Origin of the sequence: Burkholderia sp. USMB20 (assembly GCF_000949135.2) — a bacterium.
Classification (GTDB): Bacteria; Pseudomonadota; Gammaproteobacteria; order Burkholderiales; family Burkholderiaceae; genus Burkholderia.
In genome coordinates this window covers 55,951-171,293 of the sequence record NZ_JTAN02000017.1, presented here as the reverse complement: position 1 = coordinate 171,293, position 115,343 = coordinate 55,951, and the positions used below count along the sequence as shown (strand labels likewise).

The window sequence follows — 115,343 nt, the reverse complement described above, 5'->3', positions numbered from 1 at the left end:
CGCCTATAGCCATATCCTGCCGGCGGCCTATCTCGCCGATGAGGTGCCGACGGAGCACGCGACGCGGTGGCGAAACTATTTCGACCGCGCCGAAGCGGAGTGGGGCCTCGTGCTGATCGCCGAGTCCGACGGGGCTCCGGTCGGTTTCGTCAGCGCCGAAAGGCCGGTCGATCCGGCGCGCGGCGTCCTGCTCGATTGCCTTCATGTGCATCCCGCGCATCACGGAAGCGGTACCGGCAAGCGCATGATCGAAGCCGTTCGCGCATGGGCCCGCCATATCGGCGAGGACAAGGTTCATCTTTCGGTACTCGACGGCAACGTTCGCGCGATCGGCTTCTACGAGCATAACGGCTGGCGGTTGGCAGGCGTCGAAACCAGCTTCATCGGCCGCACGGAGGTCGCCGACCGGATCTACGTGATCGATGCCGGCACCGAACCCCAAGGCTGCACGCTGCACGACCGATGCCGCTGAAGATGAAGCGGCGCGTCCGCTACTCGCCGCAATACCGCACGAGCAAATCTGCCTCCGTTTCATGCACCTCGACAGGCAGGCTCGTTGCCCCTGCAAATGCCAGATAGCGCGCGCGATGCTGACCGTTCCGGAACGACGCGATGCCGACTTTCGACAGGCCCGGAAGGCCAAGCAGCGTCCGCGTTCTCGTCTCGCGAAACGTGATGAACGGCATGTCGGGAATCCGGGCTTCGGCCGGATCGAGGAAATCGCGGATGCCGGCGGCCTTGCCGGGCGCCCAGTATTGAACCGACGGCAGCACATAGTCGGTCGTGTCGCGATCGGCGCACGCGAGCAGCTTCGCCAGGTCGACCGTCACGACGCGATGCCGCGAGTCGTCGGACGCGAATACCCGTTTGAGATGTGTATAGGCATAGGCGGGGTGTCCCGGAAGCTGGATGATCCAGACATCGACGCCGTCATGTTGTGCCCGAGCGACTGTCATTGTTTCCCGAGGTGGGGCAAGCGTTTTTTGTGGCGGGAGTGTAGCAGCGCGGCTGCGACCGCGGAGCAGGCGGATACCCGGAATCGAGCCGGCGGCATCATGCGCAAAAGAACGCGGCGCGGAATCGATCACATAACGGGTATCGGTTACTGGACGGGTGCGGCCATGCATTTTCAGTCGCGGTCGACAGCTTGTGAGAATATCGCGATACTGCGTGTCTGCATGACGCGCGGTCCGGAATTCACACAAGATTCACGCGGCGCGTGAAACCGGACTGGCGTGGCACATCAATAAGAACCGAGAGAGCGGAGTGGCCGCAGAAAATCATGTCGCCTGAACTTGAGATCGAATATCTCGATTACCACTTCACAGCGACGCTCGAAACCCGGGAAACGGGGCGGGTCGCCGTGACCGAATGGCAACTGGATTCCGTTTCCCGAAGCAAGACGCTCGCGTGGGTCGTGTTCGACCGTTTTCTGAAACGCAACGACTTCGCCGACGAGGACGACGCGCGCGCCAGTATCGTCGACTGGCTGGAGCAGCTGGTCAGCCCGCGGGGCGCGCCGCTCGTCGAAATCCCAGCTGCGAAGGCGGTCGCAGCAGGTGCTGCCGCGGGTACCGCCAGTGCGGTCGCCAGCGATTCTTCGGTCGAAGAAACCATCAGCGACGTCGTCGTCGAAATCGCCAGCGATCTCGACTGGATCGACATGATTGCGGAATGGTTCACGGACGGCCCGGCGTAGCGTCGGATTTGCACCGTTCCATCCAGCAAGAGTGGGTTGGATCGTGAAACGTCGTTTCACGAAAATCCGGAAAGAAAAGCGCGGATTCACGGAAAGCGGCATCACGCCGCTTTGACGATGCATGCGCGATACCGGAGACTGGCGCGCGATTTGAAAATCGCCGATATAAATCAAAAAAATCCGGACTTGAAACATGAAAAGAAGAACGCTGCTGACCTCCGGCGCGATCGTCGCTGCCGCCAGTCTGGCAGGATGTACCGCGATGCTGTTCGAAAACGGCCGATACGAAGAGACGGTCGATCGATTCCTCGTCAGCGAGGACGGCAAGAAATTCGTCGTGCTCGGCAACCAGTATCACTACATCTTCGACATGCCCGCGCATCTCGGCGCCGTGCTGGCTTCGTCCTACCGGAAGTCGATCCAGGCGGCGCTCTATGGATTCGTCGCGCAGGGCAGCAAGATCTCGGGCGAATACCGGCTCGTGCTTTCCCGCGCCGGCATGACGGACGACGATTGGGCGCGTGCGCAGGCGGACGGCTTTACGACGTCCCGTCAAGGCGAGCTGAGCATGGAAGGCGCGCTGAACGGTTCGCGCTATCGGGCCGACGGGTTTGAGCAGGGCAAGGCGTGGTCGTCGTTTTCCCATACCTACACGATCGAGGTCGACGATCGCCTGACGAAGGGCGACAAGGCCGTTCGCGTGCTTGCGACGCCGGTCACGCTGGCGGCCGACGGCGTGATGATGATCGGGGCTGTCGTGTTGTTCCCCGTGATCGTCGTGGTCGCCGCGCCACTCGCCGGCGTCGCGCGCTGACCGCGACGTGCCGCATGCGGTGCCGGCGCGTGCGGCCTTTCCGGTTGAAAGGGTGAGTTGCCGCACAGACGGTTGCACGGGCCACGATGACAATCTGGCCGGTTGACCGTTCTACCCCGGCCCGGTCAACCGTTACCCCGCTCGCTCGCGCAGGAGCGGGGGCTTTTTGGCCGCACGACGCATGCAAGCCGCGTCGGCGGAACTGGACAGGCGTTCGGCAGACGACGTTTCGCGTCCCGGCATCCGTTCGCCTGATCCGCATGAATCGCATTCCTCGTGCGTGAGCGATCGCTTGGGGCCGATCGCCGGTCGCGGCCGGCGATGCCTGGATCCCGGCGGTACGCGGTTGCGCCGCCGGGATGCTTTTGATCCCGAACCCGCCACGGTCCGATCGCGCGTCACGCGCGTGTCAGCGCAATCAGCCTGCCTGCTCGACGCTGGTTTCCCAGCCGTCGTATTCGCCGCCGAGAGAGTGCACCTCGCGATTGATCTCGAGTGTATGGTGCGTGATGTCGGCCAGCACCGTCGTACCTTCGTGCGCGAACCGCACGGCCGATTTGCCGTCCTCGGTGGGCGCGACCGATTCGACCAGATAGCCTTTCGACTCGGCCCAGTCGGCGAACTGGTGCGCGTCGCTGGGGTCCGGGAAGTAGGCCCAGTGCATCACGCGCCGGCTCACGTCGCTCACGTCGCCTTTCTGCCGCAGCGCCTCGAGCACGCGCATGTCGCGCATCAGTTGCCAGTCGTCGTCGGTCGGGTAGAGCGTGCGCCAGTACGTTTCCTTGTCCGGATCGTCCTGATAGGCGTACTGAAGTGCGTAGGTCGTCTGTTCGGCCAGCGAGTCGACGATCTCGCCCGCGGCTGCTTCGTCGAACGGCACGTAGAACAGGAAATCCTGGTTGCCGTCGACCGTGATGCGGCCGACCTGCACGCCGTTTTTCGCGGTCACCGCGGCGTCCAGCAGATCCTCGATCTTCGTGAGATCGGCGAATTCGTCGCCGCTCGGCAGGCCGTCGGGCGTCGGATGCGCAAGGGTGACGCGCACGCTGAGCAGCGACGTGCGCGGGTCGCTTTCGGCGATTTCCGCAAAGCCGTGATTGAAGCTGATGAAGGCCTGATGGTCGCCCATTCTGGCAGGGAAGGTTCCCCAGGCGTCGGTCATGTGTTTCTCCCGTGCACGATTGTCTGTTGACGGTTGCAAAGCGTCCCAATGTATCATCGAAAATCGCGTTGGCCGAAGCTGCGTGCCTGGGTGATCGCGCGTCCGGCGGGTCCGGTGGCGATCGAACGCGTGCTGTCGCGCCATCGCCGGTTTCCATCGTCGGGCGTTCGCCCGGCCGCAACCGTTTCGAAGGAGAGTCCGATGTCGATGTTCGCGGTGAATGGTGTCCGAATCGATGTGCGCAGTGCGCGTGTGACGCACGTGCGCTGGGCAGCTGTCAATCCGGCGGACCGGTCGTGGGCGGCGACGCCGAGCGAGGCGTCGGTGGCGGAAGTGGCACGTGCGCTCGCGGCCGGCAACGACGTTCGCGCCGTATTTGACGAAGCGGACGGCACAGCGGTGGGGCCGCGGCTGAAGCGCGTGCTGTATCGCGACGCGTCGGAGGGGATCGAACTCGACATCGATGCGACGAGCGAGTCGCGCACGTTGCGCGACCTTCCGCAGATCTGAGCGGCGATCGGCGCCTGTTCCGCGAGCCGTGCCATCGCGCACGAGGCCATGCCCGGATGCGCGATCGCCCCATTGGAGGTCGCACGCTGCCTGATGCTCGCGCGTTGTCGGGCCGAACCTGTTCCGGCGCCTGTCGCGAATAAAAAAATGTCGTCCGGCGTGTCGATTTCCGTCGAGTCCGTCCGTCGTAGCATCGGAGGCGCGCGCATCGTGCGTCCGTCCCGATTTCCGACACGACACCGACTGAAGGAGCGACACCCATGACCACATCCGTCAATCCGATCCCGGAAGGGATGCGCACGCTGACGCCGCATCTGATCTGCGCCGGCGCCGCCGCAGCCATCGACTTCTACAAGCGCGCGTTCAACGCGACCGAACGGTTCCGCCTGCCGACCCCGGACGGCCGGCTCGCGCATGCATGCCTCGCCATCGGCGATTCGACGCTGATGCTCGTGGATGAAATGCCGGAGCACGGCGCACTCGGGCCGAAGACGCTGAAAGGCACGCCGGTCTGCCTGCACCTGTTCGTGCCGGACACCGACGCGGCGATCGCGCAGGCCGTCTCGGCCGGCGCGACAGTCACGATGCCGGCCGCCGACATGTTCTGGGGCGATCGCTATGGGCAAGTGGAGGATCCGTTCGGCCATCGCTGGTCGATCGCGACCCACCAGCGCGACCTGACGCCCGAGCAGATCGCGGAAGCGATGGCGAGCGCGCCGCCGTGCGGAGCCTGACCGGGCCGGGCGAATCCGGTTGAACGCGACTGAACGTGGCTCATGGCCGCGCGTATCGGCGCGCGGCTCGTCCGTGCTCAAGTGCCGGCGCCGTTGTTTCGCTGCTTGTCCTCGTATTCGTACCCGTGCCGATCGGCCGATCCGAGCCGGTCGGCGACCGCGCGATGCCGCGCGGGATCGTATGTCGCTCGGCGCTCGCGCAAGCCGGGCGGCGTGCTTCGCTTCTGTCGATACCGCAACGCTCGACGAGCGCCCGTCGAGCAGCATCACGCATTCTCCATCGTGCTGCCACCACGCGTTGTAGCCGTGTCGATGCGATACGGACGCTTCACGCGTCGTGCGTTGCTGCCGGCCATGCAATTCGACGCCCGGTGCTCAAGCTGTCCGACGTGATGCCGTAAACAGGGCAAGATCAATCGTTCATCTAACGCACCATGGTTCGAATCCTGTACGCGGGGTATCTCGCGTTGGCGCTGTATCTGCTCTATCCGATGGTCCAGAACACGTTGACCTTCAGTGCCGACTGCGTACTCGACGCGTTGCCTGGCGGTACGCGCGATTGGCCGAAGCCTTCGGCAAGCGATGCGCGTGCGCATGCCGGCCGGTGCGTCGCGGCCACGCAGATCGCCGAGCGCTCGCCCGACATCCACTGATTTCAACTGATTCCAGCGATCGCGGCGCCGTCACGCCCGGTGTGCAGGCCATTCGGCCAGGTTGATCGCCATGCAATGCGCACCGATCATTGACGACATCACGACGCGGATGTGCGACGACGGCGCGCGTCGGCCGCACCGTACGCGAACGGCGCCTGTGATCGCGTGCGGCGAAGCGTCAGTACGACGAGCGGTACGGCGTGCCCTGGTCGAAGCGGCTTTGCCAATGCGCGAGGTAGCGCGACGCGAGTTGCGGATTGTTCCAGACCACGACGACGTTTTCGGAATTGCGGCTGGCTGCCGAAGCGCTGTAGTTGAACGAGCCCGTCTCGACATGTTCGGCATCGATCACGAGGTACTTGTCGTGGTGGATCGCATAGGCGTCGATCGTGCGTGTCGAAATGCCCGCGTTGACGAGCAGGTTCAGCGCCTGCTTGCTGCTCTTCGCGCGATTGCCCTTGTCGTCCACGACGACCGCGACATTCACGCCGCGTCGCTTCGCGGCGAGCAGCGCGCGCGTGACGGGCGGCGACGTGAACGAGTAGGCGGCCACGCGAATCGAGGTGCGCGCGGCGCCGATTGCCTTCAGCACGAGTGCCTCCGCACCGCCATCGGGCGAGAACGCCGATTCGACGGCCTGCGTGGCGGGCGCTTCATGGGTCGGAGTCGGCAGCAGTTGCGCGATGAAGTCGAACGCCTGCTGCAGCAGCGATTCGTTGTGCGTCTTGCCGAAGGCGGCGAAGGGTGTGGCGAGGAGGGAAGTAGCGAGGCAGGCGGCGGCGAGGCGTTTGCGCGACAACATCTTGGACAGCGAATCTTTTTTGAGACAGCGGGCCGTGAGTGTAACGCAGACACGGCGGCGCGGTCACGCCCGGATGTGAATGGAAGACGCTGGATGGCTGTCTGCAGCGCTCGACGTGGTGATGTTCATCATGCCGCGCCGCGCCTGCATCGGCTCGGCAGTCGTGCCGGGTGACGGAAGTCGATGCGGTGCGCGTGTGTGCGCAGATGGCACGATCCCTGCGTGACGAACGGCGCGCGCGTGCGGGCGCAGGGTCGATGCGGCGTGCGATCGACGAGACGGGAACGGCAGGCAGGGCGCGGCAACACGAACGATGCGCGTCGGGCGAAGACGCATGCAACACGCGCACGCATGATGGCCGCGCCGCGCTGTCATGGGCGTACCCATGTGCGTACGACCGGCGCTCAGCGCGACGCGTCACGCATCGTGCGTTCCGGCCACCTCGTGCGCGACCCAGCCGGGCCCGGGTTCCGGCTGCACGTGGCGCGGGTCGAGCGGCTCACCGCACGCCGAGCACACCGCGACCGCATGCATCAGCTGACCACAGGTGCGATGGCGCAATTGCACCGGCGGCCCCTGGCCGTCGTCCTTCCAGCGATCGCCCCAGGTCATCAGCGCGAGCAGGGCCGGGTACAGGTCGAGGCCTTTTTCGGTCAACCGGTATTCGAAACGCGGCGGGCGTTCCTGATACGCGCGCTTGACCAGTACGCCTTCGTCGACGAGGCGCGCGAGCCGCTCGGCCAGTACGTGACGCGTGAGGCCCAGCTGCGTCTGGAATGCATCGAAGCGGCGGCAGCCGAGAAAGGCGTTGCGCAGGATCAGCATGGTCCAGCGATCGCCGAGCACGGCAAGCGTGCGCGCGACCGAGCAGTTCAGCGTACCGATGTCATCCCATTTCATGATCGAGTCTCGTGCGACGGTTCAGCGAAGGAGCGGGTTCGATTATAGAACTGAGCTTCGGTTGCACAGGGCGCCGGCTGCATTGACAAGCCTGGCGCGCTTGTCAATAATCAGTTCCAATTTGGAACTTACTCGCGCGGCGACGCGCGTTCAATCAGGAGACAACCCGATGAATCCGCTTTCCCTGTCCGGTCTCGAGCTGCTGCGCGCGGCGGCGGCGGGCGACGTGCCGCTCGCGTCGATCTCGGAGACGATCCCGATGCGGCCGCTGGGCGTCGAGCTCGGTTACGTGAAGTTTTCGGCGCGGGCGGACGGCCGGCACCTGAATCCGCTCGGCGGCGTGCACGGCGGATTCGCCGCGACGGTGCTCGACTCGGTCACGGGCTGCGCGGTGCATTCGATGCTCGACGCGGGCGTCGGCTACGGCACGGTCGACCTGCACGTGAAGATGCTGCGTCCCGTGCCGCGCGACGTCGACCTGATCGCCGAAGGGCGCGTGATTCACCTGTCGCGTTCGCTGGGCGTCGCCGAAGGCACGCTGAAAACGCCGGACGACAAGATCGTCGCGCATGCATCGGCGACCTGCTTCATTCAGCGGCCGCAGTAACGGGAGGCGTGGCGTCGTTACGCCCGGCGCGGCCGTCCGGCGCCATCCACCGGACGACGCGCGCGAAGGCGGCCGTATCCGTATCGGCGAGGGCTGAACGCGCATCGAAGGCCGCCTGTAAGTGAACGCATCGGCCATCTGAAGCATTCGCTTCAGTGTGATAGCGTTTCTGCTTTCCACTGACGCGACAGGAACAGCATGGAATACCGCACACTCGGCGATTCGGGCATCGAGGTCAGCCTGATCGGTCTCGGCACGATGACGTGGGGCGAGCAGAATTCGGAGCGCGACGCGCACGAGCAGATCGATTACGCGCTCGGGCAGGGCGTCACGCTGATCGATGCCGCGGAAATGTATCCGGTCCCCCCGAAGCCCGATACCCAGGGCCGCACCGAGCAGTACATCGGCACCTGGCTCGCGCAGCATCGTGCGCAGCGCGACCGGATCGTGCTCGCGACGAAGATCGCGGGCCCGGCGCGGCAGCCGCACAATCCGCGCCATATTCGCGGAGAAGGCAACCAGTTCGACCGCAAGAACCTGACCGAGGCGCTCGACGGCAGTCTCAAGCGCCTGCAGACGGATTATGTCGACCTGTACCAGCTGCATTGGCCCGATCGCAGCACGACGACGTTCGGCCGCCCCGCGTATCCGTGGGTCGACGATGCGTATACGGTGCCGATCGAGGAAACGCTCGGCGTGCTCGCGGAATTCGTGAAGGCCGGCAAGATCCGCGCGATCGGCGTGTCGAACGAAACGCCGTGGGGCGTCGCGCAGTTCCTGCGCGCGGCCGAGAAGCTCGGGCTGCCGCGCATCGCGAGCATCCAGAATCCGTACAGCCTGCTGAACCGCACGTTCGAGAACGGCCTGTCCGAATTCACGCATCGCGACGGCATCGGCCTGCTCGCGTATTCGCCGCTCGCGTTCGGCTGGCTGTCCGGCAAGTACGAGAACGGCGCGCGTCCGGCCGGCGCGCGCATCACGCTGTTCGAGCGCTTCCAGCGTTACAGCAAGCCGCAGGCGGTCGAAGCGACGTCACGCTACGTCGCGCTTGCGCAGCGCCACGGGCTGTCGCCCGCGCAGCTCGCGCTCGCGTTCGTCAACAGCCGGCCGTTCGTGCGCAGCAACCTGGTCGGGGCGACATCGCTCGCGCAACTGAAGGAGAACATCGGCAGCATCGGCGTGAAGCTGTCCGATGAGATCCTCGCCGAGATCGACGCGCTGCACGAGCTGCAGCCGAATCCGGCGCCGTAACGTCACCGTAAATGGCGCGCGGCCGGTGCGGCACGGATGGCGCGACGGGCCGCATCAGGCGCGCATTGCCGCGCCGTCGTTTCCTTCGTGAACGCGGTCAGCGCATCCCGAGCCGCGTGCGCGCGACCAGCAGAGCGACGAGGCTCAACACAGCGCAACCGATCAGGTACAGCGCCGGCGACAGCCGGTTGCCGGTCGCGCTGATCAGCCACGTGATCACGAACGGCGCGAAGCCGCCGAACAGCGTGACGCCCGTGTTGTAGCTGACGGCGAGACCGGTCGCACGGGTCTGCGACGGAAACAGCTCGGCCATCAGCGCCGGCAGCGCGCCGCAGTACGTCGCCTTCAGCAGGCCGATCCAGATCAGCGCGGCGAGCATCGTCGCGAACGACGCGTGATGCGTGAGCCACGCGAACGTCGGCCAGACGGTGACGAGCATCAGCACGGCGGCTGCCGCCATCACGCGGATCCGTCCGGTGCGATCGGACAGGTGGCCGACGAGCGGCGTGACGAGCGTCAGCACGAAACCGGTCGCGAGCGTCGCCGCGAAGCCCGTCGATGCCGGCAGCCCGAGCTGCTTGATCGCGTACGTCGGCATGTACAGCACCATGTAGTTGATCGCGGTCGAGATCACGAGCACGCCGATCGACAGCAGCACGCGCATCTTCTGGTCCGCGAACAGTTCGCGCACGGGCGCTTCCGAGCGCGCCTGCGTCTTGAACTCGATGCCTTCGTCGACGTAGCGGCGGATGTAGAGCCCGACCGGGCCGATCGCGAGGCCGAACAGGAACGGCACGCGCCAGCCCCAGCTTTCGAGTTGCGCGGTGCTCAGCGTCGACGTCAGCAGTGCACCGAAGCCCGATGCGAGCAGCGTCGCGAGACCCTGGCTCGCGAACTGCCAGCTCGACATGAAGCCGCGCCGCTGCGGCGCGTGTTCGACGAGGAACGCGGTCGAGCTTGCGAATTCGCCGCCGGCGGAAAAGCCCTGCATCAGCCGCGACAGCATGATCCCGAGCGGCGCGAGGATGCCGATCGACGCATAGGTCGGCATCAGCGCGATCAGCAGCGTGCCGGCCATCATCATCGCGATCGACAGCAGCAGCGACGCCTTGCGGCCCGCGCGGTCCGCGTAGGCGCCGAGCACGAAGCCGCCGATCGGCCGGATCAGGTAGGACAGCCCGAACGTGCCGAGCGTGAGCAACAGCGAGGTCGCCTCGCTCGTCGCGGGGAAGAACAGCTTGGCGATCGTCACCGCGAAAAAGCCGTAGACGATCAGGTCGAACCATTCGAGCGCGTTGCCGATCGACGCGGCGAAGATGATGCGGCGGATCTTCGCGGTGCTGGGGCGCGCGGCGTCCTGCGAGGTCAGGGTGGTCGTATTCATCGTGTGAGCAGTCCCGAGAAAGGGGGCGAAGCGCGTTACAGGGCGGCGCCGGCCGCGGCGGGTGCCGCGCGGCGAACGCGCGGCGCGGCGTCGCCGAGATCCCAGAAGAGGCCGGCCATCATCTGCAGTCCTTCCCGCACGACGCTCGCGAGCAGGTGCTCGTCGGGCGCGTGCTGCGAGCACGCCGGATACGAGTGCGGCACCCACAGCGTCGGCAGCCCGAGCGTGTCGGCGAACACTTCGTTCGGCAGTGTGCCGCCGAGGTTCGGCAGGATCGCGGGCTTCTTGCCGGTCGTGCGCGCGAGCGACGCGACGGCCCAGCGGACCCACGGATCGTCCGGCGGCAGGCGCGTCGCCGGTGCACCGCGTTCGACGTCGATCTCGATGTCGGCGAAGCCGTGCGCATCCAGATGCGCGCGCAGGTGCGCATGCAGCGCCTCCCAGTCGGTGCCGACCACGAAACGCAGCTGGCAGTGCGCATACGCGACGGGTGGAATCGCATTGACCGGATGGTCGGGATTGCCGGCCTTGAACGCGAGGATCTCGAACGTGTTCCAGCCGAACACGCGCTCGGCGGCGGAGAGTCCCGGTTCGCCCCAGTCGGCGTCGAGCGCCGGATCGCCGGGGCCGCCGCCGACGGACAGGTCGGCGAGCGCGGCGCGCACGGCGGCCGGGATCGGCGGCGGGCGCAGCCCCGCGACGCGGATCGCGCCGCGCGCGTCGACGAGGCTTGCGAGCGCGTTCGCGAGCACGGTCGCCGGGTTGCGCAGCAGGCCGCCCCAGTTGCCCGAGTGATGGCCGCCGTCGCGGGCGCGCAGGCTGAGCTTGAAGTTGACGGAGCCGCGCGAGCCGAGGAACACGGTGGGGCGTTCGGCGGTGACGCGTGGCCCGTCGGACGCGATCAGCACGTCGGCCGCGAGCGTGTCGCGCTCCTGGCGGCACAGTGCGTCGAGGCCCGGCGACCCCGTCTCCTCGCCCATCTCGATCAGCAGTTTCGCGTTGAAGCCGAGCCGGCCGCCGCGCGCGGCGAGCACGCTCGCCAGCGCGGCCAGGTTGATCGTGTGCTGCCCCTTGTTGTCGGCACTGCCGCGGCCGTACCAGCGATCGCCGTCGACGGTCAGCGTCCACGGCGACAGCGGCGCGCGCCATTGCGCGTCGTAGCCGCGCACGACGTCGCCGTGGCCGTAGATCAGCACGGTCGGCAGTGCGTCGTCCTCGTGGCGCGAGGCCAGCAGGAACGGGCCGCCGCCGTCGGCCGGATTCTCGACGATCCGCGACGTGAAGCCGAGGCGCGCGGCCTCCGGTGCGATCTCGTCGGTCAGGTAGGCGCGCAGCGCGGCGCCCGAGCCGCTGTCCTGGCTTTCGGTGCGCAGGCCGACGCGGCGGCTCAGGGTCGTGAAGAACGCGCCCGATTCAAACTGGTTCAGCGCGTGCTGGATGGCGGCGGTACGGCTCAAGACGGTCTCCTGTATCGGTTTTCCGGCGGGCGCGGCGCGCACGACCGGGAGTGCGATCGATTCTAGGAAGCCGTTTTTTTTGTCACAATGATCGAATTTCGAACATTTCTTTGCCGAAAAGGCAAAGCGGAGCGGCCTGCGCGACGGGCCCGGGGACAGAACGATGGCGGCTTTCCTGCATGGTCTTGCGCTGCGGTATTTCGTCGAAGTGGCGCGCACCGGGTCGATCAGCGACGCATCGGCGCGGCTGCACGTGGCCGTCTCGGCGATCAGCCGGCAGATCGCGAAGCTCGAAAGCGAGCTCGGCGCGCCGCTGTTCGAGCGCCGGCCGCGCGGGATGGCGCTGTCGGAGGCCGGCGAACGGTTGCTGGGCTTCGCGCAGCGCAGCCTACTGGAGGCCGAGCACGTGATGAAGGAAATCGGCGGGCTGGAGGCGCTGCACGGCAGCCTGCTGAAGGTCGCCTGCTCGGAAGGGTTCGCGATCGATTTCCTGCCGGGTGCGCTCGCGGGCTTCAAGGCGCGCCACCCGGGCGTCGATTTCTCGGTGTGGGTCGTGTCGCCGGCGGAGGCGACGCGGCGCGTGCGCGACGGCGATGCCGACATCGGGCTGACGTTCAGCCTGGCGCCGGAGCAGGGCGTACGCGTCGAACACACGGAGCGTGCGCCGGTCTTCGCGCTCGTGCGGCGCGACCATCCGCTCGCGGCGCGCGATTCGGTGTCGCTCGCCGATGTCGCCCGGCACCCGCATGTGCTGCCCGAGGCCGGCACGACGGTGCGCCAGCTGATCGACATCGCGTGCGTGCTCGACGGGCTCATGCTCGAGCCGGAACTGACCAGCAACAACACCGCGGTGATGTACCGCTACGCGCAGCGTACCGGTGCGGTCATGTTCACCGGGCTGCTATCGGTACGCGACCGCTTCGACGCGGACGGCTTCGTCGTCGTGCCCGTCACGAACCCCCAGCTGCGCGAGCGCAGCATCCAGGTGCAGACCATGGCGGGGCGCGATCTGCCCGCGTCGGTGCGCGCGTTTCGCGACCATCTGATCGACGTGATGAGCGCCGCGTCGTCGCCGCCGGTTGCCGCGCGCGGCCCGGGACGCCCGAGCGTGAGATAATCGCGAATCCGCCTTCCGTGCCCGTGCGGCTCGCCGAGCCGCATCGCCCCTGTTCGACGCCAAATTGAAGAACCTGATTGTCACCCTCGATCGCGCCGGCGAGTTCGACGAGATCATCGACGTGCGCACGCCGCTCGAATTCGCCGAGGATCACATCCCCGGCGCGCTGAACGCGCCCGTGCTCAGCAACGAGGAGCGCGTGATCGTCGGCACGATGTACCGTCAGGTGTCGCCGTATGAAGCGACGCGCGTCGGCGCGGCGATGGTCGCACGCAACATCGCGCGCCATCTCGACACCACGTTTGCAGACCGTCCGCGCAACTGGCGGCCGCTGATCTACTGCTGGCGCGGCGGCAAGCGCTCGGGTTCGATGACGACCTGGTTCAACCTGATCGGCTGGCAGGCGCGCCAGCTCGACGGCGGCTACAAGGCGTACCGCCACTCGGTGTGCGCGACGCTCGACACGCTGCCGACGCGGTTTCGCTATATCGCGCTCGTCGGTCATACCGGCTGCGGCAAGACGCGGCTGCTGAACGCGCTGCGCGACGAAGGGGCGCAGACGCTCGATCTCGAGGCGCTCGCGCGCCACCGCGGCTCGCTGCTCGGCGCGCTGCCGGGCCAGCCGCAACCGTCGCAGAAGGGCTTCGATTCGGGGCTCGTCGAGACACTCGGGCGTTTCGACCCCGAATGGCCGGTGTTCGTCGAATCGGAAAGCCGCAGGATCGGGCTCGTGCACCTGCCGATCGCGTTGATCGACGCGTTTCACGCCGGGCCGTGGGTGCAGGTCGAGGCGGCGCACGACGAACGCATCGCGTTTCTCCTTGACGACTATGCCCACCTGTTCGACGAGCCGGCCGCGTTCAAGGCGCAGCTCAATCGGCTGATCGGCCTGCACAGCCGTGACGAGGTGGCGCACTGGCATGCGCTGATCGATGCCGACGCGCGGGCCGAGCTGTTCACCGAACTGATCGACAAGCATTACGATCCCGCCTATGCGCGCACCTACCGCGCCACGTACAACAAGCCGAACCCGCACTGGCGTTCACTTTCCGGCGAATGCGCCGACGGGCGCGGCAAGGCGCGCGCGCCTCGACGCCCTCGCGCAGGCGGTGCCGGGCTCGGCCGCCGGCGGGCGGCGCGAGCGACACCGACCACACCCTACGACCACCGCACGATGACGACCACCGCACCCAACCCAGTCCGGGCGTCGGCTGGGCTGACCTTCCTGCTGATCGCGGTCGCGGGACTGTTCTACGTGAAATGGTTCCCGTACTACAACAAGGCGTTCGTCGCCGCCGAGCATCATTCGATCGGCCAGTCGATCCTGATGGGCACGTCGGCGAGCGCGCCCGAGCCGTCGCTGAAGGCGGCGCTCGACTACGCATGGGCGTACGGCAAGGCGATCTGGCAGGCCATGGTGCTCGGCCTGCTGCTCGGTTCGGCCGTGCAGGCGCTGCTGCCCGCGCACTGGGTCGCGCGCGTGCTCGGCCGCACGGGCTTCGGCAGTGTCGCCGCGGGCGGCCTGCTGTCGCTGCCGGGCATGATGTGCACGTGCTGCGCGGCGCCGGTCGTCGCGGGCCTGCGTGCGCGGCACGCGTCGCCGGGCGGCGCGGTCGCGTTCTGGCTTGGCAACACGGTGCTGAATCCGGCCGCGCTGGTGTTCATGGGCTTCGTGCTCGGCTGGCACTGGAGCGCGTTGCGGCTCGTGCTCGGCATCGCGATGGTGTTCGGGATCGGCTATCTGCTGAACCGCATCGCGCGTCCCGAGGACCGCAGTATCGACGACGCGCAACTCGCCGCGCTGGTGGCCGAACAGGCTGCCGCAGGCAATCCGTTCGTCCGCTGGATGAAGCTGCTCGCACGCATGGCCGTGCGGCTCGTGCCCGAATACATCGTGCTCGTGCTGCTGCTCGGCGCGGCGCGCGCGTGGCTGTTCCCGCATATCGGCCCGGACATCGGCAACCATCTCGGCTGGATCATCGCGTTCGCGGTCGCGGGAACGTTGTTCGTGATCCCGACGGCCGGTGAAGTGCCGATCATCCAGGCGATGCTGTCGCTCGGCATGGGCGTCGGCCCGGCCGCCGCGCTGCTGATGACGCTGCCGCCGATCAGCGTGCCGTCGCTCGCGATGCTCGCGCGGTCGTTCAAGCCTTACATGCTGGCGATCGTCACGGGCCTCGTCGTCGTGTTCGGGATCGTGAGCGGGCTGCTCGCGATCGCATTCGGGTTCTGACGGACTCGCGGACGGGACGGCGAGCGGGCGCGACGGCCGGACAAGTCCGGCTCGCGTGGCCGATCGAGGCGCGGAGCACGACATGCCCGGCTGCCGGCGACCGGACCCTGCGCGATGGCCGCCGCGGCGTGCGCCGACCGGTCCCGTCGCATGACCGTCGTATTCATCCGGCGCCGCCGCCTCACGCGCGCGGTGCCCTTTACAAGAAGCAAACAGGAAAACGCATGACCCAACCGAAGATTCATCCTCGACTCGAAAAGGCGCTGACACGTGGCGATCTCGCGATCCGCCAGGCCAATTCCGCGCGGGCGACTGCCGTGCTGAACGCGCTCGGCACGATGATCATCGAAGCCTCCGCCACGATCGGCGTCGAGGCCAGCATCGAGATTCCGCAGGGCGACCGCATCTACGATCCGGTAAACGGCCTGTGGCCGCAGAAGATGCTGGTGTCGTTCGACGGTCCGGTCGACGAAGCCGACGCGGAAGAACTGCGCGCGGTCTATCTGGTTGCCGACGATCCGGGTACGCAGTTCCGCGTCGAATGGCATCGTGCGGACGGCAAGCTCGGCCGCCACGAAGGCGGCCCGCTGGCGACCGTCGCATTCCTGACCGACGTCGAGATTCCGTGGAGCGACGACGACGAGTAACGCCGCTGCCGCTTCGTCGCCACTTCGTCGCAGCGAGCCGGCGCGCCGTGCGCGCCGGCCGTCAGCGCATCATGCGCCGCCGGAACAGCCACGCGGAGACGATGAATCCGCCGACCGCATAACCGGCGAGCACCGCGAGATGCAGGCCGGCGTCCGTCGCCGGCCGGCCGAGCATCGCGGGCCGGATCAGTTCGACCGCGTTGGCGAGCGGCAGCACGTGCGCGGCATGCTGTGCGATCGGCGGCAACTGCGTGATCGGGAAGAACACGCCCGACAGCAGCAGCATCGGCGTCAGCACGAGCGTCTGATAGAACATGAAGAAGTCGTAGGACGGCGCGAGCGCGGTGACGATCATCGCCGTGCTCGCGAACGCGAGGCCGGCGAGCACGATCACGGGTAGCGCCGCGAGCATCGACGGAAAGCGCGCATAGCCGAGCAGGCCCGCGACGAGCATGATCGCGACGCCCGACAACAGCGCCTTGCTCGCCGCCCAGACGATCTCCCCGAGCACGATGTCGCCCAGCGCGAGCGGCGTGTGCATGATCGCTTCCCAGGTGCGCTGCACGTGCATCCGCGAGAAGCCCGAATACATCGACTCGAAGCTCGCGGACATCATCACGCTCGAGCCGACCGTGCCGGCCGCGAGGAACGCGATATACGACACGCCGTCGACGTGGCCGAGCATCAGGCCGAGCCCGAATCCCAGCCCGAACAGGTAGATCATCGGATCGGCGAGATTGCCGAACAGCGACGCGAGCGCGAGCTTGCGCCACACGAGGTAGTTGCGCCGCCACACGGCGATCCAGTTGGTGGCATTCGCGGGCAGCGCGACTGCGAAGCGGGATTCGCGTGGCGGTGCGGACGGCGCGGCGGCGGAATAGTTGCGTGCGTCCATGATCGATCAGTCCTGCATTTCGCGGCCCGTGAGCCGCAGGAACACGTCTTCCAGATTGGCCGGACGATGCAGATAGCGCAATCCCGTGCGACCCTTGAGCCGGGCGCTGAGCGGCTCGGGATCGCTCACGTAGCAGAACAGCGTCTCGCCGCTGATCTCGGTGCGTTTCGCGAACGGCGTCAACTCGTCGCGCAGCGCGACCGGGTCCGGCCCGTAGATCTCGATCACGTCGCAGCCGATCTCAGATTCGATCAGCGCGTGCGGCGCGCCTTCGGCGATCTTGCGGCCTTCCTCGATCACGCACAGCCGGTCGCACAGGCGCTCGGCTTCCTCCATGAAATGCGTGGTGATCAGGATCGTCTTGCCGCGCGCGAGCAGCGAACGCAAGCGCTCCCACATCAGGTGCCGCGCCTGCGGATCGAGCCCGGTCGTCGGCTCGTCGAGTACCAGCACGTCCGGATCGTTGACGAGCGCGCGCGCAAGCGTCAGGCGGCGCTTCATCCCGCCCGACAGCTCGCCGACCTTCGCATCGGCCTTGTTTTCCAGCTTCGCGAATTCGAGCAGCGGCTGCACCAGCGCGCGTGAAGCCTGCGCCGACATCCCGAAATAGCGGCTGAACACGAGCAGGTTTTCGCGGACCGTGAAGTCGGGGTCGAGGTTGTCGAACTGCGGGACGACGCCGACGCGCTGGCGCGCATGCCGTGCGCGCGACGGAACCGGCTCGCCGCACAGTGAAATGGTGCCGGCGTCGGGATACACGAGGCCGAGCAGCATCTTCAGCGTCGTGGTCTTGCCGGCGCCGTTCGGCCCGAGCAGGCCGTAGCATTCGCCGGCCTGCACGTGGAAGGACAGGCCGTTGACGACGAGCTTGTCGCCATAGCGTTTTTCGACGTTCCGGAAATCGATCGGTGCAACGGACATGGGCAGGTTGTCGTTGTAGGCAGGCGCGGACGCGTTTCGCGGCCGGCCGGATGGGCATGCCGCTCGGCGAACGGATCGGGCGAATGCGTGTCACATGGGCATGACCGGGGCGAACGCACGTCGAGGACACGAACGGGCCATTCTAGTGCATCGGCTGCGTCTCTTCAGGGCGCGCACGCGCGCGACGGTGCATGCGCGCACGGATCGTGCACCGCATCATCGCCGACGCGCCCCGCGTGGCGAATCAGCGTTTTCCATCCCTTGCGTCCGGAATTGCGGCGCACCATGATGAGTGCATAGGGCACGTTGTCGCGATAGGGAGGTCTCATGGCTAGCTACAACAAGATTCTGCTGTGCTACGACGGCACGCTCGAAGGGCGCAAGGCCTTGCGGTGCGGTGCGAATCTCGCGCTGGACCTGAAGGCGGAAACGCATTTGCTGTCGGTCGTCGACATGCGCTCGAGCATCGCGCAAAGCGCGGGGCTGCTGACCGACGTCGCCTGCGGCCGCTTCGAGGAAACCGCGCGCGAGATCCTGCAGGAAGGCGTGAACTGGCTGCGCGAGCGTGGCGTCCAGGCCGAAGGCCATTTTGCGTTCGGTTATCCGATCGACGAAATCGCGAATCTCGCAACCGAGTTGAAGGCCGACCTCGTCGTTGTCGGCCATCGGTGCCGCAGCGGATTGTCGAGATGGTGGATGGGGTCGGGCAATACGCAACTGCTCGATCGCGTGAACTGCAGCATTCTGGTCGCGTGTTCGTCAGCGGAAGAGCAAAAGGCCGAGATCGCGCGCGAACGCGAAGCGGCCACCGCGAGCGGCAAGTGACACTGTGATCGTGTGACCGGCCGGGTTGTCCTGCGATCCGCGCCGGTCGCTCGCCGTGCCGCCGCAGCGGCATCGATCCCGATCGCGACCGCTCACGCGTGCAGGTCGATCGCGGACAGCTTCCATGAAAACAGGCCGAAGCGGTGGAAGATCGCCGCATAGCGCGTGCCGTCGGCACTGCGCTGGTAGGTCACGACAAATTCATCGATATTCCGGTAGCCGGCGCTCGTTTGCTGCGGATGGCGCGTGTCGCCCGGGCCGGCTGGCGCGGATGCGGGGGCCGGCGCGGACGCGACCGAGGCATTGCTGCCCGGTACGGGTGTGCTCGCCGGATTGGCCGGCGGTGCGGCCGATGCGCTGCCAGGCGCACCGCCTGACGGCGGGCCCGACCATTCGGGTGGCCGCTCGCCCGGATTACCGCGCGGGGGAATGCCGCTCATCAGCGCCGCGACGCCTTCCGGTGTCGCATACGCATCGACGAGCGGGCCGATCAATGCAGAGCCGATCAGCGCGCCGATCACCGCGAACGGGTTGTCCTTCTTCACCGCGTCGATCCGGTGCATCAACTCTTCCGTGACCTGCTGCTTCAGGCTGATGCGCAGCGACGGAAAGTCGACATATTCGCTGACCGATTGCGCATCGCGCGCATCGATCGCCGATTTCAGGCGACCGAGCGCGACATACGGCGATGCGTACGCATAGCCGATCGCCACCAAAACGGCGATGGCCAGCACGACGATCAGCAGGGGCTTGAGCCGCCACGCGCGGCCCGAAGATCCAGTCACGATGCCTCCGGTGCGGACAGGTTCCGCAATCAGAGACCGCCGTGCGTGGCCGATCGTTCCTCGTCGATGCAGCGATCGATCATCCGGCACACGGCATCGATCGTCCCGACCATGATCAGGCGCGACCGGCCGTGATAAACGCGCACGGGCGCACGGCGCGCCGGTTCCGCGTGGTGCAGGCCGGCGTTCAGCGAGACCCGTGCGAAGGCGGGAAGCGCTGAGGGCAGCAGCGACGCCTGCCGTTCAACTGCGACTTCTTGGCTCACCACGGGCGCCGCGGCGGACAGCGGCGCGCAGGGCGTGCGGCCGCGCAGGTGACGCAGGCGACCGAATTGACGGAAAGGCAGCAAACGGGAAAGGCGTTCCATGATGTTCTCCTCAGCGAGACCGATTGTCAGAGTTCGCCCGAGCGGATCAGCCCGACGGCGATGCCTTCCAGCGCGAATTCCGCGCTGCCGGCCTTGACGAAGATGTTTTCGTAATCCGGGTTCTCCGCGATCAGCTCGAGGCCGCCTGGCCGGCGCATCAGGCGCTTGACCGTGACGTCGTCGCCAAGCCGCGCGACGATGATCTGGCCGTCCTTCGCTTCCGTGCGCTTCTGCACGGCGAGGAGGTCGCCGTCGAGAATGCCGGCGTCGCGCATCGACAGGCCGCGCACCTTCAGCAGGTAGTCGGGCTTGCTGGTGAACAGCGCGGGATCGCACGCGTAATGCTGCGAGATGTGCTCCTGCGCGAGGATCGGGCTACCGGCCGCCACCCGGCCGACGAGCGGCAGCGACAGTTGCATCAGGCCGGCATGCGGCAGCGTGAACTGATGGGGGGCGTCGTCGATGCCGAGCAGGCGGATGCCGCGCGACGCGCCGGCGGCCAGCTCGATCACCCCTTTGCGCGCCAGCGCACGGAGGTGTTCCTCGGCCGCATTCGGCGAGCTGAAGCCCAGCTCTGCCGCGATCTCGGCGCGCGTGGGCGGGAAACCGGAGCGCTCGATCGCGCGGCGGATCAAGTCGAACACTTGCTGCTGACGGGCGGTGAGTTTGGTCATGGCTGAACTGTATGGATAGACAGTGAGCTGTATTTTTATACAGTGCTTCGCGAATTTCAAGTGTTACTTGAAGTTCGACGCGATCGCGCCGGTTCCGACGTGATTTCGCGACGCCCGGACGCCGGTTCATCTGCCTCAACCGTCCATCCCGTCTGCGTTAGCACTTTTGAGTATTAAAAAATAAGGAACGATTATTTTTAATCATGTAACCCGTTCGCTAGACTGGCCCGACATCGCAATACCGACAACACTGGAGAACCAAGGATGGCGAAGCGCAATACGGGGCTGGTGGGCGGAGTGGGCCGCCTGATCGCAACACTCGCGCTGGGCGCGGCGGCGGCGCTGGGCGTCGCGACGCGTGCCCAGGCCGATACAACGTTCCTGAACGTGTCCTACGACCCGACGCGCGAGTTGTACCAGGACTTCAACCAGGCGTTCGGCAAGGCGTGGAAGGCGCAGACGGGCGAGACGGTCAACTTCAAGCAGTCGCACGGCGGCTCGGGCGCGCAGGCGCGCTCGGTGCTCGACGGCCTGCAGGCCGACGTCGTGACGCTGGCGCTCGCCTACGACATCGACGCGATCGCCAACAAGGGGCTCGTCAACAAGGACTGGCAGAAGCGCCTGCCCGACAACGCATCGCCGTACACGTCGACGATCGTGTTCCTGGTGCGCAAGGGCAACCCGAAAGGGATCAAGGACTGGGATGACCTGACCAAGCCGGGCATCTCGATCGTCACGCCGAACCCGAAGACGTCGGGCGGGGCGCGCTGGAACTACCTGGCCGCATGGTCATACGCGGTCCACAAGCCGGGCGGCAACGAGCAGAGCGCGAAGGAATTCGTGACGAAGCTCTACAAGAATGCGGGCGTGCTCGACTCGGGCGCGCGCGGTGCGACGACGAGCTTCGTGCAGCGCGGGATCGGCGACGTGCTGATCGCGTGGGAGAACGAGGCGTTCCTGTCGATCAAGGAATTCGGCACCGACAAGTTCGAGATCGTCGTGCCGTCGGTGAGCATCCTGGCCGAGCCGCCCGTTGCCGTGGTCGACAAGGTGGTCGACAAGAAGGGCACGCGCAAGCTGGCCGAGGCCTACCTGAATTTCCTGTACAGCCCGCAGGGCCAGGAAATCGCGGCGCGCAACTACTACCGTCCGCGTTCGAAGAACGTGCCGGCGGACCTGACGAAGCAGTTTCCGAAGCTGAAGCTGTACACGGTCGACGACACGTTCGGCGGCTGGACGAACGCGCAGAAGACGCATTTCGCGGACGGCGGCGTGTTCGACTCGATCTACAAGCCGCAGTAACACCAGGCAGCAAACCACAACGACAGCGGCGCGCCACGACAGCGCGCCGCATCCCCGACGGCCCGCCGGCGCGATTCCCCGCGCCGGCGTTCGCGTCGGACCCGTGAGCAGCAACGACCCAGCAAGAGCATCCGATGACGACGTACACCTTTCGCAAGCCGAGCGCGCTGCCCGGTTTCGGCGTGACGCTCGGCATCACGGTGGCCTATTTGAGCCTCGTGGTGCTGATCCCGCTCGCCGCCACGTTCCTGAAGACCGCGACGCTGTCGTGGGACCAGTTCGTCACCGCCGTCGCGTCGCCGCGCGTACTCGCGTCGTACCGGCTGACGTTTGCCTCCGCGCTCGGCGGCGCGGTGATCAATGCCGTGTTCGGCTTTCTCGTCGCGTGGGTGCTGGTGCGCTACACGTTCCCGTTCAAGCGGCTCGTCGACGCGATCGTCGACCTGCCGTTCGCGCTGCCGACGTCGGTCGCCGGCATCTCGCTTGCCGCCGTCTACGCGACCAACGGCTGGGTGGGCCAGTATCTCGCGCCGTTCGGCATCAAGATCGCGTTCACGCCGGTCGGCGTGCTGGTGGCGCTGACCTTCATCGGGCTGCCGTTCGTCGTGCGCACCGTGCAGCCCGTGCTCGAGGATTTCGAGCGCGAGCAGGAAGAGGCCGCCGCGTGCCTCGGCGCAACGCGCTGGCTGACGTTCCGCCGCGTCGTGCTGCCGGCCGTGCTGCCCGCGCTGCTCACCGGCTTCGCGCTGGCGTTCGCGCGCGCGCTCGGCGAGTACGGGTCGGTGATCTTCATCGCCGGCAACGTGCCGATGAAATCCGAGATCACGTCGCTGCTGATCATCACGAAGCTCGAGCAGTACGACTACGCGGGCGCGACCGCGCTGGCGGTCGTGATGCTGGTCGTGTCGTTCCTGATGCTGCTGCTCATCAACACGCTGCAGTGGTATCTGCAGCGCCGCACGAGCAAGGGCGCGAGCGGCCCCGCGCCCGCGACCGTCACCGTTGCCGCGACTGCCGCCGGAGGCCAGCAATGAGCCAGGAGTCCACCGCCGTGCTGAACAACCCGTCCGCCGCGCGCGTGCGCGCCGCGAAACAACCGGATCCCGTCAGCGAGCCGCGCGCCGTGCGCTGGCTGCTGATCGGCGTCGCGCTGGCGTTTCTCGCGTTCTTCCTCGTCGTGCCGCTCGCCGCGGTGTTCTTCGAGGCGCTGCGCAAGGGCGTCGGCTTCTATCTCGAATCGCTCGCGGATCCCGACGCATGGTCGGCGATCAAGCTGACGCTGACCGTCGCCGTGATCGCGGTGCCGCTGAACCTCGTGTTCGGCGTGTGCGCGTCGTGGGCGATCGCGAAGTTCGAATTCCGCGGCAAGGCGTTGCTGACGACGCTGATCGACCTGCCGTTCTCCGTGTCGCCGGTGATCTCGGGCCTCGTCTACGTGCTGCTGTTCGGTGCGCAGGGCTGGCTCGGGCCGTGGCTGCAGGGCCACGACGTGCAGATCATCTTCGCGGTGCCGGGCATCGTGCTCGCGACGATCTTCGTCACGTTCCCGTTCGTCGCGCGTGAACTGATCCCGCTGATGCAGGCGCAGGGCACCGACGAGGAGGAGGCCGCGCGCGTGCTGGGCGCGTCGGGCTGGCAGATCTTCCGGCGCGTGACGCTGCCGAACGTGAAGTGGGGCCTGCTGTACGGCGTGATCCTGTGCAATGCGCGCGCGATGGGCGAGTTCGGCGCGGTGTCGGTCGTGTCCGGCCACATCCGCGGCGTGACCGACACGATGCCGCTGCACGTCGAGATCCTGTACAACGAATACAACTTCGCGGCGGCGTTCGCGGTGGCGTCGGTGCTGGCGCTGCTCGCGCTCGTCACGCTCGCGCTGAAGCTGCTCGCCGAGCGTCACCTCGCCGCCGAACTGGCCGGCGCACGCGATGACGTTCCCGCTCATGCCGGCCCCGCCGCCGCCATTTCGTCGAAATCGTAAAGAGGCAACCAGAATGGGTATCACCGTCCGTCACCTTCAGAAGCGCTTCGGCGATTTCACCGCGCTCGACAACGTGTCGCTCGACTTTCCGCCGGGCGAGCTCGTCGCCCTGCTCGGGCCGTCCGGCTGCGGCAAGACCACGCTGCTGCGCGTGATCGCGGGCCTCGAGCACGCGGACGCCGGCCAGGTCGTGCTGCAGGGGCTCGACGTCGCGTCGGTCGGCGCGCGCGAGCGCCAGGTCGGTTTCGTGTTCCAGCATTACGCGCTGTTCCGCCACATGACCGTGTTCGAGAACGTCGCATTCGGGCTGCGCGTGAAGCCGCGCCGCGAGCGGCCGTCGGAAGCCGTGATCCGCGAGAAAGTGCACGAACTGCTGAAGCTCGTGCAGCTCGACTGGCTCGCGCAGCGCTACCCGTCCGAGCTGTCGGGCGGCCAGCGTCAGCGGATCGCGCTGGCCCGCGCGCTCGCGGTCGAGCCGAAGGTGCTGCTGCTCGACGAGCCGTTCGGCGCGCTCGACGCGAAGGTGCGCAAGGAACTGCGCGGCTGGCTGCGGCGCCTGCACGACGACCTGCACATCTCGACGATCTTCGTCACGCACGACCAGGAGGAGGCGCTGGAAGTGGCCGACCGGATCGTCGTGCTGAACCGCGGTCATGTGGAGCAGGTCGGCAGCCCGCAGGACGTCTACGATCATCCGCAAAGCGCGTTCGTCTACGAATTCCTCGGTGCGGCGAACCGGTTGCCGGGCACGGTCGCCGGGCGCGGCTTCGTGGCCGAGGGGGCGGCCGCGCCGATCGCGGTCGACGCCGATTTCGCGGGCCCCGCGAACGCATACGTGCGGCCGCACGACCTGCAGCTGTGGCCGGCCGGCGACGACCATCGCGACGGCATCGCGGTCGACGTGCGCCGCGTGATCCCGCTCGGCGGCTCGGTGCGGGTCGAACTCGAGGCGCGCACGGGCGGCGCACTCGAAGCGGAACTCGATCGCGACGCGTGGCGTGCGCTCGCGCTGCAGGTCGGCGACGGCGCGACGGCCGTGCCGCGCGCGGTCCGCGTGTTTCCCGCGCACTGACGCCCGGCCGCGGTAAAGAGAAGAGGGCGGATACCGCTCCGAATCGACATTCAAACAACGACAGCCTAAGAGGCATACCCATGAATTTTCAGCAATTGCGTTTCGTGCGCGAGGCCGTGCGCCAGAACATGAACCTGACGGAAGTCGCGAACGTGCTGTACACGTCGCAGTCGGGCGTGTCGAAGCAGATCAAGGATCTCGAGGATGAACTGGGCGTCGATATCTTCATCCGGCGCGGCAAGCGGCTCACGGGGCTCACGGAGCCCGGCAAGGCCGTGCACCAGCTGATCGAGCGGATGCTGCTGGATGCGGAAAACCTGCGCCGCGTCGCGCGCCAGTTCGCGGACCAGGACAGCGGCCACCTCGTCGTCGCGACGACCCACACGCAGGCGCGCTACGCGCTGCCGAAGGTGATCCGCCAGTTCACCGAGGTGTTTCCGAAGGTGCATCTCGCGCTGCGCCAGGGCAGCCCGCAGCAGATCGCGCAGATGATCCTGAACGGCGAAGCCGATCTCGGCATCTCGACCGAGGCGCTCGATCGCTATCCGGACATCGTCACGTTCCCGTGCTATTCGTGGCACCACACGGTCGTCGTGCCGAAGGGGCATCCGCTCGTCGGCCGCGAGAACCTGACGCTCGACGAAATCGCCGAGTACCCGATCATCACGTATGACCAGGACTTCACGGGCCGCTCGCACATCGACCAGGCATTCGCGCAGGCCGGCGCCGTGCCCGACGTCGTGCTGACTGCAATCGACGCGGACGTGATCAAGACCTACGTCGAGCTCGGGATGGGGATCGGCGTCGTCGCGGCAATGGCCTTCGATCCGCAGCGCGACACCGGGCTCGTCGCGCTCGACACGCAGCACCTGTTCGAGGCGAGCACGACGCGGGTCGGGTTGCGCAAGGGCGCATTCCTGCGCGCGTATGCGTACCGGCTGATCGAGATGTTCGCGCCGCATCTTAACGAAGCGGAAATCGCCGGGCTGCTGCGCGAAGCGGTCTGACGGCGGGACGATGTTCCGGGGGCGCGGTGGGCGCCCTTCGGACGCGTTGCATCGGGCGCCGATGCTGCATCCGCCATTTCAGGGCGTGCCGACGCGTCGGTCCTTCGATCGAAGCTGTCGCTCACAAGCCGGGTTGCCGTGAGCGGCGACCGTCATCTGATCGCCGGTCAACAGAAAAACAAGACGGCGCATGCGCGTGCCTCGCTTCGATCATGTAACGCGCCGCAATCGGCACGTGCAACCGCGCGCTCCGAATAAACCCTTAAATATTGATCAGACGGGTTGCGCGTCGAACCGAAACGGTACAGCATAGCTTCCACTCCGCCGGCGTCCCGCCGGCGGTGGCGCGTCGACGACAGCACGCGCCAGGCAGTCGGCCGTCTGCCTCGCTTCCATTCCGTGGTACCGACAAGCAGCAACGATGGCCAATGTCCGGGAAGTGTAGCGCAAACGTTTGCTCACATTAAAACAACAGTCAAACAATAATCTGGCCCGTGGGCCAGTCGCCAGGAGATGTGTATGAATGTCCTCTTTCGCCGTCGCTTCCTGACCGCCGCGCTTGCCGCCGTCGCGGTCGCTGCCGCACCGGCCGTCCATGCGCAGGCCGCGGCCAAGCCGAAGGTCGCGCTCGTGATGAAGTCGCTCGCCAACGAGTTCTTCCTGACGATGGAAAACGGCGCGAAGGAATACCAGAAGCACAACGCCGGCCAGTTCGACCTGATCACGAACGGCATCAAGGACGAGACCGACACCGCGAACCAGATTCGCATCGTCGAGCAGATGATCGTGTCGAAGGTCGATGCGATCGTGCTCGCGCCGGCCGATTCGAAGGCGCTCGTGCCGGTCGTGAAGAAGGCGGTCGACGCGGGCATCACCGTCGTGAACATCGACAACCGGCTCGACCCGGACGTGCTGAAATCGAAGAACCTGAACGTGCCGTTCGTCGGCCCCGACAACCGCAAGGGCGCGCGCAAGATCGGCGACTACCTCGCGAAGCGGCTGAAGGCGGGCGACCAGGTCGGCATCCTCGAAGGTGTGTCGACGACGACCAACGCGCAGCAGCGCACGGCCGGCTTCGAGGACGCGATGAAGGCGGGCGGGATGAAGGTCGTGTCGGTGCAGTCGGGCGAATGGGAGATCGACAAGGGCAATGCGGTCGCGTCCGCGATGCTCAACGAATACCCGAACCTGCGCGCGTTGCTGTGCGGCAACGACAACATGGCGATCGGCGCCGTGTCGGCCGTGCGCGCGGCGGGCAAGCAGGGCAAGGTGTTCGTGGTCGGCTACGACAACATCAACGCGATCAGGCCGATGCTGAAGGACGGCCGCGTGCTCGCGACCGCCGACCAGTACGCGGCGAAGCAGGCCGTGTTCGGCATCGACACGGCGCTCAAGGCGATCGCCGAGCATCGCAAGCAGGCCGACATGTCCGGCGTGGTCGAGACGCCGGTGGATCTCGTGACGAAGTAACGCCGCCCCGTCGCGGCCGCCGGCCTCAAGAAGCGGGCCCGGCGGCCGTTATACGGAGTGAGCGCGATCACGGCCACTGCATGCACATGCACTTGTGAGCGTCACACCCGCGCGCCGCGTGCGCGCGGCCGCAACCAGGATCGCGATGGAACCGACCTTCCAACCCTCCCGTTCAGCCGTTCCCGTGCTGTCCGTCTCCGGTGTGGGCAAGACCTACGCCGAACCGGTGCTCGCCGACGTCACGTTGACGCTCGTGCCGGGTGAAGCGCTCGCGCTGACGGGCGAGAACGGCGCCGGCAAGAGCACGCTGTCGAAGATCATCGGCGGGCTCGTCGACCCGACCGCCGGCACGATGCAACTCGGCGGCCAGGCCTACGCGCCGGCGAGCCGCACGCAGGCCGAGGCGCTCGGCGTGCGCATGGTGATGCAGGAGCTGAACCTGCTGCCGACGCTGACGGTCGCCGAGAACCTGTTCCTGAACCGTCTGCCGCGGCGCTTCGGCATCATCGATCGCGCGCGGCTGCGCGACGATGCGCGTGCCGCGATGGCGCAGGTCGGGCTCGACGCGGTCGATCCCGATACGCCGGTCGGCGCACTCGGCATCGGCCACCAGCAGATGGTCGAGATCGCGCGCAACCTGATCGGCGACTGCCGTGTGCTGATCCTCGACGAACCGACCGCGATGCTGACCGCGCGCGAGGTCGAACTGCTGTTCGAGCAGATCGACCGGCTGAAGGCGCGCGGCGTGGCGATCGTCTACATCTCGCACCGGCTCGAGGAACTCGCGCGGGTCGCCGAGTGTGTCGCGGTGCTGCGCGACGGCCGGCTCGTGCACGTCGGCGACATGGCCGCGACGACGTCCGACGGGCTCGTCACGCTGATGGTCGGGCGCGAGGTCGGCGAGCACATCGATCTCGGCGCGCGCCGCATCGGCGCGCCGCGCCTCGTCGTGTCGGGCATGACGCGCGGCACGGCCGTGCAGGACGTGTCGCTCGAAGTGCGCTCGGGCGAAATCTTCGGCATCTCGGGGCTGATCGGTGCCGGGCGCACCGAATTGCTGCGGCTGATCTACGGCGCGGACACGCCGGACGCCGGGATGATCGCGGTCGGCGATCCGCTGAAGCCGGCGCGCATCGGCTCGCCCGTCGACGCGGTGAAGCACGGCATCGCGCTGATCACCGAGGACCGCAAGGGCGAAGGGTTGCTGCTGTCGCAGTCGGTCACGTCGAACGTGTCGCTCGGCCAGCTCGACCGGCTCGCGCGCGGCGGCATCGTCGATACGGCGCGCGAGACGGCGCTCGCCGAGCAGCAGATCGACGCGCTGCGGATCCGCACCCACGGCGCCGCGCAGGCGGTCGGCGAACTGTCGGGCGGCAACCAGCAGAAGGTCGTGATCGGCCGCTGGCTCGCGCGCGACATGGGCGTGCTGCTGTTCGACGAGCCGACCCGGGGGATCGACGTCGGTGCCAAATTCGAGATCTACACGCTGATGGGCGCGCTCGCGCGCGAGGGCCGGGCGCTGGTGGTCGTCTCGAGCGACCTGCGCGAGCTGATGCTGATCTGCGACCGGATCGGCGTGATGTCGGCGGGCCGCATGACCGCCGTGTTCGAACGCGGCAACTGGACCCAGGATGCGCTGCTGGCCGCGGCGTTCGCCGGCTTCGGCCGCGCAGCGCTGCCGGACGGCGCACGCCATCCGGATGCGGAAAGCGCGCCGCGCGCGGCTTCCGCCTCTTCGACGACAGGACGACAGCCATGACCCAGCCTCCCGTATCCCCGAGCGACGCCGGCGCGCAGCAGGACGTGACCGGGCGCCGCGCACGCACGCTGTCCGGCACGCGGCTCGGCGTGTCGAACTATCTCGGGCTCGCCGGCGCGCTCGCCGCGATGATCGCGCTGTTCTCGACGCTCAGCTCGCATTTCCTGACCTACGATACGTTCAGCACGATCGCGAACCAGATCCCCGATCTCGTCGTGATGTCGGTCGGGATGACGTTCGTGCTGATCATCGCCGGCATCGACCTGTCGGTCGGCTCGGTGCTCGCGCTGGCCGCGTCGATGGTGAGCGTGGCCGCGCTGAAATGGCATTGGGGGCCGCTGCCCGCCGCGCTGATCGGGATCGCGGTCGCGACCGTGACCGGCTCGCTGACGGGCGCGATCACGGTGGGCTGGCGGATTCCGTCGTTCATCGTGTCGCTCGGCGTGCTCGAGGCCGCGCGCGGTGTCGCGTACCAGCTGACGAATTCGCGCACGGCCTACATCGGCGACGCGTTCGATTTCCTGTCGAACCCGATCGCGCTCGGCATCTCGCCGGCGTTCCTGATCGCGGTCGCGGTGATGATCGCGGCGCAGTTCGTGCTCACGCGCACCGTGTTCGGGCGCTATCTTGTCGGTATCGGCACGAATGAAGAAGCCGTCCGGCTTGCCGGGGTTAACCCGCGGCCGTATAAAATCCTCGTATTCGCACTGATGGGCGCGCTCGCGGGGCTCGCGTCGCTGTTCCAGATCTCGCGGCTCGAGGCCGCCGACCCGAACGCGGGCGTGGGCCTCGAACTGCAGGTGATCGCAGCCGTCGTGATCGGCGGCACGAGCCTGATGGGCGGGCGCGGCTCGGTGATCAGCACGTTCTTCGGCGTGTTGATCATTTCCGTGCTGGCCGCGGGGCTGGCGCAGATCGGCGCGAACGAGCCGACCAAACGGATCATCACCGGGGCGGTGATCGTGGTGGCGGTCGTGCTCGATACGTATCGCAGCCGGCGCGCGCGCGCCCGGTAAAACTACACAGAAAGCAGACCAGAGAGAAACGGGAAATGGCGACGATCAAGGATGTGGCGGCCATGGCGGGCGTGTCGTTTACGACCGTCTCGCACGTGGTGAACAATTCGCGGCCGGTGTCCGCGGATGTGCGTGCGAAGGTCGAAGGCGCGATCCGCGAGCTGAACTACGTGCCGTCGGCCGTGGCGCGCTCGCTGAAGGCGCGCTCGACGGCGACCATCGGCCTCGTCGTGCCGAACAGCACGAATCCGTACTTCGCGGAGCTTGCGCGCGGCATCGAGGACCAGTGCGCGGCCAACGGCTATTGCGTGTTCTTCTGCAACTCGGACGACGATCCCGTGAAGCAGCGCAACTACCTGCGCGTGCTGCAGGAAAAGCGCATCGACGGGCTGATCGTCGCGTCGGCCGGCGAGGACGCGGTGCTCGCGCAGACGCTCGCCGACGCGCATGCGCCGCTCGTCGTCGTCGACCGCAACATCGAGGGGCTGGCGGCCGATCTCGTGCAGATCGACCACGAACGCGGCGCCTACCTGGCGACGCGTCATCTGCTCGAACTCGGGCACGCGAAGATCGGCTGCATCACCGGGCCGACCGACACGGCCGTCAGCGCGATGCGCGTGCACGGCTTCATCCGCGCGATGGCCGAGCGCGGGATCGACATCGTGCCGGGCGCAATCGCGGAAAGCGATTTTTCGTGCCTGGGCGGCTATCACGCGGCATCGCGGCTGTTCGAGTCGGTGCACCCGAGCGCGATTTTCGCGGGCAACGACCTGATGGGCGTCGGCGCGCTGCGCGCGGCGGCCGAGCGCGGCATGCGCGTGCCGGACGACTGCTCGATCATCGGCTTCGACGACATCGAATTCTCCCGTTATACCTATCCGGCGCTGTCGACGGTCGGCCAGTCGGTGCGCGCCCTCGGCGAAATGGCCGCGCAGACGCTGATCGAGCGGATCGGCGGCGGCTCGACGGCCGCGCCGAGCCGTCGCCGCGTCGTGTCGCCGCGGCTCGTGCTGCGCGAATCGACGGCGGTCTACCGCGAGCCGGCCGCGCCCGGTGCTCGCCCATGACGGCGCGTGCGGCAGGCGCCGGCCGCGTGACGGTGGTCGGCAGCCTCAACATGGATCTCGTCGTACGGGCGTCGCGGCTGCCGTTGCCGGGCGAAACGCTCGCCGGTCACGCGTATGCGCAGGCCGCGGGGGGCAAGGGCGGCAACCAGGCCGTCGCGGCCGCACGGCTCGGCGCGCAGGTCGCGATGATCGGCTGCGTCGGCGCGGATGCGCACGGCACCGCGCTGCGGGCCGGCCTCGAGACCGAAGGCATCGACTGCTCGCGGCTCGCGACGAGCAAGACGGCGTCGACCGGCGTCGCCTTGATCGTCGTCGACGACGCCAGCCAGAACACGATCGTGATCGTCGCGGGCGGCAACGGCGAAGTCACGACGGATACGGTGGCGCGGCACGAGGCGGCGCTGGCCGCGACCGACGTGCTGATCTGCCAGCTCGAGACGCCGCCGGACGCCGTGTTCGCCGCGCTGTCGGCCGGGCGGCGGCTCGGCCGCACCGTGATGCTCAATCCGGCGCCTGCCGTCGCGCCGCTGCCGGACGGCTGGCTGCCGCTGGTCGATTACCTGATCCCGAACGAAGTCGAGGCGGCCGCGCTGACCGGGCTGCCGGTGCGCAATCCGGCCGAGGCGGAAGCCGCGGCGCGTGCGTTGCGGGCAGCCGGCGCGCGCAATGTGCTGATCACGCTCGGCGCGCGCGGCGTGTTCGCGCTGACGGACGACGGCGCGGCGCGCCACTATCCGGCCCCCGTCGTCAAGGCGGTCGACACGACCGCGGCGGGCGACACCTTCATCGGCGGTTTCGCCGCACGGCTCGCGGCCGGCGCGGACGTCGATGCCGCGATCCGCTTCGCGCAACGCGCGGCGGCGCTGTCGGTCACGCGCGCAGGCGCGCAGCCGTCGATTCCCACGCTCGCCGAACTGGCCGAATAGGGCCGGATCGCGCATCCCGGCCGGCGCGTGCGACAACAGGCGGCCGGCCATCTTTCCCCACTTGTCTGACCTCGATTGCTTGCCGTGCGCGTTCGCGACGCGGGCCGGCGATGCTTCGCCCCTATTATTCTGGAATCTGTAATGAACTGGTGAATTGCTGAAAAAATTGATGTGAATACCATCAAGCTGCGCAACATCCGGTCGTAAATACACCTGGGCGAAACACTGTTTCGAAAAACGGGCCTTGCCCGTTCACGACGACGCAATACAGGAAGAATGATGGTGATCGGAAACCTGACGATACGTGCGCGCATCGGTTTGACGATGGCGTTTCTCGCGGTACTGCTGGGCGTGATTGGCGTACTCGGCGTGTACGGGATGACGCGCTCGAACGATGCGACGCGCGAGATTTTCACGAACCAGATGCCGAGCGCGGTCGACGTGGCCGTTGCCGAAATGTACGCGGCGCGCGAGCGCCTGGCGCTCGATCGCGCCGCGCTGCTGGCGGGCACGCCCGACTCGGCTGCGGCCGTGGAACGCAGCCGCGCGATGCGCACGCAGTCCGACGCGTGGTGGCAAAAATACCTTGCACTGCCGCGCGGCCCGGAGGAAGACCGGCTCGCGCAGGACGTCGCCGCGAAGCGGCAGGCGCTGCAGCGCAGTTGCGACGCGTTCGGAGGGCTGGTCGCGGCGGGCGACCACGACCGGATCGGCGAGGGCGCCAAGCAGCTCTCGACGCTTTATAACGAGCTCTCGGTTGCGGGCGAAGCACTGCGCAATTTCCAGTTCACCGACGGGCAGGCGGGCTTCGACCGCGCGGAATCGTTGTACGAGACGCTGCGTGTGCTGTCGATCGTCCTGCTGGCGGCCGGTCTGGTTGCCGCCGCGTTTTCCTGGCTGACGCTCAGCCGTGCGATCGGCCGTCCGCTCGCGGACGCGCTCGCGCATTTCGACGCGATCGCCGCGGGCGACCTGCGCCGCTCGATCGTCGTGCATCGGCGCGACGAAATGGGCCAGCTCCTGGACGGTCTCGCGCGGATGCAGCGCGGCCTCGTCGACACGGTGCGCACCGTGCGCGGCGGCAGCGAGTCGATCGCGACCGCGGCGCGCCAGATCGCCGCCGGCAACATCGACCTGTCGTCGCGCACGGAAGAGCAGGCGTCCGCGCTGCAGGAAACCGCATCGAGCATGGAGCAGCTGACCGGCACCGTGAAGCAGAACGCGGACAATGCGCGGCAGGCAAGCTCGCTGGCCGCGAACGCGTCGGAGATTGCAAACAAGGGCAATACGGTGGTCGGCCAGGTGGTCGGCACGATGGGCGAGATCAACGACAGCTCCGCGAAGATCGCGGACATCATCGCGATCATCGAGGGAATCGCGTTCCAGACCAACATCCTGGCGCTGAACGCGGCGGTCGAGGCCGCGCGCGCCGGCGAGGAAGGCCGAGGCTTCGCGGTCGTGGCGGGCGAGGTGCGCAGTCTCGCGCAGCGTTCGTCGAGCGCGGCCAAGGAGATCAAGATGCTGATCGACGCGTCGGTGGAGCGCATCCGGACGGGGTCGACGCTGGTCGACGAAGCCGGCCGCACGATGAGCGACGTGATCGGTGCGGTGCAGCGCGTGACCGACATCATGGGCGAGATCGCGGCGGCGTCCGAGGAACAGAGCGGCGGCATCGACCAGGTCGCGCGCGCGGTCGCGCAGATGGACGAGGTCACCCAGCAGAACGCCGCGCTCGTCGAGGAAGCGGCGGCCGCCGCGCAATCGCTCGACGAACAGGCCGCGCGCCTGCGCGAGACGGCGTCGGTGTTCCGGATCGACGACGACGCGGCGCAGCCGGCGACCGCTGCCGCCGCACGTCAGGCGCCGCGCGCGGTGCCCGCAGCGGCTGCGGTGCCGGTTTCGCCGCCCGCGCCGGCCGTGGCGCGCAACGATCGTGATGCAGCGCCGAAGCGCGCCGCGCCGGCGCGCAAGCCGGCTGTCGCGGCCGCCGCGCCCGCCCCGGTGGCTGCCGGCGCCGACGACTGGGAAACGTTCTGATTCGCGCGTGACGCGCATCTTTTCGCGGTAACGCTCCCCGGTATCTTTCCCCGTATCTCTCCCCATTTGGCAGCACACGACGCCCGCGACATGCGGGCGTCGTCGTTTCGACCGATGGAATGTGACAGCGCACGTGAGCGTTCGTGCGTCGCCGCGCGCTGCGTGTTCGCATCCGCACTACGGGTATCTCCGGACGATGCGAAAAAAATTTGTAACGGCGCGCGCAGCGTGTCGTCGTAAACGTCCGCTCGAACGTCTAGGGATGAAGGGGGAGTGAAGGGTGCCGCGACGACGACGGAGGTGTCCAACGCACGAGACGTTCCGATGCTCGACGAGAGGTGGCGGATGCCGTTTCGGCGACACGGGAGATCGATTGTAAAGCGTCGAAATGCGTTGTCCAAGCGGTGTTGTCGAGAATGACGAACTTCATACGAAGAGTTCGTGAAAAAAAATAAGAAAGGGTTTAGGATGAATTCGAACGCGCTTGCTTCTGCGCAGTCATAGAAGGCAGGCACGTCTTCAGACTCAGGCGAGGGAGGTAGCATGGATATTTACAGCAGCTTCGCGAACCGCTTCGAAAAAACGCGAGAGGAAGAGTTCTCGCTGGAGGAGTACCTCGCGCTCTGCAAGAACGATCCGTCAGCGTACGCCACGGCTGGCGAACGCATGCTGGCTGCAATCGGGGAACCCGAACAAATCGATACCCGCATCGACCCGCGCCTGTCGCGGATCTTCGCGAACAAGGTTATCAAGGTCTATCCCGCGTTCCGTGAATTCTACGGAATGGAGGAAGTGATCGAGCAGGTGGTCGCGTACTTCCGCCACGCTGCGCAAGGGCTCGAAGAGAAGAAGCAGATTCTCTACCTGCTCGGCCCGGTGGGCGGCGGCAAGTCGTCGATCGCCGAGCGCCTGAAGCAGCTGATGGAGCGCGTGCCGTTCTATGCGCTGAAGGGTTCGCCCGTCAACGAATCGCCGCTCGGGCTGTTCGACTACGACGAAGACGGCCCGATCCTCGAAGAGCAGTACGGCATTCCGCGCCGCTACCTGAAGAGCATCCTGAGTCCGTGGGCCGTCAAGCGCCTGCACGAATACAACGGCGACATCCGCCAGTTCCGCGTAGTGCGCCGCTTTCCGTCGATCCTGCGGCAGATCGGCATCGCGAAGACGGAACCTGGCGACGAGAACAACCAGGACATCTCGTCGCTCGTCGGCAAGGTCGACATCCGCAAGCTCGAACAGTATGCGCAGGACGATGCCGATGCGTACAGCTACTCGGGCGGCCTGTGCCTCGCGAACCAGGGCCTGCTCGAATTCGTCGAAATGTTCAAGGCGCCGATCAAGGTGCTGCACCCGTTGCTGACCGCGACGCAGGAAGGCAACTTCAAGGGCACCGAAGGATTCGGCGCGATTCCGTTCGACGGCGTGATCCTCGCGCACTCGAACGAGTCGGAATGGAAGGCCTTCCGCAACAACCGCAACAACGAGGCACTGCTCGACCGGATCTTCGTCGTGAAGGTGCCGTACTGCCTGCGCGTGTCGGAAGAGATCAAGATCTACGAGAAGCTGATCCGCAACTCGTCGCTGGCCGAGGCCGTGTGCGCGCCGGGCACGCTGAAGATGATGTCGCAGTTCTCGGTGCTGTCGCGCCTGCATGAGCCGGAGAATTCGAGCCTGTTCTCGAAGATGCAGGTGTATGACGGCGAAAACCTGAAGGACACCGATCCGAAAGCGAAGTCGTACCAGGAGTATCGCGACTACGCGGGCGTGGACGAAGGGATGACCGGCGTGTCGACGCGCTTCGCGTTCAAGATCCTGTCGCGCGTGTTCAACTTCGACTCGAGCGAGGTCGCGGCCAACCCCGTGCACCTGATGTACGTGCTCGAACAGCAGATCGAACGCGAGCAGTTCCCGCCGGAGACCGAGCAGAAGTACCTGTCGTTCGTGAAGGACGTGCTCGCGTCGCGCTACGCGGAGTTCATCGGCAAGGAGATCCAGACGGCTTACCTCGAGTCGTATTCGGAGTACGGGCAGAACATCTTCGACCGCTACGTCACGTATGCGGACTTCTGGATCCAGGACCAGGAATTCCGCGATCACGACACGGGCGAGAGCTTCGACCGCGCCGCGCTGAATGCGGAACTGGAGAAGATCGAGAAGCCGGCCGGGATCAGCAATCCGAAGGATTTCCGCAACGAGATCGTGAACTTCGTGTTGCGTGCACGGGCGGCGAACGCCGGGAAGAACCCCGTGTGGACGAGCTACGAGAAGTTGCGCGTCGTGATCGAGAAGAAGATGTTCTCGAATACCGAGGAACTGTTGCCGGTGATTTCGTTCAACGCCAAGGGTTCGGCGGAGGAGCAGCGCAAGCATGAGGACTTTGTGAACCGGATGGTCGCGAAGGGCTATACGCCGAAGCAGGTGAGGCTGCTTTGCGACTGGTACCTGCGCGTGCGCAAGTCGTCATGACGCGCGCGGTACCGCGCCCGTGCGGCGAGTCCGTACGGGCGCTTTCAGAGGCGCCGCCCGCATGACGGCAGACGGCATGCGCGGCGAGTGCCCCGGCAGATCGACTTTCGAGCGGGAGACCGGGAGTGCTTCATCAAATCATCGACCGCAGGCTGGCCGGCAAGAACAAGAGCATCGCCAACCGCGAACGCTTTCTGCGTCGCGTCAAGAACTACATTCGTCGTGCCGTGTCCGACGCGGTGCGCGACCGTAGCATCAAGGATATCCAGAGCACGCAAAGCATCACGATTCCGCGCAAGGACATCGCCGAGCCGAATTTCCGGCACGCGCCGGGCGGGCGTCGCGAATACGTGCACCCGGGCAACGAGGACTACGTGCGCGGCGACAAGATTCCGCGTCCGCAGGGCGGCTCGGGCGGCGGCGGCAGTCAGGCGAGCAACGAAGGCGAAGGGCAGGACGACTTCGTGTTCGAGCTGTCCCGCGACGAATTCATGCAGTACTTCTTCGACGACCTCGAACTGCCGCGCCTCGTGAAGACGCACCTGCTGACGGTGCCGAGCTGGAAGAACGTGCGCGCGGGCTGGTCGGCGGAAGGCACGCCGAACAACATCGACGTCGTGCGCTCGCTGCGCAGCGCGCTCGGGCGACGCATCGCGCTCGGTTCGCCGCTCGTCAACGAGCTGCGCGAACTCGAAGCGCGGCTCGAGGTGATGAAGCTCGATCCGGAAGACCGTCGCGAGGATATCGCGACGCTCGAGGCCGAGATCCATCATCTGAAGGGGCGCATCTGGCGGATCCCGTTCATCGATCCGTTCGACCTGCGCTACATCAACCGCGTGAAGCAGCCGCAACCGTCGAGCCAGGCCGTGATGTTCTGCCTGATGGACGTGTCGGGCTCGATGGACGAGCAGCGCAAGGATCTCGCGAAACGCTTCTTCATCCTGCTGTACCTGTTCCTGAAGCGCAACTACGAGCGCATCGAGGTCGTGTTCATCCGTCACCACACGCGCGCCGAGGAGGTCGACGAGGACACCTTCTTCCATTCGACCGAAAGCGGCGGCACCGTCGTGTCGAGCGCGCTCGAACTGATGCGCAAGGTGATGAACGAGCGTTACTCGCCGACCGAGTGGAACATCTACGGCGCGCAGGCGTCCGACGGCGACAACTGGACTGACGATTCGCCGAAGTGTCGCAAAATCCTGGAAGAGGATATCCTCACCAAGACGCGTTACTTCGCGTATATCCAGGTCGCCCCGGAAGAGCAGAACCTGTGGCTGGAGTACGCACAGCTGGCGCTGTCGCAACCGCACCTCGCGATGAAGAAAGTCGAATCGGCTGCCGATATTTACCCGGTATTTCGCGAATTGTTCGAAAAGCAGGTGGAAATGTCATGACGACCCGCCATCTGCACAACGAGTCGCGCGGCTACGCGCCGCGCCCTTCCGGCGACGACACGGCCGGCCCTGCCGCATCGCAGCAAAGCGGCCGGACCGAACCGGCGGCGCCGGCCGCCGACTTGCCCGGTGCCGGGCAGAAGGAAGCGCGTATGAACGTTGCCGAACGCAAGCCGCTGCCGTGCCCGTCCGACTGGACGTTCGAGCTGCTCGAGGAATACGACACGCACATCTCGCAGGTCGCCGAGCAATACGAACTCGACATCTATCCGATCCAGCTCGAGCTGATCAGCGCCGAGCAGATGATGGATGCGTACGCGTCGGTCGGGATGCCGGTCAACTATCGCCACTGGTCGTTCGGCAAGCACTTCCTCGCGACCGAGAAAAGCTATCGCCGCGGCCAGATGGGCCTCGCGTACGAAATCGTCATCAACTCGAATCCCTGCATCGCGTATCTGATGGAAGAGAACACGATGACGATGCAGGCGCTCGTCATCGCGCACGCGGCGTACGGGCACAACTCGTTCTTCAAGGGCAACTACCTGTTCCGGCTGTGGACCGACGCGCACGCGATCATCGACTATCTCGTGTACGCGAAGAACTACGTCGCCGAATGCGAGGAGCGCTACGGCCTCGATCGCGTCGAGGAACTGCTCGATTCGTGCCATGCGTTGATGAACTACGGCGTCGACCGCTACAAGCGGCCGCAGAAGCCGTCGTTGTCGAAGGAGGCCGCGCTGCGGCGCGAGCGCGAGGCGTATCTGCAGTCGCAGGTCAACGAGCTGTGGCGCACGCTGCCGGGCAAGAAGCCCGAGCAGATGGAGGAGCAGGAAGGACGCTATCCGCCGGAGCCGCAGGAGAACCTGCTGTATTTCGCGGAGAAGAACGCGCCGCTGCTCGAGCCGTGGGAGCGGGAAGTGATCCGCATCGTGCGCAAGATCGGCCAGTACTTCTATCCGCAGCGGCAGACGCAGGTGATGAACGAAGGCTGGGCGACGTTCTGGCACTACACGCTGCTGAATACGCTGTACAACCAGGGCAAGCTGGAAGACGGCTTCATGATGGAGTTCCTGCACTCGCACAGCAACGTGGTCTACCAGCCGCCCGTCACGAAGCCGTACTACAGCGGGATCAACCCGTATGCGCTCGGCTTCTCGATGATGAGCGACATTCGCCGGATCTGCGAGGCGCCGACGGAAGAGGACTACAAGTGGTTTCCGGAGATCGCGGGCACCCCGTGGCTGCCGGCGATGCACTACGCGATGCGCAACTTCAAGGACGAGAGCTTCATCGCGCAGTACCTGTCGCCGAACCTGATCCGCGAGATGCGGCTGTTCTCGGTGCTCGACGACGACATGCGCGATTCGCTCGAGGTTTCGGCGATCCACGACGAGTCCGGCTACCAGTACGTGCGGCAGGCGTTGTCGCGGCAGTACGACATCCATCACCGCGAGCCGAACATCCAGGTGTGGGCCGTGAACACACGCGGCGACCGCAGCCTCACGCTGCGCCATTTCATGACCGACAACCGCCATCTGTCGAACGACAGCGAGGAAGTGCTCAAGCACATGGCGCGGCTCTGGCAGTTCGACGTGTTCCTGGAAAGCGTCGACGAGGCCGGGACCGTGCGCAAGCGCTACGAGTGCCGCTACGTGCCGCCGGAGGTGCGCGTCTGACGATCGCCCGAGAACAGTTTGCACCGGACGCCAGCCTGAGGGCTGGCGTTTTCATATGACGAACGCGTACCGGGAGAAAAATTTTCTACATCCGGACGAACCCGGAAAGCCCGTTACTTTACATTTCGCTAAAATCCCGTAGCGCCGTGCCGCCGGAACCGGTGCCACGTGCGACCGTACGCGACGGCCCGCGAGCCGTCTCGCCCAGAAAGCACTAAAAGGAACAGACCAACCCATGGACGTCCAGACCGACCAAGCTGCGCTGTCCGCGCATGACACCCGGCGGCGCGTGTTCGCCATCGTCGGCGCCTCGTCGGGCAACCTCGTCGAGTGGTTCGACTTCTACATCTACTCGTTCTGCGCGCTGTACTTCGCACCGGCGTTCTTCCCGAGCGGCAACACGACCACGCAGCTGCTGAACACGGCCGGCGTGTTCGCGGCCGGCTTCCTGATGCGTCCGATCGGCGGCTGGCTGTTCGGCCGCATCGCCGACCGTCACGGCCGTCGCACGGCGATGATGATCTCGGTGCTGATGATGTGCGGCGGCTCGCTCGTGATCGCGGTGCTGCCGACCTATGCGCAGATCGGCGCGCTGGCGCCGGCGCTGCTGCTGGTCGCGCGCCTGTTCCAGGGGCTGTCGGTGGGCGGCGAATACGGGACGAGCGCAACCTACATGAGCGAGGTCGCGCTGAAGGGGCGGCGCGGCTTCTTCGCGTCGTTCCAGTACGTGACGCTGATCGGCGGCCAGCTGTGCGCGCTGCTGGTGCTCGTGATCCTGCAGCAGGCGCTGTCGAACGACGAGCTGAAGGCGTGGGGCTGGCGCATTCCGTTCGTCTGCGGGGCGGCGGCCGCGCTGATCTCGCTGTACCTGCGCAAATCGCTCGACGAGACGTCGACGAGCGCATCGCGTGACAAGAAGGACGCGGGCACGATCCGCGGCGTGTGGCAGCACAAGGGCGCCTTCTTCACGGTGGTCGGCTTCACGGCCGGCGGCTCGCTGATCTTCTACACCTTCACGACGTACATGCAGAAATACCTCGTGAACACGGCCGGCATGCATGCGAAGACGGCCAGCAACGTGATGACCGTCGCGCTGCTCGTCTACATGCTGATCCAGCCGGTGTTCGGCGCGCTGTCCGACAAGATCGGCCGCCGCACGTCGATGATCCTGTTCGGCACGTTCGCGGTGATCGGCACGGTGCCGCTGATGCACGCGCTGAAGACCGTCACGAGCCCGACGGCCGCGTTCGCGCTGATCACGATCGCGCTGGCGATCGTCAGCTTCTACACGTCGATCAGCGGCCTCATCAAGGCCGAGATGTTCCCGCCCGAAGTGCGCGCGATGGGTGTCGGCCTGTCGTATGCGGTCGCGAACGCGATCTTCGGCGGCTCGGCCGAGTACGTCGCGCTGTGGTTCAAGTCGGTCGGCAGCGAGGAAACCTTCTACTGGTACGTGACGGTGCTGTGCGCGATCTCGCTGATCGTGTCGTGGCGGATGCGCGATCCGAGCAAGGAAGGGTACCTGCGTCACGAACCGTGATCGGCAGGGCAGCCCGCCGGGCTGCCCGCATCGACCGGCAACGTGCAACGGGACAGCGCTCCGCCATGCAGGCGGAGCGCCGTTTTTTATGCGTGGCGTTTTCGCATGGGCGCGTGCAAGCTCATCGCGGGGCGCACGATATCGATATCGGAATCGCTTCGTTGTCCGCAGCGGACGATGCGCTTATTCTGAACGCGTAGTTCGTGTGACACCTCCTTGACTGGGATTCGCGCCCGCTGCGTGCAGCGGGCGTTTTTTTGTGCGCATGCGCCGCATGCAGCCGCTGCAAGCCTCATCACGAAACCCGCAGAGCAAAGCACCATTTGTTGGTTCGGAATCGCCGCACGCGCTGATACGTTAGCGGCTTCGCGACGACACACAGCGTCGCGATGTTCCTCGAACCGGCCGCCGCGCGATCCGCGCCGGCCTTCATAACAAATCAGGTCGTGCTCATGAAATTCCACACTCTCGCTACGTGGCTCGTCGGGGCCGCACTCGTTACGGCCGGCACGGTCGCGCACGCGGATCGCCTCGACGACATCAAGAAGGCCGGCGTGCTGCGCGTCGCGACCTTCGACAGCAATCCGCCGTTCGGCTATGTCGACGGCAAGAGCAATCACATCATCGGCCTCGACGTCGACTATGCGAAGGCGCTGGCCGACAAGCTCGGCGTGAAGCTGCAGCTGCAGCCGACCAATCCCGCGAACCGCATTCCGTTCCTGACCTCCGGCAAGGTCGACCTGGTGCTCGCGAACTTCACGATCACCGACGAGCGCGCGAAGCAGGTCGACTTCAGCATCCCGTATTTCTCGTCGGGCCAGCAGTTTCTCGCGAAGAAGGGCGTGCTGAAATCGGCCGACCAGCTGAACGGCTTGCGCGTCGGCGCGGACAAGGGCACGACGAACGAGATCACGCTGCGCGAGAAGTTCCCGAAGGCGACGATCGTCGCGTACGACGACACGCCGTTCGCGTTCGCCGCGCTGCGCGCCGGCAACGTGCAGGCGATCACGCAGGACGGCCCGAAGCTGATCGGCCTGCTCGCGAACGTGCCCGACAAGCAGAACTACGAGATCCCGGCATTCACGATCTCGAACGACTACATGGGCGTCGGCGTGCCGAAGGGCGAGACGCGCCTGCTCGGCTTCGTGAACGACACGCTGAAGGGGCTCGAGGCGAATGGCCGCGCGGGCCAGATCTACGACGCGTGGTTCGGTCCGACGACGAAGACGCCGCTCACGCGCATCTTCCGCATCGGCGACAAGACCTGAGTCGCATGCAGGACGCGCCGCGTTCCGCCATCGGTCGTGCCGGTGCGCGGGAATCGCGGCGTTTTCCGTTTCTCTTGATCGCTTGCTTCGCGCCCGCACCACCATGCTCGGCTTGGCTCCCAAATATCTGTCCTGGCTCTGGCAGGGCTTCCTGCTGACGCTCGGCCTCGCGGCCGCGTCGGCGCTCGCCGCGACGGTCGGCGGACTGCTGCTCGCCGTCATGCGGCATGCGCGCGGCACGGCGCCGCGCACGCTCGCGGCCGGCTATGTCGTCGCGTTCCGCAACACGCCGTTGCTCGTGCAGTTGCTGTTCTGGTATTTCGGCGTCGCGTCGTTGCTGCCCGACACATGGGTCGCGTGGCTGAACGCGCGTCATCAGCTGAGCGCGGGCCCGTTCACGCTCGCCTGGCCGTCGTTCGAGTTCGTCGCGGGCTGGTTCGGGTTGAGCGCGTACACGGCCGCGTTCGTCGCCGAGGAATGCGAAGCCGGGCTGCGCGGCGTGCGCCGTGCGCAGCACGATGCGGCCGCGGCGCTCGGCCTCACGCCGATGCAGTCGCTGCGCTACGTCGTGCTGCCGCAGGCCGTGCGCATCGCGCTGCCGCCGTTGTTCGGCCAATACATGAATCTCGTGAAGAACTCGTCGCTCGCGATGGCGATCGGTGTCGCCGAGCTGTCGTACGCGTCGCGGCAGGTCGAGACGGAGACGTTCAAGACCTTTGCCGCCTTCGGTGTCGCGACCGTGCTGTACATCGCCGCGGTGGCCGCGATCGAGGCCGGTGCCTACGCGGCCACGCAATGGCGCGACCGGCTCGGGGCGGGGCGTTGACGATGGATCTCTCGCTGCTGCTCGACAACCTGCCGTACCTGCTCGTCGGCGCATTCCCGGATGGTCCGCTCGGCGGCGCCGCGCTGTCGCTCGTGCTGGCGATCGCGTCGGCCATCGCATCGGCGGTGCTGGGCGTGGCGCTCGGCGTCGCGATGGCGCTCGCGCGCGGCCCGCTGCGCGTGCTGCTGCTCGCGTTCATCGGCTTCTTTCGCGCGATTCCGGTGCTGATGCTGATCTTCTGGACGTACTTCCTGATGCCGATGCTGCTGCACATGGACGTGCCGGGACTCGCGACGGTCGTGTGCGCGCTGGCGCTGATCGGCGGCGCGTATCTCGCGCATGCGGTGCATGCGGGCATCGTCGCGGCCGGCGACGGGCAGTGGCAGGCGGGGCTGTCGCTCGGGCTCACGCGCTGGCAGACCGTGCGCTACGTGCTGCTGCCGCAGGCGATCCGGATCATGACGCCGTCGTTCGTCAATCAGTGGGTCGCGCTCGTGAAGGACACGTCGCTCGCGTATATCGTCGGCGTGCCGGAACTGTCGTTCGTCGCGACGCAGGTGAACAACCGGCTGATGGTGTATCCGGCGCCGATCTTCCTGTTCGTCGCGGCGATCTATCTGGTGCTGTGCACGTCGCTCGACGGTGCGGCGCGCTGGTTGCTGTCGCGTCGTCCTCGCGCGGAGCGCATCGCGCGGGCTGCGGCTGAACGCACGGAACCGGTGCGGTGACGGCGTGCGCGCCGCGTGCGATGCATGCGGCGCGTTTCCGGTGATGAAGGTGAGAGCGTGCGGCTATCCGCAGCGGGCCGCGTCGTCGCCGAGCGAGCGGCGACGGGCGTGAAGGTGTTTCAGAACTTCGGTGCTTGAGAACTTCAGCACTTCAGCGCGTCACGTCAGCGTCAGGACGCGCTGTAGTGCGTATCGAACACCGAACGCAGCGTCGACGGACCGGTCGCGAAATCGCCCCACAGCGGGCCGTCGCTCTGCGCGAATGCAAACGGCGTCGTACTGATCGACGCGAGGCGGAAGCGCCATTGCGCCGCTTCCTGGCGGAACGCGGTGAGCTGCATGTCGGACAGCCCCGTCTGCGCGCTCGCGAGCGTGACGAGCGGATCGACCGGGTCGTTCGCGACGCGCACTTCGAAATGCAGGTGCGGACCGGTGGCCGCGCCGGTCATCCCGACCGAGCCGATGCGCTGGCCCTGCTTGACGGTTTCGCCGGTCTTCAGCCCGCGCGCGAACGCGGACAAATGCGCGTAGTAGGTCGAATAACCGTCCGCGTGATCGACGATCACGTAGTGGCCGTAGCCGCCCGGATCGGTGCCGACGAACGACACGACGCCGTCGGCCGCCGCATTGACGGGCGTGCCGGACGGCGCGGCGAGGTCGACGCCGGTATGGAATGCCATCGCCTGCGACAGCGGGTGCACGCGCTCGCCGAAGAACGAGCTGATGCGCGTCCACTTGACCGGCATCGTGAACGCGGCCGCTTCGAGCGGCGCGCCGTCGAGCGTGTAGTACGCGCCGTGGTCGGCGCCCGGCGCGCGGAACCAGATCGCCCCGAACGTGCGGCCCGCGACGCGCAGCTCGAGCGCGGTGAGGTGCGGCGTGCCGTTGTTGGTGTCGTACGCGATGCGGTAGTAGTCGCCGCGCTGCGCGCCGGCGCGCAGCGCGACCTTGCCGGTGACGAGATCGCCGAGCTGGATGCGCACTTCGGGCGGCACGTCGAGACGGTTCAGCGTATCGGACAGCGTGAGTTCGATGTCGCCCGCGCGCATCCCGTGCTGCTGCTCGGGCGGCGCGAACTGGAACAGGCTCGTATAGCCGAGCATGTCGTTGCGGTGCGCGCTGAGCGGCGCGAACAGGCCCGGCTGCAGGTTGCGGTCGGTGCGTTCATCGCGTTCGTTGCGCTCGCCGATCGTGCGCGCGAGTTCGCTCGTCACGAAATGCTGCGCGGTGGGAAACGGCGTGTCGGACAGCACGCGCTGCGGCAGCGCGGCCGTGCCCGAATCGACGGCGCCCGGCAGTTGCGAGACGGCCGGCAGCGCGGCGGCGAGACCGAAGGCGGCGAGGGCGCCGAGCACGGCGGCCGGCACGAGCGCGCGCACGAGGCGCTGCGCGCGCCCGGGCGCGAAAGCATCAGGAGTTGCGGCAGGCTTGACCAAAGGTGTCCACGTCCAGGAAAAGCGGTTCAAAGAGGTGTGGGCGTGAACCATCGGCGGCAGATCCGTCGGGTGGCGACGGGGCGGGCGACGGGCGTGCAACAAAACAGGCCCCGCCAGGGGCCTGTGTCGTTTCCGTTCGACCCAACTCGCGGGCAGGCCCGCTTCGAACGGCGGCGTGATCTTTCCGGGTCGAACCCGGTTTATCACGAAGACGCTAAAGAAAGATGACAGCGTCAGTCTACCGATGTTCCGCGAAACGTTAAAAATTTTAAAGAGGGTCGGCTCATTCGTTTCGCACTGCGGTAAATCGGGTTAAATCAGCATTTATTGCGCGGCTTTTCGTCAGACAGGAAATTTTTGCGCGCGCACGCGCAGCGCGGCGGATGTCCTGACCGCGTCGAAGCCGGCGTCGAGCATCGCTTCCGCGTCGTTCCACCGATTGCCGCGCAAGCGGTTGGTCCAGATCATCGAGGCGAACACGCCTTCGAGCAGCGACACGAGATGGACGGCCGCGAGATGCACGTCGAGATCGGCGGCCAGTTCGCCGGCCGCGATCGCGCGGCGCAGCAGCGCCTTGGTGATGCGCAGCATCTGCAGCTCGAGCAGCATGCGGCGGCGCTGCAGCGCGCCGTTCTCCTCGCTCTGCTCGCATTTCGTATAGAGGATCACGAGCACGCGCTGCATCGCGCCCGGCTCGCCGCATTGCTGCAGGTAATGCGACGCCGCGCGGCGCAGCGTGGCGAACGCGGGCAGGCTGTCGACCGCGTCGAACCCTTCCGACGTGCGCGCGAATGCGCGGTCGCACATCGCGAGACACACTTCCATCTTGTTGCGGTAATGGCCGTACACGGCGCCCCGCGACATTCCGGCGGCCTCGGCGAGGTCCGCCATCGCGGTTTGCGCGACGCCTTTTTCGAGCAGCACGAGCTCGGCGGCGTCGAGGATCCGGTGCTTGATGGCGAGCGATTCTTCCCGGGTCTTGCGGGCCATGTCGTGAATTTCCTTACAGTTCGCTGTCGTTTTATTGAGACAGTATGGCGGCCGGATTGCAACCGCCTGTATTTAATCAGTCGTGACTGATTATAATCGGCCACCCTGAGCCGCCGCATTGTATGGCGGCGAACGATCCGAGGTCAGCACATGAATAACAAACGCTCCCTGGGGCGCCGCCTGCGGCTGGCGTCGTTCGCGCTCGCGGCCACGCTGGCCGCGACCGGCTGCGGAAAGGGCGAACAGGACAAGGCGCCGGAGGCCATTCAGAACGCGACGGTCGTGACGGTGCGTCCGACGGCCGTACCGATGACCGTCGAATTGCCGGGCCGGCTCGACGCATATCGGCAGGCGGAAGTGCGCGCGCGGGTCGCGGGCATCGTCACCGCGCGGACTTACGAGGAAGGCCAGGAAGTGAGGCAGGGCGCGGTGCTGTTCCGCATCGACCCCGCACCGCTGAAGGCCGCGCGCGACGCCGCGAGAGGGGCGCTCGCGAAGGCGCAGGCCGCCGCGCTCGCGGCCAGCGACAAGCGCCGCCGTTACGACGACCTGGTGCGCGACCGCGCGGTCAGCGAGCGCGATCACACCGAGGCCGTCGCGGGCGACACGCAGGCGAAGGCCGACGTCGCGTCCGCGCAGGCCGAGCTCGCCCGCGCGCAACTGCAGCTCGACTATGCGACCGTCACCGCGCCGATTTCGGGCCGCGCCCGGCGCGCGCTCGTGACCGAAGGCGCGCTCGTCGGCCAGGACCAGGCGACGCCGCTCACGACCGTCGAGCAGCTCGACCCGATCTACGTGAATTTCTCGCAGCCGGCGGCCGACGTCGACGCACTGCGCCGCGCGGTGAAGAGCGGGCGCGCGACGGGCATCGCGCAGCACGACGTCACGGTGACGCTGCTGCGCGCCGACGGCACCGCGTATCCGCTGAAGGGCAAGCTGCTGTTCAGCGATCTCGCGGTCGATCCGACCACCGATACCGTCGCGATGCGCGCGCTGTTCCCGAATCCCGAGCGCGAACTGCTGCCGGGCGCGTATGTGCGGATCGCGCTCGACGCGGCCGTCGACCAGCGCGCGATCCTCGTGCCGCGCGATGCGCTGCTGCGCACGGCCGATCGCACGTCGGTGCGCGTGGTCGGCGAGAACGGCAAGGTGAGGGACGTCGAGGTCGTCGCCGACCGGATGAGCGGCCGCGACTGGCGCATCACGCGCGGTCTCGCGGGCGGCGAGCGCGTGATCGTCGACAACGCCGCGCAGTTCGCGCCCGACACCGCCGTCAAGCCCGTCGAGCAGGCCTCGCCGACGAAGGCCTCGTCGGCGAAGGCCGCATCACCGGCGGCCGCCCGTCAAACCTGACCGGTTCACATAGACCAACATGGCACGTTTCTTCATCGATCGCCCCGTCTTCGCGTGGGTGATCGCACTCTTCATCATGCTCGGCGGCGTGTTCGCGATTCGCGCGCTGCCCGTCGCGCAGTATCCGGACATCGCGCCGCCCGTCGTCAGCATCTATGCGACGTATCCGGGTGCGTCCGCGCAGGTCGTCGAGGAATCGGTGACCGCGCTGATCGAGCGCGAGATGAACGGCGCGCCGGGGCTGCTATATACGTCCGCGACGAGCAGCGCCGGGATGGCGTCGCTCTATCTGACGTTCAAGCAGGGCGTCAATGCCGATCTCGCGGCCGTCGAAGTGCAGAACCGGCTGAAGACGGTCGAGGCGCGGCTGCCCGAACCCGTGCGGCGCGACGGCATCCAGGTCGAGAAGGCCGCGGACAACATTCAACTCGTCGTGTCGCTGACGTCCGACGACGGCCGGATGAGCGACGTGCAGCTCGGCGAATACGCGTCGGCGAACGTCGTGCAGGCGCTGCGCCGCGTCGACGGCGTCGGCCGGGTGCAGTTCTGGGGCGCCGAATATGCGATGCGGATCTGGCCCGACCCGGTGAAGCTGGCCGGGCACGGTCTCACCGCGTCGGACATCGCGTCGGCCGTGCGCGCGCACAACGCGCGCGTGACTGTCGGCGACATCGGCCGCAGCGCGGTGCCGGACAGCGCACCGATCGCGGCCACGGTGTTCGCCGACGCGCCGCTGAAGACGCCGGCCGACTTCGGCGCGATCGCGCTGCGCACGCAGCCGGACGGCGCCGCGCTCTACCTGCGCGACGTCGCGCGCATCGAGTTCGGCGGCAACGACTACAACTATCCGTCGTACGTGAACGGCAAGGTCGCCACGGGCATGGGCATCAAGCTCGCGCCCGGCTCGAACGCGGTGGCCACCGAGCAGCGCGTGCGCGCGGCGATGGACGCGCTGTCCGCCTACTTCCCGCCGGGCGTGAAATACCAGATCCCGTACGAGACGTCGTCGTTCGTGCGCGTGTCGATGAACAAGGTCGTCACGACGCTCGTCGAGGCCGGCGTGCTGGTGTTCCTCGTGATGTTCCTGTTCATGCAGAACCTGCGCGCGACACTGATCCCCACGCTCGTCGTGCCGGTCGCGCTCGCGGGCACGTTCGGCGTGATGCATGCGGCCGGCTTCTCGATCAACGTGCTGACGATGTTCGGGATGGTGCTCGCGATCGGCATCCTCGTCGACGATGCGATCGTCGTCGTCGAGAACGTCGAGCGGCTGATGGTCGAGGAAGGGCTCGGCCCCTACGACGCGACCGTCAAGGCGATGCAGCAGATCAGCGGCGCGATCGTCGGCATCACGGTCGTGCTGACGTCGGTGTTCGTGCCGATGGCGTTCTTCGGCGGCGCGGTGGGCAACATCTACCGCCAGTTCGCGCTGGCGCTCGCGGTCTCGATCGGCTTCTCGGCGTTTCTCGCGCTGTCGCTGACGCCCGCGTTGTGCGCGACGCTGCTCAAGCCGGTGTCCGGCGACCATCACGAGAAGCGCGGTTTCTTCGGCGGCTTCAACCGCTTCGTCGCGCGCTCGACGCAGCGCTATGCGACGCGCGTCGGCGCGATGCTGAACAAGCCGCTGCGCTGGCTGGTCGTGTACGGTGCGCTGACCGCGGCGGCCGCGCTGATGCTCACGCAACTGCCGAGCGCGTTCCTGCCCGACGAGGACCAGGGCAACTTCATGGTGATGGTGATCCGCCCGCAGGGCACGCCGCTCGCGGAAACGATGCAGAGCGTGCGCGAGGTCGAGTCGTACATTCGTCGCGACGAGCCGGCCGCGTACACGTTCGCGCTCGGCGGCTTCAACCTGTACGGCGAGGGGCCGAACGGCGGGATGATCTTCGTCACGCTGAAGAACTGGAAGGAGCGCAAGGCCGGGCGCGATCACGTTCAGGCGATCGTCGCGCGCATCAACGCGCGCTTCGCGGGCACGGCGAACACCACGGTGTTCGCGATGAACTCGCCGGCGCTGCCGGATCTCGGTTCGACGGGCGGCTTCGACTTCCGGCTGCAGAACCGCGGCGGGCTCGACCATGCGGCGTTCAGCGCCGCGCGCGAGCAACTGCTCGCGGCGGGCGGCAAGGATCCGGCGCTCACCGACCTGATGTTCGCCGGCACGCAGGACGCGCCGCAGCTCAAGCTCGACATCGATCGTGCCAAGGCGTCGGCGCTCGGCGTGTCGATGGACGAGATCAACACGACGCTCGCGGTGATGTTCGGCTCCGACTATATCGGCGACTTCATGCACGGCACGCAGGTGCGCCGCGTGATCGTGCAGGCCGACGGGCGGCACCGGCTCGATCCGGACGACGTGCAGAAGCTGCGCGTGCGCAACGCGCGCGGCGAGATGGTGCCGCTCGCGGCGTTCGCGACGCTGCACTGGACGCTCGGGCCGCCTCAGCTCACGCGCTACAACGGCTATCCGTCGTTCACGATCAACGGCTCGGCCGCGCCGGGGCACAGCAGCGGCGAAGCGATGGCCGCGATCGAGCGGCTCGCCGCGAAACTGCCGGCCGGCATCGGCTACGCGTGGTCGGGGCAGTCGTTCGAGGAGCGGCTGTCGGGCGCACAGGCGCCGATGCTGTTCGCGCTGTCGGTGCTCGTCGTGTTTCTCGCGCTCGCGGCGCTGTACGAGAGCTGGTCGATCCCGTTCGCGGTGATGCTGGTCGTGCCGCTCGGCGTGATCGGCGCGGTGCTCGGCGTCACGCTGCGCGCGATGCCGAACGACATCTATTTCAAGGTGGGGCTGATCGCGACGATCGGGTTGTCCGCGAAGAACGCGATCCTGATCGTCGAAGTCGCGAAGGACCTGGTCGCGCAGCGCATGTCGCTCGTCGACGCGGCGCTCGAGGCCGCGCGCCTGCGGCTGCGGCCGATCGTGATGACGTCGCTCGCATTCGGCGTCGGCGTGCTGCCGCTCGCGTTCGCATCGGGCGCCGCGTCCGGCGCGCAGATGGCGATCGGCACCGGCGTGCTCGGCGGCGTGATCACGGCGACGGTGCTCGCGGTATTCCTCGTCCCGCTGTTTTTCGTGATCGTCGGCCGCCTGTTCGACGTCGGCCCGCGCCGGCGCGGCGGGTCGCGGCCGGCGACGATGGAGGGTGCGCAATGACGTTTCACCTGAATGCGCGCGCGACGTCGCGGGCCCCGGTCGCGCTGGCCGCTGCACTCGCGTTCGCGCTCGCCGGCTGCTCGCTCGCGCCGCGCTACGAGCGGCCGGCGGCGCCGGTGCCGGCCAGCTATGCGCCGGTCGACGGCGGCACGCAGCCGGCGTCGGTCGCGGCGCCTGTCGATGCCGCGCTGCTCGACGACTGGCGCGCATATTTCACCGACCCGGCGCTGCAGGCCTGGATCGACGCGGCGCTCGCGAACAATCGCGACCTGCGGATCGCGGCCGGCCGGCTCGACGAAGCGCGCGCGCTGTACGGCGTGCAGCGCGCGGACCGGATGCCGTCGCTCGACGCGAACCTCGGCTACGAGCGCACGCGCCAGTACGACCCGGTCGTGCGCGAGAGCGCGGTGAGCGGGCTGTATCGCGCCGGCGTGGGTATCAGCGCGTACGAGCTCGACCTGTTCGGCCGCGTGCGCAACCTGTCGGATGCGGCGCTCGCCGAGTATTTCGCGACGGCCGACGCGCAGCGCACGGTGCGCATCGGCGTGATTGCCGAAGTCGCCGGCGCGTACGTTTCCGAACGGTCGTTGCACGCGCAACTGGCGCTGGCGCAGCACACCCTCGACGCGCGCGAGCGCATCGCCGCGCTCACGCAGCGCCGCTATGCGGCCGGCACGAGCGATGCGATCGAGCTGCGCTCGGCCGAGATGCTGGTCGCGTCCGCACGTGCGTCGCAGGCCGCGCTGCAGCGCGAACACGCGCAGTCGGTGCGCGCGCTGCAATTGCTTGCCGGCGATTTCGCGCGCACGGTGCCGGCCCACGGCACCGCGCTCGACGCGCTCGCGATCGCGCCGGTGGCACCCGGCGCGCCGAGCGCGCTGCTCGAGCGGCGGCCGGACATCCGGCAGGCCGAGTCGCGGCTCAAGGCCGCGAACGCGCAGATCGGCGCCGCGCGCGCCGCATTCTTCCCGCGCGTCGCGCTGACGACCGACTACGGCTCGGTCAGCGACGCGTTCTCGAGCCTGTTCGCGGGCGGCACGAGCGTGTGGACGTTCGCGCCGCGCATCACGCTGCCGATCTTCGCGGGCGGCCGCAATCGCGCGAATCTCGACGTCGCGACCGCGCGCAAGCACATCGCGGTCGCCGAATACGAGAAGACCGTGCAGACCGCGTTTCGCGAAGTGGCCGACGCGTTCGCCGCGCGCGACTGGATCGATCGCCAGCTTGCCGCGCAGCAGGACGTGTACGCGGCCGACGGCGCGCGGCTGAAGCTCGCCGAGCGTCGTTATGCGGGCGGCGTCGCGACGTATCTCGAACTGCTCGACGCGCAGCGCAGCACGTACGAGTCGGGACAGGAACTGATCCGGCTCAAGGAACTGAGGCTCGCGAATGCGATTGCGCTGTATCGCGCACTGGGCGGTGGGTGGACGCCGGCTTCAGCCGGGGAGGCCGCCGCGTGATCCGGTAGCCGTGCGGGTGGCGATCGCTCATGTGTCGTCGCCACCCCGGCCGGTGTGGCTTCCATCGGGCCATCGGCACGGATCGACGATGAACGCATCCGCGCGTCGTCGTCATCCACGTTGTTTCTCCCCTCGGTCGAGCTGAGGCGCGCCTTCAGCCCGTCACGCATCCTGGCGACCGATCGCGTCGTCACACGGCCCCGAGCGTGCCGGACTTCCTCCTTTTTCGATTCCATCCAGGGCGCCGAAACGTCGCGTGCGCGTTGTCGCGCAGGTACGCCGAATGTCGTGACGGCGCACGGCATTACATGCGGCTTTTAATCCCGGCTTGACGATTCAATTGATTCTTGTATCGGGAATAATGACGGGTGACGAAATGTCGCGGTAAAACGTTTGTGCGGATTGCGCAATCGTTTGCGCGAGAAATCCGCAGCACCGAAAATCGGCCGTTAATTTCCTCTCAGTTGAAAATCGATGAATGCATTCGTTGCGGTCGGGCAACGATGGCAGGATCGGACAGAATTTTGGCCTTTTTGATTGGTAATCCGGCGAAGCCATATCCAGCAAGGAAAGGCGGGGAATAAGCGATCCCGAAAAGAAAATGTCTTTAATTTTCAGTCGGTTCTAGAAAATCAAAAAGGACTGCGGATGAAAATATCGGGATTGAGAATTTCAAGGAAACAGTGGGTTTGAAAGTACGCAAGGCGAAGATTGTCATTTGCGATTTGACAATGCTTTACAGAATTCTTTCATTCATATCTCGATAATGCCGCCTCGTGACGGACGGGAGCCAACCACACGCTGCCTTTTGTATCCGCCACGTCGTCCATTCCCTTTGCAATTCTCACGGAAAACGTCATGAAAAAATCCCTCCTGGCCGCTGTCGCACTCGCAGCCCTGTCCACCTCGGCCTTCGCAGCCGGCACCGGCACGATCAACTTCACGGGCGAGATCGTCGCGGGCGCGTGCGGTATCGACTCGGGTTCGGTCAACCAGACCGTGAACCTCGGCAAGGTGCCGACCCACACGTTCAAGAAGGCCGGCGACAAGTCCGAGCCGGTCAAGTTCGACATCGTCCTGACCGACTGCGACACCAGCATCTCGAAGAACGCATTCTTCACGTTCACGGGTACGTCGAACGCGGCCCAGCCGAAGCTGCTCGCCACGATCGGCTCGGCAACCAACGTCGGCATCCGCGTACAGGGCGCAACGGGCGAAGACCTCGACAACGGCGTCGAACAGGCCGCTGCAACCCTGCTGCAGAACGGCAACAACACCGTGCGCTTCGCCGCACGCTATGAAGCGACGGCAGCCGACGTGACGCCGGGTACGGCCGACGGCGTCGCGAACTTCACGGTTCGCTACCAGTAAGCGGCCGTCACGGAGGAGGGGTGCGCGCACCCTTTCTCCGGCTTGTCCTCCTGCCCAGCTTTTTCTCGGACTTCCGGTAGCGCCGCGTGCGAATCAGACATTCCTTCCTTTGCGTCTCCGTGCTGGTGGTCGGCAGCCAGAGCCATGCGACGGAATTCAATTCGTCGTTCCTCGACATCGACGGCTCGAACAACGTCGACCTGTCGCAGTTCGCGCAGGCCGACTTCACGCTGCCGGGCGAATACATGCTCGACGTGCAGGTCAACGACCTGTTCTACGGGCTGCAGGCGATCCAGTTCATCGCGCTCGACCCGTCCGGCGCAGGCAAGCCGTGCCTGCCTCCGGAACTCGTCGCGCAGTTCGGGCTGAAGCCGTCGCTCGCGAAGGACCTGCCGCGCTTCCAGGGCGGTCGCTGCGTCGACCTCGGCGCGATCGAGGGCGCCACCGTGCGTTACCTGAAGAGCGACGGTCGGCTCAAGATCACGATTCCGCAGGCCGCGCTCGAATTCACCGATTCGAACTACCTGCCGCCGGAGCGCTGGTCCGAAGGGATTCCGGGTGCGATGCTCGACTATCGCGTGATCGCGAACACGAACCGCAACTTCGGTTCGGGCGGCGAGCAGACGAATTCGATCCAGGCCTACGGAACGATCGGCGCGAACTGGGACGCGTGGCGCTTTCGCGGCGACTACCAGGCGCAGTCGAACGCGGGCAGCAGCGCGTACGCGGATCGCACGTTCCGCTTCAGCCGGCTTTACGCATTTCGTGCGCTGCCGTCGATCCAGTCGACGGTGACGTTCGGCGACGACTACCTGAGTTCGGACATTTTCGACACGTTCGCGCTGACCGGCGCGTCGATCCGCAGCGACGACCGCATGCTGCCGCCTTCGCTGCGCGGCTATGCGCCGCTGATCGCGGGCGTCGCGCGCACCAATGCGACCGTGACCGTCTCGCAGGCGGGCCGCGTGCTGTACGTGACGCGCGTGTCGCCGGGCGCATTCGCGCTGCAGAACATCAACACGAGCGTGCAGGGCACGCTCGACGTCGCGGTCGAGGAAGAGGACGGCAGCGTGCAGCGCTTCCAGGTGACGACGGCCGCCGTGCCGTTTCTCGCGCGCACCGGACAGCTGCGCTACAAGGCCGCGGTCGGCAAGCCGCGGCAGTTCGGGGGCGCCGGCATCACGCCGTTCTTCGGTTTCGGTGAAGCGGCGTACGGCCTGCCGCTGGATTTCACCGTGTACGGCGGCTTCATCGCCGCGTCGGGCTATACGTCGATCGCGCTCGGTGTCGGCCGCGATTTCGGCACGTTCGGCGCAGTCTCGGCCGACGTCACGCATGCGCGTGCGCGCCTGTGGTGGAACGGCGCGACGCGCAACGGCAACTCATACCGGATCAACTATTCGAAGCATTTCGACACGCTCGATGCCGACGTGCGCTTTTTCGGCTACCGCTTTTCCGAGCGCGAATACACGAACTTCGCGCAGTTCTCGGGCGACCCGACCGCATACGGCCTCGCCAACAGCAAGCAGCGCTATTCGGCGACGCTGTCGAAGCGCTTCGGCGATACGTCGTCCTATTTTTCGTACGACCAGACGACTTACTGGGCGCGCTCGTCCGAGCAGCGCATCGGCCTCACGCTGACGCGTGCGTTCTCGATCGGTGCGCTGCGCAACCTGAACGTCAGCCTGTCGGCGTTCCGGACGCAAAGCGCGGGCACGAGCGGCAACCAGTTCTCGGTGACCGCGACGCTGCCGATCGGCGGTCGTCACACGATCACGTCGAACCTGACGACAGGCAACGGCAGCACGAGCGCGAACGCGGGCTATATCTACGACGATCCGGACGGCCGCACCTACCAGGTCAACGCGGGCGCGACCGATGGCCGCGCATCGGCGAACGCGAGTTTCCGCCAGCGCACGTCGACCTACCAGTTGACCGCACAGGCGTCGACGGTCGCGAACGCGTATGCGGCCGCGTCGCTCGAGGTCGACGGCTCGCTCGTCGCGACGCAGTACGGGCTGGCCGCACACGCGAACGGCAACGCGGGCGATACGCGCCTCCTGGTCTCGACCGACGGCGTGCGCGACGTGCCGCTGTCCGGCACGCTCACGCACACCGACTCGCGCGGCTATGCGGTGCTCGACGGGATCTCGCCGTACAACGTGTACGACGCGACCGTCAACGTCGAGAAGCTGCCGCTCGAAGTGCAGGTGTCGAACCCGATCCAGCGCATGGTGCTGACCGACGGCGCGATCGGCTTCGTCAGGTTTTCGGCGGCGCGCGGCAGCAACCTGTACCTGACGCTGACCGACGCGGCCGGCAAGCCGCTGCCGTTCGGCGCATCGGTGCAGGACGCGGCGAACGGCAAGGAGCTCGGCATCGTCGGCGAAGGCGGGGCCGCGTTCCTGACCCAGGTTCAGCCGAAATCCGCGCTCGCGGTGCGCGCGGGCGAACGCACGCTGTGCACGGTGGACGTGCTGCCGAACCAGCTTCAACTCGAAGGCACGCCGATTCCGGTGACGTGCCAGGCATCCGGCGAGTCGCACGCAGCGGCCGCACGGATCGAACGATGATTTCACGGATCCAGCGATGAACCACGTTTTCTCCCTTTCCTTCCTGCGACGCGCGTCGTGCATGCTGAGTGCGGCGAGCGCGCTGCTCGCCGGTGTCGCGCACGCGGCGATCGTCCCGGACCGCACCCGCGTGATCTTCAACGAAGGCGAACAGGCCGCGATCGTCACGATCACGAACAAGAGCACGACGTATCCGTATCTCGTGCAGTCGTGGCTCGAGGACGCGAAGGGCAACAAGATCGCGTCGCCGCTGATGGTCGTGCCGCCGCTGCAGCGCATCGAGGCGAACGAGCGCAACGTGCTGCGGATCGCGAAGCTGCCCGGTGCCGCGCTGCCGGCCGATCGCGAATCGGTGTTCTACCTGAACATCCGCGAAGTGCCGCCGAAGTCCGATATACCGAACACGCTGCAGATCGCGCTGCATACGCAGATGAAGCTGTTCTACCGGCCGAAGGCCGTGCAGCCCGCGCGCGACGAGGACTGGACGCTGCCGATGACGCTGCGGGTGGACCCGGCTGCACACAGGCTCGTGTTCGACAACCCGACGCCGTATCACGTGACGGTGGTCGAGGTGACGGCCGGCGCGCAGAAGACGCCGGTGCCGATCGAGCCGGTGATGGTGAGCCCGATGAGCACGGCCGACGTGCCGTTCAAGGCCGCGACGCCGTCGACGCTGTTCGTCACGCATATCGACGATTACGGCGGCCAGGTGGCGGTCGAATACGCGTGCGATGCCGGTGCGTGCAAGAGCGTGAAGCGATGAGCGGCGGGATGCGCGAACGGCAACGGCCGGCAGCATGGCTGCGCTGGCTCGTGCTTGCGTTGCTGGTCGCGGCGGCGCAGCCGGCGTGGGCGCTGCGATGCCTGACGAACAGCGGCGCGACCTCGCTGACCGAGCCGATCGGCGGCGTGGCGTCGTATCCGACCGACGCGCCGGACGGCTACGTGATCTGGGTGTCGCCGGTCCGCACGACGTCGGGGTATTGCTACAAGGATCTCGGCGATGCCGACAGCCTGAAAGTCGTCGACAACATCTATTTCTACGCGAATCCGAACCGCACGAACCCGGCCGCGTGGGGGCTGGAGATCGGCATCCGCTACAAGGGCGTCGACTACTTCGACAAGACGAGCAATCGCGGCGGCGGGGTGTTTACCGGCTATGCGGTGCCGCCGTGCAGCAGGGAAGACTTCGATCGCAGGCGTTGCGAGCAGACCCGCATCAGCATCGACTACCAGGTCGTCGTGCGCAAGAAGGGCAACTGGGTCCAGCCGCCGAGCGATATCTATACGGTGTTCCAGTTCGACGGCGAGTTCGGGCTGAATGCATTCGGCACGAGCTTCCAGTACCGCCTGAGCGGCCTGCGCAACCTCAAGCCGACGCCGTGCTTCGTCGACGTGCTCGTGACGCCCGAACCGGGCATCGTCAACTTCGGACAGGTGCAGGCGGTGGGTAACGGGTTCCTGCCCGCGGTGCCGCGCAAGCCGTTCTCGTTGTCGTTGTCCAAGAAGTGCAACGTCGCGGTGCGCGTCGACGGTTATTTCGAGACGAGCTATCCGCTGCAGAACGGCCTGCTGGTGCCGGCGAAGGGCAGCAATTTCGGGATCGGCATCGAGGACAGCAAGGGCAACGCGATTCCGTTCAACCAGCAGTTCACGCTCGCGCAGTTTCCGTCGAACGTGATGAATCAAAGCGTGCGGATGGATGCGGTGCTGAAATCGTTCGGGCCGCCGAAGATCGGGCGGTTCGATGCAACCGCAACGATCCGGCTGTTCATCTACTGACGCGCGCTGCGTGCGCGGCCGGACGCGCCGCGCGCGCCATGAAAGAAGCGCCGGCATGCCGGCGCGTCTTTGCGGCGCTCCCGACGCCGTGCCACCCCCACCAGGCGCCGCGGGCCGTTTACGGTGCCATGCCAATTCCTTCCCGCGGAAAGCTTTCCCCACGCCACCGCTCCGCGCCAGCCATCCCGTCCGACAAAAACACGGATCCCGTCAATTAATCAGACAAATCCTGACGATCTGAAGGGGCATTTCGTAATCGTATTGAGAATGAGTTGCGTTTACGTTAAATTGCGCTATCTCGAAATCTGACGGAGCAGATCGATGGCAATGGCGGAAGTGCTCGAACGGCCGGCAGCCGCAGCGGCGAACCCGTTCCTCGGCAGTTGTCCGGATCTCCCGTCACGTCCCGCACCGCGGGCGCATCGCGGCGCGCAGCCGCGTGCGCAGGGCGCGCTGCTCGACGTGCTGATCGCCCATCGCGCGATGCTCGTCAATGTCGCGCGCGGCTTCGTCGGTTGTGCGAGCCGGGCCGAGGACGTCGTGCACGACGTGTTCGTGAAGCTCGTCGAATTCCCGAACCAGGACGCCGTGCGCCAGCCGGTCGCGTACGTGACGCGGATGGTGCGCAACGCGTCGATCGACGCGTGCCGCCGGCAAAGCCTCGAGAACGTCTATCACACGGAAGAGGACGACGGCTTCGACGTGCCGTCGCCGGAACCGACGCCCGAGGCCGCGCTGCTGACGCGCGACACGCTGCGCCGCGTATGGGCCGCGCTCGACGACCTGCCGGCGCGCAGCCGCGCGGCGTTCGAGATGGTGCGGCTGCGCGAGGAGACGCTGCAGACCGCGGCGCGCGCGCTGAACGTGTCGCAAACCCTCGTGCATTTCATGGTGCGCGACGCGGAGCGGCACTGCGCGGAATGCCTCGACGCATGCCATCGCGGCGTCGCGTGCCCGGTGTTTCTCGGCGGCCGCGCGCGGCGACGGTAAAAAAACGCGCCGGCCAATCGTCTTCAAGACAGGAGCGGCCGATTCAACGGTCCAACGATCCGACGGTCCGGTCACTTGCCGCTTCGCATCCTTCAACCGCTTCCCGTTTTTTTCGATCATGACGCAAGCCACGACGCCTTCCGCCGATACCGACGACCTCGTCTACACGGTCGTCATCAACGACGAAGAACAGTATTCGATCTGGCCGACGTTCCGGCCCGTGCCGGCCGGCTGGCGCGAGGTCGGCGTGCGCGGCCCGAAAGCCGACTGCCTCGCGCACATCGAGACCGTCTGGACCGACATGCGCCCCGCAAGCCTGCGCCGCGCGATGGACGGCGAGCGCGCGACGCGCACGTCGTGACCCGCCGCGCCGCGATCCGGCGCGTCACCTGAAGAGGACGTTGCATGACCCTGCTTTCGTTGCCGACGCTCGACGACCTGCGTATCGAGCCGGGGCTGCCCACCGTCGTGTCGCCGCGCAGCGCCGACGGCATTTCGATCGACGAGATCGCGCCGCTCGCGCAGGCGATCGCGGCCGACACGCTCGAACGGGCGGGCGGTGTGCTGTTCACGGGCTTTCACGTGCCGTCGATCGATGCGTTCCAGCGGTTCGCGGCATCGTTCGGCGATCCGCTGATCGGCTATGAATACGCGTCGACGCCGCGCAGCCAGGTCGAGGGCGCCGTCTACACGTCGACCGAATACCCGCCGCACCGCGCGATTCCGCTGCACAACGAACAGTCGTATACGCGCGAGTGGCCGCTGCGGATCTGGTTTCATTGCGCGCTCGCGGCGCCGAAGGGCGGGGCGACGCCGATCGCGGACAGCCGCGCCGTCTATCGCGCGCTCGATCCGGCGCTCATCGCGCGCTTCGAGCAGCGCGAGCTGCTGTACGTGCGCAATTTCGGCCAGGGGCTCGACCTGCCGTGGCAGCAATCGTTCGGCACCGAGGAGCCGGCCGAGGTCGAGCGGATGTGCGCGGCACGCGGGATCGAATGCGCATGGCGCACCGACGACGACGGCGAACTGCTGCTGCGCACGCGCGAACGCTGCCAGGCCGTCGCGCGCCATCCGCGCACGGGCGAGCGCGTGTGGTTCAACCAGGCGAACCTGTTTCACCTGTCCGCGCTCGACGACGACATGCAGGAAGCACTCGTCGACGCGGTCGGGCTCGAGAACGTGCCGCGCAACGTGTACTACGGCGACGGCGCGCCGCTGGAGGCCGACGCGCTCGCGGAGATCCGCGGCGTGCTCGACCGCCAGCGCATCGTGTTCCCGTGGCGGACGGGCGACGTGCTGATGCTCGACAACATGCTGACCGCGCACGCACGTGACCCGTTCGAGGGGCCGCGCAAGGTGGTCGTCGCGATGGCGCAGAGTTACACGGTCCCGCGCGCGACCGAACGGAGGACCGATGACGCGTAGTACCGCCGCGCTGGCCGCGCGCGGGCTGAGCGTGGGTTATCGCGACCATGTCGTGATCGACGGGCTGGACCTGTCGATCGCGGCCGGCCGCGTCACGGCGCTGTGCGGCCCGAACGGCTGCGGCAAGAGCACGCTGCTGCGCACGCTCGCGGGCCTGCAGCCCGCGCGTGCGGGCCAGGTCGACGTGAACGGCAAGCCGCTCGCGTCGTTTCGCCGTCGCGCGCTCGCGCGCGAGCTCACGATGCTCGCGCAGTTCAACCAGATTCCGTCGGGCCTGACGGTGCGCGAGCTCGTCGCGTACGGGCGCTACGCGTACGGCGGCTTCCTGCGCGGGCTGTCGCGCGCCGATCATGCGGCGATCGACGAGGCGCTCGACACGAGCGGCCTCGCCGGCGACGCCGGGCGCGACGTCGGCGCGCTGTCGGGCGGCGAGCGGCAGCGCGCGTGGATCGCGATGGCGCTCGCGCAGCAGGCGCCGATCGTGCTGCTCGACGAGCCGACGACCTATCTCGACATCCATCACCAGCTCGACATCCTCGACGCGCTGCGCGCGCTGAACCGCGCGCGCGGGCTGACGATCGTGTGGGTCCTGCACGACCTGAACCAGGCGGCGGCGTACAGCGACGAGATCGTGCTGATGCGCGCCGGCCGCCTCGTCGCGCAGGGCTCGCCCGACGCGATGCTGGAGCCGGCGCGGCTGCGCGCGGCGTTCGGCGTCGACATGCTGAAGCTCGCGCATCCGCAGACGGGCGCGCCGATGTGCGTGCCGGCCTACGGACCGCCGGCATCCGGCACGGCGGATGCGTTCGATTGCACAGTCCAGCGGGATATCGCCGTATGACGACGTTCGCGATGCGCAAGCGGCTCGCCGCGAGCGGGCAGGGCGCCCACGGTGCGGTAGCCGGCCGCCGCGCCGGCGCGCTTGCGCTCGGCCTCGTCGCGCTGATCGCCGTGCTGGCGGTGCTGCGCGTCGCACCCGACCTGCGCGTGTGGTGGAACGCCGTGCCGGGCAGCGACGCGGCCGCGCTCGCGGGCGTGTTCCTGTTCGATCTCAACCTGCCGCGCGTCGCGGCCGCGCTCGTCGCGGGCGGCTGCCTCGGCATCGCGGGCGCGCTGTTCCAGTCGCTCACGCGCAACCCGCTCGCGTCCCCCGACCTGCTCGGCGTGACGGGCGGCGCCCAGCTCGGCCTGCTCGCGGCGATGCTGGTGCCGGCGCTCGCCGGGGCCGCATCGGTGCCGCTGCTGTTCGTCTGCGGGCTGGTCGCCGCCGCGTGCGCGATCGTCGCGGCCGGCGGCTGGCGCGCGACGCCGCTGCGGCTCGTGCTCGCGGGCAGCGTCTGCATGCTGCTGTTCGCGGCGCTGTCGACGCTCGTGCTCGCGTTCTTCGAGCAGAACATCTCGGGCGCCGCGCTGTGGACCAACGGCAGTCTCTATCAGCCGGGCGCGACCGGGCTCGCGCTCGCCGCACGCTGGCTCGTCGTGCCGCTGCTGGCGCTGCCGTTCGTGATCCGGCCGCTGAATCCGCTCGCGCTCGGTGACGAGGCGGCGGCCGCGGCCGGCGTGCGTGTCGACGCGACGCGGCTCGCGGCGACGATCGTCGCCGTCGCGTTCACGAGCGTGGCCGTCAGCATCGCGGGCCCGCTATCGTATGTCGGGCTGGTCGCGCCGAACCTGCTGCGCCAGGTGCGCGGCGCACGCGCGGCGCGGCTCGGCGTGCTGGTGCCGCTGTCGGCGCTCGCGGGCGGTGCGCTCGTGCTCGTCACCGACAGTGCGGTGCTCGCGTCGGGCCTCGACGCGACACTGTCGACCGGCGTCGCGATCGCGCTCGTCGGCACGCCGCTGATGCTAGCGATGATCCGGCGCGGCGCCGCGTGGTCGGGCGTGCTGCACGCACAAGCCGAACGCGCGGCCGGCGGCGGGGCGACGCGCATGGTCGGGTGGCTCGAACGGCTCGGCTGGCCGCTGCGCACCGCGCTTGTCGTCGTGGCCGGCGCGCTCGTCGTGTTCGTCGGCGTGTCGGCCGGCCCCGAATGGCTGTCGCCGGCACGCTGGTCCGCCGCGCTGTCGGCTCACGATGCCGTCGCGCGGATGCTGATCGACCTGCGCATGCCGCGGCTGCTGTGCGCGCTCCTCTCGGGTGCGCTGCTGGCGGTGAGCGGGGTCGCGATGCAAAGCGTCGTGCGCAACCCGCTCGCCGGCCCTGAAGTGCTCGGCGTCACGCAGGGCGCGGGGCTCGTCACGCTGTTCGCGTTGTCGACGTGGCCGCTGATGGGGCACGTGACGCTCGCGGCGGCCGCGTTGAGCGGCGGTGCGGCGTCGCTCGCGATCACGCTCGTGCTGAATCACCGGCATCGTTACGCACCGCTCGCGGTCGCGCTGACCGGCATCGCGATCGGCGCGCTGTGGACCACGCTCGCGCAATGGCTGATCACGCAGCAAAGCGTGCAGCCCGCGCGCTTCGTCGTCTGGCTCGTCGGCGGCACCTACGGCCGCAGCTGGGGCGAGGTGTCGATGCTGCTGCCGTGGTGCGTGCTGGCGCTGCCGGTATTCGCATGGCTCGCGCGGCCGCTCGACATGCTCGCGCTCGGCGACGACCAGGCGGCCGCGCTCGGCCTGCCGGTCGCCGCGCTGCGGCCGCTCGCGCTGACGATCGCGACGCTCGCCGCCTGCGCGGCCGTCGCGGCGGTCGGGCCGGTCGGCTTCATCGGGCTGATGGCGCCGCACGTCGCGACGATGCTCGGCGCGCGCCGGCATCGCACGCGGCTGTGGCTCGCGGCCGCATGCGGCGCGCTGATTCTCGGCCTCGCCGATCTGGCCGCCCGCACGGTCGTCGCGCCGCGCGAAGTGCCGGCCGGCGTGCTGACCGCGCTGATCGGCGCGCCTTACCTGCTCGGGTTGCTGATCCTCGAGGGGCGCCGTGCCCGGCGCGCGGGGCGATGACGCCGGCGCTCGACGGCGCACGCGCCACGCGATTCTCCGCGTTCGCGCCCGAACCGTTCGCCGCGCATCTCGACGCCGTGTGGCTCGGGACGCCCGACGACACGCACGCGCCGGGCCGGATCGTCGTGCCGGTCAGCGCGCTGCCCGAGCATCGCGATGCGGTGCTCGACGCGATGGTCCGCCACTACGGCGGCGATCCGGCGCTGCATGCGCGCGCGCTGGTGTCGCAATGGAGCAAGTACTACTTCGGCCGCGCGGCGCCCGCCGGCGTGGTCGCCGCGCTGACGCTCGGCCGGCCGCTCCACCTGGCGCCGGAGCGCACCTTCGTCGCGCTCGACGACGGGATGCCGGCCGCGCTGTACGTCGCGCCGGACGCGCTCGGCGCGCCGTGCGACGAACCTGCGCCGCGCTATGCGGGGCTCGTCGCGCATCTCGGCGCGGTGATCGACGTGCTCGCGGCGATGGGCCGCGTCACGCCGCGCGTGCTGTGGAGCAACGCGGGCAACCTGCTCGACTATCTGCTCGACACGTACCGCGCGCTGCCGTGTGCGGCCGATCCCGTTCGCGATGCCGACTGGCTGTTCGGCGCGTCGTGCGTCGCCGGCGAGCCGAATCCGCTGCGCATGCCGGTGCGCGACGCCGTGCCGCGCTCGCCGCTGCTGCCGACGCCGTTTCGCGCGCGCCGCGTGTGCTGTCTGCGCTATGAAATTCCTGGAGAAACGCAACTGTGTGGAAGCTGCCCGCTGCTATTGACGATGGACGACGCGGCGCTGGCCGGGCAGGATGCGATCCGGTGATGCCGCGAGCGCATGCCGGCCGCCGCCATGCGCTCGCGGCACTGGCCGCGCTCGGCGCCGCGTGCTGCGGTGCGCCGGCCGTCGCGATCGCGGACGGCGCGCGCGCCGGGCAGGGCGGCATGCCGTCGCAACCGGGCCGCTCGCTCGCCGCCAACCCCGTCGTGTCGCAGGCGAGCGCGACGATGCCGCTGCGGCCGCAGCGCGTGGTCGCGCTCGACTTCATGTTCGCGGAAAGCGTGATCGCGCTCGACCTCGTGCCGGTCGGCATGGCCGACACCGCGTTCTATCCGGGCTGGCTCGGCTACCAGAGCGAGCGGCTCGCACACGTGACCGACATCGGTTCGCGGCAGGAGCCGGGGCTCGAGGCGATTGCCGCGGTGAAGCCCGACCTGATCATCGGCGTCGGCTTCCGGCATGCGCCGATCTTCGCCGCGCTCGACCGGATCGCGCCGACGATCCTGTTCCAGTTCAGCCCGAACGTGTCGGAAGACGGCGTGCCCGTCACGCAGCTCGACTGGATGCGCCAGATCTTCCGGACGATCGGTCGCGTGACCGGGCGCGAGGCGCGCGCGCAGGCGGTCGAAGCGCAACTCGACGCAGGGATCGCGCGCAATGCGGCGCGGCTCGCGGCCGCGGGCCGCGGCGGCGAACGCATCGCACTGCTGCAGGATCTCGGGCTGCCCGACCGCTACTGGGCCTATACGGGCAACAGCACGTCGGCCGGCCTCGCGCGCGCGCTCGGGCTCGACCCGTGGCCGAAGAAGCCGACGCGGGAAGGCACGCTTTACGTGACGTCCGCCGATCTGCTCCGGCAACGCGATCTCGCCGTGCTGTTCGTCACCGCGACGGGGATGGACGTGCCGCTCGCGTCGAAACTCGATTCGCCGGTGTGGCGTTTCGTGCCCGCGCTGCGCGAGCGCAGGATCGCGTTCGTCGAACGGAACATCTGGGGATTCGGCGGGCCGATGTCGGCGCTGAAGCTGGCCGACGTGATGACCGATACGATGCTGAAGCTGCCGGCCGTGCGCTGAACGCGCGGCGGGTCGGCGGCGGGTGGGGCGGCGTGGTCGCGAATTGCATTGTCTCGCGCGTGTGGCGCGAATGCCTATTCCGCTGCATTACGTCGGCGTCGTAAGCAACTACGTACACCGAACGATATATTTCCGGTGCTTCCCGACACTCACCATCCTTCGAACCTGAAACCGCCTGCGTGCAGCATCCGCTGCGCGCAGGCGGCAGGTGTTTGACGATACTTACGCGCTCAGCGCATCCGCACCATCGCGTACGCGTGACCGTGCGGGCGTCGTATCGCTGACGATCTGCCCGTTGTCGAGCTTCAGCAGGCGATCGGCGAGACCGAAATAGCGGTCGTCGTGCGTGATCACGATCACGGCCTTGCCGCGCGCGCGCAGCTCGGGCAGCAACTGTTCGTAGAACACCGCCTTGAACGACGGATCCTGGTCGGCCGCCCATTCGTCGAACAGGTAGAACGGCCGGTCCTCCAGGTACGCGACGACGAGCGCGAGCCGCTTGCGTTGCCCGGTCGACAGCGCGCGGTTCGAGAACGCGCCGTCGACGACCTTCACCTTGTGATCGAGCGCGAGCTTCGCGACCAGCGCGTTCGCGCGCGCATCGGCCTGCGCCCGCGCCGGATCGTCTGGATCGACGATGCCGAGCAGCGCATCGAACAGGTGGAAGTCGTTGAACACCGCGCTGAAACGCTGCCGGTACGCGGCGCGCTCGCGCCAGCCGATCGGGCGGCCGTCGACCTCGATCGTGCCTTCCTCCGGCTCGTAGAGCCCCGTCAGCACCTTCGCGAGCGTCGTCTTGCCGCTGCCGTTGCCGCCGACGATGAACACGAGCTCGCCCGGCCGGATCGTCAGGTCGATCGGCCCGATGCGGAACATCCGTTCGTCGCGCTCGTGGAAATACGCGTGCGTGACGCCGCGCAGCGTGACGGCGCCTGCCGGCGGCACGTCGGGTGCGTCGCTCGCAGGCGGCACCGTCCGCAGCGCGCCGAATTCGGCCATCACGCCTTCGATGCGCCCGAGCGACACGCGCGCCGCGTTGACGGTCGGCAGGTTGTTCAGCAGACCGTCGAGCGGCACCAGCATGAACAGGAACACGACGACGTAGCCGGCCGCCGTGCCCGCATCGGCATGCACGCCGAGCTGCGGCCAGAACGCGGCCGCGCCGAGGAACACGTAGAACAGGAAGATGATCCAGCCGACGCCGACCGCATACGCGCTGAACGCGCGGCGGCGGTGGTCGCGCACCTCGCCGATCGCGGCGCCGAGCTGGCCGTCGACGAACTGGCGCGCGCGCGCGTCGTGCAGCTTCAGTTCCTTCGCGCCGGAGAACAGCGAGCCGAGATAGCCGAACAGGCGGTCCTGCGCGTGGCCGGCCGCCTCCAGCGACGCGATCGCGCGGCGATCGCCGGTGTGATAGCCGAGCGAGCCGGCGACGATCGCGGTCAGCGCGAGCACGCACACGGGCCACGACAGCCACGCGAGATAGCCGAGGCAGCCGAACACGATCGAGCCGTGCATCACCAGGTTCGGCAGCGCGAAGAACAGCATCGACACGTTGGTCGCGTCGTCGGTCAGCACCGACTGCACGGGCGCCGCGCCGATCCGCTCGATGTCGCGCAGCTCGGCCGCGCCGACGCGCCGCGCGAGATGCACGCGCAGCCGCGCCATCGTGTCCTGCGACAGCCGGGCGAACAGCGTGCCCGACACGATCCGCGTGACGAGCGCGATCACCGCGCACAGCGCGAAGCGCCACGCGAGCGCCGCGTCGGCCGCGCCGGGCGTCGCGAGCGCGCGGTTCAGCGTCGCGACGAGCAGCACGCTCGCGACGCCGTTGAGCACGCAGGCGACGAGCGCGAGCGCGAGCGACGCGCGGCTTTCGCGCAGCAACGCGAGGATCAGGCGGGCCGCGGGGCGGCCGGGGGAGGCGTCGAGGGACGGCGGGGAAGAAGGCTCGTGGGCAGCGGTCATCGGCAACGTCGGTAAATGAAGGGCAGGCAAACCCTGCGGAAACGGCAAGACTGATGCGAAAGCGGCGCGCGGGGCGGGCCCGGTTGCGACTTTCCTCCCTGATAGACGAACGGGCCGCGCAAATATTTAGCCCTGCCTTCAAAAAATGCATCCGTGCCGGCTTTGCGCGCAAAACGGTAAAAAATCGGCCGCGCCGTTCGTCACACCAGTGAAGCCGCCCCATGCGGCCCCGAGACTTGGCCGAAGCGGCCGGACCGAAGGACTTCACGCACATGACGAGTTTCCCGACTGCGTTGCATCACCGAATCCGCGAACTGGCGCGCCGCGCGCCCGACGCCCCGGCGCTCGCCGCGCCTTTTCAGAACGACCTGCGCCTGTCGCGCGGCGCGCTCGACGCGCGTGCGTCGCACCTTGCCCGCCAACTGCGCGCGGCCGGTGTCGGCGCGGAAGTGCGGGTGGGTGTCTGCGTCGAGCGCTCGTGCGAGCTGTTCGTCGCGCTGCTCGCCGTGCTGAAGGCGGGCGGCGTATTCGTGCCGCTCGATCCGCGTCATCCGGCCGCGCGCCTCGACTGGATCGTCCGCGATGCGCAACTGCGGCACGGCGTCGTCGATGCGGCCGGCCGCGCGGCGCTCGGCGCGTCGTTCGAACACGCATTCGACGCAAGCTCCGCGGAGGCCGCCGCCGGCGTCGACGACGAGGACGTGCCGGTGCATCCGCGCTCGGCCGCCTACATGATCTATACGTCGGGCTCGACCGGCACGCCGAAGGCGGTGGTCGTCGAGCACGGGCCGCTCGCCGCGCATTGCGATGCGCTCGCGGCCGCGCTGCCGATCGCGGGCGGCGACCGCCTGCTGCATTTCGCGTCGGTCAATTTCGATGCCGCGCACGAGTGCTGGCTCGCGCCGCTCGCGGTTGGCGCGAGCGTGACGATCGCGCCGCCGCAACCGTTCGCGCCGGACGCCGCGCATGCGCTGATGGTGCGCGAAGCGGTCAGCGTCGCCGCATTTCCGCCGGCCTACCTGCGCGAATTCGCGGCCGTCGCCGCGCGCGACGGCGTGCCGCCGGCCTTGCGCGTGCTCGCGTTCGGCGGCGAAGCGCTGCCGCAACAGGCATTCGAATTCGTGCGCCGCACGTTCCCGTCGGTACGCCTGATCAACGGCTACGGGCCGACCGAGGCCGTGATCTCACCGATGCTGTGGCCGGTCGAGCCGGGTGAAATGCCCGCGCTGGCAGCGGACGATGCGTATGCGTCGCTGCCGATCGGTCGCGCGATCGGCCCGCGTGTCGCGCGCATCGACGGCGACGCGGCCGGCGAGCCGAATGACGCGGGCGAGGGCGGCGAGCTGCTGCTCGGCGGCGTGTGTCTCGCGCGCGGCTATCACGGCCGCCCGGCGCTGACGGCCGAACGCTTCATTCCCGATGCGCACGGCGAGCCCGGTGCCCGCGTCTATCGCACCGGCGATCTTGCGCGCCTGCGCGCCGACGGTGCGTTCGATTATCTCGGCCGCCTCGACGATCAGGTCCAGGTGCGCGGCGTGCGTGTGGAGCCCGCGGAAATCGCCGCGTGCCTGCGCACGCATCCGGCAGTGGCCGACGCGGCCGTGATCGCCGAAACCGGCAACGGGCCGACGCGGCTGATCGCGTGCGTCGCGCTGCGCGCGGCCGCCGACGACGCGGCGCTGAAGGCGCACGTGGGCGCGCAATTGCCCGCCGCGTGGCAGCCGCACCGCTTCGTGCGCTGCGATGCGCTGCCGTACACGCTGAACGGCAAGCTCGACCGTGCCGCGCTGCGCGAGCGCAGCGCGGCCGCGCGCGACGCCGAAGCACCCGCCGGCGCCGCGCCGCGCACGCCGACCGAAGCGCAGATCGCCGGCTTCTGGCAGACGCTGCTCGGCCTCGACGCGACGCCGTCGCGCGACGATCGCTTCTTCGCGCTGGGCGCCGATTCGCTCGCCGCGATGCAACTGCAGGCCGCGATCCGCGCCGCGTTGCGCGTGAACCTGCGGCTCGACACGCTGTTCGCCGATCCGGCACTGGCCGAGCTGGCCGCGCGCGTCGATCGCGCGGAGCGCGAAACGGGCGAGCCGCTCGCCGCGATTGCCGCACGCCGTGCACCGGCCGAAGCCGCCGCATCGGGTGCCCCGCATGTCGATCGTGCCGCATCGCTCGCACAGCAACGCTTCTGGGTGCTCGCGCAAACGCGCGATGCCAGCGCCGCGTATCACATCGCCGCGCACTGGACGATCGACGGCGCGCTCGACCGCGCTGCGCTGCAGCGTGCGCTCGATCACGTGATCGGGCGGCACGACGCGTGGCGCACGACACTCGTCGACAACGACGACGGCATCGTGATGCAGCGCATCCATGCCCGTCTGCCGGTTACGATCGCGACGCTCGACTTGCGCGACCAGCCGCCGGCCGCTCGCGACGCGCAAGCCGCGCGTATCGCCGAGCGCGACGCGGGCGCACCGTTCGATCTGTCGAACGGGCCGCTGCTGCGCGCGACGCTCGTCGTGCTCGCCGACGATCGCCACCGGCTGCTGCTGACTGCGCACCACGCGATCACCGACGGCTGGAGCTCGCGCTGCGCATTCGACGAATTGTCGGCCGCGTACCGTGCGTATGCGGAAGGGCGCGAACCGTCGTTGCCGCCACTGCCGATCCAGTACGCCGACTATGCGGACTGGCAGCGCGACATGCTCGCCGGCGGCGAAGGCGAGCGCCAGCTCGATTACTGGCGCGACACCTTGCGCGACGTGCCGGGCTCGCTCGCGCTGCCGGTCGATCGGAAGCCAGGTGCGACGCGCACGCTGCAGGGCGCACGCGTGTCGGTTCGCCTGCCCGACGCGGTTGCGGCCGACGTCCGGCGTCTCGCGCGCGATGCACAGGCCACGGTCTTCACGGTACTGCTGGCCGCGCTCGACGCATGGCTGTCGCGCCTGACCGGCGAGACCGACGTGGTCGTCGCGGTGCCGGTCGCGCATCGGCAGCGCCCGGAAACCCGCGCGCTGCTCGGCCTGTTCCTGAACACGGTCGCGCTGCGCGTGCAGGTGGCGCCGACGCTGCCGTTCCGCGCGCTGGTCGACGCGGCGCGTACGGCGGCACTCGATGCGGTCGCGCACCAGGACGTGCCGTTCGAGCGCGTCGTCGATGCGGTGAAACCGCCCGTCAGGCGCGGCGACGAATGGCTGCGCGTGAAATTCGCGCAGCAGTTCGACGCGCGGCACGACAGCGTGCTGCCGGGCGCGACCGCCGTTGCGACGCCGGGGCCCGATCTCGCCGCGCGCTTCGACTTCGCGCTTGATTTCACCGACGACGCGCACGGGATCGAACTCGTCGCCGCCTATGCGACCGACTGCATCGAAGCCGACACCGCGCGCGCATGGCTCGACAGCTATGCGGCGCTCGTCGCGTCCGCCGCACATGAACCGCACCGCGCGACGGCCGCGCTGCCATGCGATGCGTCGCCGGCATCGCGCCAGCCGCGCGACGGCCGTGCGTTGCGGATCGAACACGCCGACATCGTCGCCGCGTTCGCGCGGCAGGCCGCCGCGTATCCGCATCGCGTCGCACTCGCCGATGCGTCGGCGTCGCTGACGTTCGCCGAACTCGACGATGCGTCGAACCGTATCGCACATGCGCTGAAACTGCGCGGCGCGACGGCCGAAGCACCGGTCATCGTCTGCATCGAGCGCTCGGCCCGCTTCGTCGTCGGCCTGCTCGGCGCACTGAAGGCCGGCGCGCTGGCCGTGCTGCTCGACCGGCCCAGCCGGCCGCGCGCCTCGCGCCGCGGCCGCCGATTGCGGCGCACGCTGGGCGTTCGTCGCGCAGCAGCCGGACGGGGCCGCGTGGCCGGCCGGCAGCGCCGCCCAGCCGCTCGACGTCGACACGCTTGCGCAGGACGCGACGCTCGCGCATGCGGCCGGCATCCGCGTCGCGCCGCATCCGGAACAGGGCGCGTACCTGATCTATACGTCGGGTTCGACCGGCACGCCGAAGGGTGTCGTCGTGTCGCACGGCGCACTGGCCGACTACGTGCAGGGGATGCTCGACGAACTCGCATTCGCACCGGACGCGTCGTTCGCGATGGTGTCGACGGTTGCCGCCGACCTCGGCCACACGACGCTGTTCGGCGCGCTGTGCGCGGGCCGCACGCTGCACCTGCTGCCGGCCGCGTGCGCGTTCGATCCGGACCTGTTCGCCGACGAGATGCGCCGCCGCGACGTCGGCGTGCTGAAGATCGTGCCGAGCCACCTGCAGGCGCTGCTCGACGCGCGCGTGCCGGCCGACGTGCTGCCGCGCCATGCGCTCGTGACCGGCGGCGAAACGCTGACGTGGGCGCTCGTCGCGCGAATCGCCGCGCTCGCGCCGGCCTGCCGCGTGATCAACCATTACGGGCCGACCGAGGCGACCGTCGGCGCGATCGCGTGCGACACCGCGTCGATCGCCGCCGATGCGCGCGATCCCGCGAGCGGCGTGCCGCTCGGCGGCCCGCTGCCGAATGCGCGCGCGCTCGTGCTCAACGCATTCGGCGCGTGCGTGCCGGCCGGCGCGGCGGGCGAACTGTATCTGGGCGGGCCGGGCGTGGCGCGCGGCTACCTGAACCGGCCCGCGCAGACCGCCGAGCGCTTCGTGCCCGATCCGTTCGCGGCCGGTGCGCGCCTGTATCGAACCGGCGACCGCGTGCGCCTGCGCGCGGACGGCCGTCTCGCGTTCCTCGGCCGCATCGACGACCAGGTGAAGATTCGCGGCTATCGCGTCGAGCCGGGCGAGGTGAGCGCGGCGGTACGCGCGGCCGGCCCGATCGCGCAGGCCGAAACGCTCGCGATCGAGCACGACGCCCGCCTGCGGCTCGCCACGTTCGTCGTGATGCGCGACGGCGCGGCATTCGACGAAGCGGCCGTGCGCGTGGCGCTCGGCGCGACGTTGCCCGACTATATGGTGCCCGCGCAGTTCGTCGTGCTCGCACGCCTGCCGGTGACCGCGAACGGCAAGCTCGATCGCGCGGCGCTGCGCGAACTGGCCGCCGCGCCGGTGGCGGTGGCCGCCGGCGATGCGCCGCAGGGGCCCGTCGAAACGGCGCTCGCCGAAGTCTGGCAAGCGGTGCTGAAGGCGCCGCACGTCGGCCGCGACGATAATTTCTTCGAGCTCGGCGGCGATTCGATCCTCGTGCTGCAGGTGATCGCACGCGCCCGCAAGCGCGGCGTGCGCTTCACGCCGAAGCAGCTGTTCGACGGCCCGACGGTCGCCGAACTCGCGCGCATCGCGAAGATCGAGGACGTTGCCGCCGCAACGACATCGACCGTGCCGGCTCGGTCCGCAACGGTTTCCGCAGCGGTCCTGACGCCTGCACAGCAGCGCTTTTTCGCGCTCGACGTGCCGCATCCGGGCCACTGGAACCAGTCGGTCGCGTTCGACGTGCGCGGTCCGTTCGACGCCGACGCATTCGCGCGTGCATTCGATACGTTGCTCACCCATCACGACGCATTCCGCCAGCGCTTCGCGCGTGGCGCGGACGGCAAGTGGCGCGCGAGCGATGCGCTGAAACCCTACGACGCGCTGCCGTTCGTCGAAGTCGCCGCGCGCGACGAAGCAGACGCACTGGCGCGCTTCGACGCGTTGCAGCGTCGCCTCGACCTCGGCCGCGGGCCGCTCGCGTGCGCATGCGCGGCGCGGCTGCCGGACGGCGCGGCGCGGCTGTATCTGGCGATTCACCACGCGATCGTCGACGGCGTGTCGTGGCGCATCCTGCTCGACGACCTCGACGCCGCGTATCGCGCCGCATGCGAGCGCACGCCCGTTCGCCTGTCGCAGCCGGGCCTGCGCGCGGATGTGTGGGCCGCGCGCCTCGCGCGTGCCGCGACGGAGCCGGCATCGCCGTTCGCCGCTGAAGCGGCTTACTGGGCCGGCATGGCACAGGGCGACGACCTGGTGCCCGATCATCCCGACGCACCGGCGACGAACGCCGACGCGGCCGTCGTCGTGCAGACCATCGACGCGGCATTGACCCGCGCCGCGCTGACCGACGCGCACGCCGCGTATCGCACGCAGACGATCGAACTGCTGGGCGCGGCGCTCGCGTTGGCGCTGGCCGGTGCCGACGGCGCCGCGTCGTGCCGCGTCGAACTCGAAGGGCATGGCCGCGAGGCGCTGTTCGACGATGCGGACGCGAGCCGCACGATCGGCTGGCTGACGAGCCACTATCCGGTCACGCTGCCGGTCGAAGCCACCGCGCGCGACACGCTGTGCGCGGTCAAGGACACGCTGCGCGCGGTGCCGCACAAGGGGCTCGGCTTCGGCGTGCTCGCGCATTACGGCGACGCGGCGACGCGTGCGGCGCTGGCCGCCGTGCCGCGTCCGCGCGTCACGTTCAACTATCTCGGCCAGTTCGACGCGCCGCGCGACGCAGCGCTCGTGCCGCGCTTCGGCGGCACCGGCATCGAGCGCGACCCGCAAGGGCCGCTCGGCAACACGCTCGCGATCCATGCGTACCTCGATACCGACCGCGACGGCGCGCGCACGCTGAAGGTTCACTGGGTATACGGCGCGCCGCAGTTCGAGCGCGCGACGATCGATGCGCTCGCGGAACGCTTTGCGGCCGCACTGCGCGAACTCGCCGACGCATGCGCATCGCGTGTCGCGCATCGCGGCGGCGGCGCGACGCCAGGCGACTTCCCGCTCGCGCAGGCCGCCGGCCTCACGCAGGCCGCGATCGAGCGCGCGCCGCTCGACTGGCGCACGATCGACGACGTGTATCCGTTGTCGCCGATGCAGCAGGGGATCCTGTTCCATGCGCTGTTCGCGCCCGGTCATGCGAGCTACGTGAACCAGCTCGTCGCGACCGCGACTGCGCTCGATACCGACCGGCTCGCGGCCGCGTTCGCCGCCTCGGTCGCACGTCACGACATCCTGCGCACCAGCGTGATGCCCGACGAGGCCGCACCGCTGCAATGCGTGCATCGCCATGCGCGGATGCCGGTCGAGCAACTCGACTGGCGTACGCGCGGCGACACGCTCGACGCCGACTTCGACGCGTGGCTCGCGGTCGATCGCGCACGCGGCTTCGATTGGCGCGAGCCGCCGCTGATGCGGCTCACGGTGATCCGCGTAACGGACGACGCGTGGCGCGTCGTGTGGACGCGCCACCATGTGCTGCTCGACGGCTGGAGCACCGCGCGCCTGCTCGCGGACGTGCTGCGCGACTATCGCGACCCCGACGCGGTGTCGCCGTTCGCGAGCCGCCCGGCGCTGCGCTATCGCGACTTCATCGCGTGGCTCGGCACGCGCGACCGCGACGCCGACGAGCGTTTCTGGACCCGGCGGCTCGCGCGCCTCGACGCGCCGACGCTGATCGCCGAGCGTGTGGCCGACCGCGCGGACGCCGAGATGGTCACGTGGCGCGCGACGATCGACGCGGCCGCGACGACGCGTATCGCGCACACGGCGCGCGCGCTGAAGCTGACCGTCAACACGCTGGTGCAGGGCGCGTGGGCGCTCGCGCTGCAGCGCATGACGCACCAGCCGGCCGTCGCGTTCGGCGCGACCGTCGCGGGCCGTCCCGATGCGCTCGCGGACGTCGATACGGTGCTCGGCCTCTTCATCAACACGCTGCCGGTGATCACGGCGCCCGCGCCGCAACAACGCGCGGCCGACTGGCTGCAAGGATTGCAGCGCGAGAACGCGGCGGCCGCCGAGCATGCGCATACGCCGCTCGCCGACATCCAGCGCTGGGCGCGCGGCGCCGGCGGCGCGCTGTTCGACACGCTGGTCGTGTTCGAGAACTACCCGGTCGACGACACGGCGCGCGATGCCGATCCGCGTGCGCTCGCGCTGCGCGGCGTGCGCAGCATCGAGTCGACCGATTTCGCGCTGACGCTCGTGATCGAAAGCGGCGCCGAGCTCACGATCGACTACGGCTACGACACCGCGCGCGTCGATGCGCACCAGGTCGAGACCTGGCACCGCGCGTTCGCGTGCGCGCTCGATGCGCTGGCCCGCACGCCCGACGCGCTGCTCGGCACGCTGTCGATCGCCGACGACGCGACGCGCGACGCGCTGGCCAGCGCGCAAGACACCGCACGGAGCTGGCCGGACGCGCAGCGGCAACCGCTGCATCTGCAATTCGCGGACGCCGCACGCGCAACGCCCGATGCGATCGCACTCGAATACACGGATGCCCAGGGCCACGTGCAACGCGCGACCTATCGCGAACTCGACCGGAACACGACGCGCGTCGCCGCCGCGTTGCGCCGGCGCGGCGTGCAGCCCGACACGCCGGTCGCGCTGTGCGTCGAGCGTTCGTTCGACATGGTGACGGCGCTCGTCGGCGTGCTGAAGGCCGGCGCCGCGTACCTGCCGGTCGACCCCGACTATCCGGCCGAGCGCATCGCGTACCTGCTGCGCGACGCGCGGCCCGCGGTCGCGATCACCCAGGCCCATCTGAGCGCGCGAGTCGAGGCCGCGCTCGGCGACGACGCGACGACGCAGTTGCTGACGGTCGCCGATCTGCTCGCCGATGAAGCGAACGATGGCGGCGAGCACGGCGAAGCGGGCGATGCCGCCGAGATCGCGACCGACATCGACGCCGCCCAGCTCGCGTACCTGATCTACACGTCCGGCTCGACCGGCAAGCCGAAGGGCGCCGGCAACTCGCACGGCGCGCTCGCGAACCGGATCGCGTGGATGCAGCACGCGTACCGGCTCACGCGCGACGACGTCGTGCTGCACAAGACGCCGTTCGGCTTCGACGTGTCGGTGTGGGAATTCGTGTGGCCGCTCGCGACCGGCGCGAAGCTCGCGATCGCCGCGCCCGGCGACCACCGCGATCCGGCCCGCCTCGCGGCCGCGATCCATGCGCACGGCGTGACGGTGCTGCACTTCGTGCCGTCGATGCTGGCCGCGTTCGCCGCGTATCTCGACGATTTCCACGCCGCCGCGCAATGCGACAGCGTGCGCCTGATCGTCGCGAGCGGCGAGGCGCTCGCGCCGGAACTCGTCGTGAAGGTCGCGCGGCTCGTGCCGAACGCGACGCTCGTGAACCTGTACGGGCCGACGGAAGCCGCGATCGACGTGTCGCACTGGACCTGCGGCCCCGACGACGCCAACGCATTCGCGGTGCCGATCGGCCATCCGATCGCGAACCTGCAGCTGCACGTGCTCGACGCGGCCTGGCAGCCGGTGCCGGCCGGTGCGACCGGCGAACTGTATCTGGCCGGCGCGGGGCTCGCGCGCGGCTATCTCGGCCGCCCGGGGCTGACCGCCGAGCGTTTCGTGCCCGATCCGTTCGTGCCGGGCGCGCGCATGTATCGCACCGGCGACCTCGCACGGCGTCGCGCCGACGGCGCGCTCGACTACCTCGGCCGCGTCGACACGCAGGTGAAGCTGCGCGGCCAGCGGATCGAGCCGGGTGAAATCGAGGCGCTGCTGCGCACGGCGCCGGGCGTGCACGACGCGGTCGTGATCGTGCGCGACGAGCAACTGATCGGCTATGTCGCACGCGGCGACGCAGGGCCGCTCGATCGTGCGGCCCTGCTGGATTCGCTGCGCGCGCAGTTGCCGGCCTACATGGTGCCGTCGCAGCTGATCGAACTCGACGCGCTGCCGGTCACGCCGAACGGCAAGTGCGACCGCCATGCGTTGCCCGCACCGGTGCGCGAGGCGGCCGCGGCCAGCGAACTCGTGACCGACACGGAGCGCGCGCTCGCGGCGATCTGGCAACGCGTGCTGCACGTCGACGCGATCGGCCGCGACGACGATTTCTTCCTGCTCGGCGGCCACTCGCTGCTCGCGACGCAAGCCCATGCGCAGGCGAACCTGCACTGGGGCCTCGCGCTGCCGCTGCGCACGCTGTTCGACACCCGCACGCTCGCACGCTGCGCGGACGCGATCGATGCGGCCTGCGCGGCACGCGGCGCGACCGACGCGGCGAGCGCGATCGACGCGCTGCTCGGCGAACTGGAAACCCAATAAGGACGACGGATGACGAGGATGCAACCCGACTGGCTCGCACTCGCGACGCGTTTCGCGCAATTGCCCGACGCGCAGCGCGCGGTGTTCATCGACAAGCTCGGCGCGGCCGGCATCGACTTTCGCATGCTGCCGATCCCGCCGCGCACGCCGCGCGGCGACCGTGTGCCGGCATCGTTCGCGCAGACGCGGCTGTGGCTGCACGCGCGGCTGATCGACGCGCCGGACGCGTATCACATCACCGAGCGGCTCGCGCTGACGGGCCCGCTCGACGCGCACGCGCTGCGGCTCGCGTGCGATGCGCTGATCGCGCGCCATGAAGCGCTGCGCACGACCTTCGACGAAGCGGAGGACGGCGTCGCGCAGACGATCCATCCGCCGCTGCGCTGCCCGTGGCGCGAGACCGGTCTCGAAGCGCTGCCCGACGCGCAGCGCATGGCACGCGCCGAAAGCATCGCGACGGCCGACGAAGCCGCCGCGTTCGATCTCGGCGCGGCGCCGCTCATGCGCGCACACCTGATCCGTCTCGACGCGACGCATCACTGGCTCGCGCTGACCGTTCACCACATCGTGTCGGACGGCTGGTCGTCGGACGTGATGCGGTTCGAACTCGCGGCGTTCTATCGCGCGTATGCGTCGGGCGCGCCGGTGCCGCTCGCGCCGCTGCCGATCCAGTATGCGGACTATGCGCTGTGGCAACGCCGCTGGCTCGATGCCGGCGAGCGCGATCGCCAGCTGGCGTTCTGGCGCGAGCGCCTCGACCCGCAACGCGGCGTGCTGACGCTGCCCGGCGCCGCAGCGCGGCCGGCGCGCCGCAGCGCACGCGGTGCGCGTCACGTGTTTTCCCTCGACGCACACACCGGCGCGCGGCTGCGCGCGTTCGCGGCCGCGTCGGGCGCGACGCCGTTCGCGGTGCTGCTCGCGGCGCTTGACGCGCTGCTCGCGCGCGCGACCGGCGATGCGCGGATCTGCGTCGGCGTGCCGGCCGCGAACCGCGAGCGCGCGGAAACGGCCGGCCTGATCGGCTTTTTCGTCAACACGCTCGCGATCGATGTCGACGTGCCCGCGCACGGCGATTTCGCGTCGCTGGTCGCGCGCACGCAGCGCGCGCTCGTCGATGCGCAGATGCACCAGGACGTGCCGTTCGAGCAGGTCGTCGACGCGCTCGGCGTGCCGCGCAGCGCCAGCCACCATCCGCTGTTCCAGGTGATGGCCGCGTACGGCGAGCGCCGCGCGCTGCCGGCGCTGGGCGCAGCATCGGCGACCTTGCTGCCGTCCGGCACGCCTGCCGCGAAATTCGACCTGACGCTTGCCGTCGAGGCGACGCCCGACGGCACGTTCGACGCCGCATTCATCTATGCGCTCGACCTGTTCGACGGCGACGCGATCGCGCGGCTGGCCGCGCGCTTCGTCACGCTGCTCGGCGATGCGCTCGCGCGCCCCGACATGCTGATCGGCGATCTCGACTGGCTGCCAGCCGACGAACTCGCACAACTCTTCGCGTGGAACGCACCGGCGGGCGCGGCCGAAGCCGAACCGTTCGTGCCGGTGCACGCGCGGATCGCAGCGCACGCGCACGCACGGCCCGACGCACGCGGTGTCGCCGACATCGATCGCGCGCTGACGCGCGGCGAGGTCGACGCGCGCGCGGTCCGCATCGCACGCAATCTCGTCGCGGCCGGCGTGCGGCCCGAGATGCGCGTCGGCGTCGCGCTGCAGCGCTCGGTCGACCTGCTGGTCGCGCTGATCGCGGTGCTGAAGTCGGGCGCCGCGTTCGTGCCGCTCGATCCGGCGCATCCGCGCGAACGGCTCGCGCAGATCGTCGGCGACGCGGGCATCGCGCACGTGCTGACCGACGCCGCGAGCGCCGCCTCGCTGCCCGAGCTGCCGGCGCTGCGCGTCTGGCGCGCGGACGAAGTCGACGCGCTCGACGAAGCCGCGGACGTCGCGCTGCCGGACGTGCTGCCCGGCCATGCGGCGTACGCGATCTACACGTCCGGCTCGACCGGCAAGCCGAAGGGCGTGATCGTCGATCACGCGGCGTTCGCGCGGCATTGCGTGGCGATCGCCGAGCGCTACGGCGCGGGCGAGCACGACGTGTTCCTGCTGTTCCAGTCGGTCAACTTCGACGGCGCGCACGAAGGCTGGTTTTCGCAGTACCTGTCGGGCGCCGCCGTGTCGGTGACGGCCGACGTGCTGTGGCCGCCCGCGCAGACCTGCGCGATGATGATTCGCGACGGCGTGACGATGACCTACGTGCCGCCCGGCTGCGCCGCACAGCTTGCCGAATGGGCGCTCGTGCATGGCGCGCCGCCGACGCTGCGCTCGCTGACCGTCGGCGGCGAGGCGACGTCGCGCGAAGCGTTCGCGATGTTGCGCCGCGCGATGCCGAAAGTACGCGTGGTCAACGGCTACGGCCCGACCGAAACCGTGATCACGCCGACGCTGTGGATGTTCCGTCCCGGCGACGATCTCGCGACGCTCGGCGACGCCGCGTACCTGCCGATCGGCACGCTGGTCGGCGCGCGCACCGCGCACGTGCTCGACGCGCGGCTGCATCCGCTGCCGGTCGGCGTGATCGGCGAGCTGTACCTCGGCGGCGAGGGGATCGGCGTCGCGCGCGGCTATCTCGACCGTCCCGCGCTGACGGCCGAGCGCTTCGTGCCCGATCCGTACGGCGCGCCGGGCGCACGCCTGTATCGCACGGGCGACCTCGTGCGGCGGCGCGCGGACGGCGTATTCGACTTCATCGGCCGCGTCGATCACCAGGTGAAGCTGCGCGGGCTGCGCATCGAACTCGGCGAGATCGAGGCGCAACTGGCCGCGCACGATGCGGTGCGCGAAGCGTGCGCGGTCGTGCACGGGCAGGGCGCGCAGGCGCAGCTCGTCGCGTACGTCGAACTGACCGCCGACGCGCAGGCGGCCGCGCAACCGGTGGAGGCCGCGACGCTCGACGCACATCTGCGCCGCACGCTGCCCGACTACATGGTGCCCGCGCAGCTGATCGTGCTCGACGCGCTGCCGCGCAACGCGAACAGCAAGGTCGATCGGGCGCGGCTGCCGGCGCCGGTGCGCGTCGAACGCGCTTACGAGGCGCCGCACGACGGCGACGAAACCGCGCTCGCGGCGATCTGGCGCGACGTGCTGAACGTCGAGCGCGTCGGCCGCGGCGATCACTTCTTCGAACTCGGCGGCCATTCGCTGGCGGCGGTGCGCGTCGCGACGCGCGTTGCCGAGCGGCTCGGCCGCGACGTGCCGGTGCGCGCGCTGTTCGAAGCGCCGGTGCTCGCGCAATACGCGCGCCAGGTGGCTGAGGCGCCGCGCGCCGCGCACGCCGGCGCCGCGGCGCCGGGCGTCGCGATGGCGAAGCCCGATGCGCACGGCGTGTGGCCGCTGTCGCCCGCGCAACTCGGCCTGTGGTTCCTGTGGCGCGCGCAGCCGGACAGCGCCGCATACAACATTCCGGTCGCGCTGCGCGTGCGCGGCCCGCTCGACGTCGATGCGCTGCGCGCGGCGTTTTCGGCGGTCGCGGCCGCGCATCCGGCGCTGCGCACGCGGCTCGTCGCGCGCGACGGCATGCTGCCGGGCCAGCGGATCGACGCCGCGGCGAGCGTCGCGCTGCCGGTCGTCGACTTGTCCGCGCAGCCCGACGCGCTCGCGCGCGCGGCGGCGCTGACCGGCGCCGATGCGCTCGCACCGTTCGATCTCGCGGCCGACGCGCCGCTGTGGCGCGCCCGCGTGCTGCGGCTCGGCGCGGACGATCACGTGCTGTCGGTGACGATCCATCACATCGTGTCGGACGGCGAATCGATCGAGCTGTGGCTCGACGCGGTGCGCGCGCGCTATGTCGCGCTCGTGCGCGGCGAAGCGGCCCGGGCCTCTTCGACGACGACGACGCCAGAAAACACGCCGCTCGTGCTGCCCGCGCCGTGCCAGCCGGCCCGTGTCGCGTACTGGCGCGACGCGCTGGCCGATCTGCCGCCGCCCATGCTGCCGCAGCGCGCCGACGCGCCGGCCGTGCCGCAATGGCGTGCGGCGCGCATCGCGTTCGAGTTAGACGCGTCGCTGATCCGTGCCGCGCGCGATGCCGCGTCGGCGTCGCACGCGACGTTGCCGATGCTGCTGCATGCGGCGCTCAATACCGCGCTGTTCCGCGTGACCGGCGCGGCCGACCAGCCGGTCGGCGTGCTGGCATCGACGCGCGAACTCACGGGTGAAGCCGCACGCGACGCGCTCGGCCTCTTCATCAATTCGGTGGTCGTACGCACGCGGCTCGATTCCACGGCCCGCCGCGCGGACGTGCTCGCTCAGGTGCGCGATACGGCGCTTGCCGCCTATGCGCATGCGGACGTGCCGTTCGCCGACGTCGTCGCGGCGCTGCGCGCGCCGCGTGCCGCGCGGGCCAATCCGCTGTTCCAGGTGATGTTCAACTACCTGCGCCCGACCGGCGCGGCCGCACGCGACTGGGCCGGCCTGTCGCTCGCCGGCTTCGACGACGTGCGTCATCGCGTCGTGTTCACGCTGGAGCTGGACGTCGTCGAACATCCGGACGGCCGCGTGAGCGCCGCGTTCTCCTATGCGGACGAACTGCTCGACGGCCGCTTCGTCGACGCGCTCGTCGATCTTTACCACGACGAAGTCGCGCGTTTCGCCGGTGCGGCGCAAGCGCCGCTCGGCGTGCCCGATGCGCTGTTTGCCGCGCCGGCAGCGGTCGCGGTCGCACCGGCCGGCAACGCGACCCATGCGGCGGCGTCATCGCGCGTGCCGAACACGGCTGCCGCGCTCGCCGCGCTGTGGTCGGACACGTTCGCGACGGCCGCGCCCGCGCCCGATGCCGATCTGTTCGAGGCCGGCGCGACGTCGTTCGACGTCGTGCGTTTCGTCGATGCGGCGAGCCGCGACGGGCACGCGCTGACGGTCGCCGACGTGTTCGCGGCGCCGACGCTCGCGGCGCTCGGCACGCATCTCGACGCAGCGGCGCACTCGCGGCTGGAGGTGCGCGATGCTGGCTGAAGTGCGCCCGGACGGATTCACGCTGCTCGATACGTACCGCCTCGCGTTCGCGGACGGCTTGTTCGCGGTGCGCGACGGCACGGAGATCCGCGTCGCACAGGGCGACGGCATCGGCGCGCAGCTGCTGCGTGCGCAACTCGGCGACGACGGCGCGCTGCGCCTCGTCGCCTACAACCTCGCGCGGGCCGGCCGACAGCGCGCGCGCTGCTGGGCCGCGCTCGCGCGGCGGTTTCGACAGCGCGCGCACCGGCGATCCGGCTCGACCCCGCCGCATGCCGGCGGTCGCCTCGATGCGCTGCGCGCGAGCGGCGTGCTCCGGACGGCGGCGGTGCATGCGCGGGAGGGCTGGGCCCAGCAGGCCGATCTGTGGCGCGTCGGCGCGCATCTGCCGTGCGCACGCTGCCGATCTGGACCGACGGCCGGCGTCATCCGCGCGGCCGCCGCGCCGCGCGGCGACGTGCGATGCGCGCGACCTGCCGCGCTCGGCGTGCGCTTCACGCTGCGCGGGCTGGCAGCCGGCGAGGATGCCGCGCGCCTTGCGCACTGGTTCGACGAGCCGCGCGTGCGCGACGGCTGCCGGGCCGCAGCCGGCGCGCACGGCACGGCGCCCGATGCCGATCCGCACGTGAGCCCGCTCGTCGGCTGCTTCGACGGCGAACCGTTCGCGTACGTCGAGGCGTACTGGCTGAAGGAAGACCCGCTCGCGCCGCACGTCGGCGCGCGCGACTACGACCGCGGGCTGCGGATGCTGGTCGGCGCATCGCGCTGGCGCGGCCCGCATTGCGTGGCGGGCTGGCTGCCGTCCGTCGTGCATTACCTGTTTCTCGACGACCCGCGCACCGAAGCGGTCGGCTGCGCGGTCCCGGCCGGCCGCGCGCGGGTCGTCGATACCCTCGCGCGGCATGGCTTCGCGCGGCAGCGCCGCCTGGCGCTCGCCGACGGGCAGCCGCTGTGGATGCGCACGCTGCGCGAGACCTTCTTCTCCGGCCGTCACGTCTGACGGGCCGGTTTCACCGACAAGGGAGCTGAGAGACATGCAGAGAGAAACCGTATTCGACCTGATCGGCGTCGGCTTCGGGCCGTCGAACCTGGCGCTGGCCGTGCGCCTCGCGGAACGCCGCGGCACGCGTCCGTTCGCGCATTGCTTCGTCGAACGCCAGCCGGAATTCGGCTGGCACCGTGGCATGCTGCTCGACGACTGCCGGATGCAGATTTCGTTTCTGAAGGATCTCGTCACGATGCGCGATCCGAAGAGCCGCTACACGTTCATCAACTATCTGTTCGAACGCGGCCGGCTGAACGAATTCGTCAACCTGAAGAACTTCTATCCGACCCGCGTCGAATTCCACGACTACCTGAGCTGGGTCGCCGACGCGTTCGACGAGCACGTCCACTACAGCGAAACCGTCACGGCGATCGAGCCCGTTCACGGCGACGGCGCGCGCGTCGATGCGCTGCGCGTGTTGTCGCGCGATGCGGCCGGCCGTGAACGCCAGCGCGTGACGCGTGCGCTGTCGGTCGGCGTCGGCGGCACGCCGGCGGTGCCGGACGCGTTCGCCGCGCTCGGCCGCGACCGCGTGATCCATTCGTCATCCTACCTGACCGACATCGACCGGCTGGTCGCGTCGCCGGACGGCGAGCGTCGTCGCGTCGCGGTAATCGGCGCGGGGCAGAGCGCGGCCGAGGTGTTCATCGACCTCGCGCGCCGCTTCCCGCACGTCGACGCGAGCCTCGTGATGCGCGCGGGCGCACTGAAACCGGCCGACGACAGCCCGTTCGTCAACGAGATCTTCAGCCCGGCGTTCACCGACGTCGTCTACGCGCAGCCGCACGACGCGCGCCGCGCGCTGCTCGAGCGCTATCGCGACACCAACTACGCGGTGGTCGACCGGCCGCTGATCGAGCAGATCTACGAAATGCTGTACCTGCAGCGCATCGACGGCACGCCGCGTCACGCGCTGCGCGCGAACAGCGCGATCGAGGCCGCGGTGCGCACCGCCGACGGCCGCATCGAGCTGACGCTGCGCGACCGGATGAACGGCGCGACGCACGGCGAACGCTTCGACGCGCTGGTGCTGGCGACCGGCTACCGGCGCGACACGCATTCGGCGCTGCTCGAAGGACTCGCGCCGCACCTGGGCGATGCGCTCACGCGCGGCGACGTCACGCGCGACTACCTGCTCGCGACGCCCGAGCACTTCGCGCCGCGCATCTACCTGCAAGGTTGCTGCGAAGACAGCCACGGCCTGTCCGACACGCTGCTGTCGGTCCTCGCGCGTCGTGCGGACGAGATCTGTGCGTCGCTCGAGGAAGGGATCGCACCCGGCCATGACGACGGCGACGTCCGGGCGCTGCATGAACAACGACACCAAAACGGGGCGAGCGCGGGCCGCATGGCTTTCGCTCTTTGACAAAGGCGCGGTCGGAGACCGCATCAAGAAAGTGGAGCAGAGAAAGATGGAGTGGGCAACAGGCACGCGTGTGCGTGCGATCGCAGCCGCGGCGAGCGTGGCGTTCGGGATGGCGGCAGGGCATGCATACGCCCAGACGGCGCCGGCCGTGAACGCAGGTGCCGCGGCGTCGGCCGGCAGTGCGCAGAACGGTACGGCGGCTAGTGCGGCGGCAAGCACGTCGACCGGCGTGCAGAATGGCCCGACGACCGGCACGCTGCCGGCGATCAACGTCAACGCGGGCTCGCAAGGCGACGGCACGGTCGGGCTCGTCGCGAAGCGCAGCCGGACCGGCACCAAGACCGATACGTCGATCAACGAAATCCCGCAGACGATCAACGTCGTCACCGCGCAGCAGATCGAGATGACCGGCGCGACCGACGTGAACGCGGCGCTGCGCTACGTGCCGGGTTTCTCGTCGTACGGCTCGGACAACCGTTCCGACTGGTACGCGGCGCTGCGCGGCTTCACGCCGACCGCGTACGTGAACGGCCTGCAGGTGCCGAACACGCTGAACCTGTCGAGCTGGCGCGTCGATCCGTACATGATCGACAGCATCACCGTGCTGCGCGGGCCGACGTCGGTGCTGTACGGCGCCGGCGACCCGGGCGCGATCATCGACGTGCAGACCAAGACGGCCGACGGCGAGCGCGTGCGCGAAGCCGGCGTGCAGTTCGGCAACTATGCGCGCAAGCAGTTCATGATCGATGTCGGCGACAAGCTCGATGCGGACGGCAAGTATGCGTACCGGTTCGTCGGCGTCGCGCGCGACGGCAACGCGCTGACCGGCCCGAACAACGACCAGCGCGTCGCGCTCGCGCCGTCGTTCCGCTGGCGTCCGGACGCGGACACGTCGCTGACGCTGTCCGCCACCTACCTGCAGGACTGGGGCGACATCTCGTCGAACTTCCTGCCGGCGCAAGGCACGGTGCTGCCGAACCCGAACGGGCAGCTCGACAAGGACGTCTACGGCGGCGATCCGAATTTCAACTACTACCGCAAGAAGCAGTGGTCGCTCGGCTACCAGTTCGAGCGGAATCTGAATTCGATGTGGACGTTCCGCCAGAACGTGCGCTGGATGCACCTGTCGCTCGACAACGGCTCGGTGTTCGGCGCGGGCTTCGCGGACGGCAGCCTGACCGACATCAACCGCTGGGCCGGCGTGTTCCAGACGAACTACAGCCGCTTCGACATCGACAACAACCTGCAGGGCCGCTTCGGCACGGGGCCGCTCGAGCACACGCTGCTGCTCGGCTTCCAGTACAACCGGCAGACCGCGACCGACAGCGAATGGCTGGCCGCCGCGCCGACGCTGAACATCTACAACCCGGTCTACACGCCCGTCACGCTGTCCGTGTTCTCGCCGCCGAACACCACGTACCGCACCAACACGTACACGACGATGAACACGTTCGGGCTGTACGTGCAGGACCAGGTCAAGTGGAACCGCTGGACGCTGACGCTCGGCGGCCGCGAGGACTGGGTCAACCAGCGGATGGACGACCGCGAGGGCGGCACGCAGTCGAAGGCCGACATCAGCGCGTTCACCGGCCGCGTGGGCCTCACCTACCAGGGCGACTACGGGCTGTCGCCGTACGTCAGCTACGCGACGTCGTTCAACCCGCTGATCGGCGTGAACCTGTACGGCGGCGGCCTGCCGCAGCCGACCCGCGGCAAGCAGATCGAGGCCGGCCTGCGCTGGCAGCCGCCCGGCAAGAACCTGATGCTGAGCGCGGCGATCTACCAGATCAACCAGACCAACGTGCTCACGTCGACGCCGCTCAATCTCGATTCGTCCGGCACGACGTCGGTCCAGACGGGCGAAGTGCGCTCGCGCGGGATCGAGCTGAACGCGACCGGCAAGCTCACGCGCAACCTGTCGCTGATCGCGTCCTACGTCTACCAGGACGTGAAGAACGTGAAGGCGAACGACGCATCGCTGAACAACTGGCCGGTCGACATTCCGCGACCGCGCCAGATGGCGTCGCTGTGGGCCGACTGGACGTGGCACACGGGGCCGCTCACGGGCTTCGGCCTGGGCGGCGGCGTGCGTTACCAGAGCGCGTCGGCCGGTGCGGCCGACAATTCGCTGACGGTCGCGAGCTACACGCTGTTCGACGCGGGCGTGCACTACGACACGCGCAACTGGCGCTTCGCCGTGAACGGGACGAATCTGTTCAACCGCCACTACATCAGCGGTTGCCAGTCGACGAGCGTCTGCATTTTCGGGACCGACCGCACGGTGCTCGCCACCGCGAAATACAACTGGTGACGCGCGCGCCGCGGCGCGCCGGCCGGCCTTCGGGCCGGCGCGGGCGGGCCGCGGCGCCGTCGTCCGTTTTTTCCACGACGCTTCCATGCCGAAGAAAAATCTCGTCTACATCCAGTCGCTGCGCAACGGCGCGGCCGATCGCGCCGGCCAGCCGGTCGCCTACCGGGGCGGCACGCGCTACATGAAGGCGCCGCTCGAATTCCTCGTCGAACGCCTGAACGACTCGCCGCTCGGCGAACGCTATGCGCTCAAGGGCGTGATCGTCGACGACGACGCAGGCTCGCCGGCCGACCGCGCGAAGGTCGCCGACTACGGCTTCGCGCGCACGCCGGGCCGCCCGTGGATCCTGCCCGACGGGCTGACGGTGCAGGGCCGGCCGGTCGACGAACTGTTCTGCACGATTGCATCGACGTACCGCCGGCTGCCGCGCGACGCGCGCGAGCGCGTGACGGGCAAGCAGGCGTTCGAGCGCCGCCTGCTCGAACGCCTGCTCGAACTCGACGCCGACGTGGTCGTGCTCGACGGGCTGCTCGTGATCCTCGACGAGCTCGTGCGTCCCGGCGCGCGCTTTCACCGCCGCATCGCAAACATCCATCCCGGCATTACGGCCGACGCTTCGCCGTACCAGCGGCGCGGTGCGTGGGCGACGCTCGACGCGCTGCACGGCGCGCGCGGCGAACGGGTCGACTGGGCGAGCGGCGCGACCTCGCGCGTCGAACCGGTGACGATGACGGGCGCCTCGTTCCACTACGTCGACAACGGCATCGATTCCGGCGAGGTGATCTGCGACGTGCTCGACACGCCGATCGCGCCGGACGACACGATTCTCGAACTGCGCTGGAACAACTTCCAGCGCAGCCTGTTTCCGGCGCTCGAGCAGGGGCTGCACATCCTCGCCGACCGCCACGACGCGGGAGCACTGTGATGGAAGACACGCTGACGAAACCGGCCAACGCGGCAGACGCGGTCGAAGGCGAGGTGGCCGCGGCACTCGACGGCGCCGCGCACGGGCAGGAGCCGCCCGCCGTCGAGCGCACGCTCGACGCGTGGCGGCCCAGCGATCCGCCGGCGGCGCTGCTCGCGGAATTCGTCGCGCTGTTCAACACGGACACGCGGCACGACGCGGCGACGGTGTCGGTGCCGCTCGGCGGCGCCGATCCGGGGGCCGTTGCATCGTACGTCGCGCGCGCGGTGCGCGAAGGCGTGATCGACGGCGCGCGGATCGCGGGCGACCGGCTGCGCGTCACCGCATCGCGCGCGACGTTCTGGCAGAACCCGCAGCCGTGGCTGAAGGCCCCCGCGTCGGGCGGGATGCCGCTGCGCTACACGATCACGAACGGCCACCGGCACCCGGTGCGGCCGCCGTCGCCGGCCGGCGAGATCTATGCGCGCTACATGCCGCAGGTCGGGATGACGTTCAGCCTGCGCACCGTCGACATCGCTGCACATGCGCAGCTGTTCAGCGACTGGATGAACCTCGATCGCGTCGCGCATTTCTGGGATCAGCGCGGCACGCTCGACGAGCACGCCGCGTATCTCGCGGAGCGGCTCGCCGATCCGCACATGCATCCGATGATCGGCTATTTCGACGACACGCCGTTCGGCTATTTCGAGTTCTACTGGGCGAAGGAGGACCGCCTCGCGCCGTTCTACGACGCGCACGACTACGATCGCGGGCTGCACCTGCTGATCGGCGACTCGCGCTTCCAGAGCGCGGGCAAGCTGCATGCATGGTGGAGCGGGGTGCTGCACTACATGTTCGTCGACGAACCGCGCACGCAGCGGCTCGTCGGCGAGCCGCGCGTCGATCACGTGCGGCATATCGCGTACATGCACCGGCTCGGGTTCCATACGTTGAAGGAGTTCGATTTCCCGCACAAGCGCGCGGCGCTTACCGTGATGGAGCGCGAAACATTCTTCGACACTTTCCGGTTGCCGTGACGGGGACGGGGGCGCGAAGTGTCGAGGCGTCGATTCGTCGAAACGTCGATACGTCGATACGTCGATACGTCGATTCGCAAGCATCGACGTTTCGCGCGGCTTGCAGGGGGCGCGCATCGGCCGTTCGGGATATGGATCGGGTGGGCGGCATGAGGAAGAATGGTCGCTCCCTCATCGCAGACAGGTCGTGACGACATGGCAAGCACACCCGCGACAGCATCAGGCGCGATCCCGCATCAGCGCCGCCCGATATTGACATATGCCAGCATATGCCTAGAATGGGTGCATCGTACTCCATTGGAGTGGCTCATGCGCACCGTTTCCATTTTCAAGAACGCCCGTAACCAGGCAATCCGCATCCCGAAGGACATGGAATTCGAGGGGGTGACGGAACTCGAGATCCGCCGCGAGGGCGACACGCTGCTGCTGCGGCCGGTGCGGCCGACGTGGCTGTCGCTCGCGAGTGAACCGCTGGCCGATGCCGACTTCCTCGTCGAGCGCCCGGCCGTCGTCGAATCCGGCCGTTTCGACTTGTCCGGCGCCGATGACGCCGCACCGACGGAGTCGGGCCGGTGACCACGCTCTACATGCTCGATACGAACATCTGTTCGTTCATCATGCGCGAGCGACCGTCCGTGGTGTTGTCCCGGCTGCAGTCGTGCGTCAATGCGCAGCACCGGATCGTCGTGTCGGCGATTACCTATGCGGAAATGCGGTTCGGCGCGGTCGGCAGAAAGGCATCGCCGAAGCATGCGGAACTCGTGACGGCCTTTGTCGCTCGGCTGGACGGCGTGCTGTCGTGGGATACCGCGGCGGTCGATGCAACGGCGGCGATTCGCGCCGACCTCGCCGCGCGCGGCACACCGATCGGCGCAAACGATGCGTCGATCGCCGGTCACGCGATCGCGGCCGGTGCCGTGCTCGTCACGAACAATCGTCGCGAGTTCGGCCGCGTCGCGGGGTTGTCGCTCGAAGACTGGGCGGCCTCGGCCTGAGGTCGTGAATGCGCGATGGCGTGGCGCCCGCGCGGTCGCACGTCACGCGCGAGGAACAGGCGGATCCGCGAGGAAGGCGCTGCGGAACGCGTCGAGATACCGGTCGGCGTCCGCGCTAAATTCCCCCGGCAGCAGCGCGAACGCGCGGGCCTGCAGATCCTGCCCGAGCGTCGCGTAGATTGCTTCGTCGGACAACAGCGCGCGGATCGCATCGTACGTCGGCGGCGAAGCAATCCGCTGCGCATCGCGCGCCAGCAGCGCAGCCGCCGCCACCTCAGGCTGGAAACCGTGCTGCTCGAGCAGGTCGGGCGCCACGTCCCAGATGCGCTCGCGATTGCCTGCGTCGTGGAAATGCGTGAGCAGGAACAACAGGTCGTACGCGTCGCTGTTCTGGCGCGCGCGCCGGTCCTTCCACGCGAGCAACTTCAACAGCGCAAGGGCCGGCAGGCTCGCCACCGGCACCGCGACGTCGGCCGCGATCGACACGACCAGCGCCGTATCGATCGCCTCCTGAAAGCCCAGCACGTTCAACACGAAATCGCCGCCAGGCGGCCACGCGATTTCGCCGGGCGGCGTTTCGAGCGGCCCGAACGGCACGAGATCGAGTTCCGTGCGAAAGCCTTGAGTCCCGCTGTCGAACAGCAGTTTCTGCTGATGCTTCGGCGCACGCGCGAATCGCCCGGTCGCGACGAGCGCGTCGACGAGCCGTTCGTGAAACGGCCAGCTCACCGCGCACACCGCGACGTCGACGTCCCGCGTCGCCCGCACCGGGCGGATGCCGTGGACATGCCACATCAGGATGTCGCGCGCGGTCGCACCCGCGACGACGAATGCCGCGTCGAGCTGCGCGCAGGCCGCGCGGACCGCCTGCAGCAGCGCGACCGCCGCCAGCTCGAGCGGCCGGCGCGCGTCGACTTCAAGCGGGCGGGCGGGCGAGGTATCGGTCATGGATGTGTTCGGCGGCGGCGAGATTGCGACTGTCCCCGGACGAGACGAGATCCGCGTAGATCAGCAGCGGCGGCACGAGCGGCACGTCCTGCTCGCGCCAGTCGAGTGCCGGCGACGGCGGCCAGAAGGCTTCGAGCAGCTCGACGTCGCCACGCTCGTCCGGGCGCAGGCGTGCCTGGAGCAGCAGGCGGTTCGACACGGCGCCACGCGTATAGACGGTGATCGCGGCCGGCTTCAGGTCGTGCGTCAGCAAGTCGGCCGCGGGTTCGCCGCCCAGCCGCGCGTCGAATGCCGCGAAATCGAAGCCGCGCCACCAGTCGGGCGCGAGCGCGGCAAACCGCCGGGCGGGCAGTTTCGCGCGCAGGCGGCTCGGATACAGCGCGACCCATTCCTGCATGAAGCGCGGCCAGTCGGGCATCAGCCGTTCGCCGTTGCGCCGCTGCGCGAGAAGGCCGCGCGCGAGCAGGTCGTCCATCGCGAGATTGACCGTGCCGAGCGCGACGCCCGACGCGGCAGCGATCGCCCGGTACGGTTGCGCGACGAGGCCCGGCTGCGTCGCGAGCGCGAACATCACGGCCAGCCCCTTGGGCGTCGTCGCGCGCGATGCCTGCCGGCGCGGCGTGCGGGCGGGTTTCGGCCGGCCGGAAATCATCACGGTCGCTTCCGGCTGGATCAGGCACGCATTGCCGGCCGTATCGAGAAACGGGATGCCTTGATCGGTCAGGCGGGCGGCCAGCTCGACCGATACGTACGGCGCAACCAGCATCAGCGGCCGCTCGCCGGGCCATGGGGCGCCGCCGCGCCGGCGCAGCGCCGCGCGTGCGTCCTGCACCGATTCGACCCCGACGCTCACCGCCGCCGGCATCTCGAAGGCCTGCCCGGCAATGGCGAAACGGATCATCGCGTCGGCATGCGCGTCATAGGCGGCCGGCACGCGCACGGGCCGCGCACGGAAGCGCCGGGTCGCGCGTTCGAACGCGGCGCAGGCTTCGTCGAGCACGTGCTGTTCCGCTATCGGCAGGGTGGCGTTCTCGGGCATCGGGGTGGATCGCTTGTTCACTTTTCTGCCAGCGTACACAAAAAATGTACAACCGTCAAAAAATGAACAAGAACGCTCAACCCTTTGATGGGACGGGATTATTCCGGAATGACGAACGGAACTCAACGTGCACTCCCACCCGAGAAATCAAGACGAACTCGCAGTGTCCCGCATCCCGATGCGTGGCCGGCAGTCGCCCGAATGGCCGGTTTCCTCCCGCCGTGCGATTCGTCTTGTGCCGGAGGATAGACCGGCAACTCAAGGTTGTCTCAGCGACGACTTTCTGTCTGTCCGGTTGCCGTTCAACCGACTATCCTTGCCTGCACACTCCCCACGGAACCCAGGAGACGACACCGTGACGCACAGCGTGATCCCCGCAGGCCTCGCCGACGAAATGATCGAGATCCGGCACCGCATTCATGCCCACCCCGAACTGGGCTTCGAGGAATTCGCGACAAGCGATCTCGTCGCCGGGCAGTTGCAGGCGTGGGGCTACACGGTGCAGCGCGGGCTCGGCGGCACGGGCGTCGTCGCGCAGCTGAAGGTGGGCAATGGCACGCAGCGCCTCGGCCTGCGTGCCGACATGGATGCGCTGCCGATCCACGAGTCGACCGGTCTGCCGTACCAGAGCACGATCCCCGGCAAGATGCACGCGTGCGGGCACGACGGCCACACGGCGATGCTGCTCGCGGCCGCGAAGCACCTGGCGCGCGAGCGCCGCTTTTCCGGCACGCTGAACCTGATTTTCCAGCCGGCCGAGGAAGGGCTCGGCGGCGCGAAGAAAATGCTCGACGACGGGCTGTTCGAGCAGTTCCCGTGCGACGCGATCTTCGCGATGCACAACATGCCGGGCTTCCCGACGGGCAAGTTCGGCTTCCTGCCGGGGCCGTTCATGGCGTCGTCCGATACTGTGACCATCGACGTGCAGGGGCGCGGTGGCCACGGTGCGGTGCCGCACAAGGCGATCGACCCGGTCGTCGTGTGCGCGCAGATCGTCATCGCGCTGCAGACGATCGTCTCGCGCAACGTATCGCCGCTCGACATGGCGATCGTCACGGTCGGTGCGATCCACGCGGGCGAGGCGCCGAACGTGATTCCCGACCGCGCGCAGATGCGCCTGTCCGTGCGCGCGCTGAAGCCCGAGGTGCGCGACCTGCTCGAGACACGCATCAAGGAAGTCGTTCATGCGCAGGCGGCCGTGTTCGGCGCGACCGCGTCGATCGACTACCAGCGTCGCTACCCGGTGCTCGTCAACGATACGGAGATGACCGCGTTCGCACGCGGCGTCGCGCGCGGGTGGGTCGGCGAAGCGAACCTGATCGACGGGATGGTGCCGCTCACCGGCAGCGAGGATTTCGCGTTCCTGCTCGAGAAGCGGCCGGGCTGCTACCTGATCATCGGCAACGGCGACGGGGAGGGCGGCTGCATGGTGCACAACCCCGGCTACGACTTCAACGACGCGGCGCTGCCGATCGGCGCATCGTACTGGGTCAAGCTGGCGGAGACCTTCCTGGTGTGACGCCGCGGCGCATCGACGTGGGCACCGCCGCCCGGTGCGCGCCCGCGCGGCCATGACACCGGCCGCGCGGGACGCATTGGAAACGCGCCAAAGGCGCTACACAAGAGCTACCGCAAACCCTCGCCCAGGCTCCTGTTCCATTGGAAAGCGCTCACGGGAATTTGACGCTCCTTGACATCGACGGCACGGGCCGCGTGCTACGCTGCGCGCGACGCCGGATCGGCTCGATGAATACAGGTGTGGACGACATGCGAAAACAGTTTCTGACCGTGCTGGCGGCTTGCGCGGTCGGCGTTCTGGCGGCCGGATGCGACGACCAGAAGGTGGCTGACGCGGTGAACGCGATCAAGCCCGATCCGATGGCGTTCGGCAATCTGCAGCCGGGCGTCTCGACGACCGAGGACGTGCTGCGCCAGGCGGGCAAGCCCGAGATGGTCCGGCAGGGCGACGACGGCTCGCAGCGTTTCGAGTATCCGCGCGGCCCGTACGGCACGAGCACGTACATGCTCGATTTCGGGCCCGACGGCCGGCTCGTGTCGATCACGCAGGCGCTGACGGCGGCGAACATCGCGAAGGTCGTGCCGGGGATGTCGAAGGACGACGTACGGCAACTGCTCGGCAAGCCGACCGAGGTCGCGCAATACGCGTTGAGCCATGAGGAAGTGTGGAGCTGGCACTGGGCCGAGGGCGGCGTATCGGGCGACGCGATGTTCAACGCGCATTTCTCCCCCGACGGCACCGTGATCCGGACTTCGCGCTCGGAAGCGCCGGGCCGAGAAAAACCCTGACCGCGCGGCCGCGCGGTGTCCCAGGATATTTTCGTCAGAATGCCGTGCCGCCGAACAGTGCGGCCGCCATCTCCGGATTCGACGGCCAGTACATGTGCATGTAGGTCGCGACGATCGGGCCCGCGCGATAAACGGCTTCGCCGCTTCCGGGCGCGCCGTCGGGCCGCGCCGCCGTCGCCGCCGGCGCCAGCGGCGTATCGAGCCGCGAATAATGAAACGTATGACCGCGCATCGGCCCGGTGCGCGTGTCCAGCTGCTGCATCCCGAGCGCCGCGAACCGGCGCTGCATCGTCGCATGGCCTGACAACAGTCCGAGCATCGGCGTCGTCGCGCCGTCCACGTCGGTCAGCGATTCGCACAGATACACCATCCCCCCGCATTCCGCGACGATCGGCAGGCCGGCCGCCGCATGCGCGCGAATCGTCCGCGCGGTCACGGCATTCGCCGCGAGCGTCGCCGCATGCAGCTCCGGATAGCCGCCCGGCAGGAACAGCGCGTCGCAATCGTCGGGCACGGGTTCGTCCGCAAGCGGCGAAAAGAACCGCAGCTGCGCACCGAGCGCGTCGAGCAGCGCGAGATTGGCCGGATAGATGAACGAGAACGCGGCATCGCGCGCGATCGCGATCCGCTTGCCGGCGAGCGCGCGCGGCAGCGCGGCAGCGGCGTCCGGTTCCGCGAACGCGACGGCCGGCGGCAATTCGGCGAGCGCCGTCTGCGCGAGCACGTCGGCCGCACGCTCGAGCCGCGCGTCGAGATCGTCGATGTCGGCCGGCTGGTGCAGGCCGAGATGCCGTTCCGGCAGCGCGATGCCCGCATCGGCCGGCACGTGCCCGAGCCAGCGCAAGTCGTCCGGCAGCGCCTGCCGCAGCAGTTCCGCGTGTCGCGGCGACCCGACACGATTGCCCAGCACGCCGTGAAACGGCACCTCCGGCCGGAACCGCGCGAGCCCGAACGCGATCGCCGCGAACGTCTGCGCCATCGACTTCGCGGCAATCACCGCGACGACCGGCACGCCGAACGCGACCGCGAGATCGGCGCTGCTCGGCGTGCCGTCGAACAACCCCATCACGCCTTCGATCAGGATCAGGTCCGCGTCGCGCGCCGCATCGGCGAGCAGCGCGCGGCAGCCGGCTTCGCCGACCATGCCGAGGTCGAGCGCGTGCACGGGCGCCCCGCTCGCGCGTTCGAGCAGCATCGGATCGAGAAAATCCGGCCCGGTCTTGAACACGCGCACGCGCCGGCCGAGCCGCCGGTGCAGCCGCGCGAGGCCGGCCGTCACCGACGTCTTGCCCTGGCCGGACGCGGGCGCGCTGACGAACAGCGCGGGGCAGGCCGGCATCGCTCAGAACTCCACGCCGGGCTGCGCCTTCACGCCTTGCTCCTTGTACGGATGCTTGACGAGCCGCATTTCGGTGACGAGGTCGGCCGCGTCGATCAGCGCATCGGGCGCATGCCGCCCGGTGACGACGACGTGCACCGATTCCGGGCGCGCGACGAGCGTCGCGAGCACTTCGTCGAGCGGCAGGTATTCGTACTTCAGCACGGTGTTCAGCTCGTCGAGGATCACCATCCGGTACTCGCCGCTTTCGATCATCCGGCGCGCCTCGTCCCAGCCCTTGCGCGCGGTCGCGATGTCGGCGTCGCGGTTCTGCGTGTTCCACGTATAGCCGTCGCCCATCGTCACGAAGTCGCATTGCGCGACCGCGCCGAGGAAGTCGCGCTCGGACGTGTGCAGCGCGCCCTTGATGAACTGCACGACGCCGAGCCGCATGCCATGGCCGAGCACGCGCACGGCCATGCCGAACGCGGCCGTGCTCTTGCCCTTGCCGTTGCCGGTATTGACGATCAGCAGGCCCTTTTCCTGGGTAGCGGCAGCCTGCTTCTTTTCATGGCCGGCGCGGCGGCGTTCGGTCATCCGCTGATGGGATTCGGCATCGGTCTTCATCGGGAATCGTCCTGTCGAAAGCGACACAAAGCAGCGGGGCCGGCGAGCGCGACGTCACGCCGTCCCGATGGATTTGGGGCCGAGCAGCCGCATCGGGCGCCGCGAGCGCGCGCCGGCTCGGCCACAGCCCGCACGCCGAAACGCGGAAGCGCGGCAGCACGGGCCTAAGGCGGTTCGGCCCGCGCGAGCTGCGCCGCGTCGAACGCGAGACGGCAGCGCGGCGTGCGCAGGCGTGCGCAGCGGCGGCACGCGGCCTTGTCGGCGAGCGTCGCGACGCGGCGTTCGGCGCGGGTACGCGCCACGCCGCGCGGTCGCGGCATCGAGTTGCGCGGCCGTCACGCCCGCGCGGAAACCGACGCCGAGCCGACGCGCATCATGCGCGGCCGCCGAGCGCCGCGCGCACCGCCGGATCGTCGGCGAGCGCCGCGACGCGGCCGATCACGACGATCGCGGGCGAGCCGATACCGGCGGCGCCGATGCGTTCGACGACCGTGTCGAGTGTCGCGAGCGCGTGCCGCTGCCCGTCGCGCGTCGCGTTCTCGATCGCCGCGCACGGCATGTCGCCGGGCACGCCGCCGTCACGCAGCGCGGCCACGATCGTGTCGAGCCGGCGTATGCCCATGTAGATCACGATCGTCATCCGCGTCGCGGCCAGCGCGCGCCAGTCGGGCTCGTCGGCGCCCGCGCCGTGGCCCGTGACGAAGATCACGCCCTGCGCGTCGCCGCGATGCGTGACCGGAATGCCGAGCGCGGCCGGGGCCGCGATACCGGCCGTGATGCCGTTTACGACCTCGACCGGGAAACCCGCCGCACCGAGCGCGAGCAGCTCCTCGCCGCCGCGGCCGAACACGAACGGATCGCCGCCCTTGAGCCGCGCGACGCTGCGGCCCGCGCGCAGGTGCGCGAGCATCGCGGCGACGATCGTTTCCTGCGGCGTCGACGCGTGGCCGCCGCGCTTGCCGACGTGCTCGATGCGCGCGTCGGCGCGCGCATGGCGCAATACATCGGGGTTCACGAGATCGTCGACGAGCAGCACGTCGGCCGCGGCGATCGCGCGCACGGCCTTCAGCGTCAGCAGATCGGCGTCGCCGGGGCCGGCGCCGACGAGCCAGGCGCGGCTCATCGGACGCGGCACGGCGCACACCGTGTCGTGGCAGTGGAAAGGGGACAGCGAGCGGCGCATCGGCGGCCGGCGGACAGGCAAGGCATGACGGATCGGGCGAAGCCCGCGCGAACGCGGGCGGAAAGCGCACCCCATCCGTCCCCCGCGGATCGGGCGTTCGGCGAGCAGCGGGCTCGCCCCTTGCGTCGGCCGGTATCCGGGCTGGCCGCTTGCCAGGCCGCAGCCTTCCCGCCCGCTGAAGGGCAGTGGCATCGCGGGCGGCCTGGGCGCGTGCGGGGGGAACCGCGGCGCGCGGGCGGCGTACCGTTGCGGGGACAGCACAGGCCGGGCGGACTTCCGCCTCCTGTTTCCCGTTTAACTGCGTGCGCGGAATGCGCATGCGAGCACCGAACGCGGCGCATACGATAGCACAGCGGTCGGCCCGCGCGAACCCGCCGCGCGGGCGCCGCAAGCGCCCCCGGCGCGATGCCGCCGCCACGCCGGACGCGCCGCGGCGGGCCGTTCCGCCTTTACCTTGACGCTCCCCGCACCGCCGCCTACACTCGCACGCGTTTCGGTGCTCGCGCGCGCTCCTCCGGCGCGCGCAGTTAAACGGGAAACAGGGAGCCTGCCTGCGCCGCAGTCGGGCCAACCTGTGCTGCCCCCGCAACGGTAAGCGAACGCGTCGCGCCCAGCGCGATGCAGCGCCGCTTCGCCGCATGCCTGCCGCATGCGGACGACCGCCACTGGATGCCGCGCATCCGGGAAGGCGAAGCGGCGTGTTCGTCAGCCCGGATACCGGCCGAGACGTTGGGGTTCAGCGCCGCGGGGAGGCGGCGCATCGTCCACGGCCGCAGTTCGCCGGACGCCCGGGCGTTGCCCTTCCTTCGCCGATCCGTCAGCCGCTGCACGCGTGCGGGCCGGGGCGAAGAACGGTCAGCTCCGCGGGCAGGCCGACGACGGCCGTGTTGGCATTCATCATGTCGACCGTTCGCAAAGGAGCATCATGCTCGACTCGTTCTTCCGCCTGTTCAACGACAGCCCGTCCGGGCTGCGCGGCAAAATCGTCGCGATCTATTCATTGCTCGTCGCATTCAACGTCGGCGCGTGGATCTGGGCCTTCATCGCGTTTCGCGACCAGCCCGTGCTGCTGGGTACCGCGCTGCTCGCCTACGTGTTCGGGCTGCGCCACGCGGTCGACGCCGATCATATCGCCGCGATCGACAACGTCACGCGCAAGCTGATGCAGGAGGGCCGCAGCCCGCTCGGCGCGGGCCTGTTCTTCTCGCTCGGCCATTCGACGGTGGTGATCGTGATGTCGGTCGCGGTCGCGCTGACCGCGGCGTCGCTCGCGCGCTTCGAGAGCATGAAGACCTGGGGCGGCGTGATCAGCACGAGCGTGTCGGCGTTCTTCCTGCTGGTGCTCGCGGCCGCGAACCTGCTGATCCTGATCTCCGTGTACCGGACGTTTCGCGCGGCCCGCCGCGGCGAGCCGATCGTCGACGCCGACCTCGACATGCTGATGAACCAGCGCGGCGTGCTGGCCCGCCTGTTCCGGCCGTTGTTCCGCCTCGTGTCGCGCAGCTGGCACCTGTATCCGGTCGGCTTCCTGTTCGGCTTCGGCTTTGATACCGCGACCGAGATCGCGCTGTTCGGCATTTCGGCCACGCAGGTGCAGGGCGGCCTGTCGTTCTGGTCGGTGATGGTGCTGCCGGTGCTGTTCACCGCGGGCATGACGCTCGTCGACACGACCGACGGCATCCTGATGATGGGCGCGTACCGCTGGGCGTACGTGCGGCCGATCCGCAAGATCTACTACAACATGACGATCACGTTCGTGTCGGTGCTGGTTGCCGCGTTGATCGGCGGCATCGAGGTGCTCGCGCTGCTCGCGGACAAACTCTCGCTGCAGGGCCCGGTATGGGATTTCGCGACGATGGTCGCATCGCATTTCGGCATGCTCGGCTACGTCGTGATCGGCCTGTTCGTCGCGTGCTGGATCGTATCGGCCGCGATCTACCGCCTCAAACGCTACGACGAGATCGACGTGACGCTCTCGGCCTGACTCCCTTTTAGACACAGGACCCACCATGACCCTACGCAAGCTTCCCGTCACGATCGTCACGGGCTTTCTCGGCAGCGGCAAGACCACGCTGATGCGCCACATCCTGCAGCATGCAGAAGGCCGCCGCATCGCGGTGATCGTCAACGAATTCGGCGAGCTCGGCATCGACGGCGAAATCCTCAAGGGCTGCGGGATCGGCTGCGAGGATGCAGACGGCGCAGAAGGCGCCCGCAGCGAAGCGTCGGGCCAGCTGTACGAACTCGCGAACGGCTGCCTGTGCTGCACCGTGCAAGAGGAGTTCTATCCGGTGATGGAAGCGCTCGTCGAGCGCCGCGCCGACATCGATCACGTGCTGATCGAGACGTCGGGCCTCGCGCTGCCGAAGCCGCTCGTGCAGGCCTTCAACTGGCCGACCATCCGCAACAGCTTCACGGTCGACGCGGTCGTGACCGTCGTCGACGGGCCGGCCGCCGCGAGCGGCCAGTTCGCCGAGAACCCGCAGGCCGTCGACGCGCAGCGCCGCGCCGATCCGAACCTCGACCACGAATCGCCACTGCATGAACTGTTCGCCGACCAGCTGTCGTCCGCCGATCTCGTGATCGTGAACAAGGCCGACCTCGTCGCCGACGCGCAGTTCGCCGCGGTCGAAGCCGCGATTCGCGAGGAGATCCCGCCGCAGGTGAAGATCGTGCGCGCGACGCGCGGCGAGCTCGACCTCGCGATGTTGCTCGGCCTCGAATCGGCATCGGAGGAAACGATCCACCTGCGGCACGACCATCACGGCTCGGCCGACGACGGCGATCACGACCATCACCACGACGAATTCGATTCGGTGGTGGTGTCGGGCGACGCGGGCTCGCGCGAGGCGACGATCGCCGCGCTGCAGCGTGTCGTCGAGACGCACACGATCTACCGCGCGAAAGGCTTCGCGGCGCTGCCCGATGCGCCGATGCGGCTCGTGATCCAGGGCGTCGGCCGTCGCTTCGACAGCTATTTCGACCGTCGCTGGCAGGACGGCGAGCCGCGTGCGAGCCGCTTCGTGCTGATCGGCGAGGATCTCGACGCGGCCGCGCTGCAGCGCGCGTTCGACGTCGCGTGCGCGGCCGAGCCGCAACAGGCGTAACGCACGATGCATCTGCTGCGCACCACGCCGGGCGGCTTCGTCGACGATACGCAGGGTGTCGTCCGGATCGACCAGCAGCCGGCCGACATCGTGATCCTGAGCTCGGCCGACACGACGCTGTCGCTGCTGGCCAGCGTCGTGCCGAGGCTGCCGGCCGGCTTTCCGAGCGTGCGGCTCGCGAACGTCACGTTCCTGCGGCAGCCGGCGTCGGTCGATTTCTATGTCGATGACGTGCTGCGTCACGCGAAGACGGTCGTGATCGATCATCTGGGCGGCGAAGCGTACTGGCCGTACGGGATCGAACAGGCCGTGTCGCTCGCGTCGAAACGCAGGCAGCAGCTCGCGATGTTCTCGGGCGACCTGCAGGAAGATCCGAACCTCGTCGCGAAGAGCACGGTCGCACCGGACCTGTGCCGGTTGTGGTGGCGCTATCTGCGCGAAGGCGGGATGCACAACGCCGAAGCGTTGCTGCGCAGCATCGCGTTCCATACGCTCGGGGTCGGCGACGAACCCGAGCTGCCGCGCCCGCTGCCGGCCGCCGCGCTGTATCACCCGGCGCGCGACCCGGCGAGCGTCGACGACTGGCGTCCGCGCTGGACGCCCGGCGCGCCCGTCGTCGCGATCCTGTTCTATCGCGCGCACTGGCAGGCCGCGAACACCGCCGTGTTCGACGCGCTGGCCGATGCGCTCGTGCGCGAAGGGCTCAATCCGCTGCCGATCACCGTCACGTCATTGAAGGATGCCGTAAGCCGCGAGGTCATCACGCGGCTGTGCGACACGCACGGTGTCGCGCTCGTGCTGAACACCACGGCCTTCGCGGCCGGCGCGATCGACAGCCCCGAGCCCGACGTGCTCGCCGGCGACGCGCCGGTGCTGCAGGTGATCCTGTCCGGCGGCAACCGCGACGCGTGGGTGGCCGACAACCAGGGCCTGCATGCGCGCGACATCGCGATGCACATCGCGTTGCCCGAGGTCGACGGGCGCATCGTCACCCGCGCGGTGAGCTTCAAGGGGCTGGCATATCGTTGTCCGCACACCGAAGTCGACGTCGTGCGCTACCAGCCGGACGCCGAGCGGATCGCGTTCGTCGCGGCGCTCGCGCGCGGCTGGTGCCGGCTGCGCACGCTCGACCCTGCCGACAAGCGCATCGCGCTGATCCTCGCGAACTATCCGCAAAGCGAAGGGCGGATCGGCAACGGCGTCGGGCTCGACACGCCGGCGTCCGCGCTGCGCGTGCTGGCGGCGCTGCGCGACGCGGGCTATAGCGTGGCCGACCTGCCGGCCGACGGCGACGCGCTGATCGCGCGGCTCACCGAAGGCGTGACCAACGACCCGGCCGTGCGCGCATTGCGCCCGGCGTTCCAGAGTTTCGCGCTGGCCGATTATGTCGCGCATTTCGCGCGGCTGCCGGCCGCCGTGCGCGACGCGCTGAACGCACGCTGGGGCCCGCCCGAAGCCGATCCGACGCTGCGGCAGGGGCGCTTCACGATCGCCGGTTGGCGCGCGGGCAACGTGTTCGTCGGCATCCAGCCGTCGCGTTCGCGCGGCGAGAACGACTATGCGAGCTACCACGACGCGGATCTCGTGCCGCCGCACGCGTACCTCGCGTTCTATTTCTGGCTGCGCGATGCGTTCGGCATCGACGCGGTCATCCACCTCGGCAAGCACGGCAACCTCGAATGGCTGCCGGGCAAGAGCGTCGCGCTGTCCGACGCGTGCTGGCCCGACCTGACGCTCGGGCCGCTGCCGCACCTGTATCCGTTCATCGTCAACGATCCGGGCGAGGGCAGCCAGGCGAAGCGCCGCGCGCAGGCGGTGATCATCGATCACCTGATGCCGCCGCTCACGCGCGCGGAAAACTACGGCCCGCTGCAGGATCTCGAACGGCAGGTCGACGAATACTACGAGGCGCTGATGGTCGATGCGCGGCGCGCGAAGCTGCTGCGCAAGACGATCCTCGCGACGATCGCCGAACACCGGCTGCACGACGAACTGAGCGTGTCGCCGCCGCGCGATGCGGGCGACGAAGATGCGCTGCTGACGCGCGTCGACGCGTGGCTGTGCGAATTGAAGGAAGCGCAGATTCGCGACGGGCTGCATGTGTTCGGCGCGTCGCCGGCCGACCGGCAGCGCCGCGACACGCTGCTCGCGCTCGCGCGCTTTCCGGTCGGCGACGGCAAGGGCGAACGTGCGGGGCTGATCGGCGCGCTCGCGCGCGATCTCGCGCTCGGCGACGATTTCGATCCGCTCGCGGCCGACTGGGCCGCGCCGTGGACGGGCCCGCGGCCGGCCGTGCTGCAGGCGCTCGACACATCGCCGTGGCGCCATGCGGGCGACACGCGCGAGCGGCTCGAACGGCTCGCGCAGCAGTGGCTCGACGGCGTGTGCGCGGCCGGCACGTCCGGCGCTTCCGGGATCGGCACGACGCCGCCCGGCGACTGGCCGCACACGCTCGCCGTCATCGAACGTGTGCGCGCGGCGCTGATGCCCGCGCTCGACGCGTGCGGCGGCGAGGAACTGCGCCAGCTGCTGCGCGGGCTCGACGGCCGCTTCGTGCCGCCGGGGCCGAGCGGCTCGCCGTCGCGTGGCCGCCCCGACGTGCTGCCGACGGGCCGCAACTTCTATTCGGTCGATACGCGCGCGGTGCCGACGCAGGCCGCGTGGTCGCTCGGGCTGAAATCCGCGCAGCAGCTGATCGAACGTCATCTGCAGGATCACGGCGACTATCCGCGCGCGATCGGGCTGTCGGTCTGGGGGACGGCCACGATGCGCACCGGCGGCGACGACATCGCGCAGGCGTTCGCGCTCCTCGGCGTGCGGCCGAAATGGGCGCACGGCAGCCATCGCGTGACCGACTTCGAGATCCTGCCGATCGAGATCTTCGACCGGCCGCGCATCGATGTGACGCTGCGCGTGTCCGGCTTCTTCCGCGACGCGTTCCCGAACCTGATGCACCTGTTCGACGCCGCCGTGCAGGCCGTTGCCGCGCTCGACGAGCCGGAGGCTCTGAACCCGATCCGTGCGCGCGTCGAGCGCGAACGCGCAACGTGGATCGAGCGGGGCGTGGCGCCGGACGAAGCGCGACGCCGTGCCGGCTGGCGCGTGTTCGGCGCACGGCCGGGCAGCTACGGCGCCGGCCTGCAGGACCTGATCGACCAGCGCCGCTGGCAGAGCGACGCCGATCTCGCCGATGCGTACCGCCAGTGGGGCGGCCACGCATACGCGCAGAACAGCGCGGGCGAGTCCGCGCCCGACGTGTTCGGCGAGCGGCTCGCGACGATCGACGTGGTCGTGCAGAACCAGGACAGCCGCGAACACGACATCCTCGATTCGAACGACTACTACCAGTTCCAGGGCGGGATGACGGCGGCCGTGCGGCACCTGTCCGGGCAGCAGCCGAGCATCTATCACGGCGACCATGCGAACCCGGCCGCGCCGAAGATGCGCACGCTGCGCGAGGAGATCGCGCGCGTGATCCGCTCGCGCGTCGTCAATCCGAAATGGCTCGACGGCGTGAAGCGCCATGGCTACAAGGGCGCGGCCGAAATGGCCGCGACCGTCGACTACCTGTACGGCTATGACGCGACCGCGCGCGTGTTGTCGGATCACCAGTACGCGCTCGTCGCCGACGCGTACCTGTTCGACGACGACACGCGCGCGTTCCTCGAACGCCACAACCCGAAGGCGCTGCACGGCATCTGCGAACGCTTCGTCGAAGCGATGCAGCGCGGGCTGTGGCAGCAGCCGGGCGACTATCGCGAGCGGATCGAAGCGGTCTGGCTCGACAGCGAACAACTTCAGGAAGGAGGACGGCGATGACCGATCCGACGACGCAGCACGCACGCGCGGTATTCCCGTTCGCGGCGCTGGTCGCGCAGCAACCGCTGCAGCAGGCGCTGCTGCTCGCGGCGATCGACCCGTCGCTCGGCGGCGTGCTCGTCAGCGGGCCGCGCGGCACCGCGAAATCGACCGCCGCACGCGCGCTCGCCGAACTGCTGCCCGAAGGGGCATTCGTCACGCTGCCGCTGTCGGCGAGCGACGAGCAGGTCACGGGCACGCTCGATCTCGCGCATGCGCTCGCCGAAAACGGCGTGCGCTTCCGGCCGGGCCTGCTCGCGCGCGCGCATCGCGGCGTGCTGTACGTCGACGAGGTGAACCTGCTCGCCGACGGGCTCGTCGATACGCTGCTCGACGTCGCCGCGAGCGGCGTGAACGTGGTCGAGCGCGATGGCGTGTCGCATGCGCACGACGCGCGCTTCGTGCTGGTCGGCACGATGAACCCCGAGGAAGGCGAACTGCGCCCGCAATTGCTCGACCGCTTCGGGCTGATGGTCGAACTCGCGAACTGCTTCGACGCCGCGCAGCGCGAGCAGATCGTGAAGGCGCGCCTCGCGTTCGATCTCGATCCGGATGCGTTTCGCGCACGTCACGCGACTGCACAGCGCGACCTCCGCGACCGCATCCACGCGGCGCGGGCAAAGTTGTCGACGCTGGATTTCGACGATGTGGTTCACGCGCGCGTCAGCGCGCTGTGCATCGACGCGGCCGTCGACGGCCTGCGCGCCGACCTCGTGATGCTGCGCGCCGCGCGCGCGCTCGCGGCGCTGGAACAGGCCGACGCGGTGACGGTGTCCCATGTCGAACGCGTGGCCGACGCGGTGCTGCGGCATCGGCGTCATGCGGGTGCGCCGCCGTCGTCGGGCGCATCGCAGTCGAATGCAGAGGGCGGCGGCGACCACGACGACCCTGCGCCGCCGGACCTGCACCGGCAGCCCGATCATCGACCGGGCGCGGCACGCAACGATGCAACGGCGTCGCAAGGCGACTGGGGCTACCTGCCGCCCGAGCCTGCTGGACTGCGCGACGTGAAAGGCGTGGTGCCGCTGCCGCTAAAAAAACGCTGAGCCATCGAGCCGACGCCGCCGCGAACACCGTTCGCGGTCCTCGATGGCTGCCAGGCGCTGCCGCGCGCGTGCCGGGTACGGTGCGTGCCGGCACGGCCGTTGCATGGCCGGCGACGCTCGCCGCGAAGCGCGGCGGCCCGCTGCACGCCGACCACCTGCGTTTTCGCAAGCAGGCCGGCACGCCGCGCGCACTCCATTGCTTCGTGCTCGACTGTTCGGCGTCGATGCTGTCGCACGAACGGCTCGCGCTCGCGAAAGGGCTGATCGTCGCGTACTTCGACCAGGCCGCGCGCGACCGCGTGGCAACCGCGCTGATCTGTTTCGGCGGCAACGGCGCCGCGCGGCGCTTCGGCCCGGCCGTGCCGCGCTGGTGGAATGCGCGCTGGCTCGAGCCGGTGGACGGCGGCGGCGGCACGCCGCTTGCGGACGGCATCGCGGCCGCCGCGCACTTGCTCGCCGGCGCCGCACGGCGCACGCCGGACCAGCAGCGCTGGCTGTGGGTGCTGTCCGACGGACGCACGCGCGAAATACCGCCGAAACCGGCGGCCGCCGATCACGTCGTGTTCGTCGATTTCGACGATGCAGCGGTGCGGATCGGGCAGGGCAGGCGGCTCGCCGATGCATGGGGCGCGCAATGGATGACGGCCGCGTCGCTGTGCCCAGGGCTGGCCGGCTGATCCGGTGATCGGGCGCGCGGGCCGGGCGGGTCGATTGCCGGCGCTGCGCTATGATCGCCGTTTCTACTCACCGGAATGCCTGCCATGCAAGTACTCGTCGATGCCGACGCGTGTCCCGCCGTCATCAAGGACATGCTGTTTCGCGCCGCGCGTCGTGCCGAGATCTGCGTGACGCTGGTCGCGAACCAGTTCCTGCGCACGCCGCCGTCGCCGTTCATCAAGGCGCTGCAGGTGCCTGCCGGCTTCGACGTGGCCGATGCGCGGATCGTCGAGCTCGCGGCAGCCGGCGATCTCGTGATCACCGCCGACATCCCGCTGGCCGCCGCCGTCCTCGACAAGGGCGCGCATGCGCTCGACCCGCGCGGCAACTGGTTCAGCCGCGAGAACATCGAGGAGCGCCTGTCGACGCGCGCGATGATGGATCAGCTGCGCAGCGCGGGCATCGATACGGGCGGGCCGGCCCCGTTCAGCGCACGCGACGGCAAGGCGTTCGCGTCGCAGCTCGACCGGTTCCTCGCACGCCACGGCAAGCCCTGACCCATCAGGCCCCACGGGTCGGTCGTGCGATACGCCACCGGTTTCGCGTCGAACCGTCCGCTACGGCAGAATACGGATGCTGCCCCGGCATCGATGTCGTGGCGCGAACGACCCACCGGAGGGCATGGATGTCACCGACTCAACTTCTCGTTCCAACGTTCACCCAGATGCTGCGCGCGCAATCCGCGTGGCTCGACAAGGCCGTGGCGCACCGGCAGGCCGCCGGCGACGCGCCCGATGCGGTGCTCGCACTGAAGCTCGCACCCGACATGTATCCGCTTGCGGCGCAGGTGCGGTTTTCGTGCTTCCAGGCGATGGAACCCGTCTACCGGCTGCGCGGCGAACCGCTGCCGGACGCGCTGCTGGCGTTGCGGGAAGCCGGCTGGCATGCCGATGCGCAGCCCGGCACGCTGGGCGACGCACAGGGCATCCTCGCCGGCACGATCGCGTTCCTCGGCGAACTCGCGCCCGACGCCCTCGACGGCGGCGCCGCGCTGCCGGTCGCGCTCGCACTGCCGAACGGCATCGCGTTCGACATGACGGGCGAACAGTACGTGCGCGACTGGGCGCTGCCGCAGTTCTATTTTCATTCGATTGCGGCGTACGCGATCCTGCGCCATCACGGCGTCGAGCTCGGCAAGGCCGACTACGTGCCGCACATGCTGGCCTACGTGCGGCCCGGCACGATTCCGCAGGGTTGAACGATTGAGCGGACGATCCCGCCGCCGCGCACCGGCATGACACGCGCCCTGTTCATCTGCAGCCGCAATCGGCTGCGCAGCCCGACGGCCGAGGCGGTGTTCGCCGCGTGGCCGGGCGTCGAAACCGACTCCGCGGGCCTCGCGCCCGACGCGGAAACGCGTCTGTCCGCGGAACAACTCGAATGGGCCGAGATCGTGTTCGTGATGGAACGCGCGCACCAGGCGAAGCTGCACGCCCGATTCGGCGCCCGGCTGAAGCACAAGAAGATCGTCTGTCTCGACATCCCCGATCGCTACGCCTACATGCAGCCCGAGCTGGTCGCACTGCTCGAGCGCAAGGCCGGGCCATTGCTGCGCGCGTGAGCCGCGCGGGCCGGTTCAGCGCGAGCGAGGCGGCCCGTCCGCGAGCGCGGAAAAGCGGTCGAGGTGCAGCAGCTCGATGATCTTGCGGGTCGGCACGCTCGCACGCAGCGTCTCCAGCCGCTCGACGTCGAACCACTTGCAGCGTGCGATCTCGTTGCTCGCGCGTGGCGTCAGGTGTTTCGGCACGTCGGCCACGAACACGTGATGGAGCTTCGTGAGGCCGCCGAATTGCACCGCGTAGTCGAGCGCGAGCCCCTCCAGCCGCGTTTCCTCCGCCAGTTCCCGCTGCGCGGCCTCGAGCGGCGTCTCGCCGCGCCGGATCGTGCCGCCCGGCAGCGACCAGCGCGCCGCGGTACGGGCGACCAGCAGCACGCTGCTGCGCTGGCGGCACACGATCGTGGCGCGTTCCTTGATGCTGACGACGGTATCCGGCCCGGTATTCATGTTCGGCAAAACAAAACTGGTGCTCAATCGTGAAGGGAAATGCACGTCGGCCGACCGCCGGGCACGACGGCATGCAAGCCGCCGCGCCGATCATACCGGCCGTTCGTGAGAGTTCCGTGCGTTGCCGCGCGCAACGCGGATCACCTCACGCGTGCGTGTCGATCCCCGCGCGCGGCGGCTTTCCGGACCGCCCGTGGCGCTGCTTGTGGACGGTACGCCGGTGGTGATGCGGCGGCGTCACGTGCGGGCGCACCGGCGCGGGTCGTGCCACCGGCGCGGCGGCCCGCGGCTGTAATTGTCCCTCGCCAAAATGGAAGGTCTGGGTTTGCGCGCGGGCGACGCCCAGCGTCGACGCCAGCAGGATGGCCGCGAGCAGCATGCGTTTCATGAAATCTCCGTCTTTCTTCAGTTGAGCACCGTCCGCCAGCTTAGCGAATCGCGGCCCGGCGCGGCAATCGGCCAGCGTTCGGTGTCGTTCCGACTTGCGGCCGGCCGCGTTCTCGGCGCGGCCGCCGGGGCATCTCCTGCTTGACAATGAAATTCGCGAGTGTGAATATAAATTCACACGCAAGAATTATTCTTCGAATCCGGAAAGCCGTGCCGTCGCTGTCGGCCCGGTGGAACCGGCGGTCCGATCAACCGGAAGCAGGAGCGAGACGCATGGCGGAACTGAAGCAGCAGGGCGCGTTGGCGGGGTTGCGCATCATCGATCTGTCGCGGGTGCTGGGCGGCCCGTACGCGACGCAGATCCTCGCCGACCACGGCGCGGAGGTGATCAAGGTCGAACCGCCGTCGGGCGACGAGACGCGCACCTGGGGGCCGCCGTTCGACGGCGACACGGCGTCGTATTTCCTCGGCGTGAACCGCAACAAGCTCGGCATCGCGCTCGACCTGACGCAGCCGGCGGATCGCGAGCGGCTGCTCGGCCTGCTCGAGCACGCCGATGCGCTGGTCGAGAACTTCAAGATCGGCACGATGGAGCGCTGGGGCCTCGGCTTCGACACGCTGCACGCGCGCTTTCCGCGCCTCGTCCATTGCCGCGTCTCGGGCTTCGGCGCGGACGGCCCGCTCGGCGGCCTGCCCGGCTACGACGCGGCCGTGCAGGCGCTGGCCGGGCTGATGAGCGTAAACGGCGAGGCGGGCGGCGCGCCGCTGCGCGTCGGCGTGCCGATCGTCGATCTCGTCACCGGGCTGAACGCGGCGCTCGGCGTGCTGATGGCGCTGCGCGAACGCGATGCGAGCGGGCGCGGCCAGTTCGTCGAAGCGACGCTGTTCGACTGCGCGCTGTCGATCCTGCATCCGCATACGCCGAATTTCTTCCATTCCGGGAAGGCGCCGGCGCGCACCGGCAACGCGCATCCGAACATCACGCCGTACGACAGTTTTCCGACCGCGAGCGTCGACATCTTTCTCGCGGTCGGCAACAACGGGCAGTTCGCCGCGCTGTGCGACGTGCTCGGCACGCGCGACTGGCCCGCCGATCCGCGCTTCGCCGACAACCGCGCGCGCAGCGCGAACCGCGCCGCGTTGCGCGCGCTGCTCGAAACGGCGCTGGCCGCGCACGACGGCGCGGCACTCGCCGAGCAGCTGATGCGCCGCGGCGTGCCGTGCGCGCCGGTGCTCGGGCTCGATGCGGCGCTCGACCATCCGCACGTCGCGCATCGGCAGATGAAGGTCGAACTGGGCCGGCATCGCGGCATCGCGTCGCCGATCAAGCTCGGCCGCACACCGGCCACGTACCGGCGGCCGCCGCCGGCGCTGAACGAACACGCGTCACAGGTGTTTGCCGAGGATGCATGCGACGCCGGCCACGGCAACGACGCCAACGACAACACCGGCCGCACGCGCCGCAACTGACCCGCGTGGCGGCCGTGCGAAGGCGCCCCCGACGCCGCCGCACGCCCGCACGCCGCTTCGGACATCGCGCCGCACCGCGCCCGACGCGCGCCGGCGCCAGAGGAGACACATCATGCTCGCATGGATCGGCGCGCTTGCGATCGTCGCGCTGTTCGGCCTGATCATCACGAAGCGGCTGTCGCCGCTCGTCGCACTGATCGTCGTGCCGGTGGCCGCGTCGCTCGCGGCCGGCTTCGGACTCTCGACCGGCACGTTCATCGTGCGCGGCGTGCAGAACATCGGCCCGATCGCCGGGATGTTCGTTTTTGCGATTCTATTTTTCGGAATCCTCACCGATGCGGGGATGCTCGACCCGATCATCGCGGGCGTGCTGCGCGTGATCGGCTGCCATCCGCCGCGCATCGTGACGGGCTCGGCGCTGCTCGCGCTGCTGATCCACCTGGACGGCTCGGGCGCCGTCACGTTTCTCGTCACGCTGCCCGCGATGATGCCGCTCTATACGCGGCTCGGCATGGACCGGCGGATTCTCGCGTGCGTCGCGTCGATGGCGGCCGGGGTCAACTTCCTGCCGTGGGTCGGGCCGATGCTGCGCGCGTCGGCGGCCTTGCACATTCCCGGCTCGGCGATCTTCATGCCGATGATCCCGGTACAGATCGTCGGGCTCGCGTTCGTGTTCGGCACCGCCTACGTGCTCGGCGTGCGCGAGGCCAAGCGGCTCGGGCTCGATCGCGCCGGCGCGGCGTCGCTCGCGGTCGCGCCGCGCGAGCTGACCGACGCCGAGCGCGCGTTGCGCCGGCCCGGCCGCTTCCGGATCAACCTGGCGCTGACGCTCGTCGTGCTCGGCACGCTGGTGTCGGGCATCGTCGACCCGATGGTGATGTTCATGCTCGGCACGGTCGCCGCGCTCGTCATCAACTATCCGGACGTGCAGGCGCAGCGCGAGCGGATCGACGCGCACGCGAAGGCCGCGCTGATGATGGCGAGCGTGCTGCTCGCGGCCGGCGCGTTCACCGGGATCATGTCCGGCACCGGGATGCTGAAGGCGATGGCCGAGGTCGTCGTCGCGCACGTGCCGGTCGAGCATGCGCGCCACATGCCGTTCGTGCTCGGCCTGCTGTCGATGCCGCTCAGCCTGCTGTTCGATCCCGATTCGTTCTACTTCGGCGTGCTGCCGGTGCTCGCGGAAAGCGCGAAGCTGCTCGGCGTGCCGCCGATCCAGATGGCGCAGGCCGCGCTGCTCGGCCAGATGACCACCGGGTTCCCGGTCAGTCCGCTCACGCCCGCGACGTTCCTGATCGTCGGCCTGACCGGCGTCGAGCTGGCCGAGCACCAGAAGTTCACGATCCCGTTCCTGTTCGCCGCCACCGTGCTGATGGTCTTCGCCGCGGTCGTGGCGGGCGTGTTTCCGTTGTGAGCGTCCGCGTGCCTGTCGCGCCGCGCCGGCCGCCACCGACGCGCCTCGAAGCCCGGTGTCGTCTCGAGCGCGGCGCGGCCGTTCACGTTTTCCTGGAGAGCAATCCATGCAGTTCGACCTGACCGACGACCAGCGCGCGATCGAAAGCGCGATCGAGAAAATCTGCGAACGCTTCGGCGACGACTACTGGCTCGAGCGCGATCGCGCGGGCGGATTTCCGTCCGACTTTCACGCGGCGCTCGCCGAGGCCGGCTGGCTCGGCATCGCGATGGATCCGGCCCACGGCGGCGCCGGTCTCGGGATGACCGAGGCCGCGCTGATGATGCGCGCGATCAGCGCGTCGGGCGCTGGCCTGTCGGGTGCCTCGGCCGTCCACATGAATATCTTCGGGCTGAACCCGGTGCAGGTGTTCGGCAACGACGCGCAGAAGGCGCGCTTCCTGCCGCCGCTGATCGCCGGGCGCGACAAGGCCTGCTTCGCGGTGACCGAGCCCGACGCCGGCCTCGACACGACGCACCTGAGCACGCAGGCGCGTCGCGACGGCGACCACTACGTGCTGAGCGGCCGCAAGATCTGGATCTCGACCGCGCAGGTCGCGAACAAGATGCTGATCATCGCGCGCACGACGCCGCTCGACCAGGTCGCGAAGCCGACCGACGGCTTGAGCCTGTTCTACACCGACCTCGACCGTTCGCGCGTCGAGGTGCGCGAGATCGAGAAAATGGGCCGCAAGGCCGTCGATTCGAACATGCTGTTCATCGACAACCTGCGCGTGCCGCGCGACGACCTGATCGGCAACGAAGGCGACGGCTTTCGCTACCTGCTGCACGGGCTGAACCCCGAGCGGATCCTGATCGCCGCCGAGGCGATCGGCCTCGGTCAGGCCGCGCTGCGACGCGCGACGCAGTATGCGTGCGAGCGCGTCGTGTTCGGCCGGCCGATCGGGCAGAACCAGTCGATCCAGCATCCGCTCGCGCAGGCGTGGATGCAGCTCGAGGCCGCGTGGCTGATGGTGATGAAGGCCGCGACGCGCTACGACGCGGGGCAGCCGTGTGGCGCGGAGGCGAACGCCGCGAAGTACCTCGGCGCGGAAGCCGCGTTCCAGGCGTGCCAGACGGCGATCGCGACGCACGGCGGGATGGGCTATGCGAAGGAATACCATGTCGAGCGCTACCTGCGCGAGTGTATGATTCCGAAGCTCGCGCCCGTGAGTCCGCAACTGATCCTGTGCTACATCGCGGAGAAGGTGCTCGGGCTGCCGAAGTCGTACTGACACGCGGCGGCTCGCCCGGCGCGCGTTTCCCGTTCCGAATCAAGCGCTCGTCATGGACGTCAAACTCGTTGCCCGCACACTCGATCTCTTCGAGCTGTTCGCCGCCGAACGGCGGCCGCTGCCGCTCACCGAACTCGCGCGCCTGCTCAACGTGCCGGCGTCGAGCTGCCTGGCGATGGCGCGCACGCTCGTGAGCCGCGGCTATCTGTACGAGGTGCGCAAGCGCGGCGGCTACTATCCGACGCGGCGCCTGCAGACGATCGCCGCCGCGATCGACGCGACCGATCCCGTCGTCGACATCGTGCATCCGCATCTCGTCGCGCTGCGCGACGCGAGCCGCGAGACGGCCGTGCTCGGCAAGATCCAGGGCGCGTCGGTCACGTATCTCGACGTCGTCGAATCGGAGCAGGCGATCCGCTATACGCGCCAGCCGGGCGAGCTGCGCCCGCTGCATGCGAACTCGATCGGCAAGGCGATCTTCGCGGAACTCGCGAGCGATGCGCAGCAGGCGCTCGGCGCGCAGTTGTCGTTCGAGCGCTTCACCGATGCGACGGTGGCCGACCTGCCGGCGCTCGTCGCGCAAACCGCGCGGTTTCGCGAACTCGGCTGGGCCGAGAACTTCGGCGAGAGCGCGCCCGAGCTGTCGGCGATCGCGGTCGCGCTGACGCTCGACGGCGACTGGTACGGGCTGTCGGTCGTCGGGCCGACCGAGCGGATCCGCCAGCATCGCGACACGCATGCAGCGCTGCTGGTCGATGCGAAGGCGCGGCTGCTGGCCGAGCAGGCGCGCGGCTAGCAAAGGCCGCGAAGCGGGGCGGAGTGGCTGCTTTGCTTCGCGTCCCGTTCACCGCGATGCAGGATAGCGACCGGGAACGGCCGCATCGCATCACGTGCCGGTACGCCGCTCGCCGTCGAGCGTCCCGAAGGTCGCTGCGAACGCGAACGGCTGCTGCGCGATATCCGGGCAGTTCGACGCCCGAACCACGCTACCGCCCCGGCCAGCAAGGCTGGGCTGTGGCTCAATCCGCATCAAAGTTCAGCGATACCAGCGCGGCGTATACACCCACTCACGCCCGTCGCCGATCGCGAAACGCCGCGTCGTCGACGAACCGACGATCACCATCGTGCGCATGTCGACCTGATCGCTGCGCAGCGCGCCGAGCGTCGTCGTCGCGAGCGTCGCGCCGGGCCGGCCGATGTCGCGGCCGAGCACGACGACCGTATCGGCCGCGCGGTGCGCGCGCACCGCATCGAGCGCACGATCGAGCTGCCACGGCCGAGCACGCGAGATCGGGTTGTAGAACGCCATCACCAGATCGGCTTGCGCCGCGTGCCGCAGGCGCATCTCGATCACGTCCCACGGCTTCAGGTTGTCCGACAGCGAGATCGCGCAGAAATCGTGGCCGAGCGGCGCGCCGGCTTGCGCGGCGGTCGCGAGCGATGCCGAGACACCGGGTTCGATGCGCAGTTCGACCGCGGCCCAGCGCGGATCGCGCGCTTCGTCGAGGGCTTCGAGCACGGCCGCGGCCATCGCGAACACGCCCGGATCGCCCGACGACACGACCGCGACGCGCCGGCCCTCGGCTGCCAGTTCGAACGCATGGCGCGCACGCTGCATTTCCTCGCGATTGTCGGTGCCGTGCACGCGCTGCTCCGCGCGGAACGGGCCGGCCATCGTCACGTAGGTCGTATAGCCGAGGATGTCGGTGGCGTCCGCGAGCGCGCTGCGCGCCGCGGGCGTGAGCCATGCAGCGTCGCCGGGGCCGAGGCCGAGCACCGTCAGGCGGCCGCGTGCACGGCCGAGCGTGGCGGGATCGACGGGCTCGGCAGCGACCGCGCACGCGAGGCCATCGGTCGCTGCGCGCAGCGTATGCGCGACGCGCAACGTGCGGGCGAGCAGGGCGGCGGCGGTGTTGCCAGCGCGGGCCTTATCGCCATCGACATCGCCATCGCTGTCACCATCGACATCGCCATCGCTGTCACCATCGCCTTCGCTATCACCGTCGCCATCGCCTTCGGCAAAGCGCAGCGGCACGTCCAGCGCCTGTGCGGCGGCTTCGACCCGCGCATCGCCGAGCAACGTCGCCGGTGCGACGAGCGCGGCAAGCGCCAGCCGCGCGAGGCCGTGCGTGTCGAGCAGCGCGTCGATGCGTTCGGCAAGCGACGGCGCCGCATCGGCCCGCACGCCGCGCGTATCGACGCCGACCACCACGCTGCGCGGATGGATCACGAGTTCGTCGCGCGCGCCGCGCCACGCATCGGGCGTCACGCGGATCGCATGCGCGGCCGCGTCGTCGCGCGGTAGCGCGACGTCGTCGAGCCACGGCGCCGCGCCGTCGACGCGCGTGGCCGCGCCCGCGAGCAGGTCGGACACGAAGCGCTTGCCTTGCTGGAGATCGGCGAGCGCATAGCCGTCGGGCGGGTTGAGCACGCATGCGCCGAAGCGCAGCTCGCCGCTCGTGGTGATCGCCGGCGCGACGCCGAGGCATTCGGCGATTTCGCGCGCGATCACGTTGACGCCCGTCAGCCCGCCGAGCAGCGGCACGACGGCCGACCCGTCTTCCGCGACCGCGAGCACCGGCGGTTCGACACCCTTGTCGGCGAGTGCCGGCGCGACGCAACGGATCACGATGCCGGCCGCGCACAGCGCGACGATCGGCAAGCCGCGCGCGTAGAGTTCGCGCAGGTGCGCGCCGAGTTCGTCGAACGGCACGTCGGCCTCGACGCGCGACGCGAGCCCGTGCACGGCGGCCCCCGGATAACG

The 115,343-nt window shown here is 68.9% G+C and carries 89 protein-coding genes, 3 pseudogenes and 2 riboswitches (2 of these 94 only partly in view); of the genes and pseudogenes, 68 read left to right on the top strand and 24 right to left on the bottom strand.

What is annotated here, in order from left to right; translation table 11 throughout:
* Window positions 1–472: the 3' portion of a GNAT family N-acetyltransferase gene (locus PL79_RS20950; protein WP_044845052.1), read on the top strand. 89 nt of this gene lie to the left of the window's left edge; only the last 472 of its 561 coding nucleotides appear in the window; the start codon falls outside the window, past its left edge; the stop codon is at window positions 470–472.
* A gap of 19 nt (window positions 473–491) precedes the next feature.
* On the opposite strand, the gene PL79_RS20945 is transcribed toward PL79_RS20950, so the two are convergent.
* Window positions 492–956: a plasmid fertility inhibition factor family protein gene (locus PL79_RS20945; RefSeq protein WP_044845051.1), complete on the bottom strand. Its 465-nt coding sequence runs from the start codon at window positions 954–956 to the stop codon at window positions 492–494.
* A gap of 326 nt (window positions 957–1,282) precedes the next feature.
* On the opposite strand from PL79_RS20945, the gene PL79_RS20940 reads away from it, so the two are divergent.
* Both PL79_RS20940 and PL79_RS20935 read left to right on the top strand, forming a co-directional pair.
* Entirely contained in the window at window positions 1,283–1,699 is a 417-nt protein-coding gene (locus tag PL79_RS20940; RefSeq protein ID WP_044845050.1) for a hypothetical protein, read from the top strand.
* A 193-nt stretch (window positions 1,700–1,892) separates the two neighbouring features.
* Window positions 1,893–2,513, top strand: coding sequence for a hypothetical protein (locus PL79_RS20935; protein WP_044845049.1), 621 nt, complete (start codon window positions 1,893–1,895; stop codon window positions 2,511–2,513).
* Between the two features lie 418 nt (window positions 2,514–2,931).
* On the opposite strand, the gene PL79_RS20930 is transcribed toward PL79_RS20935, so the two are convergent.
* Window positions 2,932–3,675 (bottom strand): DUF695 domain-containing protein, encoded by a 744-nt coding sequence (locus tag PL79_RS20930; protein ID WP_044845048.1) that lies wholly within the window; start codon window positions 3,673–3,675, stop codon window positions 2,932–2,934.
* A gap of 201 nt (window positions 3,676–3,876) precedes the next feature.
* On the opposite strand from PL79_RS20930, the gene PL79_RS20925 reads away from it, so the two are divergent.
* The 3 genes from PL79_RS20925 (at window position 3,877) to PL79_RS20915 (ending at window position 5,572) form a co-directional block, all read left to right on the top strand.
* On the top strand, window positions 3,877–4,185 hold the full coding sequence (locus PL79_RS20925) for a hypothetical protein (protein WP_044845154.1): 309 nt from the start codon (window positions 3,877–3,879) through the stop codon (window positions 4,183–4,185).
* Window positions 4,186–4,445: 260 nt separating this feature from the next.
* Window positions 4,446–4,919: a VOC family protein gene (locus PL79_RS20920; RefSeq protein WP_044845047.1), complete on the top strand. Its 474-nt coding sequence runs from the start codon at window positions 4,446–4,448 to the stop codon at window positions 4,917–4,919.
* 434 nt (window positions 4,920–5,353) lie between these two features.
* Complete coding sequence (locus tag PL79_RS20915) at window positions 5,354–5,572, top strand: hypothetical protein (protein ID WP_044845046.1); 219 nt, start codon at window positions 5,354–5,356, stop codon at window positions 5,570–5,572.
* A 178-nt stretch (window positions 5,573–5,750) separates the two neighbouring features.
* On the opposite strand, the gene PL79_RS20910 is transcribed toward PL79_RS20915, so the two are convergent.
* On the bottom strand, window positions 5,751–6,374 hold the full coding sequence (locus PL79_RS20910) for a phospholipase D family nuclease (RefSeq protein ID WP_044845045.1): 624 nt from the start codon (window positions 6,372–6,374) through the stop codon (window positions 5,751–5,753).
* A 417-nt stretch (window positions 6,375–6,791) separates the two neighbouring features.
* Complete coding sequence (locus tag PL79_RS20905; protein WP_044845044.1) at window positions 6,792–7,274, bottom strand: winged helix-turn-helix transcriptional regulator; 483 nt, start codon at window positions 7,272–7,274, stop codon at window positions 6,792–6,794.
* A 169-nt stretch (window positions 7,275–7,443) separates the two neighbouring features.
* On the opposite strand from PL79_RS20905, the gene PL79_RS20900 reads away from it, so the two are divergent.
* Both PL79_RS20900 and PL79_RS20895 read left to right on the top strand, forming a co-directional pair.
* Complete coding sequence (locus PL79_RS20900) at window positions 7,444–7,881, top strand: PaaI family thioesterase (protein ID WP_044845043.1); 438 nt, start codon at window positions 7,444–7,446, stop codon at window positions 7,879–7,881.
* A 198-nt stretch (window positions 7,882–8,079) separates the two neighbouring features.
* Window positions 8,080–9,132: an NADP(H)-dependent aldo-keto reductase gene (locus tag PL79_RS20895; RefSeq protein WP_044845042.1), complete on the top strand. Its 1,053-nt coding sequence runs from the start codon at window positions 8,080–8,082 to the stop codon at window positions 9,130–9,132.
* 97 nt (window positions 9,133–9,229) lie between these two features.
* Here PL79_RS20895 and PL79_RS20890 read toward each other — a convergent pair whose 3' ends face one another.
* The gene (locus tag PL79_RS20890) at window positions 9,230–10,516 is read right to left on the bottom strand and encodes an MFS transporter (protein ID WP_044845041.1); all 1,287 of its coding nucleotides are present in this window, start codon (window positions 10,514–10,516) and stop codon (window positions 9,230–9,232) included.
* 35 nt (window positions 10,517–10,551) lie between these two features.
* Window positions 10,552–11,973: a M20 family metallopeptidase gene (locus tag PL79_RS20885; protein WP_135801104.1), complete on the bottom strand. Its 1,422-nt coding sequence runs from the start codon at window positions 11,971–11,973 to the stop codon at window positions 10,552–10,554.
* A 163-nt stretch (window positions 11,974–12,136) separates the two neighbouring features.
* On the opposite strand from PL79_RS20885, the gene PL79_RS20880 reads away from it, so the two are divergent.
* The 4 genes and pseudogenes from PL79_RS20880 to PL79_RS20865 all read left to right on the top strand — a co-directional run bounded on the left by PL79_RS20880 (window position 12,137) and on the right by PL79_RS20865 (window position 15,970).
* The gene (locus tag PL79_RS20880) at window positions 12,137–13,090 is read left to right on the top strand and encodes a LysR family transcriptional regulator (protein WP_044843618.1); all 954 of its coding nucleotides are present in this window, start codon (window positions 12,137–12,139) and stop codon (window positions 13,088–13,090) included.
* A 64-nt stretch (window positions 13,091–13,154) separates the two neighbouring features.
* Window positions 13,155–14,144 (top strand): annotated as a pseudogene (gene mnmH, locus PL79_RS20875) (tRNA 2-selenouridine(34) synthase MnmH); the annotation flags it as partial.
* Between the two features lie 120 nt (window positions 14,145–14,264).
* On the top strand, window positions 14,265–15,323 hold the full coding sequence (locus PL79_RS20870; protein WP_135801122.1) for a permease: 1,059 nt from the start codon (window positions 14,265–14,267) through the stop codon (window positions 15,321–15,323).
* Window positions 15,324–15,547: 224 nt separating this feature from the next.
* Window positions 15,548–15,970, top strand: a complete 423-nt coding sequence (locus PL79_RS20865; RefSeq protein WP_044843615.1) for a hypothetical protein — start codon at window positions 15,548–15,550, stop codon at window positions 15,968–15,970.
* Window positions 15,971–16,031: 61 nt separating this feature from the next.
* Here the strand turns inward: PL79_RS20865 and PL79_RS20860 are convergent, their stop codons facing one another.
* The 3 genes from PL79_RS20860 to PL79_RS36370 all read right to left on the bottom strand — a co-directional run bounded on the left by PL79_RS20860 (window position 16,032) and on the right by PL79_RS36370 (window position 18,115).
* On the bottom strand, window positions 16,032–16,865 hold the full coding sequence (locus tag PL79_RS20860; RefSeq protein WP_044843614.1) for an ABC transporter permease: 834 nt from the start codon (window positions 16,863–16,865) through the stop codon (window positions 16,032–16,034).
* Between the two features lie 6 nt (window positions 16,866–16,871).
* Window positions 16,872–17,786, bottom strand: coding sequence for a nodulation factor ABC transporter ATP-binding protein NodI (gene nodI / locus PL79_RS20855; RefSeq protein ID WP_044843613.1), 915 nt, complete (start codon window positions 17,784–17,786; stop codon window positions 16,872–16,874).
* Between the two features lie 164 nt (window positions 17,787–17,950).
* Complete coding sequence (locus tag PL79_RS36370; protein ID WP_185500322.1) at window positions 17,951–18,115, bottom strand: hypothetical protein; 165 nt, start codon at window positions 18,113–18,115, stop codon at window positions 17,951–17,953.
* Here PL79_RS36370 and PL79_RS20850 point away from each other — a divergent pair.
* On the top strand, window positions 18,114–18,611 hold the full coding sequence (locus tag PL79_RS20850; RefSeq protein ID WP_044843612.1) for a universal stress protein: 498 nt from the start codon (window positions 18,114–18,116) through the stop codon (window positions 18,609–18,611). The two genes, PL79_RS36370 and PL79_RS20850, sit on opposite strands and share 2 nt — an antisense overlap.
* 92 nt (window positions 18,612–18,703) lie before the next feature.
* Here PL79_RS20850 and PL79_RS20845 read toward each other — a convergent pair whose 3' ends face one another.
* Genes PL79_RS20845 through lexA form a run of 3 tightly spaced genes read right to left on the bottom strand, consistent with a single transcriptional unit; the run spans window position 18,704 to window position 20,438 of the window.
* Window positions 18,704–19,396: a DUF2939 domain-containing protein gene (locus tag PL79_RS20845; RefSeq protein WP_044843611.1), complete on the bottom strand. Its 693-nt coding sequence runs from the start codon at window positions 19,394–19,396 to the stop codon at window positions 18,704–18,706.
* 29 nt (window positions 19,397–19,425) lie between these two features.
* Window positions 19,426–19,764: a hypothetical protein gene (locus tag PL79_RS20840; protein WP_044843610.1), complete on the bottom strand. Its 339-nt coding sequence runs from the start codon at window positions 19,762–19,764 to the stop codon at window positions 19,426–19,428.
* 26 nt (window positions 19,765–19,790) lie between these two features.
* Window positions 19,791–20,438 carry a transcriptional repressor LexA gene (gene lexA / locus PL79_RS20835; RefSeq protein WP_006754655.1) on the bottom strand — a complete coding sequence of 216 codons (648 nt, stop codon included), beginning with the start codon at window positions 20,436–20,438 and terminating at the stop codon, window positions 19,791–19,793.
* A gap of 264 nt (window positions 20,439–20,702) precedes the next feature.
* On the opposite strand from lexA, the gene PL79_RS20825 reads away from it, so the two are divergent.
* The 18 genes from PL79_RS20825 to PL79_RS20730 all read left to right on the top strand — a co-directional run bounded on the left by PL79_RS20825 (window position 20,703) and on the right by PL79_RS20730 (window position 43,970).
* Window positions 20,703–21,740 carry a sulfate ABC transporter substrate-binding protein gene (locus PL79_RS20825; protein ID WP_044843609.1) on the top strand — a complete coding sequence of 346 codons (1,038 nt, stop codon included), beginning with the start codon at window positions 20,703–20,705 and terminating at the stop codon, window positions 21,738–21,740.
* A gap of 134 nt (window positions 21,741–21,874) precedes the next feature.
* Complete coding sequence (gene cysT / locus PL79_RS20820) at window positions 21,875–22,774, top strand: sulfate ABC transporter permease subunit CysT (RefSeq protein WP_044843608.1); 900 nt, start codon at window positions 21,875–21,877, stop codon at window positions 22,772–22,774.
* On the top strand, window positions 22,771–23,718 hold the full coding sequence (cysW, locus tag PL79_RS20815) for a sulfate ABC transporter permease subunit CysW (RefSeq protein ID WP_044843607.1): 948 nt from the start codon (window positions 22,771–22,773) through the stop codon (window positions 23,716–23,718). The genes cysT and cysW overlap by 4 nt, the downstream gene beginning before the upstream one ends.
* Window positions 23,719–23,731: 13 nt before the next feature.
* A complete protein-coding gene (locus tag PL79_RS20810; RefSeq protein WP_044843606.1) occupies window positions 23,732–24,790 on the top strand; it encodes a sulfate/molybdate ABC transporter ATP-binding protein in 1,059 nt (352 codons plus the stop codon).
* A gap of 80 nt (window positions 24,791–24,870) precedes the next feature.
* A complete protein-coding gene (locus PL79_RS20805) occupies window positions 24,871–25,797 on the top strand; it encodes a CysB family HTH-type transcriptional regulator (RefSeq protein ID WP_044843605.1) in 927 nt (308 codons plus the stop codon).
* A 519-nt stretch (window positions 25,798–26,316) separates the two neighbouring features.
* The gene (locus tag PL79_RS20800; RefSeq protein WP_044843604.1) at window positions 26,317–27,267 is read left to right on the top strand and encodes a sugar ABC transporter substrate-binding protein; all 951 of its coding nucleotides are present in this window, start codon (window positions 26,317–26,319) and stop codon (window positions 27,265–27,267) included.
* A 145-nt stretch (window positions 27,268–27,412) separates the two neighbouring features.
* Window positions 27,413–29,026, top strand: coding sequence for a sugar ABC transporter ATP-binding protein (locus PL79_RS20795; RefSeq protein ID WP_044843603.1), 1,614 nt, complete (start codon window positions 27,413–27,415; stop codon window positions 29,024–29,026).
* Window positions 29,023–30,042, top strand: coding sequence for an ABC transporter permease (locus PL79_RS20790; protein WP_044843602.1), 1,020 nt, complete (start codon window positions 29,023–29,025; stop codon window positions 30,040–30,042). The genes PL79_RS20795 and PL79_RS20790 overlap by 4 nt, the downstream gene beginning before the upstream one ends.
* Window positions 30,043–30,077: 35 nt before the next feature.
* On the top strand, window positions 30,078–31,109 hold the full coding sequence (locus PL79_RS20785; protein ID WP_044843601.1) for a LacI family DNA-binding transcriptional regulator: 1,032 nt from the start codon (window positions 30,078–30,080) through the stop codon (window positions 31,107–31,109).
* A complete protein-coding gene (rbsK, locus tag PL79_RS20780) occupies window positions 31,106–32,035 on the top strand; it encodes a ribokinase (protein ID WP_044843600.1) in 930 nt (309 codons plus the stop codon). The genes PL79_RS20785 and rbsK overlap by 4 nt, the downstream gene beginning before the upstream one ends.
* 279 nt (window positions 32,036–32,314) lie before the next feature.
* Complete coding sequence (locus PL79_RS20775; RefSeq protein ID WP_044843631.1) at window positions 32,315–34,072, top strand: methyl-accepting chemotaxis protein; 1,758 nt, start codon at window positions 32,315–32,317, stop codon at window positions 34,070–34,072.
* A 543-nt stretch (window positions 34,073–34,615) separates the two neighbouring features.
* Entirely contained in the window at window positions 34,616–36,538 is a 1,923-nt protein-coding gene (locus PL79_RS20765; RefSeq protein WP_044843599.1) for a PrkA family serine protein kinase, read from the top strand.
* A 125-nt stretch (window positions 36,539–36,663) separates the two neighbouring features.
* Window positions 36,664–37,932, top strand: coding sequence for a YeaH/YhbH family protein (locus PL79_RS20760; protein WP_044843598.1), 1,269 nt, complete (start codon window positions 36,664–36,666; stop codon window positions 37,930–37,932).
* The gene (locus PL79_RS20755) at window positions 37,929–39,608 is read left to right on the top strand and encodes a SpoVR family protein (protein ID WP_044843597.1); all 1,680 of its coding nucleotides are present in this window, start codon (window positions 37,929–37,931) and stop codon (window positions 39,606–39,608) included. The genes PL79_RS20760 and PL79_RS20755 overlap by 4 nt, the downstream gene beginning before the upstream one ends.
* A gap of 235 nt (window positions 39,609–39,843) precedes the next feature.
* Entirely contained in the window at window positions 39,844–41,148 is a 1,305-nt protein-coding gene (locus PL79_RS20750) for an MFS family transporter (RefSeq protein ID WP_044843596.1), read from the top strand.
* Window positions 41,149–41,600: 452 nt separating this feature from the next.
* Window positions 41,601–42,416 carry an ABC transporter substrate-binding protein gene (locus tag PL79_RS20740; protein WP_044843630.1) on the top strand — a complete coding sequence of 272 codons (816 nt, stop codon included), beginning with the start codon at window positions 41,601–41,603 and terminating at the stop codon, window positions 42,414–42,416.
* A gap of 103 nt (window positions 42,417–42,519) precedes the next feature.
* A complete protein-coding gene (locus PL79_RS20735) occupies window positions 42,520–43,242 on the top strand; it encodes an amino acid ABC transporter permease (RefSeq protein ID WP_044843595.1) in 723 nt (240 codons plus the stop codon).
* 2 nt (window positions 43,243–43,244) lie between these two features.
* Window positions 43,245–43,970: an amino acid ABC transporter permease gene (locus tag PL79_RS20730; RefSeq protein WP_044843594.1), complete on the top strand. Its 726-nt coding sequence runs from the start codon at window positions 43,245–43,247 to the stop codon at window positions 43,968–43,970.
* Between the two features lie 170 nt (window positions 43,971–44,140).
* On the opposite strand, the gene PL79_RS20725 is transcribed toward PL79_RS20730, so the two are convergent.
* Both PL79_RS20725 and PL79_RS20720 read right to left on the bottom strand, forming a co-directional pair.
* Entirely contained in the window at window positions 44,141–45,406 is a 1,266-nt protein-coding gene (locus PL79_RS20725) for a M23 family metallopeptidase (protein ID WP_044843593.1), read from the bottom strand.
* Window positions 45,407–45,748: 342 nt separating this feature from the next.
* Window positions 45,749–46,396, bottom strand: a complete 648-nt coding sequence (locus tag PL79_RS20720) for a TetR family transcriptional regulator (protein ID WP_044843592.1) — start codon at window positions 46,394–46,396, stop codon at window positions 45,749–45,751.
* A 150-nt stretch (window positions 46,397–46,546) separates the two neighbouring features.
* Here PL79_RS20720 and PL79_RS20715 point away from each other — a divergent pair, with 150 nt between their 5' ends.
* The 14 genes from PL79_RS20715 (at window position 46,547) to PL79_RS20650 (ending at window position 65,275) form a co-directional block, all read left to right on the top strand.
* Window positions 46,547–47,749: a MexX/AxyX family multidrug efflux RND transporter periplasmic adaptor subunit gene (locus PL79_RS20715; protein ID WP_044843591.1), complete on the top strand. Its 1,203-nt coding sequence runs from the start codon at window positions 46,547–46,549 to the stop codon at window positions 47,747–47,749.
* A gap of 19 nt (window positions 47,750–47,768) precedes the next feature.
* Complete coding sequence (locus tag PL79_RS20710) at window positions 47,769–50,906, top strand: multidrug efflux RND transporter permease subunit (RefSeq protein WP_044843590.1); 3,138 nt, start codon at window positions 47,769–47,771, stop codon at window positions 50,904–50,906.
* A complete protein-coding gene (locus PL79_RS20705; protein WP_044843589.1) occupies window positions 50,903–52,366 on the top strand; it encodes an efflux transporter outer membrane subunit in 1,464 nt (487 codons plus the stop codon). Before PL79_RS20710 ends, PL79_RS20705 begins: the two co-directional genes overlap by 4 nt.
* Before the next feature lie 858 nt (window positions 52,367–53,224).
* On the top strand, window positions 53,225–53,737 hold the full coding sequence (locus PL79_RS20700; protein WP_044843588.1) for a fimbrial protein: 513 nt from the start codon (window positions 53,225–53,227) through the stop codon (window positions 53,735–53,737).
* 119 nt (window positions 53,738–53,856) lie between these two features.
* Window positions 53,857–56,310 carry a fimbria/pilus outer membrane usher protein gene (locus PL79_RS20695; protein WP_044843587.1) on the top strand — a complete coding sequence of 818 codons (2,454 nt, stop codon included), beginning with the start codon at window positions 53,857–53,859 and terminating at the stop codon, window positions 56,308–56,310.
* A gap of 16 nt (window positions 56,311–56,326) precedes the next feature.
* Window positions 56,327–57,073, top strand: a complete 747-nt coding sequence (locus tag PL79_RS20690; RefSeq protein ID WP_044843586.1) for a fimbrial biogenesis chaperone — start codon at window positions 56,327–56,329, stop codon at window positions 57,071–57,073.
* Window positions 57,070–58,092, top strand: a complete 1,023-nt coding sequence (locus PL79_RS20685; RefSeq protein WP_044843585.1) for a fimbrial protein — start codon at window positions 57,070–57,072, stop codon at window positions 58,090–58,092. The genes PL79_RS20690 and PL79_RS20685 overlap by 4 nt, the downstream gene beginning before the upstream one ends.
* A gap of 321 nt (window positions 58,093–58,413) precedes the next feature.
* The gene (locus PL79_RS20680; RefSeq protein ID WP_044843584.1) at window positions 58,414–59,082 is read left to right on the top strand and encodes an RNA polymerase factor sigma-70; all 669 of its coding nucleotides are present in this window, start codon (window positions 58,414–58,416) and stop codon (window positions 59,080–59,082) included.
* Between the two features lie 118 nt (window positions 59,083–59,200).
* Window positions 59,201–59,443: an MbtH family protein gene (locus PL79_RS20675; RefSeq protein WP_044843583.1), complete on the top strand. Its 243-nt coding sequence runs from the start codon at window positions 59,201–59,203 to the stop codon at window positions 59,441–59,443.
* 44 nt (window positions 59,444–59,487) lie between these two features.
* Window positions 59,488–60,507 carry a TauD/TfdA family dioxygenase gene (locus tag PL79_RS20670; RefSeq protein WP_044843582.1) on the top strand — a complete coding sequence of 340 codons (1,020 nt, stop codon included), beginning with the start codon at window positions 59,488–59,490 and terminating at the stop codon, window positions 60,505–60,507.
* Window positions 60,497–61,348 carry an ABC transporter ATP-binding protein gene (locus PL79_RS20665; RefSeq protein ID WP_044843581.1) on the top strand — a complete coding sequence of 284 codons (852 nt, stop codon included), beginning with the start codon at window positions 60,497–60,499 and terminating at the stop codon, window positions 61,346–61,348. Before PL79_RS20670 ends, PL79_RS20665 begins: the two co-directional genes overlap by 11 nt.
* A complete protein-coding gene (fhuB, locus tag PL79_RS20660) occupies window positions 61,345–63,447 on the top strand; it encodes a Fe(3+)-hydroxamate ABC transporter permease FhuB (RefSeq protein ID WP_044843580.1) in 2,103 nt (700 codons plus the stop codon). Before PL79_RS20665 ends, fhuB begins: the two co-directional genes overlap by 4 nt.
* Window positions 63,444–64,244, top strand: a complete 801-nt coding sequence (gene fhuF, locus PL79_RS20655; RefSeq protein ID WP_044843579.1) for a siderophore-iron reductase FhuF — start codon at window positions 63,444–63,446, stop codon at window positions 64,242–64,244. The genes fhuB and fhuF overlap by 4 nt, the downstream gene beginning before the upstream one ends.
* Window positions 64,244–65,275, top strand: coding sequence for an ABC transporter substrate-binding protein (locus PL79_RS20650; protein WP_044843578.1), 1,032 nt, complete (start codon window positions 64,244–64,246; stop codon window positions 65,273–65,275). Before fhuF ends, PL79_RS20650 begins: the two co-directional genes overlap by 1 nt.
* 222 nt (window positions 65,276–65,497) lie before the next feature.
* Here PL79_RS20650 and PL79_RS20645 read toward each other — a convergent pair whose 3' ends face one another.
* Window positions 65,498–67,243 (bottom strand): cyclic peptide export ABC transporter, encoded by a 1,746-nt coding sequence (locus PL79_RS20645; protein ID WP_044843577.1) that lies wholly within the window; start codon window positions 67,241–67,243, stop codon window positions 65,498–65,500.
* A 272-nt stretch (window positions 67,244–67,515) separates the two neighbouring features.
* Here PL79_RS20645 and PL79_RS20640 point away from each other — a divergent pair.
* From PL79_RS20640 to PL79_RS20600, 9 genes and pseudogenes are all read left to right on the top strand, one after another.
* Window positions 67,516–77,212: pseudogene (locus PL79_RS20640) on the top strand (amino acid adenylation domain-containing protein).
* A 9-nt stretch (window positions 77,213–77,221) separates the two neighbouring features.
* Entirely contained in the window at window positions 77,222–82,222 is a 5,001-nt protein-coding gene (locus tag PL79_RS20635) for a non-ribosomal peptide synthetase (protein WP_044843576.1), read from the top strand.
* A pseudogene (locus PL79_RS20630) lies at window positions 82,212–83,222 on the top strand (GNAT family N-acetyltransferase). The gene PL79_RS20635 and the pseudogene PL79_RS20630 overlap by 11 nt, the downstream one beginning before the upstream one ends.
* 34 nt (window positions 83,223–83,256) lie before the next feature.
* A complete protein-coding gene (locus PL79_RS20625; protein ID WP_044843574.1) occupies window positions 83,257–84,633 on the top strand; it encodes a lysine N(6)-hydroxylase/L-ornithine N(5)-oxygenase family protein in 1,377 nt (458 codons plus the stop codon).
* A 46-nt stretch (window positions 84,634–84,679) separates the two neighbouring features.
* On the top strand, window positions 84,680–86,944 hold the full coding sequence (locus tag PL79_RS20620) for a TonB-dependent siderophore receptor (RefSeq protein WP_044843573.1): 2,265 nt from the start codon (window positions 84,680–84,682) through the stop codon (window positions 86,942–86,944).
* 85 nt (window positions 86,945–87,029) lie between these two features.
* Entirely contained in the window at window positions 87,030–87,869 is an 840-nt protein-coding gene (locus tag PL79_RS20615; RefSeq protein WP_044843572.1) for a formyltransferase family protein, read from the top strand.
* Window positions 87,869–88,885, top strand: coding sequence for a GNAT family N-acetyltransferase (locus PL79_RS20610; protein WP_044843571.1), 1,017 nt, complete (start codon window positions 87,869–87,871; stop codon window positions 88,883–88,885). The genes PL79_RS20615 and PL79_RS20610 overlap by 1 nt, the downstream gene beginning before the upstream one ends.
* A gap of 309 nt (window positions 88,886–89,194) precedes the next feature.
* On the top strand, window positions 89,195–89,461 hold the full coding sequence (vapB, locus tag PL79_RS20605) for a type II toxin-antitoxin system VapB family antitoxin (RefSeq protein WP_044843570.1): 267 nt from the start codon (window positions 89,195–89,197) through the stop codon (window positions 89,459–89,461).
* The gene (locus PL79_RS20600) at window positions 89,458–89,880 is read left to right on the top strand and encodes a PIN domain-containing protein (protein ID WP_082088439.1); all 423 of its coding nucleotides are present in this window, start codon (window positions 89,458–89,460) and stop codon (window positions 89,878–89,880) included. Before vapB ends, PL79_RS20600 begins: the two co-directional genes overlap by 4 nt.
* A 42-nt stretch (window positions 89,881–89,922) precedes the next feature.
* Here PL79_RS20600 and PL79_RS20595 read toward each other — a convergent pair whose 3' ends face one another.
* On the bottom strand, window positions 89,923–90,828 hold the full coding sequence (locus PL79_RS20595) for a nucleotidyl transferase AbiEii/AbiGii toxin family protein (protein WP_044843569.1): 906 nt from the start codon (window positions 90,826–90,828) through the stop codon (window positions 89,923–89,925).
* Entirely contained in the window at window positions 90,797–91,867 is a 1,071-nt protein-coding gene (locus PL79_RS20590) for a type IV toxin-antitoxin system AbiEi family antitoxin (protein ID WP_044843568.1), read from the bottom strand. Before PL79_RS20590 ends, PL79_RS20595 begins: the two co-directional genes overlap by 32 nt.
* Window positions 91,868–92,222: 355 nt before the next feature.
* Here PL79_RS20590 and PL79_RS20585 point away from each other — a divergent pair, with 355 nt between their 5' ends.
* Both PL79_RS20585 and bamE read left to right on the top strand, forming a co-directional pair.
* Window positions 92,223–93,386, top strand: a complete 1,164-nt coding sequence (locus PL79_RS20585) for a M20 aminoacylase family protein (RefSeq protein WP_044843567.1) — start codon at window positions 92,223–92,225, stop codon at window positions 93,384–93,386.
* A gap of 248 nt (window positions 93,387–93,634) precedes the next feature.
* Window positions 93,635–94,174, top strand: a complete 540-nt coding sequence (gene bamE, locus PL79_RS20580; RefSeq protein WP_044843627.1) for an outer membrane protein assembly factor BamE domain-containing protein — start codon at window positions 93,635–93,637, stop codon at window positions 94,172–94,174.
* A 34-nt stretch (window positions 94,175–94,208) separates the two neighbouring features.
* On the opposite strand, the gene PL79_RS20575 is transcribed toward bamE, so the two are convergent.
* The 4 genes from PL79_RS20575 to cobA form a co-directional block, all read right to left on the bottom strand.
* The gene (locus PL79_RS20575) at window positions 94,209–95,513 is read right to left on the bottom strand and encodes a cobyrinate a,c-diamide synthase (RefSeq protein ID WP_044843566.1); all 1,305 of its coding nucleotides are present in this window, start codon (window positions 95,511–95,513) and stop codon (window positions 94,209–94,211) included.
* 3 nt (window positions 95,514–95,516) lie between these two features.
* Window positions 95,517–96,119 carry a cob(I)yrinic acid a,c-diamide adenosyltransferase gene (gene cobO, locus PL79_RS20570; RefSeq protein WP_044843565.1) on the bottom strand — a complete coding sequence of 201 codons (603 nt, stop codon included), beginning with the start codon at window positions 96,117–96,119 and terminating at the stop codon, window positions 95,517–95,519.
* 164 nt (window positions 96,120–96,283) lie between these two features.
* Window positions 96,284–96,421 carry a hypothetical protein gene (locus PL79_RS36200; protein ID WP_193759859.1) on the bottom strand — a complete coding sequence of 46 codons (138 nt, stop codon included), beginning with the start codon at window positions 96,419–96,421 and terminating at the stop codon, window positions 96,284–96,286.
* A gap of 71 nt (window positions 96,422–96,492) precedes the next feature.
* Window positions 96,493–97,302, bottom strand: a complete 810-nt coding sequence (cobA, locus tag PL79_RS20565; protein WP_415750591.1) for a uroporphyrinogen-III C-methyltransferase — start codon at window positions 97,300–97,302, stop codon at window positions 96,493–96,495.
* Window positions 97,303–97,412: 110 nt separating this feature from the next.
* A riboswitch (cobalamin riboswitch) is annotated at window positions 97,413–97,649 on the bottom strand.
* Window positions 97,650–97,779: 130 nt separating this feature from the next.
* Window positions 97,780–98,042, top strand: a riboswitch (cobalamin riboswitch).
* A 185-nt stretch (window positions 98,043–98,227) separates the two neighbouring features.
* Here cobA and PL79_RS20560 point away from each other — a divergent pair.
* The 8 genes from PL79_RS20560 (at window position 98,228) to PL79_RS20525 (ending at window position 107,591) form a co-directional block, all read left to right on the top strand.
* A complete protein-coding gene (locus tag PL79_RS20560) occupies window positions 98,228–99,286 on the top strand; it encodes a HoxN/HupN/NixA family nickel/cobalt transporter (RefSeq protein WP_044843562.1) in 1,059 nt (352 codons plus the stop codon).
* A gap of 25 nt (window positions 99,287–99,311) precedes the next feature.
* Window positions 99,312–100,409: a cobalamin biosynthesis protein CobW gene (gene cobW, locus PL79_RS20555; protein WP_044843561.1), complete on the top strand. Its 1,098-nt coding sequence runs from the start codon at window positions 99,312–99,314 to the stop codon at window positions 100,407–100,409.
* A 6-nt stretch (window positions 100,410–100,415) separates the two neighbouring features.
* Entirely contained in the window at window positions 100,416–104,228 is a 3,813-nt protein-coding gene (cobN, locus tag PL79_RS20550; protein ID WP_044843560.1) for a cobaltochelatase subunit CobN, read from the top strand.
* A complete protein-coding gene (locus tag PL79_RS20545; protein ID WP_044843559.1) occupies window positions 104,225–105,313 on the top strand; it encodes an ATP-binding protein in 1,089 nt (362 codons plus the stop codon). Before cobN ends, PL79_RS20545 begins: the two co-directional genes overlap by 4 nt.
* Window positions 105,314–105,381: 68 nt before the next feature.
* Entirely contained in the window at window positions 105,382–105,990 is a 609-nt protein-coding gene (locus PL79_RS20540) for a vWA domain-containing protein (protein WP_044843558.1), read from the top strand.
* A gap of 84 nt (window positions 105,991–106,074) precedes the next feature.
* Window positions 106,075–106,527: a YaiI/YqxD family protein gene (locus tag PL79_RS20535; RefSeq protein ID WP_044843557.1), complete on the top strand. Its 453-nt coding sequence runs from the start codon at window positions 106,075–106,077 to the stop codon at window positions 106,525–106,527.
* Between the two features lie 128 nt (window positions 106,528–106,655).
* Complete coding sequence (locus PL79_RS20530; RefSeq protein WP_044843556.1) at window positions 106,656–107,228, top strand: DUF1993 domain-containing protein; 573 nt, start codon at window positions 106,656–106,658, stop codon at window positions 107,226–107,228.
* A 36-nt stretch (window positions 107,229–107,264) separates the two neighbouring features.
* Window positions 107,265–107,591: a low molecular weight protein tyrosine phosphatase family protein gene (locus PL79_RS20525; RefSeq protein WP_044843555.1), complete on the top strand. Its 327-nt coding sequence runs from the start codon at window positions 107,265–107,267 to the stop codon at window positions 107,589–107,591.
* Between the two features lie 15 nt (window positions 107,592–107,606).
* On the opposite strand, the gene PL79_RS20520 is transcribed toward PL79_RS20525, so the two are convergent.
* Both PL79_RS20520 and PL79_RS20515 read right to left on the bottom strand, forming a co-directional pair.
* Window positions 107,607–108,035, bottom strand: a complete 429-nt coding sequence (locus PL79_RS20520) for an NUDIX hydrolase (protein WP_044843626.1) — start codon at window positions 108,033–108,035, stop codon at window positions 107,607–107,609.
* A gap of 145 nt (window positions 108,036–108,180) precedes the next feature.
* The gene (locus PL79_RS20515) at window positions 108,181–108,423 is read right to left on the bottom strand and encodes a hypothetical protein (RefSeq protein WP_044843554.1); all 243 of its coding nucleotides are present in this window, start codon (window positions 108,421–108,423) and stop codon (window positions 108,181–108,183) included.
* A 272-nt stretch (window positions 108,424–108,695) separates the two neighbouring features.
* On the opposite strand from PL79_RS20515, the gene PL79_RS20510 reads away from it, so the two are divergent.
* From PL79_RS20510 to PL79_RS20495, 4 genes are all read left to right on the top strand, one after another.
* The gene (locus PL79_RS20510; protein WP_044843553.1) at window positions 108,696–109,892 is read left to right on the top strand and encodes a CaiB/BaiF CoA transferase family protein; all 1,197 of its coding nucleotides are present in this window, start codon (window positions 108,696–108,698) and stop codon (window positions 109,890–109,892) included.
* A 112-nt stretch (window positions 109,893–110,004) separates the two neighbouring features.
* On the top strand, window positions 110,005–111,306 hold the full coding sequence (locus PL79_RS20505; protein WP_044843552.1) for a CitMHS family transporter: 1,302 nt from the start codon (window positions 110,005–110,007) through the stop codon (window positions 111,304–111,306).
* Between the two features lie 106 nt (window positions 111,307–111,412).
* On the top strand, window positions 111,413–112,579 hold the full coding sequence (locus tag PL79_RS20500) for an acyl-CoA dehydrogenase family protein (RefSeq protein ID WP_044843551.1): 1,167 nt from the start codon (window positions 111,413–111,415) through the stop codon (window positions 112,577–112,579).
* Between the two features lie 52 nt (window positions 112,580–112,631).
* A complete protein-coding gene (locus PL79_RS20495) occupies window positions 112,632–113,375 on the top strand; it encodes an IclR family transcriptional regulator (protein WP_044843550.1) in 744 nt (247 codons plus the stop codon).
* A 240-nt stretch (window positions 113,376–113,615) separates the two neighbouring features.
* On the opposite strand, the gene cobJ is transcribed toward PL79_RS20495, so the two are convergent.
* On the bottom strand, window positions 113,616–115,343 hold the 3' portion of the coding sequence (gene cobJ / locus PL79_RS20490) for a precorrin-3B C(17)-methyltransferase (RefSeq protein ID WP_044843549.1). It continues 69 nt past the right edge of the window; the window shows 1,728 of its 1,797 coding nt (coding positions 70–1,797); its start codon lies off the right edge, out of view; it ends in the stop codon at window positions 113,616–113,618.

Coding starts and splice junctions, on each gene's coding strand:
- PL79_RS20945 (WP_044845051.1), bottom strand. CDS start 956: ATGACAGTCGCTCGGGCACAACATGACGGCGTCGATGTCTGGATCATC.
- PL79_RS20940 (WP_044845050.1), top strand. CDS start 1,283: ATGTCGCCTGAACTTGAGATCGAATATCTCGATTACCACTTCACAGCG.
- PL79_RS20935 (WP_044845049.1), top strand. CDS start 1,893: ATGAAAAGAAGAACGCTGCTGACCTCCGGCGCGATCGTCGCTGCCGCC.
- PL79_RS20930 (WP_044845048.1), bottom strand. CDS start 3,675: ATGACCGACGCCTGGGGAACCTTCCCTGCCAGAATGGGCGACCATCAG.
- PL79_RS20925 (WP_044845154.1), top strand. CDS start 3,877: ATGTCGATGTTCGCGGTGAATGGTGTCCGAATCGATGTGCGCAGTGCG.
- PL79_RS20920 (WP_044845047.1), top strand. CDS start 4,446: ATGACCACATCCGTCAATCCGATCCCGGAAGGGATGCGCACGCTGACG.
- PL79_RS20915 (WP_044845046.1), top strand. CDS start 5,354: ATGGTTCGAATCCTGTACGCGGGGTATCTCGCGTTGGCGCTGTATCTG.
- PL79_RS20910 (WP_044845045.1), bottom strand. CDS start 6,374: ATGTTGTCGCGCAAACGCCTCGCCGCCGCCTGCCTCGCTACTTCCCTC.
- PL79_RS20905 (WP_044845044.1), bottom strand. CDS start 7,274: ATGAAATGGGATGACATCGGTACGCTGAACTGCTCGGTCGCGCGCACG.
- PL79_RS20900 (WP_044845043.1), top strand. CDS start 7,444: ATGAATCCGCTTTCCCTGTCCGGTCTCGAGCTGCTGCGCGCGGCGGCG.
- PL79_RS20895 (WP_044845042.1), top strand. CDS start 8,080: ATGGAATACCGCACACTCGGCGATTCGGGCATCGAGGTCAGCCTGATC.
- PL79_RS20890 (WP_044845041.1), bottom strand. CDS start 10,516: ATGAATACGACCACCCTGACCTCGCAGGACGCCGCGCGCCCCAGCACC.
- PL79_RS20880 (WP_044843618.1), top strand. CDS start 12,137: ATGGCGGCTTTCCTGCATGGTCTTGCGCTGCGGTATTTCGTCGAAGTG.
- PL79_RS20870 (WP_135801122.1), top strand. CDS start 14,265: ATGACGACCACCGCACCCAACCCAGTCCGGGCGTCGGCTGGGCTGACC.
- PL79_RS20865 (WP_044843615.1), top strand. CDS start 15,548: ATGACCCAACCGAAGATTCATCCTCGACTCGAAAAGGCGCTGACACGT.
- PL79_RS20860 (WP_044843614.1), bottom strand. CDS start 16,865: ATGGACGCACGCAACTATTCCGCCGCCGCGCCGTCCGCACCGCCACGC.
- nodI (WP_044843613.1), bottom strand. CDS start 17,786: ATGTCCGTTGCACCGATCGATTTCCGGAACGTCGAAAAACGCTATGGC.
- PL79_RS20850 (WP_044843612.1), top strand. CDS start 18,114: ATGGCTAGCTACAACAAGATTCTGCTGTGCTACGACGGCACGCTCGAA.
- PL79_RS36370 (WP_185500322.1), bottom strand. CDS start 18,115: ATGAGACCTCCCTATCGCGACAACGTGCCCTATGCACTCATCATGGTG.
- PL79_RS20840 (WP_044843610.1), bottom strand. CDS start 19,764: ATGGAACGCCTTTCCCGTTTGCTGCCTTTCCGTCAATTCGGTCGCCTG.
- lexA (WP_006754655.1), bottom strand. CDS start 20,438: ATGACCAAACTCACCGCCCGTCAGCAGCAAGTGTTCGACTTGATCCGC.
- PL79_RS20825 (WP_044843609.1), top strand. CDS start 20,703: ATGGCGAAGCGCAATACGGGGCTGGTGGGCGGAGTGGGCCGCCTGATC.
- cysT (WP_044843608.1), top strand. CDS start 21,875: ATGACGACGTACACCTTTCGCAAGCCGAGCGCGCTGCCCGGTTTCGGC.
- cysW (WP_044843607.1), top strand. CDS start 22,771: ATGAGCCAGGAGTCCACCGCCGTGCTGAACAACCCGTCCGCCGCGCGC.
- PL79_RS20810 (WP_044843606.1), top strand. CDS start 23,732: ATGGGTATCACCGTCCGTCACCTTCAGAAGCGCTTCGGCGATTTCACC.
- PL79_RS20805 (WP_044843605.1), top strand. CDS start 24,871: ATGAATTTTCAGCAATTGCGTTTCGTGCGCGAGGCCGTGCGCCAGAAC.
- PL79_RS20800 (WP_044843604.1), top strand. CDS start 26,317: ATGAATGTCCTCTTTCGCCGTCGCTTCCTGACCGCCGCGCTTGCCGCC.
- PL79_RS20795 (WP_044843603.1), top strand. CDS start 27,413: ATGGAACCGACCTTCCAACCCTCCCGTTCAGCCGTTCCCGTGCTGTCC.
- PL79_RS20790 (WP_044843602.1), top strand. CDS start 29,023: ATGACCCAGCCTCCCGTATCCCCGAGCGACGCCGGCGCGCAGCAGGAC.
- PL79_RS20785 (WP_044843601.1), top strand. CDS start 30,078: ATGGCGACGATCAAGGATGTGGCGGCCATGGCGGGCGTGTCGTTTACG.
- rbsK (WP_044843600.1), top strand. CDS start 31,106: ATGACGGCGCGTGCGGCAGGCGCCGGCCGCGTGACGGTGGTCGGCAGC.
- PL79_RS20775 (WP_044843631.1), top strand. CDS start 32,315: ATGGTGATCGGAAACCTGACGATACGTGCGCGCATCGGTTTGACGATG.
- PL79_RS20765 (WP_044843599.1), top strand. CDS start 34,616: ATGGATATTTACAGCAGCTTCGCGAACCGCTTCGAAAAAACGCGAGAG.
- PL79_RS20755 (WP_044843597.1), top strand. CDS start 37,929: ATGACGACCCGCCATCTGCACAACGAGTCGCGCGGCTACGCGCCGCGC.
- PL79_RS20750 (WP_044843596.1), top strand. CDS start 39,844: ATGGACGTCCAGACCGACCAAGCTGCGCTGTCCGCGCATGACACCCGG.
- PL79_RS20740 (WP_044843630.1), top strand. CDS start 41,601: ATGAAATTCCACACTCTCGCTACGTGGCTCGTCGGGGCCGCACTCGTT.
- PL79_RS20735 (WP_044843595.1), top strand. CDS start 42,520: ATGCTCGGCTTGGCTCCCAAATATCTGTCCTGGCTCTGGCAGGGCTTC.
- PL79_RS20730 (WP_044843594.1), top strand. CDS start 43,245: ATGGATCTCTCGCTGCTGCTCGACAACCTGCCGTACCTGCTCGTCGGC.
- PL79_RS20720 (WP_044843592.1), bottom strand. CDS start 46,396: ATGGCCCGCAAGACCCGGGAAGAATCGCTCGCCATCAAGCACCGGATC.
- PL79_RS20715 (WP_044843591.1), top strand. CDS start 46,547: ATGAATAACAAACGCTCCCTGGGGCGCCGCCTGCGGCTGGCGTCGTTC.
- PL79_RS20710 (WP_044843590.1), top strand. CDS start 47,769: ATGGCACGTTTCTTCATCGATCGCCCCGTCTTCGCGTGGGTGATCGCA.
- PL79_RS20705 (WP_044843589.1), top strand. CDS start 50,903: ATGACGTTTCACCTGAATGCGCGCGCGACGTCGCGGGCCCCGGTCGCG.
- PL79_RS20700 (WP_044843588.1), top strand. CDS start 53,225: ATGAAAAAATCCCTCCTGGCCGCTGTCGCACTCGCAGCCCTGTCCACC.
- PL79_RS20690 (WP_044843586.1), top strand. CDS start 56,327: ATGAACCACGTTTTCTCCCTTTCCTTCCTGCGACGCGCGTCGTGCATG.
- PL79_RS20685 (WP_044843585.1), top strand. CDS start 57,070: ATGAGCGGCGGGATGCGCGAACGGCAACGGCCGGCAGCATGGCTGCGC.
- PL79_RS20680 (WP_044843584.1), top strand. CDS start 58,414: ATGGCAATGGCGGAAGTGCTCGAACGGCCGGCAGCCGCAGCGGCGAAC.
- PL79_RS20675 (WP_044843583.1), top strand. CDS start 59,201: ATGACGCAAGCCACGACGCCTTCCGCCGATACCGACGACCTCGTCTAC.
- PL79_RS20670 (WP_044843582.1), top strand. CDS start 59,488: ATGACCCTGCTTTCGTTGCCGACGCTCGACGACCTGCGTATCGAGCCG.
- PL79_RS20665 (WP_044843581.1), top strand. CDS start 60,497: ATGACGCGTAGTACCGCCGCGCTGGCCGCGCGCGGGCTGAGCGTGGGT.
- fhuB (WP_044843580.1), top strand. CDS start 61,345: ATGACGACGTTCGCGATGCGCAAGCGGCTCGCCGCGAGCGGGCAGGGC.
- fhuF (WP_044843579.1), top strand. CDS start 63,444: ATGACGCCGGCGCTCGACGGCGCACGCGCCACGCGATTCTCCGCGTTC.
- PL79_RS20650 (WP_044843578.1), top strand. CDS start 64,244: ATGCCGCGAGCGCATGCCGGCCGCCGCCATGCGCTCGCGGCACTGGCC.
- PL79_RS20645 (WP_044843577.1), bottom strand. CDS start 67,243: ATGACCGCTGCCCACGAGCCTTCTTCCCCGCCGTCCCTCGACGCCTCC.
- PL79_RS20635 (WP_044843576.1), top strand. CDS start 77,222: ATGACGAGGATGCAACCCGACTGGCTCGCACTCGCGACGCGTTTCGCG.
- PL79_RS20625 (WP_044843574.1), top strand. CDS start 83,257: ATGCAGAGAGAAACCGTATTCGACCTGATCGGCGTCGGCTTCGGGCCG.
- PL79_RS20620 (WP_044843573.1), top strand. CDS start 84,680: ATGGAGTGGGCAACAGGCACGCGTGTGCGTGCGATCGCAGCCGCGGCG.
- PL79_RS20615 (WP_044843572.1), top strand. CDS start 87,030: ATGCCGAAGAAAAATCTCGTCTACATCCAGTCGCTGCGCAACGGCGCG.
- PL79_RS20610 (WP_044843571.1), top strand. CDS start 87,869: ATGGAAGACACGCTGACGAAACCGGCCAACGCGGCAGACGCGGTCGAA.
- vapB (WP_044843570.1), top strand. CDS start 89,195: ATGCGCACCGTTTCCATTTTCAAGAACGCCCGTAACCAGGCAATCCGC.
- PL79_RS20595 (WP_044843569.1), bottom strand. CDS start 90,828: ATGACCGATACCTCGCCCGCCCGCCCGCTTGAAGTCGACGCGCGCCGG.
- PL79_RS20590 (WP_044843568.1), bottom strand. CDS start 91,867: ATGCCCGAGAACGCCACCCTGCCGATAGCGGAACAGCACGTGCTCGAC.
- bamE (WP_044843627.1), top strand. CDS start 93,635: ATGCGAAAACAGTTTCTGACCGTGCTGGCGGCTTGCGCGGTCGGCGTT.
- PL79_RS20575 (WP_044843566.1), bottom strand. CDS start 95,513: ATGCCGGCCTGCCCCGCGCTGTTCGTCAGCGCGCCCGCGTCCGGCCAG.
- cobO (WP_044843565.1), bottom strand. CDS start 96,119: ATGAAGACCGATGCCGAATCCCATCAGCGGATGACCGAACGCCGCCGC.
- cobA (WP_415750591.1), bottom strand. CDS start 97,302: ATGCGCCGCTCGCTGTCCCCTTTCCACTGCCACGACACGGTGTGCGCC.
- PL79_RS20560 (WP_044843562.1), top strand. CDS start 98,228: ATGCTCGACTCGTTCTTCCGCCTGTTCAACGACAGCCCGTCCGGGCTG.
- cobW (WP_044843561.1), top strand. CDS start 99,312: ATGACCCTACGCAAGCTTCCCGTCACGATCGTCACGGGCTTTCTCGGC.
- cobN (WP_044843560.1), top strand. CDS start 100,416: ATGCATCTGCTGCGCACCACGCCGGGCGGCTTCGTCGACGATACGCAG.
- PL79_RS20545 (WP_044843559.1), top strand. CDS start 104,225: ATGACCGATCCGACGACGCAGCACGCACGCGCGGTATTCCCGTTCGCG.
- PL79_RS20535 (WP_044843557.1), top strand. CDS start 106,075: ATGCAAGTACTCGTCGATGCCGACGCGTGTCCCGCCGTCATCAAGGAC.
- PL79_RS20530 (WP_044843556.1), top strand. CDS start 106,656: ATGTCACCGACTCAACTTCTCGTTCCAACGTTCACCCAGATGCTGCGC.
- PL79_RS20525 (WP_044843555.1), top strand. CDS start 107,265: ATGACACGCGCCCTGTTCATCTGCAGCCGCAATCGGCTGCGCAGCCCG.
- PL79_RS20520 (WP_044843626.1), bottom strand. CDS start 108,035: ATGAATACCGGGCCGGATACCGTCGTCAGCATCAAGGAACGCGCCACG.
- PL79_RS20515 (WP_044843554.1), bottom strand. CDS start 108,423: ATGAAACGCATGCTGCTCGCGGCCATCCTGCTGGCGTCGACGCTGGGC.
- PL79_RS20510 (WP_044843553.1), top strand. CDS start 108,696: ATGGCGGAACTGAAGCAGCAGGGCGCGTTGGCGGGGTTGCGCATCATC.
- PL79_RS20505 (WP_044843552.1), top strand. CDS start 110,005: ATGCTCGCATGGATCGGCGCGCTTGCGATCGTCGCGCTGTTCGGCCTG.
- PL79_RS20500 (WP_044843551.1), top strand. CDS start 111,413: ATGCAGTTCGACCTGACCGACGACCAGCGCGCGATCGAAAGCGCGATC.
- PL79_RS20495 (WP_044843550.1), top strand. CDS start 112,632: ATGGACGTCAAACTCGTTGCCCGCACACTCGATCTCTTCGAGCTGTTC.